The organism is Rhizobium gallicum bv. gallicum R602sp, assembly GCF_000816845.1.
Classification (GTDB): domain Bacteria; phylum Pseudomonadota; class Alphaproteobacteria; order Rhizobiales; family Rhizobiaceae; genus Rhizobium; species Rhizobium gallicum.
Map to the genome: position 1 here is coordinate 2,313,835 of NZ_CP006877.1, position 112,356 is coordinate 2,426,190.

A 112,356-nucleotide genomic window follows, 5' to 3' on the forward strand; every position below is an offset into this window, starting at 1 on the left:
CTTGAGTACAGGTCGATAGCCCACACGAGCCAGGGTCGTTTGAAAACGAGCTTTGTCTCGCCTTCTATCTCGATTTTCTCCAGGCACCAGATCGGGGCCAAGGTTTGATCCAAGATGATCGTCTCAAGCGGAGCAACCGCTTCCAGGCCCTTCCCCCGCCCACGCAACTTCCGGTTCGCCACTCGGCTACCGTACTTGATGGTCAGCGTCTCAGAGCTACGCGCTTCTATGATCCAGTTTCGAATAGTCTCGTAATCCGGGGGCTCGCGGTTCCACTTCTCCCAATTCGCAGCGTCTTCTGATCTCGCCCATTCAGTTCTTTGCGGGAAAAACCTGTCGTCGAACCACTTATAAGCGTCCTTGTACCGGGTTGCCGCCTTTTCGTAGAAATGTTTGACCGCGCCTTTCAGCAGATCGTAGACGAACTGCGGAAACTTGTTTCTCTTACGAGAGCCGCCGGTCTTTCTAAGATAGAGTGCAAGCGTGCGTTTCCCCGGTTCGCCGACGACGAGGGCCTTTCTGATCGCGCTTTTCGAGGGAGGGTTGTCGAAACCTGCGTCTTTTCCGTCATATCCGTCCCTCACTGCGTAGGGGTACGTTTCAAAGATAAAATCGGTGAGACCATCGCCGCTTTCGAACCGGGAGTTGTCATGGGCCTGGACGTAATAAAGTAGACGCGCGGCCCTTCTAACGTCCTTGCTCTGTGTCTTGGCCTTCTTTTCTTCGCGCTCAGAAAGGCGCTCCTTTTCCGGAATATTGATCAGCGCCTTCAACTCATGGGCTTGCAAAGACCTGATCGGCTTTCCCCGAACCAACGTTTTGATCGCGCCACCGCCTGACTGCATGATCGCCAGTTCAAGGCGGGAGATGCGAGCAATTTCGCCTTCATCGGACCGCAGGACTACCGGGTCAGCTTCAGGGTCGCTGTCGACGGTGTAGTTGCCTTGAACCTTCTTCCCGAGGAAAAGAAAGCGGTCCCCTGTCGAAAAGTCGAGGATCATGTTTCCTCTCCTCTCTCGAGGAAGGCCTCAAGGTCCGCGTGTTCTTCATCCGAGGCGTAACGGTCCATGATGTAGGAAAGCAGACGTTCTGTTTCGAAGCGCCTCTTTTGCTTTCGGACTGACTCGAAGCGTTCCTCTGCGAGCGGTGAGCCGGCAAACAGCTTGGGTAGAGCGGAACTCGTTGTCGACTGGCCTACCCTCGCCCAATGGATCACTTCGCTGCGCGCAAGCGAGGCGTAAAGTTCCTCTCGCCCGATGAATACCGTGCTGCCATCGCTCGCATTAAGCTGGAGCGGGTCCCGATCCGGGTCTCCCGAAACCGTTAAAATCCCGCGCAGCTTGCCCGAAAGGAAAACGTATTGCGCTCCCTCGTAGACGTCCAAAGTCATGCCTAGTCCCCCTTGTGAAGTAGATACACGGCGGCGTCGTCCGCGATCCCGTTTCTGAAGTCGATCGATAAAAGGCCGCGGTAGTGCAGGCCGTGCAGTTTGGCGCGCCCAACGATCCGGCCGCCTAGCGCCCGCTCCAATTGCCACCGCCTAGCCTCTGTTCGTCCGCCGAAGACGTCCAGCCACACCAGGTCGTCATGGATGTCGCCGGCCACCTTTTTTCGCCAGTCGATCAAGCGGACCATGCGTAGAATCTTGGGTAATAGGTGATCCGACTTTCGAAGCTCTAGGAAATGGAAGTTGCGTCGGCCGTAGACCTCTCCGGCCAGCTCCAGCTTGTGCCTGTACTTCTCATCGGAATCGCGTGCGTCCTTGTCGGCCTTCACCTCGATGATCAATGTCTCCAGATCGTATTCGGAAACGGAGGAGGTAATCGGTACGAGGCATGCGTCGCTGAAGGAGACGCCGCTTTGGAGGTCGCGGAGGAATGAAGGATGCACGCGGAGAAGAAGGTCCGGGAAGTAGATCAGCGGCTTGCCCCTGTTCTTTCGGACCTCGATCTCGAGCCTATGAGGTTGCGCCAGGAGATACGAGACCCTGCTCGACAGGTCCGCAAGCTGCATGACGTTCACCTCCAACAGCGAGTCCCACGGCATCGACCGGAAACCCGCTTTTATCGTTGGAAACCACCCCGTCGGCCTTGTCTGCCGCCCATCAACAATGGTTCTGATTGGGCCACCGTTCTCGGCCCAGTAAAGGGTCGCTATCGACGAAAGGTTGTGATGTCGTCTAGGGAGCTCCTCGGGTACGCAAGCATCCGCGGTAAAAGCGTCGAAAAGCTCGTCTTCTGTGGCAACATTGTCTTGACCGAAAACGGCAAACGGGTCGAACGGCTTCGTCATGCCAGCTCCGCGCGTGCTTTACCACGGCAGGAGGGCTGATAGAGCTTGGTCACCCGTGAGCTGCCTACCGGGCACAACCTTTTCAACAAGCGCATTTTCATCTGTACCTTCCTGCTCTGCATTCGACTGGGTGAACGAAAGGGTTCCGGGCCACGATTGAATTCGCAGACCGACCTCGCGAGATTTTGGACACACGGGTGCGCTGTGCTGGAAGCGCTCGAAAGAACGTGCTAATGATTCGGAGACCCTTGACCTCGGGTTCCTCGGGTCGACTCGATGGGCGGCCGCATTGCGAGTGCGAGCCGCCCAGCCAGCTTCGCCGCCGAACTTGGGCGTCCAATCCCACAGATGTTAGTCAGCTCGCAGGATGCGTTTCCTGCTGCTCAGCTATCAAATCCGTGAAGAAATGCGGTAGCGTCTGTCCGCTAGGGTGACTTCGTGCTAGTCACCGATAGTCCCTCCTGTCCTCTGTTCCTATCTGCAACGGAGGGAGTTGCGAGCTCACTCACCGTCGATATCGACTCGATCAATGGGGCGAGCGTAGCACCAAAACATGCGCCTGCAAGTCGAGATACAGAAAAAATGAACACAGATTCACAAATCTCCAAATCCGACCCGAACGCAAACCCAGGCGTCGAGGAGGCCTACAGGCTGGTGGTCCTGGAGATCAAACAGCTCGAACAGGCTCGACGCAACATCAGCGCGAGGCTCGAGAAAGCTGTCTCCGCTAGGGACCTGCTCCGCCAACTTATCTTATCCGACACCTCAGAGCATGAAGACAGCAAGGCATCATCCAATGCGGGGTTGAAACGGAAGAAGCCGACAAAACACCACCGAGGAAGCCTGACGGGTGAGATCGTGAAGCGATCGAGGGCGATTTTGTTGTCTGCAGGTCGGCCTTTGGAGCGAAGCGAACTCCTAGAAGAGATCGAACGCGACGGCTTCAAGGTGAAAGCAAGCAACCCGGCCCGCTTCATCGGACGCACCCTCTGGGAGAGTGAGGAATTCATCCACGTTCCCAAGGCTGGATATTGGATCAAGGGCCAGCATCTTCCTGAAGCCGAGTGACGTCCTGAATTAGGTCCACGATGAGGTCCTCAATTACGGTCGTTAAATTCCGATTCCGTTAATTGTAGACTTCGCGTGCCGCGGGTCGAGTGGCAGCCGGGCACGTTATCCCGATAGCCTGTGCGCATTTGGCTCACCGCTAAAGCCGATCAATCTTCGCTTTCGTCGTCATCTTCTGTCGGAACTGCTGATCTAAGAAGCCCCAGAAGGCTGGCACGAAGGCGAGGCTCTCCTATGCCCGCGTCGGAATGGAAGACAACATCTACCTTTCAAAGGGTGTGCTTGTTGAGCGGAACGCCCAGCTCGTGTCGCGCGCCGCAGAACTCATCCGCGGGCTAGGCGCGCAGCTGGCGACTACGTCCGAAGCCCGGGAAATGCTCGCTGTAGGCCCGCCTGGAGTGTTGCCTGTTCACGACCACGTGGCCGCTCGAGCGCGGCCTTCCCCAACCGTTTCCAACTTAGAGAAAGGATACCCATGTCGTATGCATCCGGTGAGGGCCGCAGGTACCATATTTCGGATAGCCAGAAACTGAACCTCGTGGTGCTTCTCGGAAGTCTCCGCAAGCAGTCGTTTCACTCATCTAGGATCGGTTGACACCCTGGCATCCATAACGACCGAGAACGGCAGGTCCGACAATGGGGTTTGTCCACGCCAGACACGGTGGAGATTGCGGGCCGAGGAAACCGCCATGGCGAAGTGCCTCAGCCGCTTCCATGGAGGTGGTCATGATCAGGTCGGCGATCTCGCGGTCGAAACCATCGCCGTAGAAGATGAGCTTTGCCCATTCATGCCGGAATAACAGATGGTTGTCGAATGTTTTCCAAGGGTTGGCGCAATCTCTTGTAGTCGGACCCCGAGTGTGGGCCAGCCCGCGAGCGGCATGGAGAAGTGCGGCTGCTACGCCACCTACGTAAGAACCTTAGAATCTTGGACGCCGCGACCGTGTCCTCATAAAGTGAGCTTGAAAGCCCGGCAATGTCGATCTAGGGGGTGGAACGGGCGTAGGCTTTGCAAATCCTTGGATCGGCGCGCCAAATAGCAGGTGATCTACCACGCTCTGGCGGTGAACGGGGGTCACGATCACTCGCTCGCGCGGAAGGTAATTCAGCAACCAGAGCACTCCCGCCGCAGGTAGCCAGGGCAGAGGAAATTCCGCGTCACCAAAATCCAGAAACAAAGGTCGGCTCCCTCCCCGCCAACGTTCGATGATTGCTGTTGCGCGATCCCATAGAAGCCATGCTCGAGTTTTAGTCTCAGCCGATGGGGAGCAGGTCGTGATCTCTTGGCGGAACGAAGACAGATCGCGTTTTAGCCGCATGCCGTCGACCACCCACATCATGGGATCGTAAAACGCCTCGCGCGATGTCCTCTCCTGCGGAGTGATCGCGGAGTGCTGGAACTCTATGACGATGCCGCTCGCCGTTTTCACGTCTGCGATGTGGACTTCGCCGTCTACGGCTCGATGATGGATTTCCTGCCATTCCGTCGGAAACAGGTTCTTCCATGCTCGATGCCATTCTGTCTCGGGCTCCCACCAACGGTCGCAAACAGCGGTGCTGACGTGGGCCCAGTGGTGAAGCCGCTTGAGACCGCACTTGGCTAGCGTCGCCGATCCGCATCCGGGACAAGTCCCACGGATGCCAGGCATTGCTTCCTGTCGGATTCCTTCTACGAGGGCGAATTTCATTGTCATCTCCAAACGGTCATGAGTACGCCCGAAAGGCGCAAGCCCGGTTCCTAGTAGGGAAGTTGGCGGGCGGCTTGGTTGCCGCTTGGAGATTCTTCGGGCAGTTTCGGCTGCCTCATCTTGTTATCGTCTGGTCCGCCTGACGATTAGGACAGGTTACCTTACCCCTTTGCGAAAGCAATTGGGGCTTTGAGCGCGGAATGCTTGATCCTCAAAGGAATTTGGCGATCCAATGCACGGAGGCCTGCAGTACTCTGGGAGGCTTGCGAAGTCGTCGCCCCGTATAGTCGAAACCAGGCATCCATCCTGATGCCGCCTCCTCCAGTTCCGCCATGGCATCCTCGCCCTCCAACAAGACCACCAGGACCTGCACCGAAAAGTCGGCGGCCGGGAGGACCTCACGCGAGAGCCTTGTTCACCGCTGTGAAGAGGGCTTCGAATTGCTTGACCTCATCACTCGTAAGGTCGTTCGCGGAGTGATCTTTGCTCCATCTCAAGAATGCCTTGGCGAGACGGTACTTCTTGAAGTCCTTAATCTCCTTGGTGAAGATATCGACGATTGGTCTATCGGCGCTTTTTGCTGCTGCCGCCCCGACATCGACACCGAACTCGCCCTCGGCGACTTCGATCAAGGTCGTGCGAAGAAGGTCCTCGATTTCGGAGGTCTTCACTTTGGAGATGAGGAAGTCGTCGGTTCTGAGGAGTGCCTTCTGCTTGAGCGTGTGGGTCAGCACGTCGTGGCCCGCAACGGTGTCGCCCGCCCTGTCCGAGTCCAGTAGTGCCGCCACCTTCAGGCTGTTAGCATGGAGGATGGTCGCAAAGTACGCGATCTTGCTGGCAGTGCCCGCCGGGATCATTGCAATCTTGCTATCGAGGTGCGTCCTCTCCGCGGCCTCAAGAAGCGATGATACGGCGTCGATATACCAGTAGTCGGTCAGCCCCTCGAGGATGAAATTCTTCTTCTTGGTGAACAGGCTCTGGGCCAGATCGTAGCCGAGCGCCTCCTGAAGGGGTAGGAGGCCAGCGGGATCGTTGGAGGTGATGGTCGTGTGTACTTTCGTGCCGACACTCCGATCGGTCATCTCGACCACCCGGACCAGTTCAAGTTCGCCGCTGCCGACCAGGAACGGAGAATGGGTGGTGAAGATGGTCTGGTTGTTCTCCGCCAGGCGGGAGATCGTCTTCTGGAACTCTCGCTGCTTCAGGGCGTGCAAGCTGACGCCGGGTTCATCGAGCAGAAGGATCGCATTGCTGTAGTTGTCCTGTGCCTCGGCGAAGAACACGACGAAGAACGAAACCAACCACTGGAAGCCCTCGGAGCGCTGATCAAGCTCGACCGATACGCCGAGATCGTCTTCAACCACGACTTTGAGATACTGACCGTCGGCGAAGACCCGGAGTCTGTCGGCCTCGGCGCGGGTTGGATCGGGATTCCAGATCGAGCGGATTTCCCTGGTGAGCATGGCGCTGGCTGCGTCGAGCTGATAGTGACGCTCATCGGTTTTCCGCTCGATGGTCGCAAGGTTCTGCTGACTGCCGTCCTGCCGCTGTTGATCGGTTACAGTGCCTGCCGTTGCCAGCTCCTGCGCCGTGAATCCGAGCAGTTTCAGGAGGCAAAGGTTCCCATAATCGTACTTGTCATCGTCCATGAGCTTCTTGGATTGCCGCTCGTGGAGATGCGCCAGGTGAATGCGGGGACGAACCCTGAAATAATTGTTCGACAGGACGAATACAGGCATGCGCGCTTCGAGCGTTGCCAGCACATCGTCTAGTGCGTCGCCTTCGTCCAACGAGGCCATCGCCGCATCGTAGGACTTCTCGACCGCCGAACCGTCTTCGATGGCATTGAGGTTCTTCTTCAACCATACCCGGATTTTCGAACGATCGTCCTTCGAGAGATCGCGTGTGCGATGCACTCCCTCCAGCACCCGTGTCAGCTCGTCGAGCGATTTGGTCGTCTCCGTGCCGGTTTCCGCGAAACTCTTATTGTCGGAATTGGCAGCGATCCTGTCCAGGTTCTTCTGGACGTCGGTCAGTGAAACGCCAGTTCTGGGCAGGTTGGTGCTGTGAAGGCCCTTATTATTCAGCAACCTGGTGAACGAGTAGGTTGTGATCTTGTCGCGAAAGGATTCTGGGACCGCATCGCGGTCATCCTCGTCGAGTTCGAACGTCGCCTCTACGACGGGCACTGTGGCGGGGTCTACTTTGCCCTTGGTGATGTCGTTGTAGAGTGACCGCGGATAGTCTCGCAGCGCATCGAGAGGCGCGACGTCCTTTGGACGGTGCAGTTGTTGAATTGCTTGAAGGATCGCTGATTTTCCTGCCTCGTTGGGTCCAACGAGGATGGTCTTCTCACGCTCGAAATCGATGACTCCGGTGTCCTTGATGCTGCGATAATTCATGACCCGCGCAGTTTTGAGCTTCACTCGACCCTCCAGCTTTACATTCAGATTTCATGGTTTACTGGAGAATGATCTTTTGCAAGCCTGCCGGGCAATCGTACACGTAATTGGTTGTGGAATAGACCGTGGAAGAGCTGGCTTCTCAACGGGACGAGGCTGGGCTAGCCTCCGTCTTCAACTGATTCACGGGCGCTGATGGCTACCAGTGTGACGCTCGCCGACCTCTTCCCCTACGACGATGGCACCGTTCTCGTCGCACGCGATGCCATGGCTGGAGTTCCACGCCACATTTCCCAGGTCGCGAACGGACTGCTTCGGTTGCGGACGCGCCCTTATCGCTCGTAACGGCGGCGATATCAGCCTGCGCAGGCACTCTTTCGCCCATCGCCCTGACGAGCTGTCCGCAAACTGCGCAACTGCCGGCGAAACGGCGCTGCACATCCTCGGAAAGGAAATCATAGCCCGGCACGGCAGGGTCACGATGCCGGATACCTGGATGACCGATTTGGACGGCAAGCGTCGTCCCGTCACATCTCGGCAATCAATCGCGCTCACTGATGTCCGCCTCGAAGCTGCCGAGGGTGACATTGTTTCCGACATCGTCGCTATAAGCCCGGAAGGCCGGAAGCTCTTCATCGAAATCCGGAATACCCATGGCTGTCCTCCGGAAAAACTGGAGAAGCTTGCGGCCATGGATGTCGATGTTCTCGAAATCGACGTCTCCAGTTACCGGGCTCATCCACTCGATAACCTGGATGAAGTCATCCTTGACGTCGCACCTCGCGTGGTAATCCAGAGCGCCGCGCTGCGGTCAATGGCAATAAGGATTGCCGACGAAAGGGCCGCAAGGGAAGAGACCCGGCAAACCGATGCTGGCCGCAGGGTTGCGCTCTACCGCGACCGCCAAATGGAGAATTCACCGCGCGCGGCCGAACTTGCGGATCAGATGATCGCGCTCGGGTTTTTTCGGACCACATGGACCTAGACGACATGAAGTCGTCGGCGTTTCGGGTCCCGAGACGGCAATGGCAGGCCGCCATCCTCTACAGGCTCGGGGTGACTGTTTATCCCGACAAGGTTGGCGCAGTAGCCATGCTGGAACGTCTGCGGGAGCGGAAATGGTCCAAACCCGAACTCGACTTCATGTCTTCCGATGACACGAACTGGATTGCCAAACACATCGCTCCGGACTTCAAGTCGGCATACGAGGAGGTCGCCAGTTACTTGAGGCGTCTTCGGAAGGAGGGTGTCGTCCATGAAGATATGGCCGGCAGCTATTACATGAACCAAGGCGGGCGCGAAGCGATCTCGCAGGCGGCTCGGGAACGATCGAGGCAGACTGTGCGCAGGCAGGACCTGGATGACGCTCTCGAAGAAATCCGTGACCTGTTGTTGCCTGATGATGAGGATTGGGGGGATGTCGACGTTTGGCTTGAGGAACGGGCGATCGAATTTGGGCACCTCGGTGGGAAACCTGCTCCAGCAAGATGACCGCCGATTTGATCACCTGATTGGTACCTTGAAAGCGATCCGGGCGTCGATCGTCAGGATGAAGCGTTTCGAGCAAGACGAGCCGCCCGAAGACTTTGCAGGGCTTCCGTTGGAGAGACTTTTCCTTCGGCTACAGACCGCCCGCTTCGACGCCGAGGAGCGCGCTAAGGCCGAGCGGGCCGACCGCCTCAGGCGCGAGGCAGAAGACAGGGTGTCGGAGGCTGTCCAGGCCGCGAACAAAGTTTTCATTGATCCAGGCTCACGCCTGGATACGATCCGACCCGATAGCAGCGGGAAGACACCCCGGGAGATGGCGGCCGACAGTCTCGTCGGCCTGGGAAGGTTTTAGGGGACATTTCCAAAGTCAGGGCACGGAGAGCGGAAGAAGAGCGCTCAGAACGCCTGATGGAGACGGCGCTCGACAAACTTCGAGCCGAGGTCGCCCGCACAATTCCGAGGCAGGACCTCGCCGATCTCTGGATGAGGCAATCGTGGCCTCATCTCGGGGGAGCAAGACCACAGGACTACTGCGTCGACGAGACCACCCTTTCCCGCTGTCTCGAAGTCCTCGCTGAAACTCAAGGAGCGCAGAGCGACGTCGGTGATTGGTTGAGGTCCGAGCTGTTCGGGTCGTTGTGCCCATTTCTCGAGGCGCTCTTCGACCTTCGCGCGGCTGTTGCCGACCTCCTTGACCGTCTGCTTCACCTTATCTTTGGACACGCCTTCCTTTTTGGCTTCGTAGCGAACCTCGTGGTCCTGGCCACCCGCCACCCGGGCGCGGTCCTGGTTGCGGCCTCTCGTGCTGTTTGACATCTGGCTGGTCTGCTTATTCTTGAACCATGCCGATAACAGCCCCGCAGATTCCGAAAGCTCCAAGCTGGGATATCAATTGGATTTTAAGCAAAAGCCGTGAACAATCCGGGGATGGTAAAGCGACCTGGAAAGCCAAGCAACTCGATCCCCCTACTGCACGATGAGCCTCCGCTCCGTGGAGGCCCGTCGCCAACAACGCGATCCGCGCCAGCCAAACCTTCCTTTCGACCCGATGCCCGACCGGATCGAGCCAGCCCTCGCGCTCCTGAAGGTTAAAGCCCCGCAAGGCGACAGATACATTCCCGGATCGCCTCGACGTAGATCACGCGATCCGGATGAAGTCCGACTTGGGCCAGGGCGGGCGCGAACAGATCGGGCCGCGCCAGGCACCAGACGACCTTGCCTTTCGTCCGGGCAGCCACTCCGGCGGCGAACAGGGCAGCGGCTGCTCCATCGACGACACCTGCGCCGCCTCCGGCGAACTCATGGACGGCACCGTAAGCCAGCCCGCCGCTCGGAAGCCGCTCGTCGATCTCTTGAACGCCAAACGGGAGAACAGCTTTCGGACGGACCACCGCGCCTTCGAGATGCTGGATGCGATCCCGCAGCTCGGAGATGATCGGATTCGCGTTCGTCTGCGCCATGTTCGGCTTCATCAAATAAGTTTCCATTACCCGCGAAAGCGAGTATGTTCGCTATTTGTTCACAATCCGATTGTGAGTCAATGTGCATATATTGGGTGGACTTTTCGGAGGCCTTGGTCGTCCACACAGATACAGGATCGGGAGTTCGAACGAATTCAAATCGCTAGATGAGTTCCGTCCACAGGCTACGAAAATGTCATCAATAAGAAAAAGTACCTATGGCGAGCTGACCACCCTCCCCGACTATCGCGGAGCGGTCGCTGCCGTCGCGTGCAGGGCCTTTGATCATATGATCTTACAGAGGACACCCGCCGTTGCGTTCTCGCCGAGGCAGTCGACGCCGTGATCGATCAAGACGCCCGCCTCATGGCCGAGCAGTTCGTGATCGGAATGTTCGGAACTTTGGCATCGACGGCTCGCTGCCCGACGCGTAAGTTCATCGAACCACAGATCATCCTGCGCGAGCATTCCAGTCATCTGAGCGGAAACTTACAATGACGACCCATCATTTTGTCGCCACTTCATTTCACAATGTCATCGGGACAATACCCGCCGCGCTGAAGGTGGCAAGCGGCGATATCGTCATCACCCGCACAATCGACGCGGCGGGTTATGATGAGGAAGACGTCCAGCGCGCGACCGGTCCGAATCCAATGATCGGTCCGATTTTCGTTGAAGGTGCCGAGCCCGGAGATTCGCTCAGAGTTGAAATTCTGGAAATGACACCTACTAGAGATATTGGCTTCACGCGAAGTGTTGTGGCGGCGAACGTTATTGATCCCGAAACAGTTCGCGATCTTCCGAGGTCTGATAAGACGCTTTGGGAAATCGATCGGCAGGCGATGACCGTGAGACTGAAAGAACCGGTTGCGGGCATCGAAAACTTGGTTCTACCTCTGTCACCCATGGTTGGGTGCTTCGGTGTTGCCCCCAGTCTCGGTCAGGCAATCTCGACTGCGACAAGCGGCGAGCACGGTGGGAATATGGACTATCGCGTCTTCGGTCCAGGGACGACAGTCTGGTTTCCCATATTCTCTCCCGGCGCTCTGTTCTTCCTCGGCGATTGTCACGCGATCCAAGGCGATGGTGAAATCGTCGGCACTGGCGTTGAAACGACCTTTGAGGTGACCGTGAGGCTATCAGTCGAAAAGGCCAAGCCGATGTCGTGGCCGAGGGCTGAAACAGCGGACGACATCATCACGGTTGGAAACGCAAGGCCGTTGGATCAGGCGCTGCAGCACGCAACGACCGAAATGCTGACTGTCCTAATCACGGACTATAAACTGACGAGAGTAGCGGCGAGTCACCTCCTCGGCCAGGTCGTCCGATACGATATCGGCAACGTGTTTGATCCTGCCTATACGGTCGCCTGCCGGGTCGCGAAGAAGTGGCTTCCGTCTCGTTGAGTGACCCTGCGAGCTATGCTGCGCCCCACGCTACAAAATGGTGACCCATTCCCAATGCAAGTGACTTACAGGCAAACGGTGGCGCTCTGCCCACATTGAAAGAAGGCCCCGTACGCCTTCCAGTGCGGTCGTGGTTCGTTAGACTTTTTTTGCCGCGCTCAATCGCCCTCTTGCAAAATCAACCTCGAGTGGCTTTAGAAAGACTTGGGTTGAGATTGAGGAAAACAGTCGTGGTGAAGCTCAGGTCCGAAGCGGCGCGGCATCGAAAATTCTTGGATTACGGCTACTTCGCGCCGGAACTCCCCCCATGCTTCTCGTCACGGGGTTTCGGCGCGAAGGGAGCTTCGCTGCTTAAACAGATAAGGAAGCTGCCGAGGGTTAAAGGGAGGCCGGCCTATCAAAGGTTCGTGTCCGAAAAGGCGACTTTTTACTATCCTCGCTTCAACAACACCGATCGTCTTCACTCGGTGGTCAATCCGATCTCGCACCTGTTTACATCTGCCCTGATCGCCAAACACTACAGGGAGCTTCGGGACGTCGAGCGGGAATCCAGCTACTCCCTGTCGGCATCGTTCTTCGATTGGAACGGGCAGCGGGCGCTGCGCCGACCCGTCTTTGCCAAGCGCGACGAGTTCACATCCCAGTTGTCGCCGCGGTTCGAATACACTGTCACCACCGATGTGCGGGCGTTCTACCATTCCGTATATACGGGCTCGATCCCGTGGGCCGTCCATGGAAAAAGCGCAAACACAAAGATCAGGCCGGCGCTTTTTGGCAACCAACTCAGTCTCCTCATCCGCAATGCGCAAGGCGGCCAGACAACCGGTCTTCCCGTCGGCCCGGACACTTCGAGAATCCTCGCCGAGGTGGTCGCCTCCAGGATAGACAGCGGAATCGATGGCATCCTGCAAATGAAGAAAGGCGACGCGGCTAGGTTCGTCGATGATTTCACATTTGGCTGCAACTCCGTTGAGGAAGGCCACCGGATAATCGCAGAGGTCAGGCGTGCCGCGGCGGAATTCGAACTTGATATTGGTAAAGAGAAGACGACGATCGAGCCGACTAACCATCTCGCCTATGTCGGCTGGCAAGACTACATGAAATCACATCTGCCGGGGAAAAAGCCGGACAAGGCTTCGTTCGAACGCTTTTTTTACGTCGTCCACGACATGACAAAGCGTCACACCAACCTGAACATCGAGAAGTTCGCGATGTCGAGTTGCCGGACAGCCTTCGTGGAAAGCGAGGACTGGGACTTTCTCCAAGAGCACATCGTGTCATCGTACCGAAGGAACTCCACCTTGGTAGATACGCTCGTCGAAGCCATCCTACTCCGTCACGAAGCGCGGGGCGATCTCAATATGTCCGCGCTGTCGGATTTCATAGCGGCACGCTTGCCGATGCTGGGTGCGAACCAGAGGACCGGCGAGATTCTCTGGCTGCTTTATTTGGCATGTGCGCTGGACATCAAGATTAAGGCAGAGGCGCTCTCGATGTGCCTGAGGATGCCGAACCCAATGATCGCGACGCTCGTGACGCATGCGGAAACCCAAGGACTGGTAGAAGGCGCGATCGATAGGACCTACTGGCAGTCTTACGCAAACGCGGAAGGACTGCGCTCGAACATGTTTCTCTTTGCGTACGAGGCCGCCAAAAACGAGTGGGAAGAAGATGTCACGTATTGCGAAGACGATGATTTCTACGGGCTTTTTTTCGATGCCGAATTGTCCTTCTTCGACATTACGCATGGTAGAAAGGACCTCTCCCAGGTATTGACAGAGAGGGAAAGGGAAAACCGCCTATCACGTTTACTGGCCTCCCGGACCGCCCCGAACGAATTCACCCTCGACCCCGACGACGAGTTCGACGACACGGATTTCGATGACTTCGAAATTCGACATGTTGATCCCGACATTTATTAGACCAGAACAATGAACATCAATCCAACAAGCACCTTTTCAAGTTCCCCTATGCCAACCACGAAAACCCTAGAATACTACCAGTACCTGACGGATCACGTGATCGCCGGAACCAGAGGCGCTAGGTTCACCGCTGCGAGGCTCTTGATCCTCAAGGAGCGTGCCAGCCTTCTCATCCAGTCGGTCCTCGCCGTTCTGCTTATCTGGGTCTCGGTGATCCTGCTGGCATACCCGGGCATCGACGAAACCCTCACCCGCAAGCTGGGTATCGTCTCAACGATGTCGTCCGTCGCCATCCTGGCAATCACGTTATTCGAGTATGCTCTCGGGCGCGGGCTGCTTGCCGCAAAGCTTCATGACAGCTCGCTCAGGGCCACTGCGCTTATGCGAAAGCTGGAACGGGAACTGGCAAACCCGCAGCCGTCGCTGGCGGTATTGGAGCAAGCAGCCGAAGAATTCGAACAGGAAAACATCTTGACGAACGTGAACCATTCGGCGGTGGATTTCACGTTGCACAAATACTCGCGCGCCAAGTCCGAATCCGGAATCGCCAATTTCTTCTATAGCGCGAGGAGCTTCGTTGCGCAGGCGATCGTGATAGCACTCTCGGTATCGCCAGGCCTCCTCACCCTCATCGTCATCATCTACCAGGCCCGGCACCTTCCGTTCCTGGGGGTGCAGTAGGCTACAAGCCCGACTCACGTCTCTGAATAGACGGGGTCCGCCAGCCATCGCCAGCGGACCCCACTGCCTTACTTATTTTGAAGGCGGCGCATGGCGGCGTTCGCCTCGGCTACGGCCTTCCAACGGGCACCGGTCACTTCACCGGAAACGATCGGGGCCTTGCTTTTCTCGGCGACAATCCACTCCCAGCGGTTATAGCCGCGGGCGTAAATATGCATCCCCGAGGTTAAAAGGATCATAGGTTCTCATAGGAACTCCTTTCGAGGGTTGCAATTCCCAAGAGGAGTCGGTTCACCGATAGCCCCGCTTGGGGCTCTTCCCGGTTAACCTCTTTTGAGGACGTGACAACGACGATGGCGTCGATGCTGGCGACATGGTCGCCATGAAAAAGCGCCTCCCTCTGCGTCGATACGGATGGCGTGTCAACGGCAGATATCGAGAAGCAGACCGCTGATGGACTCGGCATATCCTGTTCGACTTCCGGTGCCAAATCGGAACGCCCAAGTGAAAGGCCTGCGGTGTCCTGCTAGCGCTTTGGCCCTGTTGGATGAATCAAACCTGCCACTTGCCGTCTGATGTTTCGACGGTGAGGCCGGCGGGTCGGGGAATATTGGCGCTATTCCCTCCCCACAGAAGCAACACGGGCCCCACTCGACATCTTCCTGCTCGTCGATCATTTTTCTTCACCAAGCTCATAGAACACACGACTGGTTGCTGGGTTTGGGTCTGGTCGGCTGGCGCGCTCGCGCGAGGAGGTATCATGCCACGAGGGAAGCAGAAGCCGCGCCGCGCATTCGCCCTGCCGGAGATCGAGGTCGGTGACTGGCATGGGGAGTTCGCTGGTCCCCCCTCAGGCAACATCGGTCAGCACATACAGCCGGGTCCGCCCATCATGGTCGTAGAGTTTACCTACTTGATCCTCGGAGCGGTGGTCATTTCGCCGATCAGCAAGTTCCAGTGGCCAGCAGCGGTCTCCTTCTGGGTCCGAACGCCGTTAACACCCGAAAGAGTCGAAGCTGGCCTTATGTTTAAATCCGATGAAATTCCGTCTGTGAATGTCAGCTTCGAAGTCACGCGGCAGCAGTTCACCGAGACCTGCTGGCTGTGCAGAGAAAAATTGCTAAAGGATTTTCATTTCCGAATTGGGCCTGGGACAGATGATCATTGGCCGCTGGAGAGCTGGGGAGCTAGTTTTCGGCTTTGATTGACCGCGATGTCAGACGCCTCGCCAAAGAAGTCGCCGTGAGCCCCCATGCCAAACCGACATACTCATGGTTAGCGTCGTTCCCGTTCCCATTCGCCAAGTGAGAGAAAAAACCAATGCTTGAAGACGACCGGATATGGCATGTACGAGATTTGGTGAAGGAGCACGTTTCAAGCCCATCGCTGCGGCACATTCGGGACCCAGCTGCAATACTTTCGATCTCGCGTCGGATTCTGAAGAAAATCGATCGCGGCACCGGAATTTGGCAGAAGTGGGAGGGAGAACGCGAGGTCCTCATAAAATCGGCCGTCGGATGTTGGATTCCAACTGACAGACTCAGGGACTATCTGAATCTCTTTTCCGGTCCGAAGCTCACTTCCACGGACGTTGCGCAACGGATGAAGGCCATCGAAGAAGAACCTTATACTTCGTACCCAAACGATGACCTACGTGAGGGATGTCTGGCGATCTACAATGAAGAAACCGCGCTTGGAACAGAGCTGCCGGCAATTATCGGCCGTATCGCCGATTTCGTTTTAGAGGAGGAGCGTTTACGCGTTGAGTGCGAGCAGCGCTACAAGCAGGCGCGCCTTGAAGAGCAGGACGCCGCCGAAGCTAGATTGATGGCTGGAGCGGATTGTAAATGGACCCAGTTGCGAGGAGCGCCTCACGTTTATTGTCGAACCAACGGACGTACCTACCGGCTTTCGCCGACAGCCGATAAAAAATGGGAGCTTTTCCGGGTAGACAGGCCGTCGCCGGACGACAAGGGTGAATATATCGGTCGATACGGTGGCCGTGGTAACGCGACAAAAGTCGTCGCTGAGATAGCATATCAGGCGGAGCACCGGCGCTAGGGGCGAAACCGGTGCTTTAGTTGCAGGTGTCGCCGGTGCGACCGGCAACACCTGCAACTTCGATCTCAAATACGTGGGAAGGTGTCGGCACGAACCTTCCGATAAGCGTTCGATGAGCGGATTCTCGAAAGCCGCGTCCGTTCCGCTCCCGTCGTCGGACGCTGTCTTACGGTCGTTTCCCTCCCTATTAAGACAAGCCGGTCTCCGGCCGGAATTCCCGTACAAAAAGCAGTCCAAGCGTCTCTCCAGATCAGCGCCTGCTCCGGATCGGGCACATCCCCTGGTTCAAACGCCTGCGGAGTCAGCACACGAGCGAGCTGCCGATCGCGTTCCTTGCGGGCCGCCGACCTCACGGCACGCTCAACGTCTTCGGCGTCGCCGACGGTGTCGACGATGCGATCAAGCCGCACGTCGTATGCATCGGAACGATTAATTGATGTTGCTCGGCTCGCTGCCGCCTGGATGCGGGCGTACTCCGCCCATTGAACGTCTTCGTCCATTCTATGTCTCCTTTGTGAACCGCCGCTGTGGCGATCTTCGAATAAGCCCGGACCCGAGAAGGACGGCTTTGAAGGACGCTATGCCTTCAAGACCATCTCGGAGCCGAACAGCCCTTAATATCAGCTTTCAAGTTGTGTTGCGAATGCTTCCGACCATTCCCTGCGCATTTTGTCGAACAACTTTGTGCGCTCGGGGTCGCTCCGCCCCATTAAGGATTGTGTTCGAGCCAACGAGAACAGAAGCAATTGCAGTCCGACCATCACGTCACTTGCGCCGGAAAATGCCGATGCGTCTTCGTCGCCTTCGCTCTCGGGAGTGGCAGCGATCGCGGCTTCCGACAGAGGTTTGTACACACGATCGTAAAAGGGATGCGCCGTGTTGATCGTCAAGATTACCCGAGCAGCTTTGTATTCTACGTGGTAGAACGGCCAAAACGGATCATGGGTATACTTCGTCAGGTATGTCGATCCTTCGACGCGCGCGATTGATGCCTCTTCGGACTCACCCTCACGGCGAACCGACGCCGCAAGTTCTCGAATCTGGATTTGCAGGGCGGCACGCTCGTCTTCAGTTACCGGGTTGGGAACTTCGAATCGGTCAGACTGAACCTCCTCAGCCTCGTTAGCTTTTCGCTCCGCCGCAGAGACGCCGCTTCGATTATTGGCAGCGGCGTTCGTGTTCTGAAACCTGCGGATACGATCTCTCACCGCGCCGACTTCGTTTCCGATGGCCTTCGAAATTTCGTCAAGGACGTAGGGTTTCGGACGAACGCCCTGCTTGTTGGACGACAGGCCCATTGCTTCGTCCAAGTCACCAGAGAAGTCGATCTGGACCCTGAACCAGTTCAAGTCGCCATGCCGCCGCGCAATCTCCGTCATTACGCCGGCGAACATCTCGCGGTCGTTGCGGAGAATGGTCACGTTGTGATCATCATAGAGTCGAAGCGAGTTCTTGCGTACCGACCGCGGAAGCTGGCTCCAGTCTTCGATGGGCAGCTCGTAGAGCCGGATGCTGAGATTACCCTTTTCACCACCTGGAAATCGCTCGATAGCAACGGTCTTGGCCACGACAAGGCGCGATTTCGTTTCCGTAAGGCCATCAATCTGAACGTGGCGAGAATTCTGAGACCAATAGGTCGGGTCAAATGACTCCACGACCTTGTTGTTCACCCAGATTTTCAGGCCATTGTCGATGAACCTTCGGTAAATGCGACCAATGTCTTTCATCGCCCGTTCGGCCAAGGTTCGTGCCTTCCGAGCATCGACACGATCGCAATCAGGAACGTAAACGAGGGTCCCCGAATTGCCCAAAGCTTCGAAAACCTCCTCCTCAGTATGAGCCACAAGCTGCTGATCATCTCGGTTAGGCCAAATCATGGGCTTGCAGAGAATCGAAGCAACCTCAGTGGGAAGATCATCGACCGCCTCCGGGTCCTCCATCTCGATCATGTTAAGTCGGGATTTTCCGACTTCATCGACGTCCAGCGTCAGCCGGTAGATGTCGTTCTCACTTTCCCAGCTATAGACGTCGAAGGATGGTGCCATGCTAAGCGCGGCGGTCTTCATACCCATGCCGTAACGCCCGATCCCAGTTCGCTTTTCGTAATTCAAGGAACCGCCGAAAGACATCGCGAGCTTGAGAACATTCGGGCTCATCCCCTTCCCGTCATCGAGGACGGCGACGTCAATATTGTAATCGCCCTTTCCGCCGGCCTGGCGAAAGAATACGCGAACGTTGCTCGCTCCCCACTGAATAGAGTTGTCGATGATTTCGCAAAGCGCTGACGTCGTGGATGAATAGCCCTGATCTCGGAGACTGCGAATGAGGGTCTGGCCGAAAAACATCGGTACTTTCGCCCCATCCTTCAGCACGCGGTTCATGACGGCTCGTCCGCCGCGAGGAGCGCTGTCGCCCCAGGTCGCGACATCGGCGGCAGCCTGGATATCAGTTTCGATCGGTTCTACGCCATCGACTTCGGCGAGTTCGTTATTTTCGGGAGAATCGGTATTCAAGACGTGTCTCCTTTTTGTTGGCCGCCGCTGTGGCGACCTCGACAATCATAAGGAGATGGGAAGCGAGGTTTGTTACAGTCGATGTGCAGTAATTTTGCGTATGCGCCATCTATGGCGCTCCTCACACATGGCGAGGTCTTTTCAGGAGACGAACGAACGTCTACGAACGAGTATTTCATTAGAAGGCTCCATACGTCATGGTGCGCCGTATGCGACGCGTCTTCAGGTTCCACAGGGATTTTGGTGGCGGGTGGCTTGAATACCACTTGGAGCTTCTTCGGGCAGTTTAGGCTGCCTCATTTTCTTAGCCGTGTGGTCCGCCTCACGACTGATGGGAAGCTAGACGTCTTTCAGATCGAAAGCAATCGGTGTCCGGAGGGGCGACTGCCATAGGCGCAAATTGCTGGGGATCGCGTTGAGTTTTGTCGGCGAGTGGCGGTTTTTCGGAGTAGCATTCAGGGCAATGTCCATTACACGCAATAACCACTACGTACCTCAGTGGTATCAGGAACGCTTCTTCGAGTCGGGTAAGAACACGCTTGCCTATCTCGACATGACGCCGCCGCAAGAGGTCCTGGCGAACGGACGGAAGGTCGAAAAGAACTCGAGGTTCCAAGCTCCTACCTCGAGGGCGTTCCGCCAACTGGACCTCTACTCGACGTTCTTCGGTACGTCCGTGAACGATGAGATCGAACGCCAACTGTTCGGCGACATCGACACTAGGGGGTCGGTTGCGGTCAGAGCGTTCACCGACACCGATGTCAGCGAACAGCACCGACACTTCGAGACCTTTTTCGAATATATCGACATCCAGAAGGTCAGGACTCCAAAAGGTCTTGACTGGCTTCGCGCCCAGTATCCAATGCTCTCACAAAACGAACTAATGATGGAGATGCAGGGCATCCGGATGATGCACTGCACGGTATGGACCGAAGGCGTCAGGGAAATCGTTTCCGCCGAGGATGCGGGCATCAAGTTCCTGGTCAGCGACCATCCAGTGACGATTTACAACCACGCTGTGCCACCCGTTGCGAAAGGATGCCGATACCCGTTTGACCCATCCATTGCCCTGAAGGGCTCACAAACAATTTTCCCGCTGAACCGCGACTTCTGTCTTATTTTGACGAACCTCGAATATGCTCGTGACCCGGAGGCCCGAGCGCTTGAAAAAAGGACATTCGCGAGAAATTATCGGCAGTCGATGGTTCGAACAGACGCCTTCATCCGCACTCGCAAACTGTCGGACCAGGAAGTCGCCAAAATCAATTTCATTCTGAAAGCCCGAGCACGTCGCTATATCGCCGCAGGTCGTGAAGAGTGGCTCTATCCCGAAAAGCTTGTTGCCGTACCGTGGGCAGACTTACGAAACACGCTGCGGCCTCCCGAGGACGGGCACTGGCTTTTCGGAGGAGAAATGTTTGCCGGATTCGATAGCGGCTACGTCCACTACCAGGACGAGTTCGGCAGAACCGAAGCGCAGCGCGAGTTCCTGTCGAAACCAGCATCCGTGAACCCTCTGCGGCCCCGCGACGACTGCGGTTGCGGATCGGGGCTGCCGTTCAGAGAGTGCTGCAATCCAAAGCCACTGGCCTTGCGACCCGCGTGGGGCTTAATGAGTATCCGCGAACGCAACCTCATGCTGTTCCGTGGCATCGTCAAAATTCTCGCGTTCGAGGAAAAAGAGGATTGGGTTCAAGTCCGACGCGACCTGACGGACGAAAAGATCAGCGAAGTCTACCGCCTCTTCGATGGATTGTGGCCGCTCGAGACGGACATGCTCCAGCTTCTGCCGAAGCCCGATGGCGTCGCTCGTGCTGTCTACACGGGATCGATCCACCCCTCTGCAATCGCAGATCATGCACTAGGAGCGTGCCTGTACTTCGGCGAGCTGATCATCGAGCATCCGTTTCTGCACGCCGGGACCATGAAAAAGGAATTTAGTCCGGTCGAAAACCCTGGACTGTATCGGCAGGAATTCATCAAGACGATCGTGTTCATGATGAAGGTGATGCCATTCGTACAGGCGGGACTGGTCAACCTTGTCCCCGACCTCTGCTACTTTGATCGCCATCTTCGTCTCCAGATGATGGAAATGGCGACGTTCAGAGCGGCTGGCATGAGCACTCCCAAGGATGCACGCATCGAGGCACTGATGAGGGCCGACGCCCAACGTAGCATCATGTCTCTTCCACGCGATGTCCTGCGGAGACATTTCTCAATGGCCTCCACGCAAGGTGAGAGCATCGGTGTCGAGGAAGCTCTCGGCAGCCTTACCAACTTGCGTGAAGCCGACCCGCTGGCGGTTCTTCACAGTCATCTCGAGCCGGGCAAAAAAAACGGAGACGTCAATCTCGTCAGGCTCGCACCGAATTTCGAGATGTCGATGTATCTGGCACAGGCTACGGGCGCGGCAATCATAACGGACAGCGCCATCCGATGGCGCGATGTCCAGTACGCCATTCTCAGGAAGGCACGAAGCAGCGATCAGGGACTGCCGGCTCTTGCCGCCAACATCGAGCGGGATGCTTTTGCCTTCTTAACGGACATCTCGGATATCCGGGAGCTGGCAGCGGATCGGCTCTTTGCACCCTACTCGGCGCTGATGGCGGAAGGCTTCAGATACCTCACGAAATTCACCGATCCAGGCTTCCGGCGTAAACCCAATCTCGAGGCCAGCATCGCCACGCGGTTCGTACGAACTCATTCCGCGGCGCAGAAGTTGATCAGGAAGCGGGGAATGCCTTCGAACGAAGCTAGGATAGCGTGTCTCCTTCCGATTGGTGGCGTTCAAGACAATACGATCAACCGGCTACTGCTGACGTCGAGTTCTGAACATCATCTATCGAGCGTACCCATGGCATACTTTATCGAACCGACAGTTCGGCCCCCGTGCAGCCGCGATGATTCCAGGATGTAAAGCAAAGCGCATCAAGCTGATGGGAAACCGAGGGATGGAATTGATGAAGACCGAGAAGAGAAGCAAGGCGAAAAGATCAACGACTGTCAGGAACCGAGTTTTTACTAAGAAGGTGCGGTGGCCCAGGCCAAATTCCGGCAACGTGACGCACCGGCAGGTCGTGAAAGCTCGGATTCAGGAAGAGATGACGAGTCAGGTCATCCCTAAAGCAGTGGACTGCGGTTGAGCACGACCGCTGACCAACCTATATGCTGGCGACCAGTCTCTGGCATAAGGCACTCCATGACCCTCGAGGAATTCACGGCTCAACTGAATGGCTCCACATTCTGGAAGGAGTTCACGTTCTCACAAAACCAGTTCTCGCCGCGGCCAGGTGAGGAAGTGGAGTTGGCCGACAACTTCGTCTGGCTCGGAGAGACCGCATTCGTGATCCAGATGAAGGAGCGCGAGCGGCCATCCGACGATCCCGAGATCGAAAAGCGCTGGTTCAAGAGCAAGGTTCTCCGCAAGGCCATCAGCCAGATCAAGGATTCCATCGGCTTCCTGCGGGACCATGACAGCATTTCGATCACCAACGGCCGCGGTCAGCGATACGAGGTTCGCGGCGCTGATATCCGCTACCTCGAGAAGATCGTCCTTTACGCCGCCGGACCTTCGTTGCCCGCAGACTGCAAGTCTGTCCGCTATCACGTTAGCGAGACGGCGGGCTTCATCCATGTTTTTGATCGGAGCGACTACAGTCTGGTCGTCAAGACGTTGGCGGTTCCGTACGAAATCCGGAAATACCTGGAATACCGTCAGAAGGCGCTCCTGACGCTCGCGGAGAACGAGACTTTGGTTGTCGAGGGCGACGTCCTCGCAGGCTATATGTCCGACGAGACACTTCCGTCGCCGTCATCGCACGAGGCGCTCGATCGCCTGTTCGACGATGCCGACCAAACTGACCTGTCCCCGATCATGAACCGCCTCGCCGACCACATCCAGACCCCTGCCGCTAGCGGAGACCACTCCCGCATCATGCTCGAATTCGCGAAGCTGCCTCGGTCGGGCTGGAGGGCGGCGAAGGAGAGGCTGGACCTGGCCATCTCCCAGGCCAGGAACGACCAGTTCGAGCGTCCCTACAGGTTCCAGTTCCCGCCGACGGACTGTAGCTTCATGTTCTCGCCGTTCTTTCCCGGAAAGCCGACGACAGGACCCGAGGGTGAGCAGGCGAGAAGAACTGGCCTCCAGAACCTGACGGCGGTCGCGAAATACCTGAGCAGAGCCGCGAGGGGCGTCGGTGTCCTGGTGTCGAAGGACGGCGACTTCCTGCATCTCGACTGGTGCCTGATCGAGGAAGCATGGGAACACGATCCCGAGCTGGAGGCTCATCTGGCGACGAACAACCTGTTCGGGGCCGTCAGGGAGAAGAAGATTGACGGGTATTATTTCGTCAATGGGTGACGGCCAGGATGCGCGTCGGGAACGCATCCACTGATCATTTGAACTACGCGTTCTCGAGCCAAGAGCCCATTTACATGGCTGAATGGCTCGCGGGCCTTCCTTGGAAGATATAGCTCTCGCGCGCGTCAATCCGTTCGGAGGTCAGGCCTGACATGCACAGCCCTCCTTCACGAGGCCAAGAGCGCTTGGACGGTCGCCGACGCTACCCCAAGCTCGATGGCTTGGTGGATTTCGACTGGCACGATGGGTTCGTGGAACGCGTAACGGGGGGATACGCATGACACAGTTCTCCCTTCGCTGACCGCCGTGCGGCCGCGGGAAACATTGATCGAAATGTTCAGGAGGGCCGTCGGGAAGACGGTGCGCGCGCTATCGCGCTGTGTCTATGCTGACGAGGGTGTCAAATGCTTCGTGCGTAGGAATGCGAGGAGAGTTGCGATCCATGATCCGCCACCTTGTTGAACACGACATACGGGGGTGACCTCGGCGATCGCCGAGTCGACTCAGCGAACGATCTACCGGGAAACCCGTATGCCTATTCGTGTCGCTGTCGAAGTCATCAAAGACTACTCCGTGGCCAAATCAGACCGGCCTTGTTCGCGGGGGATCGGAAGCAAAGGTTGAAATAATCGGTCGCATTTTATCGATCTCTGGAAATCTCGTCGAGACCGATGGCGGGGAATATGCTCGCCTTCCGTTCTTCTATCAACTGGCACTCGCGAAAGATGCAATATACGTCAGGATGTGCTAATGTTTCCACCAGCAGGCGATGACGAGAACGACGGAGACAACCTACTCGTCTGTCTGATTGAGGGTCCACCCGGCATATTGCATAGACACGCGCTGTGCCTTCAAGCCCATCGATTGCCCCTTACTCGACAGAACCGCGGCAATATTAGGTCGCCCGAACTTCCTATGTGGAACACCGTTTCAACCCAGCCAGGCCTTTTCAGAACTAAGAAGGGCGCATGACGAAGTCGAGAAGAGGTACGACAAACTTCCGGTCAAGGAAGCTATTGCTCCAGGTTTTGCGCAGCTGAACAATTTGGTGAAGAAGCTATTGGACCAATTGGCAAAACTATCTGCAATGATCGAGACGAAGCTGAACGGGCGGCTACGCTGGCCCCGGCGTCTTCCGGTATGGAGTCGGCGATAGCACAGTTGAATGCGCAGGTTAACGATCGGGGTTTCGCACGGAATAACGTAGGTGTCGCCGCATACATGCTTGTGAAGTACGGAGCGTCGGATGGACCCGCGCTGCGCTTGGCCGCAAAAAACGTGGCGGAAAAGGAACGGCTCAACGCCTTTCTCGGGTACGTCGCCCACGGTGCGACAGATAAGATGTTGGATATCATCCTCGATGAAATGCCGCTCAGTGAAGGATGACCAACAGAAACCCCAGCAGCCACGGCACCAGTGGACCTGGGAGAGAACCGACCAGGAGATGGCGCATCGTCAGACGATGTTTTGGGACTGCGTATTCGTGGCAAAGCTCCATCAAAGCGGCGACATCAAGCCCGTGAACAGCGGATTTCCCACTAACGCCGTCGGGGAATTATCGAATCAGCAGGAAAAGCTGGTTGGTCAGATCGAAGATCTGATTGAGCTTCTGAATGGGTTGTTCAATGGAGATGCGGTCAAGGACCCGGGCAAGTACTTTGGAAAAGCCGCGGAGAAGGAATTTAAGCGGAAGGTGGCGGAGTAGAGAAGAAAGGAAAAGACCTGGAAAAGGCGGCACGAAGGCTCGAAAGAACTCTTCGCAACCCAAACATAGAAGACATCCTTATGCCTATCCCTATACCACGTCCGCGGATCGACCACCCAAAAATCAAACTCTGAGTGGGAGGTGCTGGAAGTTCTGAAGCGCACCCTCCGTCGTGATCTCGACGCGCAAGGTGGATGGAGCTGATAGCGGTGTGAGAGGGCCGTTGAGGTTTGAGTTCTTGGCGTAATCGATCAGCCGGACCCCGTCCATCTCAGGCGGTGCCGGCGGCTCAAACCATAGGGTCAACTCCGCAAGCGTGCGATGAAGGGCCAGAACCCGGCCCAGCGGCGTCTTGAAACCGATCACATACTCCGTAGGCGTCTTTGTCGGCGCTCCAAATCTGGCGAGGAGGATTTGCTCAGCGGTCGTTGTTGGCACACTCATTCTGCCGCCGCCTGAAGAGCAACGGCATCCACCGGCGCGAGAGCTTCGGCCAGGAGCGCGTCGAGCAGCTTACTGCGGGTCTCGTCGGCACCCGTCAGGCTGGCCTCCAGCTGGTCGCATAGGGCCATGAGTTCATCGACCTTGGCAACGATGCGCTGTTGTTCGGCGAACGGTGGAAGGGGAACCGAAAGAGACCTTATGTTGTCCAGATTAAGTCCTGGTTTGCCCGCTCCGTAAGCACACTCGATAAGTTCGCCGCGGCCCCCTGCATCTGCCATCAGGCAGAGAAGCAGCCAAGGAGAGAGGCTTGAATCGCTGGGTCGAGCAAGGCCAACGTGCTGGCTGACATATGCCTCCCCTAAGTCTCGTTCAAGTAGCGCCGGGTTTGTGACGCCTGCGCCCGTGATAACGATCAGCAAATCGTTCTTGTAAACCTGAGTGCGACTGCCTTCAGAATTCGATGGCGGTTTCACAAAGGCGAGATCGTCGAGGCGCATGCGTCCAAAACGAATGTTCTGCGCCCTTACAAACCCGGGGCCTGAATCGGCATAGTATTCAGCCCACCCGCGTGAGCCGCTCGTAACAAGATCACAAACATCTCCGAGCCCGACAGGAGACCAGCCGATCGGAAGTCCCTCAGAGAACCGATTGACATCTCTGCTTGTGATCTTTGGCTTTGGTATAGTTCCCACTCTCGAGCGCGCCGCCCTTTCCTCCGCAATCCGCTTCAACAGCTCCTCCGCCGGCTCATCCGCCGGGTCCTGCGGTACAAGCTTCCCGCGAACGGCAAGGTTGAGGATGGTTTGGCGCACCTGCTTGATCTGGTCCGGCCGGGCGGTGAGCGCCGGCAGGGCATCCAGGGCGAAGCGGGCGTCGTCGCGGAATGTTTCCGGGTCTGGGCTATTGAGGCGGGCGAGGCTTGCCGTCGCCAGTCGGTCCCGCTTCGTCTCCCGCTCTGTTCGCGCCGTTTCCAGCTGGTCGCACAGCGCCATCAGTTCATCGACCTGCCGCTGAACTAAGGGAGGCACCAAGGGGATCGGAACCGCTTCTATGCGGCCTAGAGTAAGGGTGACGTTCGCTGTTCCCGACATTCTGGAGACAAGAAGCTCGTCCTTGAACGCGGATAGATACTCGAACAGAAATCGCGCGGAAAAAAGAGCTGGATCGTGAGGCAAAACGGCGGCAAGGATTGTTCCGAGCGCGAACGGCCCCTCTTGGTAGTGAAGGCGATTGATACTGGCGTTTCCGTGCCCCGTCGATGAAACCAATGGGACAATCGCCGCAGCACTGTCGAAATCGTAATGGTCCGCAGTAAGTCTCTCCGCAGCGGTCACGACAAGCGGATAATCCCCGGGCTTAGCCTGCTGTATACCTGTTTTACCTTTTTCAACTCGGGCGACTTGTCCCAGTGAAATGAACAAAGAAGGATCGGAAAACTCTTCTGGCATTTGTTCGTCCGTGATCGGCAGCCACGGTTTTTGCTTGGGAAGAATTCGCTGGGCGACCAGCCGTGATTTTGCGCCTTTGAGCATCGCTCGAAGGTCATCAGGACTAATCAATTTATCTGACTGCTTCAGTCGTCCGGAAATCGCGAGTGCCACCACGATTTTCCGGAGTTGCAGTACATGCGATGGATCATCGCTAATCGCCGCAGAGAGCGCATTTAGAATTCCGGCATTCATCGGGAAAGCGCCTCTGCCAGAATGGATTTCAGCCGGTCGCGCAGGCGGGCCGCATTGGTTTCGACGGTGACCAAGTCTTCCAGCAAGGCTTCCGGGTCGTCATGGTCATGGGCCACCGTATGCGGGTTCTTGAAATCCAGATTGTAACCGCGCGCCTTCACATCCTCAAGGCTGACGCGCCAGGCCTGCGGACCTTCCTCGCGGCCCTTGCGTTCCTTGCCGCCCCACCAGTCTACGCAATCTTGCAGGTGCTCCTGCCGGATGGGCTTCGTCATGGAATAGGCCTTCTGGCCCTCCGGCACCCGATGTTCCCAGTACCAGATGTCCCTGGTCGGCGTGCCCTTTTCGAAAAACAGCAGGTTGGTACCGATCGAGGCATAGGGCTTGAAGACGGAGTTGGGCAGGCGCACGATGGTGTGGAGGTTGCATTCCTCCAGCAGATGCTCCTTCAACCGCATTTTGATGCCTTCGCCAAACAACGAGCCATCTGGCAGGACCACGGCAGCACGGCCGCCGTCCTTCAGCAGGCGCACGATCAGCGCCAGAAACAGGTCTGCCGTTTCCTTGGTGCGGAAGGTCGGAAAGTTGTTTTCGATGCCGTCTTCCTCACGCCCGCCAAAGGGCGGGTTGGTGAGCACGATATCGACGCGTTCATCCTTGCCCCAGGAAATCAGCGGGCGGGCCAGCGTGTTGTCGTGGCGTACAAAGCTCGGGTCCTCGATGCCGTGCAGCAGCATGTTCGTCACACAGAGCATATGCGGCAGCGGCTTCTTTTCCACGGCACGCAAGCCGCCTTGCATCTTTTCCCGCTGGTCTGGCGTGCGCACATGGTTCTTTTCCATATGGCGGATTGCGCAGGTCAGGAACCCGCCCGTGCCGCAGGCGGGATCGAACAGCGTTTCGCCGGGCTTGGGATTGATCCGTTCCACCATGAAGGATGTGAGGGCACGCGGGGTGTAATATTCGCCCGCATTGCCGGCTGATTGCAGGTTGTTCAAAATCTGTTCGTAGATTTCACCAAAGTGCTGGCGCTCCGTCAGGCTGTTAAAATCGACGTCGCTGATCCTGTTGACCACCTGACGGATCAACTGGCCGGACTTCATGTAGTTATAGGCATCCTCGAACAAATCGCGCACCACACGGCGGCGGTCCCCCAGCTGCGCCGAGACCGGCACCGTCTTCAGCGCCGGGAACAGCTCTCCGTTGATGAAGTTGAGCAGGGCCTCGCCCGTGATTCCTTCCGGGTCTGCCGCCCAGTTGCGCCACTGCAATCTTTCCGGGATCGGCGAGACGTAATTGTCATGGGTCAGCTCCAGTTCCTGGTCCTGATCATCCATGATCTTGAGGAAAAACATCCAGCAGAGTTGGCTGATGCGCTGGGCATCGCCATCGACGCCGGCATCCTGGCGCATGATATCCTGGATGGACTTGACGGTGTTACGGACTGACATGGCATTCAATCTTCATTTGTTAAACGGGCCGCGATCGATTCGGCGAGTTGATACATCCGATCATTGCGGTTGGGATAGAGAGCGTCCTTCCCGATAAGCGGAAACTCGGTATTTCTCCAAAACTCGTCAGGATCAAATCTAAACTTCGCCGCTACTCGTCGGCCGAAATCGATCTCGTGATGAGGATAGAACTGTTTCTGATGGTAAGCGCCCATATCGGGATACTCACCAAGAAGGTAGCCCTCTTGAATATGTGGCCGAACAGCTGCGGGCGGGCAAACACTTGCTAGCCTGATAATTTGTAATCCAGCTTCTGCGCTAGCCGTTATCGCACCACTGATATTTGGCACCCCAAGCACAAATAAGTAGGCTTCTCCCCGTGCCTCGTGTGTTGCGAACGACGCCGCGATTCGGAGAGAGTGAGTGACATCCAAAAGAGGGGTCCTGCACACCTCATAGTGTTGCAAGATCGACCACCGAAGAATCCGATGCCGCTGCAGCCGCTCTAAATCTGGGAATCGGACTCGTTCGAATTCAACAACGAGATGATTCTCCGCAACTGCGAGTCGATCAAATCTCCGCTGGAGCCTGGTTGCTGAGGGTGCTGGACTTCCGCGAAACAAGTTCGGCTTGAGAGTAGAAAAGTCCGAGTTTGGATTGTCCCTGCTTCTACGCCGATAGTCATCGGGTTGTCCCCTAAATAGCATCACGTAGTTGGGGTTTTTATATTGCAGTTTCGCGACCTTGGTCGCTAAATCGAGATAGCTCTTGACCCTACAACCTTGGTCTTTCCTAATGGAAAGGCAGGTTCTGCTGGCAAGACGTCCCGCATCAGTAAAGCTAAAAAGCCTCTCCTTTGCGATTATCTCCATATCTAGGCAGCCCCCTCGTACAGAGCCTCCGACATTGCTAACACGGCTCGGCGGAACTCATCCCTGCCCCCAAAGGCCTTCACCAGTTCTACGGGTGTACCAAGAGAGTTGATCGGAGGAACACGGAGAACCTCAGTTCGATCAAGTGAGAAGACGCCGTCGTCCGCATATTTAGTCAGCAAAGCATCAAGAACCGCACGCGCCTTGCCTTCATACCGGCCGAAGACGTCGCGTTTCTTCACATTGTCGGCCCGCTCCTGGCGCGTCAGCGGCTTGCGGTCGAAGGCGATATGGCAGACGAGATCGAATGGATCGAGGTCGATGCCGAGTTCCCGTGCGATCATGTCCAGCGGTAGGCCTTCAGCCGCCAGCTCCTTCACCAACGCATCCTTCCGCTCTTCCGACTTCCAGCGCCTCAGGAAATCATCCAGGCTGGCGAAATGCCTGAGCAGTGCCGCCTTGGTGAAATCGCGCAGGCTTTCTGTCACCAGTTTGCCGTTGGCATCCAAATATTCGACGCGCTCCGCGATGACGCGGGCGCTGATGCCATCGACATAGACCTTCTTCTGGCGGTCGCCGTCACCGGGTGGAAAAGTCACCTCCTCGCCTCCAGCGGTCGGCGGCTCTGTGGTGTAGTCGTCCTGATCTCCGTCTTCGAAGTCCGTGGTCTGCGTACCCGTATCCGGCGGGGTGATGGGATCGGCCTCGCCCGGTTCGTAAATCTGCACAGGATCGCCATCGAATTCGGGATCGGCGAAATGGCTGGTCGCGCCGCGGAAATCCATGAGGGTGAAATAGAATTTCTGCGTATCCTCATGCACGCGCGTACCACGGCCGACGATCTGCTTGAACTCGGTCATCGAGCCGACAGGGCGATCCAGCACAATCAGTCGGCAGGTCTGGGCATCGACACCGGTGGACAGCAGGCGCGATGTCGTGACCATCACAGGGTACCTGGATTCCGGATCGATGAAATTGCCGATCTGCGCCTGGCCAATCGTATCGCTTCCCGTGATGCGCATCACGTAACGGGCGTTCTCGTCGCAGAGGTCCTTGTTGTCGTTGATCAACGCCTGGCGCATGCGCGCAGCATGCTCCTCGTCTACGCAGAAGACGATGGCCTTCTGATAGCGGTCGCCGCTTTCCTTCAGGAACTCCGTGACCTTGGCGGCGACCAGCTTCGTGCGATCGTCCAGCACCAGCGTCCGATCGAAATCCTTGGCATTGTAGATGCGGTCCTCGACCTCTTCGCCATCGCGATCAAGCTGCCCTTTTTCCGGCCGATAGCCTTCGACATCGCGGTCTATATGGACCTTGATGACCTTATACGGGGCAAGAAAACCGTCGCTGATGCCCTGCTTCAGCGAGTAGGTGAAAACCGGCTCGCCGAAATAAGCGGTATTGGAGACGTATTCCGTTTCCTTTGGCGTTGCCGTCAGGCCGATCTGGCTGGCGGACGAGAAGTATTCGAGAATTTCGCGCCAGGCGGAATCTTCAGCAGCACTGCCGCGGTGGCATTCGTCGATAACGATCAGATCGAAGAAATCTGGCGAGAACTCGCGGAACAGCTTCTGCCGCTCCTCCGGGCCGGTGATGGCCTGATAAAGTCCGAGGTAGATTTCAAAGGAGGTATCGATCCGGCGCTTTTTGTCGAGCGCCAAGGCAAGATCGATCTCGTTGCCATCCGAACGCTCGATGACCTTCGACTTGGTGGAGAGCTTTGCCATCGCGCCGCCGAAGGGACGGAAGTCGTTGACCATGGTCTGATCGATCAGCACGTTTCGGTCCGCCAGAAAGAGGATGCGCTTCTTGCGGCCGGCTTTCCAGAGACGCCAGATGATCTGGAAAGCCGTGTAGGTCTTGCCCGTCCCCGTCGCCATGACCAGCAGTACGCGATCCTGCCCCTTGGCGATGGCCTCGATTGCCGCATTGATCGCGTTGACCTGATAGTAACGCGGGGCCTTGCCGCTGCCATCGTCGTAATAATCCTGCAGGACCAGCGCTTCTGCGGAACTGTCCAGTCCCTTCCATGCGCTGTAAAGACGCCACAGCTCTTCCGGTGACGGAAACTGGTCGAGCAGGAGATTTTCTTCCTTCTGTCCGCGTAGGCCCGTGCGATCGTGAAAGACAAAGCCATCGCCATTTGAGGAAAATACGAAGGGGATAGCCAGCGTTTCCGCATAGTCCAGTCCCTGTTGCAGCCCGTCGCCGACCGCGTGCTTATTATCCTTCGCCTCGATAAGGGCAATTGGGATGTTGGGCTTGTAGTAGAGAACGACGTCCGCTTTCTTCGCGGTTCCTCGGGCGACGAGTTTGCCGCGCACGGTGATGCGCCCCTTGGTGAAGAACACCTCCTCGCGGACCTGCAGCATCGTGTCCCAACCGGCGTGCTTGACGGCAGGCAGGATGAACTTCGTGCAGATATCGCGTTCCGTCAAAGAGCGCTTGTCCATAAAATGCGTTTCCCCGGCAGTCCATTCGTCAAGCAATATGAATAGTGTTCCGCGTCGTGTTGCAACCCTGAGCTAATCAGACTTCACCAGCAGTTAATGTCCCCAGTTGCGGCAGGCCCGAGGTTAGCATGGCCGGCAAGGCAGCGCGGCAATACGCGCGTGTACTTGATCGATGTTGTCAAGAAGCTGCTGACGACCCCACAAATTGCTAAAGGCGGCGCGAATGAGGACATTGACATGGGTGCCTGCGTGAAGCTCTATTCTAACGCGTCGATCTCATCTGCGCGGCCGGCACGGGTAGAATGTGGTGCAAGAAATCAACCGCATCGGGAACGGCTTGGAGGGTTGGGAGCTAAGATCGCGGAGGAGCCGTGTCTCGGGGAAAGAAAAGAAGGCGTAACTCAAAATCATTGTCGACGAAGAGAGTCGGCTTGCAGATGTCGCCCGAGAAGGCATTAGCAATTCGAGTCAGAAGGGTGCTCACCAAGAAAATTACCGCGCAAAAGGTTCCTAGTCTGTTGGTGCCACCTTCTGATATCAGTAAACAGATACTGGTATTCAAGGAAGGTAAATTCCATCACCTGATCGACAATTTCCTTGTTTTCAGAATGCCGGACAACGCGTTAGGAGTATCGATCCGCAAGGCGGTTTATTCGATCCGGTATTCAGGCGAATATCTCTACATTGATATCTCGGCTGAGCGTATTTCCAAGAGGGAATGCTTAACTGTCGCTCGTACGGCAATCGGTGCCGAGCGCATCCGCATTACTCCATCGCCACCCATCCACTTGTTAGCGCAAGAATTTGCCGAAAACGCACACGGTTTCAAGCTGCGAAAGCTTGCTTCTGAAAACAGACCGCACCCGACGAAATTGGGAAGTGGCAAAGCTCCCGCTAAAACCCGAGGCATGACTTACACGGAACGCTGGTTGAGGCAGTTGAATTTGGCATTCAATCAAACGGCAACAGAACAAGTCCGAAAAAAAGCGCTTGTCCAGCTGGCAAAAATTGAGTCAGAACTGCTCTCCCTTAGTGAAGAATATTTCAAATGGCCCTCAACGGAAGCTCTGAATGGTAGTGGAAGCTTGAACTCATTTGACGCTCCGAAAGACGGAATTCTATCCTTTTTCGGATACCAAGTGGGTCGGGGAAGTGTCCTTACTTCTTCGACGAGGTACGCGATCCTCGACCGGGTATTCACGCTCGTATTGCCTCCTATCCTGCCAAGTTGGCATATGGATTCATGGGGAACACCGGAATCCAGCCGACGGCTACGCAAGATGGCGGAGACAATTGCTGCGCTGGCGCGAAACGCCAAGCACCGGCGAAGTCCTTCATATGATCAGGCCGTCGGTGATTGGGAACAGGACCTGCAACGTCTTCATGACACGCACTACGTCGGTCGCTTTGATTTCGGTTGGCCCGTAACACATACAGTTTGATTGTTCTCTAAAATGACGTGCCCGAAAAGCCCCACCTTAACGCACTCGGCGGCCTCGAAAGCCTGGCGAGCCTCGGCAAGTGCTTTGTGATACGTGCTGTTGTCACGCTTTGGGTTCTCGGCACCGCCTTTAAAAGGGCAGTGAATTCCTGGTTGTTTTCAGCCAATTGTTCACTCCGTTTCTATACGTCGGTACCTCGCTCGGCCATTCAGTGTGCCTCAGTTCAAGCGTTCGATGACTTCGCAGATGCGCTCCAGATAGAGCCGCTTCTCGACCGCATCCGTTCCGGACCTTAGGTATTGCGGCACCTTGTGAAACCATTCTGCAGGGTCAATGACACGCTGTTTGATGAATGTCTCGATCAGACCGTCGCGAAGGATCGAACGGTGCGGTTCCCATTCATCCATTCGAGCCTTTATCTCAGTATCTCGGAAGGCTCTTAACGCGCGGACCGCTTCCTGTTCGGATAGCGAACGATCGCTGTTTAGCAGCTCAAGACCATCATCGGCCCGATCGAGAAGTGCACCGAAATCCAACTGCGAAATGGGTTCTATTGGCTTCGCCGGTGCCGCGACGGGCACGTCCGCAAGAAGCTCCGCAGGTTCGAGAGCCTCGGGCTCATCGACGGTTTGGGCGACCGAAACGGTATAAGTGCCGTGCAGGCGGTAATCCTGGTAGATGGAGGGGGTCTGTCTCCGGATCGCTTCCAGTCGGGTGACGAGTTTGTCTGTCTCGCGATCCGGATTATCGAACCAGTCCGTTGACCATACACGAACAATCTTCCATCCAAGCCCGCCGAGAACCTCCTCGCGCAGACGGTCGCGATCTCGCGCGCTCTTGCTGGAATGGTACCGGGCACCGTCACACTCGACACCGGCCAGAAAAGATTCTGGCGCGTCCGGATTGCGCACACCGATGTCGATCTTGTAGCCAGTCACACCCACCTGCAGGTCGACATGATAACCGCGCAGACGCAGACGTTTCGCAACCTCGACTTCAAAGTCGCTATCGGCATCCTGACTGATGCTTTCGATCGCGCTCTTACCCCGGGATTCCGCATATTCAAGGTAGCGTTTCAGAACATGGACGCCCTCTTTGCTCGTTTCCGTTGGTTTGACGTCTTCCGAACCGAATGAGGTGAACAGCGCGATCCTGATGCGCGCACGCGAGAACAGCACATTCAGGCGGCGATGGCCCTGATTTGTGTTGATAGGACCAAATCGTTGTCTTGGTCTCGTCTGCCCGGGCTCTGGCCCGTAGGTCATCGAAATGAAGATGAAATCGCGCTCATCGCCCTGAACATTCTCCAAGTTCTTCACGAACAGAGGTTCGCCCTTGCGCTCAGCCTTCAGCATGAACTCATCGACCAGTTCATCATTGGCTGCCAGACGCCGCAGGGTCTCGGAAATCAGATCGCGCTGATCGGTATTGACCGCCACGATCCCGAGGGTTGGCATGGACTCCTCGTCCGAACGCGCGAAATGCCGCATAAATTCAATGGCTTCTTCAGAAATCCGCTCGGCTTCGGTCAGGTTCCGCCGCGCCTGGTAAGTGCCATTGGCCCGAAGCAAGTCAACCGAAAACGCCCCGGGCTTCGCAGCCGGGAACGTGATCAGACTGCTTTCGTAAAAGTTCTCGTTCGAGAACCGAATAAGGCTCTCGCAGCGGCTGCGGTAGTGCCACTTCAGGCGGCGGACTTCGTTGAAGACCTTCTGGCAACGCTCAAGTATCGATTCGTCATCAATCTGATCCTCCTCGTCGTCGTCCACGGTTGCCGAGCTATCCGACCTTTCAAAGAAACTGGTCGGGGGAAGCTGCTTGAGATCGGCGCAGTTCCGAACACACTCTCTCCCGCAGAGCTTCCTTTTTTGAGCACTGTTTGATAGGGCGTGCTGTCTAGGTAGTATTCCACCTTCGAGCATGATGGAGCCGAGCTGCTGACGAGTATTTCGGCCGCATAACTCCCCTTGCTGCCCGAAGTGCTTTGGACCCGAATTCGGGCTTTACAGGAACCAACGCGCTTGTCGAAGTTACAGTCGCCAGCGGATTTGCTTGCTTGGTCAGTTTCCTTCGGAACCTTACCATCCATTTCGGCGGTGCAGGCCCACACTCGCTCCATCCATGTGATGTCGGTATAAGGCCCAAACTGGCTTTCGATCTGATTGTAGCAGATGTCGTAGTTATCCGCCCGGGCCGATGTGCTCGCGAGAGGCGTGGCTGCGACAGCCATCCCGATCAGAAACCTGTAAACCGTCTTAATCATGTTCGTCCATCCTCTCGTATAATGCTCGGTCTGTCGGCGGCCCAGCTTGGCACGCAACTCTAAACCGGAGACCGATCTTCGAAAGGAGACTACCGGTGCCAGTGTTTCAGTCATCACACAAATGGAGCAGAGGCTGACTGTAGGAGAGAAGAGTGGTTTGCGACCACTTCGGCCGTGCCCAAAATGTCGGCGGTAGGTACTCGCCTTTGCATCGGTTCCAACGAACGGCGTTGAAGTGGTGATGCCCACATCGCCAGACGGATTAATCGGCGGCGGCCGCAATCAAGGTAGGGTGGCCCCCTAGCCTCTTTTCGACGCTTCCCCTCGCGATATCGGCTCGAGCTTTAAGAGCGCACTCGATGAAGGAGTCGATGTCAGCATGTGAATGATCTGACATCACCTGGAGTCGCCAGCGCGATTGATTTTTAGCGACCGCAGGTGACTCGACAAGATTCACAGCTGCCCCGTTTGTAATCATAAATGATGTCATTGTTCGCGCAGCACTACAATCTCCCACTACAACCGGCACGATGGCGCTCGGTTCGCCAAGCGCCACAAAGCTGTGACGCTTCAACTGCGTCCGAAGATAATCAATGTTGTCGCGAAGTTTGAGGCGGCGGTGCTGACCTTCATCGCTCTCAACGATCCGAAACGCCTCCAGTATCACGGCGGCCTGGATGGGCGTCATCGCGTTTGTGAACGTCTGGGGACCGCAGCAGGCGCGAACGGCGGTGCGAAAGCCGTCAAATTGGGTGGCAACGAAGCCCCCGATCGACGCAAAGGTTTTGGAAAAGGTGCCAAGCAGGACATCAACCTTTCCCACCATATCCTGAAGTTCGAGAATGCCCCTTCCAGTTGGCCCGATGCAGCCAAGATCGTGTGCGCAGTCAACCAGAAGAACTGCGTTGTAAGCGGAACAGATTGCTTGGAGTTCTTTTATGTCAGGGCTATCGCTGTCCATTGAAAACAGCGTCTCCGTAACAACCAGGATTCCCGACGACGGCTCACTCGTCCTGATCCGCTTTAACCGCCGCTCCACACCCTCATTCGACAGATGCGGGAAACGATGGATTTTGGCTCCTGAAGCTTCTGCGCCTTCCTGCAGGCAGGCGTGGGCCAGAATGTCCATAACAATATGGTCACCGGACTGCGCCAGCATTTTCACGATGCCATACCCGGCTGTCCAGCCCGTCGGAAACAGTGTGCATTCCTTGAAACGCAGAAACTCTTCTAATTTTTTCTCCAATTCCAACGAAAGATCAGAATTGCCCATCAATGCGGCTGACCCGGCGCTATGGACTCCAAAGTGCGTTGCTGCATCGCTTGCCGCCTTCACCAAACGTGGGTGTGACGACAGCGACAAGTAGTCCTGGCTCGCGAAATTGACGCCCGAGAATGGAGTTCCGTCACGCAAACTCCCGGAAACACGAGGGAGGATTTTTCCGCCTGTAGACTTCTGGTACGGGTCCAACCCAAATCTCCCACGGTCGTGGAACCAGTTTCCAACGGGCGTCCATCGTTTAATCAGATGGGTTTCCCTGGCGGCGAAGTGATCCTTTGCTGTCCCTATGCCAAGCTCTTTGAGAGGCAAGACATCAATGGGAATGTTGGAGGTCATGGGAAATCGCTCAAATATCGGTGAAGAGTGTTCGTAAATGGCACGCCACTCAAGGCATGTCTCAAGACGCTCCTTGGGTGTTTCCCGGCTTGACATAATGATGGCTTCGTTGAGGCTAATCTCATACATTGCCATGTAGGCTGCAATAACATCTTCATTATTTGTATTAGATGTAGTTTTCATAGTTCTAATTGTTTCTTAACAGCCCTTTCATACTTTAATAACACGTTCTCTTGTCGCAACACATACTCCAATTGCGTTAGGCTTTCCTTTATGCCTGAAGTCGGAACTGTTGCGGCGCTCGAAAAGACCAGACCTGGCATTCGAAACAAGAAGTTTCATCTTTACTTCCGGGATTTCTTGTGTAGCCTGTGCTGAAGTCTCGTTTTTGTTTGTATTACAGTTGCTTATGCTCATTCTCTTAGACAAGCCTGATTGCGATCCGAGCCAGCACACCGGAGATCACCATCCTGCGCATAGTGTCACCGATGCCACCAGCGGTTCGGGAGTCAGCATCGAACTCTCCAACAACGTGGTCGCAGGTTCCGTCGAAAGAATGATGTCTGGTAGACCCGATGCCTATTGATCTGTGCAGGCTGGATCAAGCACTCGACAAGTCGTTGGAAGCAGCGGTCGATGCGTCATTGTGGCCGCAAATTCTGGATAGTCTAACCGCCGCAACTGGTTCATTCGGCGCAAATATCATTCCGGCGAATGCGCGGTCTCCTGACCTGATCATCGCCACCGAAAGTGTTAAGCCCGCCCTGGAAGACTACTTCGCCAATGGCTGGCACATCAACGAATGGCGTCTCCGCGGCATTCCCCTCATGATGAGGGACGGAACGATGCGGGACCAGCAGTACACCACCCGCGACCAGTTCGAGCACCTGGAGTACTATCGCTTCCAGGCGGAACACGGCATCGGCCGGACATGCATAATCGGCTTTTCGTCACCGGAGGACCTCCTCTGTCTTACCCTGCACAGGACGCTCAGCTCCGACGTTTTCAGCGATGAGGAAGCCGCGGTACTCCAGAACGCCCGCGAGCGCCTGATGGCATCCGCCATGATCATGCGGGGTATGTCGGCGAGCAGGATCGGCGGGATGGTCGATGCATTCCGGGCGACAGGTGTCGCAGCGATATTCTTCGACCGGCTCTGCCGCGTGACGGAGGTGACACCTGACGCTGAGAGACTCTTCGGAGACGAGATATACCTCAGCAACCGGACCATTTGTTCTCGTGTCCCCGAAGTGACCACAGCCATCCAAAAGCGAATGCGCTCGGTAACGACGGAGAGATGGCTCCGACCCGACGAACCTTCACGCCCGCTCACGATACCACGGGACGGCATGCGACCTATGGTGCTGCGCATACAACGCCTGGGCGGCAATCTACCGGATTTCTTTGCGCACTCGGTTGGCGTTTGCCTCATTGAGGATGTCGGCCGGAAACAAAGGCAAAATCAGCAACAGCTCCGCCAACTTTTCGGGCTCACAGCCACCGAAGCGACCATCGCAACGATGATCTCTCAAGGAATGACCTTGCAAACAGTCGCGAAGGACAGATCGATATCCTACGAAACGGCACGGACTCATCTGCGCTCCATCTTTAGTAAGACGAATACGGGACGGCAGGCAGAACTAGCGACACTCCTGACACGCCTGAACCTCATTGATCTTCCCGCGTCCGATCTTTCATGAGATCAGCGCTCTTCATTTCAGCAACTCCCGGCACAACGTAACACCTCAACTCGTAAGTCGAGAAACTCCGGCAATCCCCTTGCTCTCGGCTTTCCCAATCGCTGTCGCCGTCTTCCAAGGGAAACAACCACTTCGTATCCCGCTCCCGTCTGCGCGAAGACCCTTCTCGTCTGAGTGCGAACATTGAGAGACCGAGCTTGACCGGAAGGGTCTGTCAAACAGTACGCCATAGGTCTGTCCGTCGGCATCGCTTGACGATCGGCTGCCGAGACGGCTCTGGTATTTGTAGGCAGGTTTCGCGGGACAATGCTAAATCCGTCCGTGTGATTTGTGTGTTACAGCCTTTGCAACGTACCTGACAGCGTCACGCCGCTTGCACTGCCGCTGTAGGAAATGGAATTCGCAGACTTCCTCGTTATCCTTACAGAGGCAGGCCTCCCGTCCGCTGGCTGCGCGTAGGTGTAGGTGAGCACTCCGCCGCTTACAGTGCCGTTCACCTGGACGACTTCTCCGCTGTTCTGTGCCGTGGATGTTCCTCTGACCTCATTCCCCTCAACCGAGAGATCGAGAACAAGTCCTGCCCTCAGCAGCAGCATGCCAACGGACCCCTGCCACCGTCCTTCGAAGAACTCGGGACCGATCGCTCTATTGCCGGCGCTGTCCTTGCTTGCATTGGCGTTCGCATAGGACGTGCACTTCCGGGCCGATATGCTCTTCTTCGTGATGGGCTTCGTACCAAACAGGCTTTCTGGCTCCGAACTTCCACTGCGGATCACAGTGGTCTGAGGCGTATTGTCCAAATAATACTCCACCTTCGAACATGCCCCTGCGGAACTCTTGACCGTGACCTCGGCCGAATAGCTGCCCTTCGAGCCTGAAACGCTGTCGATCGAGATGGTGGCGCGACATCCTCCTATCGGCTTGGCGAAATTGCAGTCCGCTGCAGCGGCGAACGAGGTGAGCGCCACATAGCAGGCAGTCAATAGAATTGGTTTGGGATACATTGCGCGCTCCGATAATGTTTCATCTCTTGCTATTTCACAGTTTGAGGGCAGACGCCTCCCGCATTTGGAGTACGCGTCACGCGGACTCACGTGATAACAGCGATGATGAGTGGAGATCGCGGGGCGCACGCATGCTAAAGAGATTTCGACGCTGGAGCCTGTCTCAGACTGGCTGGAATTCTGTCGCGCTGGTCATTCTCCTGTCTTCGACCGCGACGGCAGCTGACAGCAGAGAAACCATACAGTCTGATTTCCATGATGGCGTCCCCGAGACCGAATGTGATCGTCTTGCCGCGCACCCCGATGACAAGCAGCGTCTTGCGTCCGTCACGGGAATAGAGAAACCGTCTCCGGAGTCAGTCACCGCCTGTCTTGCCGCGGTCGAATCCCACCCCGGCAGCCCGCGGCTCACCTATCAAGCTGGTCGTGCCTACGATGCCGTTGAAGACTATGAAAATGCGCTGGCTTACTACAGCAAGGCCAGCGAACTCGGTAGCGCGTCTGCAACGGCTCGTCTGGGATGGATGTACGAAAGTGGCAAGGGCGTTGCCGAAGACGATGTAAAAGCCCTCAAACTATTCATCGAAGCGGCCGAAGCTGGCAGCGTCGATGGTGCCGAGAGCGCGGGCCTATCGTTTCAATATGGTTGGGGAGTCGAGAAAAACATCGATAAGGCCATTCATTGGTACCTTCAGGCGTCAACAGCAGATGCATTCCTGCTCATGGGCGATATTTATGACGATCCCGCAAGCGGAGTGGCCAACCGTGACGTCGCCTTGAAACGGTATCGAAAAGCATTCGAACTAGGAAGCCTGCGGGCCGCGGTGAACCTCGGCAATGCCTACGAACAGGGTGACGGCGTTCCGCAAGACTATACGGAAGCCATGAAGTTCTACGTACTTGCTGCGGCCAAGCTGGGCGACGCTGCTAACGAGATTGGGGATTTGTACTACTACGGAAAAGGGGTCGCGCAAAGCTATCCTGAAGCCAGGCGGTGGTTCGAGCAAGGAGCGGAGGCCGGTCACCACGGGTCGATGAGGAACCTCGGGGCATTGTATGAATACGGCAAGGGCGTAGAGAAGGACACCCTCAAAGCGATCGAGTGGTACAGAAAAGCCGCTGAAAATGGATCGACGGGCGCGATGCGCGATATCGGCTATCTGTACTTAAACGGCAAAGGAGTTCCGAAGGACCTAACGGAGGCGAGCAGATGGTACATCATGGCAGCAGAGAAAGGCGACGATAGTGCATTCAACCAGTTGGGCTGGCTTCGTCAAACCTCCACCCCGCCCGATTATGCCGCGGCCATGGAGTGGTATAAGAAGGGGGCCGAAGCAGGAAATCGGGTTGCCATGTCGAATGTCGGCCTCCTCTACGCCGACGGCAAAGGGGTCAAGCGCAACTACAAGGAAGCTCTCGCCTGGTACAGGAAAGCTGCCGACGCAGGCGACGGGAGAGCAATGAACGAAATCGGGGTCCTTTATCACGACGAAAAGGGCGTCCGCCAGAACTACCGTGAGGCTGGCATCTGGTATGAGAAGGCGGCCGCGGCCGGTAACACCTACGCCAATCTCAATCTCGCGGCTTTGTTTTCGCGAGGTCAGGGCGTCAGAAAGGACACTGCCCTTGCTGTCGATCTCGCGGAACTGGCCGTGCAGAAGAGTTCCGTGGCTCGGGACCACCTGAAGGCAGGTTGGGCCAATTGGGCACCGGAGTTCCTCAAAGCCTTCCAGCAACGACTGATCGACCGCGGCTTTTACCAGGGTGTCGTCGATGGCCGGTATGGCAAAGGCACCCTTGCGGCGATAGATGCGATGCACACCGCTGATGCTGACTAGGGGTTCCTATTTTGTGAGACGTTCGGGCGGCACGCACAGGAGGTTGTTTCCGTCTCGCATATCGCAGACGATAACCTTCACGAACCATGGCCACTGCTTCGAGGTCGCCACGCTAGTCACCATTCCGCCGGGGTTGATCGTCCCCGATAAGCCCCAGGTCGCATTCTTGTTGTGAGTTGCACATCTGGCATCCTCGCCTTTGTCGTAATAGCACGTGAGGACCTTCAAGGGGTAGGAGCATTTGTTTCTGACGGTGACCCAGTCCCAGTCAATCGTACCCCTGTTGGCTGCCGGCTTGATCTCAGCGCACGACGAGGCACCATAAGGTGCCAGCCGATTGGGGTTGTGGTTGACGGCAACCTCCTTCTCCCCTTTGCCGTCGAGAATCCGCTTTCTTGTATCACGAGCCCAATCGGGATCAGGTTCTACGTTCGCGGGATCGGTCAAATTGCCCGCATCTTGTGATTTGCCAATGTAGCCTTCTTTCTTTCGCACTGAGCGTTCTTTCTTGGGCGCGGGCCTTGCGACGTTTTTACTTTTCCTAGACGACTGCCAACGATCAAATAAATCTTCTACGCATCTATAATAACGCTCTCCGTAAAGATCATTCTCTCTGTCATCTGGACATTGGGTTTTAAAATATTCGTACTGTGCACGCTCTTCTCTGGCTACAGCTGGGTCGCTACTATAATAAACACCTGCGAATGTTGTTTGCGGCATTACTATTACAAAAGAAGTTATAGATGCGAAAAACATAATTGTATAATTCAGACATGTCTTAAAGCTCGAAATAATTTTTCCATTCATCGGGAGACACCTTGTTCTAACATGCGCCGATTCTCTCGCAGGCGGTCGATGCGCCTACCTTTCGGAGGCTGATACCAAAACATATCGAGGTTCATCATAAGTAGTTTATGGAGAGAACGTATCCCTCAAACGGGGGATACGAATGTTTCCGCGCCGAGTTGACCTGCGAAATACCACTCCATTTTTTGACGAGAGGCGGGATGTCATGCCCCGTAGGCACCAACAACGAGCGCCGCGACAGTCTCGTCCTGCTGCCACGATAAATAAGCAGTCGCGATGCCCGGATAGAAGGCATTTCCGTCCATAATGCGTGTCTCAAACATTGAGACACCGAAGCACTGGTCGGGGAAGCTCACGGCACAGCGCGTCTTTTTGGCCCTATATTTTGATCGTGAAGGTTGGGTCGAAACCAGTGGCCTCGCCCGGATATCCTCTCGAATTCGAGACGACTCTCGTGGACCCGATGATGTAGTCATTCCGGTGGTGCACGTGGCCATGCACCCACAATGTCGGCCCCGCCTCCGTTATCAGGTCTTCCAAATCCGAAGCATAGCAGGCGGAGAGTGGATCGTGTCGAAAACCGAGGGCGATCGCACGTGGAGACGGAGCGTGGTGCGTAACGACAACTGACTTCGGTCGGGTATGCTTGCGCAGGTCTGCCGCAATGAAATCCCGAGTTTCGATATGCTTCCGGTAAGCGTGGATCGGCTTGAATTTGCGGTACGGTGCCTTTGAGAACTTGATCTTCTTGAAGTCGTTCATCCCGCTTTCGGCGTACGACATGCTGACACTGGGATTTCGGCCGAACAGCCGGAAATCGGTCCAAAGGGTTCCGCCGATAAACCTGACACCGCCGATCTCGACTGCGTCGTTTTCCAGGAAATGGACGTTTGAAAAGCCAGCGGCGAATTCGCGGGAATCCCGAATGCTTTCCTCGATCGACGCTCCATAGAAGTCATGATTGCCCGCAACGAAGATGACAGGAATTTCACGAGCGATCGTGTCGGCTAGCCATCGAAGGCTCGGGACGAGACCTTTGGTCAGAACGTCGCCCGCACAAACCAGGACGTCGACGTCGTCTCGCGGGGTCTGCAAAAAAGGTTCGCCGAACTCGAGGTGAATGTCGGAGATGATCCAGAGTTTCATGAATGCTGTCCTAATTCGGCAGAGGAAAAAGAGGACGCCGCCTCGAAAAGCCAGTCAAAGGGCCAGTAGTGGCAGACTTGGATAGAGCCACGACATCACGGCCTTTCTCATCGAAATTGCCAGGGCATCGTGATGAATTTCGAGAGTGGATTTCGCCTCGTTAGCGGAGAGCCAACCGTCGCTGAAACGCCACCGGCGAAAAAACAAGACATCAAGATGATGACGTCGGGAATCCTCAAGCATGCTGCGTAACCTTTTTGGCGGAACGGCATCGGGAGGGAAGTCAGATTTACCTTCATTCTCGAGATTTGGCGTCTGCACCACCCTCGTCGTCTCCTCACTTGTTGCGGCAACAATCGTGTCTATTTGGGAGCGGATGTCCTCAGGGATGGCCGCGGCAGCGTCGAAAGCCGCCATGATAAACCTAGCATCGCTCGTAAATTCAAGGTTCCACTCCCTCGGATTGTCTCGCCAGAGAACGGTTTCGGCGGCCTTTGTCCAACGCTCTTCCCGCACGAGTCCAAGAGCCTCCAAAACCGAATATGCCTCGGATGTCGCATAGGCTGGACCAACTCCGTTGGCAGCCGCGATATTGGGTTCTGACGAATCGTCACCGGCGTCCGCCTTTGACGAAGGAACGCGATTTCTGAACGGCCGGTACTGCAACTGCGCGTTCTGTGCGGCGACATAAATGACGGCGGTCGATATGTCGTCCCATCTTGGCGGAACATCGGAAAGTACGGGTGAAAGGCGCGGTCTAGCTCCTCCGTCGATCTCGTCCGCCTGGCCCAGCGCCGCTAGGACCAAGCACCCGACTTCGTAGGCGGTCATGTGGTAATGTTCCCAACCCACCTCATGATTGTAGGGAATATTGTGCGAGAGATAGTCGATAACGGGGCCAGCCCAGGCGGTGACTGTTAAATTTTGCATTTTGTTATGCAGTTCCATGGCGCGCGTCGCAGATTCCGCGATGAAACTGGGGGTGCCGAAAACTCCGCTGATCAGGAGCGCGATCTCGTGGTCGACATCGAGACTCTCCCAGTGAAGGCCCGTCTCCCCAAGCACTTCGACTTCGGCAATGTCACTCTCGGATGCTTCAACCAAGCCCTGGAGAGATCGAGCAGGTACCATGAAGGCCGAGCCATTGTTGAACTCGACTGTAATCCGGCCAGTGCTACGGTCGTAGTGGGCACCGCTCGGAGCTGGGTGTTTTAACGGTCCTTCCGCATCACACGCGCTTTCAAGCACAATGCGGCGTCCAAGCGGCTGAAAGCCGATCTCGTCGAGACCCGACCCAAGCGACTTTTTTCTATCAGGTCCCTTCGTGTCGCGACGATAACTCCGCCTTCCTCGGCGTTTCCTCGCCATCTATGCCCCCATGTCGCGACGTGGCAGCTTCGCAAGGCTTACCCTCGGCATTTTATGTCGTTGTACGATGTCGATGACCTCATCGCCCTTCATGGCATTCGTTTCCATCAAACGTTCGACGATGGCGTCGAGAGCCGTCCGGCGGGTCTGAATTATCGACCTCGCGCGCTCGAACTCCCTCTGCAAGACGTCGTGAACGTGCATCCGAAGCTCGGGATTATAAGTGCGCAACCGCTCGAGGTGCCCCGGTCGATGCCCCTCGACGACGAGCGTGTGCCCCATACCAAGACCGCCCTCGAGCATTGTCGCGAGTTCCGTTGCCCTGTTCAGGTCTGCGGTTTCAGAGCCGGAAGAGCCGTCTGCAAATGATCCGAAGATTTCCAGTTCGGCGGCTATGCCGCCAAGACACACGGCGATCGCATTGAGATAATCGGCACTTGTCTTTGGTCGAGCGTCAGTTTGACCATACTGCACGTATCCCAATTCACCAGATTTGCCGTCTATCCTGTATCGCGAAATCTTGACCTCGGTTACCTGCCCGTGGCCGATTTCGATTGCAACGAGGGCGTGGCCTGCCTCGTGGACAGCGAGAGCGCGAACGTATTCCTCCGTGAGCTCGGTCAGCGGCCGCAGTTGCTCGATCACATGGTTTCCCGAAAGGGCTTCCCGACGCCGCCGCGCCGCCCGCTTGGCATCCCGGACAAGTTGTTCGATATCGGCACCCGACAAACCCCCGGTCGCGATGCCGAACTTCTCGGCTTGAGATTGATCTAGCACGATGCCGCTATGAAATCCCAAGATCGACAGCCTGGACTGTACATCCGGAAGCGTAATCTCGAAGTGCCGATCCAACCGCCCGGCTCGCCGCACAGCAGGATCGAGCTGGTCTGGATAATTACAAGCTCCAACCACGACCACGCCCTGGCGACGATCGAAACCATCCAGTAATTCCAGGAATCCCGCCATCGCGCTTCGGAAATAGCCGCTGTTTCGATCCCTCTCCGTCCGATCGCCAAAGGTATCAATCTCGTCAATGAATAGAATCGACGGAGCTTTCGCCATTGCTTCGGCAAAGGAAGCGCGCATTGCTTTCAAATGATTGTCGAGCGCCCCGGCTTCCTGCCATTGAGAAACCGACCCGTAAATGATCGGCACACGGCAAGTGTTCGCCAACGCGCTCGCAAACATCGTTTTTCCGATACCCGGGGGCCCGGAAAGTAAGACTCCGGTGTCGACATCGCTCCATGGGAGGACGCCCGCCTTGTAGTCGGCGAGGTCCTTCGCGAGATTGTCTCCCCAAACGAGCGCAGGCCCATAACCATGCATGTCAGCAAGTGTCGGCCTCGGCTGATTGGCGACTTCCGGTACGGGCTTCGCCGGCACGGGCCGATAACTTCGCAATCTTTCCAAGGCAAGGATGGGATGGCGACGCTCCTGGAAAGCCTTTACCAGCCGTGGCCAAGGCTCCGAGAGAAGCAATTCGACGTCCCGGTCAGAGGGTGGCAGACCAGCACGTCGAAGCGCCGCCTCTGCATGTCTTCTCGTCCGCGGGCTCAAATTCAAGACAGCGTCGGAAAATAATCTGTCGCCGTCATCGAGATTGTAGTCAGGCGGAGCAATGAAGATCGCTCTTTCATTTCTGTGAGCTAGCATCTCATCGCGAAATGACCGGTCCTTCCACTCGTAAGCACACGAAGTAAACTCCAGCAGCTGCCAAATTCCAGCAGCAAAGACCTCGGCCGCCTCCGCATAGACCGGATAGTAGAAATCGTCCCTCGCCTGAAGGGTCACGATGAATTTGGAATTCGGTATATTCCAAGCTCGGAGCGATGCCGCGATCCCGCAGTATGCAATGAAGACAGGTAACGTGACGGCCGTGTTGCGGACTTGCGTTTCCGGCTTCCAGGGCACACGAGTTCGTTTGCCAGAACGTCTTGTCGGCATTGTCCTCTCCTCGAATTTCAAGGTTCCGAATGGCTCAGACAGCTCGGCGCTGAGCGCAGAAAAATTTAACCTTCATAGATTGCCGGCAACGCGATCGCTCCAGTATTCAACATCGACCCGCGTGCCCAGCCGATACCAACGCGACATCGTCCGTGCGATCCCGCGCTCGGGATCGAGATAGAAGAGTTCGCTCGACGCGGCCGGTTTTCCATCCGCGACAGAAGGGTGCCCAATCGGGCGTCCTATCAGGCAAGGTACAGCGCGCTTTGCCAGTGCCCACGTGTTGATCGCCACGTCAGGAGATAGCGCCTGAGCGCACTGATCGACGTTCTCGAGATCATCTGCAAGGCATCGAAGGCTCTCTATAAAACATGTCCGAGACATCCCAAACCATGCCTGAAAAACTGAATCACTCGTGTGCATCCCGATGCCTCCATACCTTTGGTACCTTAGTACTGGCGCGTTGAGCCTCGTCAACTTTGCGACTCACCGGGAGCCGCCAACGTTGAAGTCTTCATTTACAGGTTTATTAACAATTCTCAAGTCAAAAACGACGTAATTTACGTCATATTTGACTTAGCTCCCCCAAGCCGGTTTCTGCAAGACATGACCACGTTGCTGACTGGTGATTTGATCCGGGCTGCGAGAGCCCTTCTTGGACTGAGCCAGGTGGAACTCGCCAAGAAAGCCGGCATCACACAAAAGGCATTGGGCGAATTCGAGCTCGGCAAAAAACCGATTACCGCTAAGGCGAACGAAAAGCTTCGGCGGTTCTTCGAAGAGCGGCAGGTTCAGTTTATCGCAGCGAATGTCGAAGCCAACCACCTCGAGGGAACCGGCGTGCGATGGAAGCCACCACATCCGAACTCCGGCATCAAAACCATCTAAACCAAACCTGCCGTTGGATGGTGCCACATTGCCACCAGTTTTGCGCGATCGTTGTCACCCCTCTAGCCCGCTGTTCTGGCAAGCCTGCCGCGGAGCATGCCTCTAAGCTCAGGACCCGCAGCGGGGTGTTTCTGAACAAATGGTAATTCTCCCCCAACCATTGCGCGCGCAGCAAGAGCATACGGGACTAGGCCACACAGAGTTCGCAAGGAGGGCCGGTGTCGCCTCACGCACGGTGTATCAAGTTGAAAAGGATGGCAAGGTCGCCGACGAGTCGCCTAGTAAGATTCTGGATGCTTTTGCTCGAAACGGAGTCGTCTTGCTGTACGATGATTGGGGACAGATAGACGGGATGAAATTCAGACCTAAGCCCGATTGACGCGAGTGACTAGCGAAACCCGTGATCGTCTCCGCTGATATGGGGCCATGCCCTCGGCCATCTCTCCGTAAGCCCTGGCATGGTGCAACTCAAGCCAGAGTGCAAAGTCGCTCGCTGAGGCGCTGTGCATGCGGGAGAACCGCGCAAGGCCGCTCATCGCCAGCTTCTATCTCTGCGCAGTCAATCGATATTTCTTGGAAACGCGTCGCAACTATTTTGTTTTTTCGCCGGATCAAAACAGGCACATTGCCTACCCTGCTCGATGCAGTAAATAGTTGATTTCTTTAGCGTCAACCGAAAAAACGCGATTCAGAAATCGCGATTAAACCTAGAATACGTATGAATTTCTTGGTTTTCGCGTCGCAAATAACTTGTCCGGACAACTACATGCGGCTACGGCGGTAAACGTGAACCGCTCCGATAGGTTCAACAAATCTGATCGTATCCATAAAATCTATTCGTTTGTTTGATGGATGGCCAAGGAGCATATTAAGCATCAAGCGCAAACCCCGTGAGAAAGGAAACGACGATGACTACGATCGGTTACCGGGATGGCAAGAGCTCATCCTCCGACGCGCACTTTGATGTAGCAAGCCTTGCCCGCAGGCTCGCACATTCCTGGCACCAGTGGCAGAATGCGCGGGAAATCGAATCCATGCCTTTCGACATTCGCAAGGATATTGGTTGGCCGTCTGCGGACGACGCGGATGAACGCAAGGTTATGTAATGAATGCGACATACCTCCCCGCTTGAAGGCGGCGCCAGCCCGCGGCAGCGCCGCCTTCATCATTTCAGCGATCCGCAGATTTAATCTTGAATTCTAAAGACATATATCTTCAGACAGGCCGATGCCGCAACTTTTGCCGACTGTCTTCGTCATTTGACGACGATCAAATTCGCCAATGTCGCAAAATAGCTCTTCACGGCCGCATTTTTCCATGCGAATGTCGCTTTGGAGACATCAGAACGACGCATTCCACGCAACGAATAGGCAATCGCCCTCGAGCATGGATTTTTTCTCATGAACAAGATGCTGACCAAGAAGCGTTCTCTCGTCTTCTTTATGGTTCCCCAGTTCACCATGCTGCCCTTTTCGGCGGCGATCGACACGCTGCGCATCGCCAACCGCATGCTCGGCTATCAGGCTTATACCTGGCGGCTGACCTCGGTCGACGGCAACAAGGTCTATTCCTCCTGCGGCATCGGCGTCGAGGCAAATTCGTCGCTTGCCGAAGAGCGCCGGCATCTTGGCGGTGAAAACCGCCCGAACATGGTGCTCGTCTGTTCGGGAATCGATGTCGAGGATTTCAACAACAAGTCCGTCAATGCCTGGCTTCGCGAATCCTACAATCGCGGCGTGGCCGTCGGCAGTCTCTGTACGGGCGCGCATGTGCTTGCTCAAGCCGGGCTCTTGAACGGCAAGCGCTGCGCGATCCACTGGGAAAACCTGCCGGGCTTCTCCGAAGCCTTTCCGCAGGCGGAGGTCTATGCCGACCTCTATGAAGTGGACAGCAATCTCTACACCTGCGCCGGCGGGACCGCTTCGCTCGACATGATGTTGAACCTCATCGGCCAGGATTTCGGCGAAGCGCTCGTCAACCGTGTCTGCGAGCAGCATCTGACCGATCGCGTCCGCAGTCCGCACGACCGTCAGCGCCTGCCGCTACGCGCCCGCCTCGGTGTCCAGAATTCCAAGGTTCTGTCGATCATCGAACTGATGGAAGGCAATCTCGCCGAACCTCTGTCGCTGCTTGAGATCGCGGATGGCGCCGGCCTGTCCCGCCGCCAGATCGAGCGGCTTTTCCGGCAGGAAATGGGCCGGTCTCCCGCCCGCTACTATCTGGAGATCCGGCTCGATCGCGCCCGTCACCTGCTGGTGCAGTCTTCGATGCCGGTCGTCGAAGTCGCAGTCGCTTGCGGCTTCGTCTCCGCATCGCACTTCTCGAAGTGTTATCGCGAACTTTACAACCGTTCACCGCAGCAGGAGCGCGCCGAGCGCAAGCTGACGATGGCAACGGCTCGCCAAGCGATCGCAGCATAATAAAGGAAGCGGCGCACTACTGCGCCGCTTCCTCCGTCATCCTGGCGTCGGAATAGACCTGGTTACGGCCCTTGTGTTTGGCCATGTAGAGAAACTGGTCGGCGGCGTTGAGGTAATTCTCGAAGGTTTCGTAGCCCGAGATTTCCGCAACGCCGATCGAGATGGTGACCGAGAGTTCCTCGTCGTCGGCAGCCACCTTCAGCCGCGAGATATCCGAGCGGATTTCGTCGCAGAGCTTCGTTGCCGCAGCCGAATCCACCATCGGGAAAAGGATAGCGAACTCCTCGCCGCCGAGGCGCGAGAGAAGATTGTCACTGCCTTCGAAGATTGCAGCAAGCCGGCTTGCAACCGCCTTCAGCACCTCGTCGCCGATCTCGTGGCCATAGGTGTCATTCAGCCGTTTGAAATGATCGATGTCGAGGATAGCGACTGAACTCGGCGATTTTTGCCTCAGGCACTCGTTCACGACCTTTGGCCCGTAATCGTAGAAATAGCGGCGGTTATAGAGGCCGGTCAGATAATCGCATGCGGCGGCGGATCGCAGTTGCTTCATCTGAGTCAGCGTCTCGACATTGTTGGCAATGCGGCACTGAAGTTCCTCGGCCACGAACGGCCTGTAAACGAAGTCGCTGGCGCCGGCCTTCAGGAAGCTTGCCGACAGCATCCGGTCGTTGGAAGAGGAGATGCCGATGACACGCATCCTGTCGGAACCGAAGCGATGACGGATGCGCCGCGTGAGCTGATAGCCCGTCATGTCCGGCATGTGATGGTCGGTCACCACAAGTTCGATGTCACTGTAGGCCTCAAGCGCAGCCAGAGCTTCGAGCCCCGAGGTTGCCTCGACGACCATGTACTGCTGCGCCTTCAAGAGGTCGACGAGCACCTGGCGCGCAGACGGAACGTCATCGACAACGAGGACGCGCGTCTTGCGGTTCAGCATCGCGCGGCGCACGGTCGCGACCAGATTGTCGAGCGCGAATTCATTGTCCTTGAGGACGTAATCGATGACGTTGCGTTCCAGTATCCGGTTGCGGGTCGCCGTATCGAAGGTCGCGGTAAAAACGATCGTGGGAACATTGTGCTCGATCGTGCAATCAAGCGCCTCGCCATAGGGCGAATCCGGCAGGTTCAGATCGACGACGGCCATCGTGAATCCCTGACGGTCCTGCGCCAAAGCCTCCTGCAGCGCCTTCAGCGAAGAACAGGGCTTGACGTTGAGGCCGAGCTCGGCCTGAAACCGATGGCAGAGCACGGCGGAAAACATCCGGGAATCTTCAACCAGAAGTAACTTCTGCGTTCCGAAGCGAGGGCCCGAGCCGTCCCGACTGAAATCCGCCTGAAATGCCATGCCCCCTACTCTCCCAAGTGCAATGAAAAGCCGAATCGGCCTTCATTGCGGCGGCAAGGACGATAGCCGAGAGACCTCAAGGGTTGAAGGGGCAGAACGGCTATAAAGTAACCTGCAATTGCAACAATTCGAGGTATCTCCACAACGCCAGGGGGCTCCTCATTCATCCGGGGGCCTCCTGATACCGCGTTCGATCCTCGAATCAGGCAACGGCCCTCTCCTTCTTCATCGTCTGGATCTGCAGCAGCGTGTCGAGGTTCTGGTTGACGCGGCAATAGAACTCCTCGTCGATGAACGGGCGCAGCATGAAATCGTTGCCACCCGCCTTGAGAAAGCGCGCCGAAAGCAGTCGGTTGGATGAGGACGAGACGCCGATGATGCGCAGCTGATGCGAGCCGATACTGGCGCGGATGCGTCGCGTAAGCTCGAAGCCGTCGATATCGGGCATGTTGTAGTCGGTGACCATGAGGCCAATGTCGCGATTGGCCTTCAGGATCTCGAGCGCCTTGGCACCGCTCTCGGCAACGCTGACGCGGAAGTTATAGCGCCTCAGGCGGCTGGAGAGCAGCGCGCGCGCCGTGGCGCTGTCGTCCACGATCAGCACGTGATGGCGCTTGTTCGTCAGGAAACGGCAGATCGCTTCGGCGAGCAGATCGACCGCGAAGATGTTGTCCTTAAGGATGTAGTCGACGATATCCTTCGCCATCAGTTCGTCGCGCAGGCCCTCGTTGAAGGTGCCGGTAAAGACGATGGTCGGAATGCTGAGATCGACCAGATATTCCAGCGCCTCGCCCTTCTCAGCGCCGGGGAGATTGATGTTGGAGATCGCGAGCATGATCGGCTCGGAAGACTTGTCGTAAGCAAGCTGCAATTCCTCGAAATTGCGGCAGATCTCGACGTCGATATTGAAAAGCTCCTTCAGCCGTTTGCTGATCATCGACGTAAAGACATTTGAATCTTCAGCGAGAATAATACGCGCACCAGCAAACATCTCTCCGGAATACTGCATTCCCGAAATGCCTAAAAATGACATAGCAAACCTTTTGATGGAAATTCTGTCCCCGGCCGAACCGATACATCAATTCGTTTGAGTATTTGTTAATCGACGTGGCGCGATGCCATGAGAAGAAGGCAGTCCGTAAGACTGGCTGCTATTTCTCGACTTATGCTTAAGAGACTATTCGCGAACGGCCGTGCCGAACGTCTACTTGATGATGACCGAGCCTTTGACGATCTCGATTGTCTCGCCGCCACCGAGGCCGATGCGGTCGCCGTCCGGCGTCGTCATGAAACAGCCTGCGGCGCAGAGCGTCTCCGATGCGCCGGCATCGACGACGACCTCGACGCGGTTTCCGCCTTCGGTGACGATAACGACGACCGGCGCCGGATCAGTGTTGGTGATTGTCGCCGCTTCAGCGCCCGCGGCGATGAGAAGCGAAAGAAGCATGACCGTGGCAAACCTTGCCATTCAGCGCGGCGCAGCGATGCGCCCTCCCCTGGAGCGTCTCGGCGCTGCTGCCCCAGCAGCGAAATTCCGATTGCCCAGGCTTTATAAGCGAGAGCCTCTGAAGGATCCCTGAATAAAATACTTAGCCTTTGCGATTGCCATCGGCCGCTTTGCTGCGCAGCTGTCGCACCGCTCCGGTGTCCGTCACGCCGGTATCGCCGACAGGCTGTTCGTCTGCTCTTGTCGAGGAAGGTTCCAGCGCCGGGCCAGGCACGTGGTCGCGGTGGAAAATGACGTCGCTCTGCGGCAGCGGGATTTCGATCCCTTCTTCCTTGAAGCGTTTGAGGATGGCGATACGTAGGTTGTTCCTGACGTTCATGCCCTCGCCCATGTCGGCCAGCATGAAGCGCAGCTCGAAGTCAAGCGAATAGGCGCCGAAACGCAAAAACTCGACATGCGGCTCCGGATTGCGCAGCACGAATGGCGCCTCGTTGACCAGCTCCAGGAGGATATCCATGACTTTCTGCGGATCGGCATCGTAGCTGACGGAAATGGGGATTTCCGAACGGCCGACCTTGTTGCGGTGTGTCCAGTTGCCGACCGCAGCATTGATGAGTTCGGAGTTCGGCACGATGATCGACTGCTTGCGGAAAGTCTCGATCTCCGTCGCACGCACGGAAATGCGCGTTACGATACCTTCTGCCGTGCCGGAGACGACATGGTCACCGACCTTGAATGGCCGTTCCACAAGCAGGATCAGGCCCGAAACGAAATTCGAGACAATGTTCTGCAGGCCGAAACCGATACCGACCGAAAGCGCCGAAGCAACAAGTGCCAGGTTCGAAAGGTCAATACCTGCCGCCGAAACGCCGATGATCGCAGCGACGGCGACGCCGAGATAACCGATGCCGGTCTTGACGGAATTGCGCACGCCGAGATCGACATGGCTTCGCGCCATGACGTTGCTGTCGAGCCATCGCTGAACCCAGCGAGTCAGGAAATAACCGCCGGCGAAAAGCAGAATTCCGGTGAAGATACCGAGCAGCGAAATGCTGATCCCGCCGAGGCGGACCTCCGTGAAAAGACGGTAGGCGATCAGCTGAAGATCCTGGATATGGAAGCCCCAGAGCAACAGGATCAGGGGAATGCCGGTCATGAGCGCAACGGCATAGATCGCAAGTCCCACGCCAAGGCCGACCTGATCGATCGCCACCGGCCCCATATTGAAGCGGCTCTTCAGGAAGCGGCCGATGAAGGTGTCGCCGAAGCTCTCCTGCTTGGAAATCGCCTTGCCCGAGAGCAAGCCGATATAGGTGGTCACGATGATCGCGCCGGTGATGATGAATTGCGTGGCGACGAAGCGGGCAAGGCCGACATAGCCGATCAGCGCGGTCAGGATGAGACCTAGGCCGAGCAGGCGAAGGATGATCGCCATGCCGCGCGGCCAGTGGCGGCCTGGCGCATCGGGATCGCCGTCGTGCGCCAGCATCGGACGCCCAAAGGAGGCCGCGATCAGGATGAGACCGATAATCAGCGCCGCAATAAGGCTTCTTACGACGGTCAGAACCAGCGGTGAGCCCATCGCTTCGCTGACGCTGCCGAACAGGTAGTCGAGCGCATTGACGATCGCCATTGCCAGCAGGCAGGCGCCAATCGATTGCGCGCCGCGATTGGAAAGGCGCACGAGGCGCCACTGCGGCTCGCGGGGAGCGAAGACGGCATTGCTGAAGCGGCCGACGAAATAGATCAGCCCGATCGCTCCGAAAAGAGCGGCGACAACAGGCGCAATATCCGGCCTCAACACGTTGAAACCATTGAGGAAAATATATGACGTCACCAGCACTGCGGAAAGCGCGAAGGTGCGGATCAGCGTCGACCAGAAGGCAATTGAGAGCCGGCTGATATAGGAAGGGTTCTCGACGCCGTCGTCCCGCGTCAGGTAGCGGCCGAACATCCGGTAGCCGCCTGAAAGCATGACCAAGCCTGTCGCGAGCGACATGAAGATCGCGGCGAACATCGCGAATCGCTTGAACTTCCACACGAAACTCAGCCAGCTCGAAAGTGCCTGCCGGAACTCGCCAACCTCCTCGACAAAGGCCTTGGCCGCATCGTCGAGCACCGACACTGAAACCTCGGTGCGCCTCAACAAAGTTGCAGCAAAAAGCCGACGGCGGGTTTCAACTACTTCGTTCATCAGCTGGTTGATGGCAAGCGAGAGGTTTTCGGCATCGCCGGTCACGGCATTGATCTGTGCGCGCTCTGCCGTCAGCGCATTTCGCTCCTCGGTAACGATCTGCGCTTCCGGCGGCTGTCCCTCCTTCGGCGGATCGCCGAGCTCGGTGAGACGGCTCTTGATCTGATCGAAACGCGGGCGGAGATTGACGGAGGTCGTGAGAACGTGGCGTCCCAGTTCATCCACCTGCGCGGACAGGCCGACGAGGGCGTCGTCATTGTCGGCGTTCTGCTTCACGCCGTCCTGCAGGGACGTGAGCTTTGCCTTGGCCTTTTCGATCTCCTTGACTGCTTGATCGAGCCCCGCATCCGCAAGGGGAGCGGGAGCCGGCGCCTGCGCCTGCGGTTGCGGCGGCTCCTGCGCAGCCGCAAAGCTGCCAGGCAGACCGGCAGCCGATACTGCAAGCATCAAGCAAAGAAACGTCCGGAGCAGAATGATTGTCAGCCGCAAAATGTCCCCGCAAGGATTCGGTTCATCAGTGAGGCCTGCTTCTTATAGCAAAGAAAGGCGACAGAAAGGCGGAAGTTGTTTTCGCCGCTCAGAAACCGGCGCCGGGCCTGGCAAGATAATCCAGTTCGGCCGCCGTCGAAACTCTTCCGATGATGGTGTTGCGGTGTGGAAACCGGCCGTAGGCAGCAATCACGTCGCGATGGCGAATGGCATAATCGAGATATTCCGCATCACCAAGCGCCTGAAACAGCATTACCGACCGCTCCTGCTCCGCCATGTCCTCGGCATGCTCGAAAGGCAGGTAGAAGAATGTCCTGCATTCTTTCTCGACGACCTGATCGGCACCGGCATCGAGCGCCAGTTTCGCTTCGCGAAGCGCCAACCCGTCCGTCGCAAACGCAAGCGGCGTGTTCCGATAGATATTCCGCGGAAACTGATCGAGCACGACGACCGCGGCGAGCCGATTCTGCGGGCTCGCATGCCAGGCACCGATCACGCCGCCCGCCAGTGCCAGGTGCGTATCCCGGAAACGGTGCCGAATTTCCTCATCGAGCGAGAGCGTCGTTTCGAACCACTGCTCGCGGCTGCATTCCTCGAACCAGAAGGAATACACCTCCTCCGGCGTGCATATCTTGGCCACCGCTCCCCTCCCTGCGCCAGTCAGTCGATAGAAAAGACCAGTATGGCCCGGGTGCCGCGATGGGCCGGGTCATAGGTCAACTCCGATTTGAGGCTTGCTGCCATCGCGGTCAATATCTTCGTGCCGAGGCCGGTGCCCTTCGCGGGGCTGGAATGGTCGAAGCCGGCGCCATCGTCCTCCACGACGAGACGCAACTGCTCGCCCGCTTGCTCGACGATGACCCTGATCTCGCCTTCAACACCTTCGTTATAGGCATATTTGAAAGCATTGGTGACGAGTTCGCTGACGATGAGGCCAAGCGTGACGACCTTGTCGGTTGGCAGATCCATCGGCTGGGCCGTCAGAACGATCCGGTGCGGCCGCTTGTCGTCGCGAATGGAAGCCTCGAGTTCGCTCAAAAGGTTCTCGACATATTCGTCAAGCTGCACGGTGCCGATCTGACGGCTGTTGTAGAGCCGCCGGTGGACACTCGCGATGGCGTTGATACGCATCTGCGTTTCGTGCAGTGCGTCGATCGCCACCTGGTCCGTCGTCATCGACGACTGCATGCGGATCAGCGCTCCGACAAGGCCGAGGCTGTTGGCGATACGATGATTGACTTCGGCAAGCAGCATCTCGGCGCGGTCCCTCTGCTGGCGGATCACTTCTTGCGCATCAGCCGTCTCGCGTCGGTAGCGCGCACGTTCCAGCCCTTGCTCCAGCGTCGCCGCAAGCAGATCGAAATAATCGGGGGAACTGCCCTTGAGAACATAATCGTCGGCGCCCGCCCTCAACGCCGCAACGGCAATGCCGGTGTCGTCGGAGGCAGTCGCATAGATCACCGGCGGATGATCAGCCAGCGCCATCAATTGCGGCAGGACATCGAGTCCGGTTTCCGTTTGCAGGAGATGGTCGATCACAACAGCATCGATGCCGCCTTCAGCAATCCGCTTCAATCCGGTCGCGCCGTCTCGCGCCCATTCCACCGCGAAACCGTGGCGTGCGAGGTTCTCCTTCAGCCGCAGTGCGAGTGTTTCGTCGTCATCGATGTAAAGGATGCGGATTTCGAGATCCGCATCATCAACGGATTCACGCATTGGGCCTCCGGATTTTGCCAAGCAGCAACGCAACTGCCCGGCGGCCGGGTCGCCTGCATTCGAATGTATTGTATCGGCCATTGCGCGTAAACAGCGGCAAAGCCTCTGCCCCCCTGAAGACCTTCGATCGAAGGAAGTTCGCATTTGAAATCATGCCGGCAATATGACCCCGCCCGCTGAAGACTCCGCGGGATAGAAAAATATAGTGCGAACGCAGAAAGATGCGCAAACCCGAAACTAAACGCAGCCGGACCGAAATGGTTCCATCGCCTTCACTTTTCTTGAAAGCGCTTGTGCTTGGAGACTTCCGCACCGGCATCTGCAGGCAAACTGAAAAAGGGTAACGACGACACGATCCCCATCAGGCCGACCGCCAAAAAGGCCCAGCGGAAATCGATAAGCGCAGGGTCCGGCGCCGCGCGAAGCGCGGTAGAGATATTGAGCAGAGCCGCCGCAACAGCGACGCCGAGCAGCATGGCGGCCTGCTGGAGCATGCTTGATAGTGTCGAGGCAGAGGTGCGCTGCTCCGGGCCGATATCGGCGAAGGCAAGCGTGTTCAGCGCGGTAAATTCCATCGAGCGTGAAAGACCGGCCGCAAGCAGGATCGCGTAGATCACCGCCAGCGGCGTATCCGGCGTGAAAAAGCCGCACGCAATGATGCACAACGCCGCAATCAGCCCATTCACGCAAAGAACATTGCGGAATCCGAACCGCGCAAGCAGCGGCGTGGTCACTGCTTTCATGCCGAGATTGCCGAGAAAATAAACGAGTAGGTATGTGCCCGCGGCAATCGAGTTCAAGCCGAAACCGAGCTGGAACAACAGCGGCAGCAGGAAGGGCGTGGCGTTGATCGCTACCCGGCAGACCGTGCCCGCCGAGAGCGTCGAAATCGCAAAGGTCTGGACCTTGAACGCCGAGAGGTCGAGCAGGGGATTTTCCACCTTCAGGAAATGCCGGGTGGCCATGACGGAAAGCACGATACCGGTTGCAAGCATGGCAAAGACCAGAAGAAGGCTGCCCTCCCGCTTCACGGAGAGCTCGAGCGCGGCAAGCACGAATGTCATTCCGGCACCGCTCAGGATGAAGCCCAGCACATCGAGACGACCCGGGTTCCCTTCGCGCTGCTCCGGCACGAAGCGCAGCACGAGCGCCATGCCGAGGAGGCCGATCGGAATATTGATCAGGAAGTTCCAGTGCCAGCTTGCATAGGTTGTGATGAAGCCGCCGAGGACCGGTCCGATGACCGGCGCCGTCAGCGCCGGCCAGGTGATGAGCGCGATCGCATTCACCAATTCAGACTTCGGCGCACTCTTCAAAACGATGATGCGCCCGACCGGCGTCATCAGCGCGCTTCCGGCGCCCTGGATCGCACGCGCGACAATGAATTCCGTAAGGCTGCCGGAAAGGCCGCAGAAGAGCGATGCCCCGGTGAAGACTCCAATCGACGCCAGGAATATACGCCGCGCACCGAAACGGTCGCCAAGCCAGCCGGAAAGCGGGATGAAAGCCGACATGGTCAGCATGTAGACGGTGATGCCGATGCTCATCGAGACCGGCTGCACGCCGAAGCTCGCCGCCATCTGCGGCAGCGAGGTCGCGACGATCGTGCCGTCGAGGATTTGCATGAAGAACGATACGGCGACGACCAGCGCAACGATCTTCGCCTGAGCTGCGCTCGGCGCTTCGTCCGTCTTTTCACTCGTCTGTACTGTTGTCATCGATATGCCATTGCGCATTGCGGAGGAGAAGTGCGTATCGCCGCTGGGAACCGGGCAGGCAGGAATTCGGCACCCTGAATACGCTCCTTACGCGGCCGGGCAAAGTCAAAACGGTCCATGCCGCTTACAATTTCCGGTTTCCTGCGCGATCCTGCTCGCATCAACGGCACAAATTGGCTTCACAAACGTTTGATGATGACCGGGGCGGCAGATTTCGCCGCGCCGGAATTCAACCGAGGATATATCGATGACGCCGGAAGACCGCCGTGCCGTTTTCAGCCATCGCAAGATTGCAGCCATCGTCAAGGGAATGACTCAGGAAGACGGAACTGACCTACCCATCACCGGCAAGTCGCTTGGCGAGGCGATCCTCTTCGTCTCCGAACAGGCGGCAACCGATGCGTCGGCCGTCCATATCATCTACGGTGAGCACGGTTCGCTGAGCTACACGGATTGCCTGAGCATCTACCGTGAATACGGAGCGGAGCTTCGCAGCGAATTGACGTAGACGGATAGAGCAGTGCCCATTCGCATGGCAGCTATTCGCAACCGCGTCTGCTCTCCGCACGGTTTTTCTCGTATTCGGGAGACAACCTCCTCAAGTTCGATTCGAGAACATGTCCCCGACCCATTCGCCGCTCCGAGGTGTCCTCGTCGCATTCGCCGCCTATGCAGTCTTCGCTTTCAGCGATGCCTCGATCAAGATCCTTCATGGTGCGATCCCGTCTTACCAGGTGGCCTTCATCGGCTCAATCTTCGGCCTGGTCGTCTTGCCGGTGATCAAAGCGCGGGATGATTCCTGGCTCGATATCGTCCAGACATCGAACCGCATACTGTGGGCGCTTCGCTTCGTCTGCGGTGCGACCGGCGCGATCGCCTCGATCATCGCCTTCACGAAGCTGCCGATGGCGGAGGCCTTCTGTCTCCTCTTCCTGCTGCCCTCCTTCGTGACGATTCTTTCGGTCATCTTTCTTAAGGAAGACGTGCGCTGGCAGCGCTGGACGGCTGTCGTCGTCGGTTTCATCGGCGTGATGATCGTGTTGAGGCCCGGCTTTCGCGAGTTGTCGGCGGGCCATCTGGCGGCCGCAATCGGCGGCTTGAGCGCAGCCGTTTCCATCGTCATCCTGCGGGCAATGGGGCCTGCCGAAAAGCGCATTTCGCTCTATGGCGCCGGACTTCTCGGAACGCTGATCGTCAGCGGCCTTCTGATGCTCTCGGATATTGCCGTTCCGACGCCGCGCGAGTGGCTCTTTATGGCAAGCTATGGCATTCTTGGGGCGACCGGCAACGTGCTTCTCATGACGGCGGCCCGCTTCGCGCCCGCAAACCTCGTCGCCCCGCCTCAGTACAGCCAGATGATCTGGGCAATCGTCTTCGGCTATCTCATCTTTGATGATACCATCGATCTCCCGATGGCCGCCGGCATCGTTTTGATCATCTGCTCGGGCTTGCTCACGCTCGCCCGAGAACGCAAGCGCGGCACGCCGCTTCCGGCCGCCGTCGTCTCGGTGGACAATCAGGCCCCCGTCTCTGCAACGGCGGAGCTTGCAGAAGCCAACTTCGACGGCGTGGAACATCCTGCAGAGTAGGCCCGCAGTGGCCATAGTCCGGCCCTCGCTCGCTGCTATTTGAAAGCCGGGACAGTCTTTACCTCCTCCGGCAACGGAACAATCCGGAGAGGCGCTTGTTCCAGATAAAAGAGGGAGTTTTCATGACTGATGAACCCAAGGAACGCGGTGAGCCCGTCCCGCCGTCGCCCGCCGAGGAAGAAACGCGCCTACTAGCGGAGGAGCGCCGGAGCTGGCTGATCTGGACCTTCGGGATCGCCGGAGCGATCGCCGTTGTCATCATCATCGGCAGCATAGCCATTTCACCTGGTCCTGATCAGGCAACGACCGGCTCTACACGACCCCCGCCCCAGGTCGAAGCGCCGGCACCTTAAATGGGCCCGTGCCGCTGCATGAAAGCATTCTGGCTTTCATGTGCAGCCTTTCAGCTGTATGACGCGATGAAAATGAAAAGGAAGCCGATGGCCGCACGAGACCGTTTTTCGAAAAAGCTGACCTGCCCGCAATGCGGCAATACCGGCTTCGCCGAGGCCTCGGAGGACGACCACCCTTCGCGCAAGAATCCCGCGTTTCGTGTCGATCAGCTGCCCAAAGGCTTCTTTGAGCAAAAATCCTCGAATTTCCAGGAAACCTACATCATCCGCTGCGAATGCAGCCGCAAGTTTCCATTCCGGGCACTGACTGAAAAGACCGCCTGAACCGGCTCAGGCAAGGCCCAGCGGGATTACCGCAACCTTGCGGCTCGGACCATAATCACGCTCATGCGACGAAGGATAGCGGTCATTGCGGCGAGCGCTGAAATCGATGCGGTTCGATTCGAAGATACCGTCGGGATAGGTGCCGGTGTCGTTGGTTTCGACTTCGGATTTGGCAGTAACGATTTTAAGGATCATGGGCTCCTCCAGTCCGCCGCCTTAACGGTCGGCGGCACGCTTCCGTTCCGTCATATCCCCGAGATAGTTAAAAAATTAACCATACTTCGCGAACAAAAGACGAAATTAGGGGTCGCCTTTGGTCAGGCAACGAGCTGCTGCCGCGAAGAGAGCAGTGCGTCTCTCCCCGCAAGAGATGTGGATTTACTTTCACCTTCTGCATTTTCCCACCCGCAAGGAAGTGCTATTCTCTACATGTGCAGAACATAGGGGGAACATATGCCGCGCGTAGCAGAACTTTACTTCAAGACCGCAATTGTCTTCTTCATTATCGGGATCGCCATCGGTTTGAACATGGCAATTTCCCACGATCATACCGTCATCGGCGCCCATGCCCACTGTAATCTCTTGGGCTGGGTCAGCATGGCGATTTTCGGGGGGTATCATGCGCTGAACCCGAAGAAAGCGGAACGCCGCATCGCTATGGTCCAGTATTACATCTACACGGCGGGCCTTACGGTACTGGTCCCGGCGCTCTACATGATGCTACGGGGGAATGCGGCCATGGAGCCGGTCGTCGCCGTTTCGTCGCTGATCATCTTTGCCGGCGCTCTGCTCTTCGCCTTCATCATCTTCTCGCCGAAGGAACCGGCAATTACGCCGTCAGCAGCGCCGCTGCGGTAGGATCAAGACTAAAGCGCAAAAGCGAGGGGCAGCCCATGCTGCCTCCCGCTTAGCCCAACATCTACCTTTTTTTCGAACCAGCTGACAGCACGCGATGCGACGCGTCGTCCATAGCCCGGCTCGCTTCCTGGCCATCACGCTTCAGGCCCCAGGCCGTATTTCCGCAAGACGAAAGCAGCAGTGCCGCGAGGCAGGCGAAGGCGAGCATGGATTTCGGCATCGATTTCCCCTGATAGGAATTGGCAATGCCATGGACATGTTACACAAAACGGCAAAATCAATGCCATGGGTCGAACAACTCCAAATCATGAATAAGATCGCCATTCGACGCGAAGGCTTCATCGGCGCAGCCACTTGAATGATGCATATCAGAAATTACTTATATTAACAGGCGTGCAGTGCACGCGGGAATGATGCTTAGCTAGGCATCATGCTGGGAGGTTGTTATGGCAAACACACTGATGGAAGGAAGAAAGATACAGGATTGGGTCAACCTGGTCCTGGCGGTATGCTTGTTCATCTCGCCATGGATTGTCGGCTTTGCGGCTGAAGCCGCGCCGACCTGGAACGCATGGATCGTCGGCATCATTCTCGGCGCCCTGGCGATCACGGCGCTTTCGGCTTTCGCCGAATGGGAGGAATGGGCAAACCTGGTAGTCGGCCTATGGTTGATTGCCTCGCCATGGGCGCTCGGCTTTGCGGCCAGCGCAGCAGCGATGTGGACCGCCGTCATCATGGGAGTGCTCGTCGCTGCGATATCGCTATGGGCAGTCTGGGATGTTCATCATCCGCACGCTCACGCCTAGGCGCGGGTAACAGCAGTCCGACTGGCTGAATAGCATGCATTAAGGCAATGAGGCGGCGTACAGCAAAACAGCCGCCTCAAAAACGTTTTTCGTCTTACGGTTCTACTGCATGATAGGAAATGGTGGGTGATGTAGGGCTCGAACCTACGACCCGCTGATTAAGAGTCAGCTGCTCTACCAACTGAGCTAATCACCCGTTCGCGCTTGGCTGCGCGGTGTGACGGGGCGTATAAACAGGATCGCAGGCCTTGTCCAGCGCCCTGCGGAAAATTCTTTGATTAATTTCGAAGATTTTTCTGCATGGCTGAAATGGGAATGAAATCAAAGGTCGAGCGTACCCGTGGCAAGGCGCACCGCCTGCCCGCCGATCCGGGCATTGGAGATGGTGCCGGCCTCGACATCGACATGCAGGTGGATGAAGGATGGCCGCCCCATCTCCACCCCCTGTTCAATCGTGATCGGATGATGGCCGTCCGGCAGCCGGTCGAAATGGTGGATCGCTCCCGAAAGTGCCGCGACTGCGGAGCCGGTTGCGGGATCCTCGGATATCCCCATGTCACTTGCAAACATGCGCGCGTGGAACTTCGCCGAATGGTTGACGCCGGCGCGGCAGTAGATATAGGCCGAGGCCAGCGAACCGTCGACGAAGGGCACGGTCTTTTCAAAGAGCTGCGGATCGAATTCCAGTCGTTTTGCTACTCCGACATCGTGGACCGGCACGAGCAGGAAAGGAACGCCAGCGCTCCAGATCGAGGGCACGTGATTTTCGAAACCGATCTCCGTCACCTTGAGCGACAGCGCATTGGCGATGCCGAGCTTTTCGAGCGGCATATTGATCTGCTGCGATTTCCGCGGAAGATCGAATTCGGCAAAGCTTACCTCGCCCCGCCGCAGCCGTACCGCGCACCGCACCGGCCCGACATTTTCCTCCAATACCGAAACGAGATCGAGCGTCATGTCGCGGCCGTGCGCCTCTTCGGCAAGGGCAATCGCCGTGCCCACGGTCGGGTGGCCGGCGAAGGGCAGTTCGCGGCCCGGCGTGAAAATCCTGAGCTTGGCTGTATAGGCTGGATTTGCCGAGGGGCGTACGAAGACTGTCTCGGAGAGATTAATCTCGCGGGCGATCGATTGCATCGCCTCCTCGCTGAGATCGTCGCCGTCGAAGATGACGGCCAGCGGATTCCCGGCGAGTTTGCGGTCGGTGAACACGTCATAGACGCTGTAGCTGCGCGCCACATCGGCCTCCTTAATCGGTCATCGAACCTGCAACCTGCCCGACCGGCGAAACGAGTGCAAGATATTAGCCCTCGTTTGTATTAGCGAAATACCAATCGATGATCGGAAGCATGGCGACGTTATAGGGATAGGCGGAGTGATCAGCAGAACGGATCGCAACTGCTCCGGCGATTTCCTTGTCCTCGGCAACAAGCATATGGGCCGCGATCCGCTCGATCATTTCGTCCGCAGCCAGGCCGAAACGGAACAGCCGGAACACGGTGACCGTGCGGCGGAAATGGCTGGCGTAGTAAGTGGTATCCGGCGTTGCATTGCGAAGTTCCATGCCTGTCTCCTCGAGCACTTCGCGGCGCATATTGCTATCGACGTCGCAACGGCCGCCGGCGATATCGTCGAGGTCCAGCGAGCCAGCGGCGCAATAGACCTGACCGGCATTTGCCGTATGCGCGCCCATGCGCACGGCGATGATCGCGCCATCTGACGAGACCATGATGCCGAAGGCAAAAAGGTGGATGCCGCCGCGGCGTTCGGCCTGCTTACGCCACCACAGGAAGGTGGAGAAGGGAATGATGTGACCCCTGCCCGCAATGCCGCCATCGTTCAACGCAAGCTGATGCTGAAACACCATACGACCATCGAAAAGCTCCGGTTTGGCCGATATCTCGCGCTTCCAGTTCTCGCTCGCGAGTGCAGCATTCTGCAGATGATAAGGATGCTCGCCCGCCAGCACGCGAAGGTCGATGGAGGTGACAGGAAAAACAGTCTTCTCCGGCGGCCAGCCGGTAAGATCATCTGAAAATGCAAGACTCATGTCAAATCCAGTGTCATGACGACGGGGCAATGGTCGGAGGCTTTCGGCCGATCCCAGCCGGTGCGCGGATAGCGCTCGACTCCCTGGCCGGGCGGAAAGATAGTGCGGAAGGGCTGACCGTTGCGGATGATCTCCGGCACCCGGCCGGTGTTCGCTTTCGCAAGCGCCGGCGAGAGCCAGAGATAGTCGAGCTGGCAAAGCCATTGCTCTTCCGGTCCCCGCGCGTGATAGAGCGTCCAGCGGTCGAGCGGATCGCGGCGGCGCGCGACATTCTCGGCAAAGCCGTCATGACTGAACACGTCGAGCGCGCTTTCGGTTTCGTCCGTGTGTTCGAAACGGTATCCGCTGCGACGCACGCCGATGACGTTGACGCGCTCCTGGTAGTCGTTCATGTCGCCGCAAATCACGAAATTCTTCCTGGCGGTATGTCCGGCGCCGAAACGGCTCTCGACAATCCGGCGCACGGCCAGCGCCTCCGCCCGGCGGACAGGCATCGTTGCCTGCCGACTGTTGACGCCGTTGGTGCGCGGCCCATCCATCGACTTGAAATGCACGACATAAAGCGTCAGCGGCACGCCGCCGATCGAGAGATCGAGTTCAAGGCAGTCGCGCTTGAAGATCTTGTCGTCGATGCGATTGGTGAGCGCCAATTGATCGTTGAACAGATCGAGCTCGCGATAGGTGAGCATCGCGTGGCTCTTGATCTCCTTCAATTCGATCTTCTGGCCGTCGTGCGTTTCCTCCCGTACGAGGACCGCGACATCGATGCCGCGGCTGTCATTGCCCTTGACGAGATACTTCTGCCGGTAGCCGGTTCCCACCATCCGGAAAAGATAACCGTACTCGAAGGCCTGCAGCGCCCCCATGCTATCGATTTCCTGCAGGCAGAGAATGTCCGCATCGGCATCGGCGATCGCAAGCGCCGTCATCTGTCGGGTATCGTCGGTCGAGGCGACGACCCGCGCTTGCTCGAGCTGCTGGTAGACGCCTTCGCTCTGAATCTCAAAAAGCTTGATGACGCGGTCCTGGCGCAGTTGGTTGCGAAAACCGGTAAAATCGAAACGCGTCATCAGGTTTTCGACGTTGAATGTGGCAATGCGAAGCGACATCGAACATTTCCGGTTGGCGTTATGTCATCTGTAAAGACGAAAGAGGCATTCGGGAAGGCAGCGAGACCGAAATCACAGCCTCCATGCCGAACGGATGGCAATCTTCAGCGCATCGCCCGCCTGCACCGCCGTGCGGCTGAAGGCGCGCAGCATCTGGCCATCCGCCAGGGCCAGTCTCAGCGCATAGCGCTCGCCTTCATAGAGAACCGATTGCACCGTGGCTGGAATGCCCCCGCCGCCGAGCAGGACGTCTTCCGGGCGCACGAGCACATCGATCTGCGACCCGTCGTCCGGTTGATCTAGAATCATGGCCTGCAGCGCATTCCAATCGAAATTTCGCTTATCACCGCCAGGGGACCGCATAGTCAGGATCGCCCCCCGCCCGATCAATCCGCCGACCATCCGGCCTTCCGGGCGTGCATAAATCTCGGCAGGCGGCGCGACCTGCAGCAGGTGGCCCTCCGACATCACCGCGACGTCCGTTGCAAGCGCCATGGCCTCACTCTGATCATGCGTCACATAGATCATGGTCGCGCCGGAGCGCATATGAAACTCGCGGAAACTCTCTTCCATCTCCTGCTTCAGGTGCCGGTCGAGATTGGCGAGCGGCTCGTCGAGCAGAACCACATCTGGCGATGTCACCAGACAGCGCGCCAGCGCCACGCGCTGGCGCTGGCCGCCGGAGAGGTCGGCCGGACGCCGCTCGGCGTATTCCGCAAGCCGCACGGTCGAAAGGGCGTCTCGCACCTTCCGGCGATAAGCTTCGCCCACAATGCCGCGCACCTTCAGCGGATAACCGACATTATCTGCCACATTCATATGCGGCCAGAGCGCGTAGGACTGGAAGACCATCGCCATGTTGCGCCGTTCGGGCGGCAGGGATTGCGAGGCGTCGGCAAGCAGCCGCTCGCCGAGATGGATCGAGCCATCGGTCGGCGTCTCGAAACCCGCAATCATTCGCAACACCGTCGTCTTGCCGCAGCCGGAGGGACCGAGCAGCGCCAGGAAGCCACCCTCGCGCACATCGAGTGAAAGCGCGCTCACCGCTGGTTTTCCAGTGCCGAAATCCTTACCGACATGATTGAGGATCAGCTTCGCCATGGCACCACTCCCTTGGGCAGCCGCCTTGCCAGCAATTCCAGAAGCAGCATCATGACGATGACCATCACGACGATAAGCACGGAAAGCGCAGACGCCAGATCCGAACTGCCGCTGTCATCGAGATTGTAGATTGCCACGCCAAGCGTCTGGGTGCCCGCAGACCAGAGCAGCGCCGAGATCGTCAGTTCGTTGCAGGCAATTAGAAAGACGAGGATGACGGAAGCGCCAGCCGCAGGCGCAATCAGCGGCACGATGATATCCCTCAGCCGGCGGAAGAAGCCTGCGCCGGAAAGCCTCGCTGCCTCCTCCAGCGCCGGATCGAGCTGATGGAACGCGCTGACGACCGGCTTCAGGCTGACAGCAAAGAAGCTGGAGAGGTAAGCGATCAGGATGATCCAGATCGTGCCGTAGAACGTGACGTTGAGAACCGGCAGCGGCGCGGCGAAGACGAGGATGAAGCAAACGGCAATGACGATGCCTGGCAACGAGTAGGGTATCTCAATCAGACCTGAGACAGCGCGCGAAACCGCATCTCTGCGCCGCGTCAACGCATAGGCCGACAGTACTGTCACCAGCAGGAGACACATGGCCGTTCCGGCCGCAAGAGAAAGCGAATTGACGAAGGCCGTCCGCGTCACCGCCTGGCGAAAGAGGACTTCATGAAAAGCGTTGAAGGAGATGGTCTTGAAGGTCAGTGGCACGCCATAGGCCGGCACCAGCGCGCCGGCGAGCAACGCGAAGAACGGTGCTGCCAGCATGAAGAACAAGATGACCCAGATCAGCGGCGCGAACAGATATTTCCAGCCCCCGAGATCGAAGGTGGCAGTCGCACCCGAAAGGCCGAGCACGCGATAGTCTCGGCCGCGCAAGGCCCGATCCTGGACCGCAAGCCCGGCGACGGCGATAATCGCGATGATGGCCGACAGCAGCGCGACTTCGCCGAATGTGCGGCTGGTGAAGGCCGAGAATTTCGAGAAGATCAGCGTTGGTAAAGTGTAGATCGAGGCAGGAATGCCGAGGATCGCCGGGATGCCGAAATTGCCGGTGCAGGAGACAAACGAGATCGCCGCACCCGCGATGACGCCGGGCAGCGACAGTGGCAGGATGATATTGCGAAAAACGCGAAAGCTGGATGCGCCGGAAAGGCGCGCGGCCTCGACCCCGTCGCGCGGCAGCGCCATCAGCCCGGACCTCAGAGCCAGGTAGACGAGCGGCGCGTGCTGCACGCCATAGAGCAGCGCAATACCGCCGACCGAATAAAGCGGTTGCGGGGAGCCGAGCGACGGCGCGATATGCAGCGCTTTGAGAAGCGGGCTCGACGGGCCGGACATCTGCACCCAGGCGAGAGCCGTCACCTGCGGCGGGATCATCATCGGCAGCACGAAGAGGAAGCTCAACAGCCCCTTCCCGCGAATATCAGTCAGTGTCAGCAGAAATGCAAAGGCGCAGCCGATGACGAGTGAAATCAGCGTGCCGAGGATGGCGGTGACGATCGTGTAGTAGGTGGCCGACCAGAGTGCGGGATCGGCAAGCACGGCAGACACACCGCCATGTGCCAACGCGGCGATGCCTGCAACGGCAAGCCGCGCCAGCGGCAGCACGCTGAGGATCAGAACCACCAGAATGATGAGAGGAAACAACCAGGCCGGCTGGCTGCTTCCTGCACGAACATATCCCTGCATCGGGTATCCGGTAGTGATCAGTTCGATCCATAAATGCCCGAGAAGGTCTTCAGATCCTGATCGGTATTCTTCAGCGCTTCGCCAGCCTTGATCGGCAGCACCTTGATGCTGTCGCGTGCAGGGAAGCCTTCCGGCAGCTTCATACCGTTGCGAGCTGGAATATAGCCGAGCTTCAGGAAGCCTTCCTGACCCTTTTCGGACAGCACGTAGTCGACGAATTTTTTCGCCGCTTCGGCGTTCTTGGTGCTTGCTAGAATGCCGACCGGCTCGGTCACGGCCGAAACACCCTCTTGCGGGAAGACGAACTCGACGGGTGCACCCTTTGCCTTCTCGCGGATCGGCATATAGTCGACGACCATGCCATAGGCCTTTTCGCCCGAGGCGACCGACTTCAGGACTGCGCCGTTGCCGCCGGCAGGAATGGCACCGTTAGCGGCAAGCGCCTTGTAGTAGTCCCAGCCGAGGTCATCGACTGAAGCCAGCGTCTGGGCGTGGATGAGCGCGGCACCCGAGGTCAGCGGGCTCGGCATGGCAAGGAGGCCCTTGGCTTCGGGTTTCGTCAGATCCTTCCAGCTCGCCGGCTTCATCGAGGCCGAGGTATTGTACATGATGCCGGTGGTGATCAGCTTCGTGGAATAGTAGTGGCCGTCAGCATCGTACAATGCGGCGTCGTAGCTTGCGGCTTCCGGCGACTTGTAGGCGAGCAGCTTGCCGGCCTCCTTGAGGCGCTCCAGCGTCACCGTATCGGCGATCAGCAACACGTCGGCAACTGGGTTGCCGGCTTCGATCTCGGCCTGCAACTTCGCCATGATCTTCGGCGTGCCGTCGCGCACCCAGTCGACCTTGACGTCCGGATTTGCGGCCATGAAGCCATCGACCGTCGCCTGCGCGTCCTCGTTCGGCTGGCTGGTATAAAGCACGAGATTGGTAGCCTCAGCCGAAACGGAAACGAGACCGGCAGCCAGCAATGCGGCAAAGATGGAGACCTTTTTCATGGCAATTCCCTCATGATGAACATGACGGTTCCATAGAGAGGCCGAATAACATGATTGTGACAGTCGGCCATGGGCCTCCGCGAATACTGGCGCGAGCCGCACTTGACCACGACGGTACCCCGCTATTTTCTAACCCGCGTTTCTTTTTTTGATTTTGAATTTGGGAGATGAGCAATGGAATATCGCCTACTTGGCCGCTCGGGCCTCAAGATTTCGACCGTGACGATGGGCACGATGACCTTCGGCGGCAAGGGCTGGGCGAAGATGGTCGGCGATCTCGGCGTTTCCGAAGCCCGCCGCCTCGTCGATCTGTGCCTCGATGCGGGCGTCAACCTGATCGACACCGCCGATGTCTATTCGGCCGGCGTCTCGGAGGAAATTCTTGGCGAAGTCCTTGGCGGCAAGCGCAAGAACGGCGTGCTGATCGCGACTAAGGCGCGCTTCCCGATGGGCGACGGCCCGAACGATGCGGGCTCGTCGCGCCAGCACCTGATCGCGGCTTGCGAGGCAAGCCTCAAGCGCATGAAAACCGATGTCATCGATCTCTATCAGCTTCACGAATGGGACGGCCAGACGCCGCTCGAAGAAACCATGGAGGCCCTCGATACGCTCGTGCACCAGGGCAAGGTCCGCTATGTCGGCTGCTCGAACTTTTCAGGCTGGCACATCATGAAGGCGCTCGGCATTAGCGAAAGGGACAAGCGCCAGCGCTTCGTCAGCCAGCAGATCCATTATACGCTCGAAGCCCGCGACGCCGAATACGAGCTGCTGCCCGTCAGCATCGATCAGGGGCTCGGGGTTCTCGTCTGGAGCCCGCTGGCAGGTGGTCTCCTCTCCGGCAAGCATCGCCGCAATCAGGCCGCACCGGAAGGCACCCGTCAGTTCGCCGGATGGACCGAACCACCGATCCGCGACGAAAACCGCCTCTGGAATATCGTCGAGACGCTGGTGGCGATCGCCGAGAGCCGCAGTGTATCGGCCGCGCAGGTGGCGCTTGCCTGGCTGATCGGCCGAAAGGCCGTGACTTCCGTCATCATCGGGGGACGCACCGAAGCGCAGTTCAAGGACAACCTCGCCGCTGCCGAACTGAAGCTGACCGAGGAGGAGCGCAGGCGCCTCGACGACGTCAGCCTGCCGCCGGTCATCTATCCCTATTGGCACCAGCTCAATACGGCGAGCGACCGCCTGAGTGAGGCGGACATGGAATTGTTCGCCCCGCACCTGAAGAAATAGGCTTCTAAGGGATCGGCGGCGCTCAGCTGCCGATTTCCTTTGCGATCAACTTGCCGAGGCGGCCGATGCCTTCCTCGATCATGACGTCGTTGGCGCAGGAGAAACTGACGCGGATCGTGTTTTCACCCGAGCCGTCGGCAAAGAAGGCCCTGCCGGGAACGAAGGCGACCTTTGCGGTCTCTATCGATTTTGCAAGCAGCGCCGCACCGTCCATGCCCTTCGGCAGCGTGATCCAGATGAACATGCCGCCTTCCGGTTTCGTCCAGGTGATACCGGCTGGCATATGCTTGGCAAGTGCGGCCAGCATCGCGTCGCGGCGGTGGCTGTAGGCCGCCTTGATCTTTGCGACCTGCGCATCGAAGCCGCGCTCGGCGACCTTCGTGATCGCCATCTGGTTGATCGTCGAGGAATGCAGGTCAGCGGCCTGCTTCATCAGCACCAGCTTACGGATAACCGGCGCGTTGGCGACGACGAAACCGACGCGAAGGCCGGGCGCAAGCGTCTTCGAGAAGCTACCGCAATAGATCGTGCGCGTGTTGTCGATATGCCGCTTCTTGGCGATCTCCAGCGCCAGGATTGGCGGGATAGGCTCGCCGTCATAACGCAGGGACTGATAGGCGGCATCTTCGATAACGGCGATATCGAGTTCTTCCGCAAGTTCGAGTACATTTTCACGGCCCGCGCGATCGACGGTCTCGCCGGTCGGGTTCGAGAAGTCCGCCGAGAGATAGGCGAACTTCACCTTGCCGCCGTTCTGGGCGGCGGTGGCGCGGTAGGAATCCGGCGTCCGGTTGCCGTTCGGCGTCAACTGATCGTAAGACGGCTCGTATGCATTGAAGGCCTGCAACGCGCCGAGATAGGTCGGCCAGGCGACGAGCGCCGTATCCTTCGGCGACAGGAAGAGCTTGCCAAGATAATCGAGGCCCTGCTGCGAACCCGAAACGATGAAGACATTGTCGAGCTCACAAAAGATGTCGAGCGCCGCCATCTGCTTCACCAGCCATTCGCGCAGCGGCTTGTAACCTTCGCTCACCGAATACTGCAGCGCCGAGCTGACTGCCGCACTATTGAAAATATCGGCATAGGCCGCCTGGAATTCCTTGTCGGGAAACAGCGCCGGATCCGGAATTCCGCCGGCAAACGAAATGATGTCCGGCTGGTCAAGAAGCTTCAGCAGCTCGCGGATTTCCGATGCACGCATGCGCGAGGATCGCGTCGCAAACATATTCTCCCAATTCAACATGGGCATTTCCTCATATTTTCTATAGCCGCAACCAGACCACGCAGCGGCATTTATGTCAATAATACTGACCTATTTTCTTGTCACGGTGACAAGTTTCAGGTCTTGTATTCGAAAGCTGCAGGCACAGGAATAGCGAGACAAAGGAAATCGAGCGGATCTTGACTGCCCTCTCGGCCTCTCACAAGTTGGCCATGGCCGACGCTATCGTCTATGCGACGGCAGAGCTTCACGATGCCGATATTTTAACGCTGGACGCTCGCTTCAAAGATTTGGAGCGTACCGTCTACTTCGAGAAAGCTTGATGACACCCTCATTCTATGACGAAAATGCCGAGGTCTATGCCTCGCGGAACCGCGAGCTGCCGACAGCGCGGCTCGACGCCTTTCTCTCCGCCCTACCTTCCGGCGCCCGCATCCTCGAACTCGGCTGCGGCGGTGGACAAGATAGTGCCTATATGCTCTCCAAAGGCTTCGACGTGATGGCGACGGATGGCTCGGTGGAACTGGCCAAGCAAGCTGAAAAACTGATCGGCAAGCCCGTCAAGGTGATGCGCTTCGAGGAGTTGGAAGCCAAGGACGAATTCGACGGCATCTGGGCCGAGGCCAGCCTGCTGCATGTGCCGCGAAAGGACTTGCCCGCTGTACTAGCCCGTATCCGCCAGGCGCTGAAGGATGGCGGCGCGCTCCATGCAAGTTTCAAGGCGGGGACGGCAGAGGGACACGATAGCTTCGGCCGGTATTACAACTACCTTTCCGCGGCCTGTTTGTCCGAATTGCTGATGGCCGGCGGCTGGCGGAACATCACCATCGATGAAGCCGATGGTAGCGGTTACGACAACAAGCCGACGCGCTGGCTTCACCTGCGAGCACAATAATGCAAGGGCCGGAGCTTCCGCCCCGGCCCTTCCAATTCCGGCAGTCAAGACACGCTTAGTTCACGCTCTTGTCGACCAGCTTGTTCTTGCCGATCCACGGCATCATGCCGCGGAGCTTCGCGCCGACTTCTTCGATCTGGTGCGAGTCGTTGACGCGACGGATGCCCTTGAAGCGCGAGCCGCCGGCGCGGTATTCCTGCATCCACTCCGACGTGAACTTGCCCGTCTGGATGTCTTTGAGGACGCGCTTCATTTCGGCCTTGGTTTCTTCGGTGATGATGCGCGGGCCGGTGACATATTCGCCCCACTCGGCCGTGTTCGAGATCGAGTAGTTCATGTTGGCGATGCCGCCTTCATAGATCAGGTCGACGATCAGCTTCACTTCGTGCAGGCACTCGAAATACGCCATTTCCGGAGCGTAGCCAGCTTCGACCAGCGTTTCGAAACCAGCGCGGATGAGCTCGACGAGACCGCCGCATAGGACGACCTGTTCGCCGAAGAGGTCGGTTTCGCACTCTTCGCGGAAGTTGGTCTCGATGATGCCCGAACGGCCGCCGCCGACGCCGCAGGCGTAGGAAAGAGCGAGTTCAAGCGCATTGCCGGACGCGTTCTGGTGAACGGCAACGAGGCAGGGAACGCCGCCGCCCTTCTGGTATTCGCCGCGAACCGTATGGCCCGGGCCCTTCGGCGCGATCATGACGACGTCAACAGAAGCCTTCGGCTCGATGAGGCCGAAGTGGACGTTGAGGCCGTGTGCGAAAGCGATGGCGGCGCCGTCGCGGATGTTGGCAGCGATTTCCGACTTGTAGATGTCGGCCTGCAGCTCATCAGGCGTCGCCATCATCATCAGGTCGGCCCACTTGGCGGCTTCTGCAACCGTCATGACCTTAAAGCCGTCGGCTTCGGCCTTCTTGACGGTCGGCGAACCAGCCTTGAGCGCGATGACGACATTGCCGGCGCCGCTGTCCTTCAGGTTCAGCGCGTGGGCGCGGCCCTGCGAACCGTAGCCAATGACGGCGACCTTCTTGGACTTGATGAGATTGAGATCGGCATCACGATCGTAATAGACGCGCATTTGAAGTTCCTTCCCTTTTGCTTGTCGTGTTGATGTGTAAAACAGCGGAACTCAGCTCAGCGCCGGCATTTCCGCTAAAACCTTCTCCGTGCCGTAGAGCCGGAGGAAAGCAGTCACCGCCTTCTCCGCCTGCCGCGCGGTATCCTTGAGACCTGGCTCGCCGAGCAGCATGCGCACATGCAGGTCAGAGACGATCAGGCCGTAAAGCGTGTGATAGGCCTCGTCGGCATCATAAAAGCGCAGCAGCCCTGCCCGCTTCCCCGCATCGATCAGCGCCATGGCGCGGCGGTCGATCTGGCGGCGGCCGCGCTCCAGAAGCAGCTTGCCGAGCTTCGAGCCGTCGCGATGCGACTGGCCGATCGCCAGCCTGTTTAGCGCCAGCGAAACATCGCCGGCCAGAACCTCCAGCAGGTCGCGTGCGAAGAGGACGACATGGTCATGCAGACTCGTCGCCGTCAGCCGTTCGCCGTTGCGCTCGAACGTGCGCACCTTGCTGGCCTGATAGGCAATCATCGCCGACAGCAGGCCATCGCGGTCACCGAACCATTTGTAGAGGCTTTCCTTGGAGCAGTTGGCAGCGCGTGCGACGCCCGACGTCGTCAGCGCCTTCTCCCCGCCATCGACAAGGAGTTGCAGCGCCTGCTCCAGAACGGCGTTCTGACGGGGCGAAAATTCGCTGGGCTCCAAGGTTTCGACAGACACGATATGCGCTCCCAAAATACGTACCGTACGGTACGGTTCGTGGATGCTTATTGCGCAGTCGTTCTCGCCCGTCAAGAGGGGGCGAGAACGAAGCAAAAATTTACTGCAGCCGGCCGCTCTATTCGGCAGCGGTCGCCGAGCGCTCTGCCTCGACGTCGCGCGCAGGCGAGATGCCGTAGAGACGGCTGTATTCCCGGCTGAACTGCGACGGGCTTTGATATCCGACGCGATGCCCGGCCATTCCGGCATCCAGCCGCTCGATCAGCATCAAGCGACGCGCCTCGTGCAGGCGGAGCTGCTTCTGGAATTGCACCGGCGTCAGCGCGGTGACGGATTTGAAATGATGATGGAACGACGAGACGCTCATGCCAACAAGCTCGGCGAGCGCTTCAATCCTTAAGGGTCTTGCATAATTTTCCCTGAGCCATCCCACGGCGCGGGCAATCCTGTTGCTCTGGCTTTCTGCGAGCGCAATGTTCAAGAGGTGTGGGCCGACGGGCCCGGTCAGCACGCGATAGAGGATTTCCTGCTCGATCAGCGGTGCCATGGCAGCGATATCATTTGGACGGTCGAGCAGGCGCACCAGCCGCACGGCCGCCTCCAGCAGTTCCGGCGGCGCGGCGTTGACCGCCATGCCCCGCAGCCCCTCGGTGTGCGCCGCTGGACGCGGGATATCGACGCGGCGCAGAAGCGCAGCAACCCTTTCGGCATCGATCGCCATTGCAAAGCACAGATGGGGCGCGTCCGGGCTTGCCTCCGTGACGCGCCACGCGACCGGAAGGTCAAGTGACGTCAAAAGATAGTCGCCGGTGCCGTAGTTCAGCGTTTCCGTCCCGAGCCTGACGCTCTTTGCGCCCTGCAGCACCATGGCGACGCACGGTCGGTAGGCCGAGTGAAAGGGTCCCGCCGGCTTTGAACGGCGGCTCAGGAAGAGGTTGCCAATGGCCGTCGCGAACTCGCCCTCCCCGGATGTATGGCGCGCCGCGATGGACGAGATTTCCTGATAAGGGTTGAAGGGCAATGTCATGGGATAACTCGTTGTGAGATGGCGCAGGTCCACCTTATCTAAGCTTCACGGCAGCATCCTACAAACCCGAAGTCGCATTATCAGGTCTCAGGAAGGAAGCGAGTGGCCGCCACTGCGAAAATGGACCGCTGGGACAGCCCGGCGTCAGGATCGGCCGTTGCGGCATTCGCGAAACCTCCTATTGTGCCAAGTTGCAAAAGCTCATGCGGAACACGCTTTGGTCAGTGCGTTGCGGCAATGAATTTGAGCCTATCGAGAGGAAAAGATGCGTTTTATCAATCCTATTCCTTTCGTTCGCGACATCGATCGGTCGAAAGAATTCTACAACAAGCTGCTCGGTCTGAAAATTATCGAGGACGCCGGAAATTTCGTCCTTTTCGAAACCGGCTTTGCAATCCATGAGGGACGATCGCTTGAACAAACGGTCTGGCGCCGGACGCGTGAGGGAGCCCAATCCTATGGGCGAAGAAACTGGCTCTTGTATTTTGAAGATGGCGATGTCGATGCCGCCTTTGAAAAGATCGCGCCGCATGTGGAGTTGATCCACCCCGTAGAAAAACAAGCGTGGGGACAGAGGGTCTTCCGTTTCTACGATCCGGATGGGCACGCAATAGAAATTGGCGAGCCACAGAGCTGAAGAGGAACATTTGACTCTGAACTGGCCGGATTATCCTGACAGGTCAGGTGAACCCTGAGCGCGAAAGCAGCCTTCGAATTGGAGACGCTAGTCGCTCGATACGGCTGCATTTTCGTCTGTGAAGAGCGATTGCGGCGTGCCACGAGTGCACCGCCGACAAGGGCAGCTGATCGGCTGAGACGCGGGCTGCTGGATGAGGCAACAACTCAAAGGTTGCTAACTCTCCTCAGGCCGGTTCAAGAAACGGTCGAGGGGAAGAGCACCACAGCCAGTCGGTCGTGGAAACGCGTCGGTCCCGCTGGTTCCGCTAATCATCATCCTTTAGCACGGCGCAGCACACCTGAATGACAGCGCCGAAGCTGCGGACTTCCGCCAATAGCATTTGCTGGCGGTAACGGATTTGCAGGATCGTGCAAAAAGCTCGCAGGATTGCTCTAACGCCTCTTAGCAGTTTCGATGCATCGTCCGGCCGTCCAATTCCTCAAATCAAAGGAAGATTCAGATGGCTATTGCAAAAGGCTATGCCGCCACTGACGCGTCAAAACCGCTGGCGCCCTTCACCTTCGAACGCCGTGAACCGAATGACGATGACGTCGTCATTTCCGTCCAATATTGCGGCGTCTGCCATTCCGATATCCACCAGGCCCGCAACGAATGGGGCAATTCGCGTTACCCGATGGTGCCGGGCCATGAAGTTGCAGGTGTGGTTTCGGCTGTCGGCTCGAAAGTCACGAAGTTCAAGGTCGGGGACCGCGTCGGCGTCGGCTGCTTCGTCAATTCCTGCATCGGCTGTGCCACACGCGACCTCGACTACGAGCATTTCTTGCCGGGGCTCACCCAGACCTACAACGACGTCGAAGCGGACGGCGAAACGCCGACCTACGGTGGCTATTCCGACTCGATCGTCGTCAAGGAAGGCTATGTCCTCTCCTTCCCGGACAACATCCCGCTCGATGCAGGCGCGCCGCTGCTTTGCGCAGGCATCACGCTCTATTCGCCGCTTCGTCACTGGAGGGCCGGCCCCGGCAAGAAGGTCGCAATCGTCGGCATGGGCGGTCTCGGCCATATGGGCGTCAAGCTCGGCGCCGCCATGGGCGCGGACATCACCGTGCTCAGTCAGACGCTGTCGAAGAAGGAAGACGGCCTGAAGCTCGGCGCCAAGGACTATTACGCGACCAACGATGCCGAGACCTTCAAGACGCTCGCCGGCACCTTCGACCTGATCATCAATACGGTCGGCACGGCGATCGACTGGAACGCCTACCTCAACCTCCTGAAGTTCGACGGTTCCATGGTGCTCGTCGGCGTTCCGGAACATGCCGTTCCTGTCCACGCCTTCTCCGTCATCGCCGGCCGCAAGAGCCTTTCCGGTTCAATGATCGGCTCGATCAAGGAAACGCAGGAAATGCTCGATTTCTGTGGCGCGCACAACATCGTCTCCGAAATCGAGAAGATCGCCATCCAGGACATCAACGAAGCCTACGAGCGCGTCATCAAGAGCGACGTGCGCTACCGCTTCGTCATCGACATCGCCTCGCTGGCTGCCTGACAACGGAAGGGCGGCTCACCCGAGCCGCCTTTCTCTTAATTCTCTTCCCGCATGGTTTCCTTCTGGGTGATCAGCCGCGCGCTGTGCTGACCGCTCAGATAGATCCACAGCCAGCTCCAGGCAACGGCAAAGCGCGAGCGCGTCCCGATCAGGAAGTAGATATGGGCAATGCCCCATATCCACCAGGCGATCCACCCTTTCAGCTTGATCTTGCCGAAGTCGATGATGGCAGCGCTTTTCCCGATCGTCGCAAGGCTTCCCTGATGCCAGTACCGGAAAGGTCCGGGCGCCGGCTTTGCCTGTAGGCGCGCGCGGATGACCTTTGCGACGTAAGCGCCCTGCTGCTTGGCGGCAGGCGCGATCCCGGGCACCGGCTTGCCGTTGTTCTGAACGACGGACGCCGTATCACCGATGACGAAGACCTTTGGCAATCCCGGCGCGCTCAGGTCTTTTTCGACAATTGCCCGCCCTGCCCGATCGGCTGGACTATTTAGCCATTTTGCCGCAGGCGAGGCCTGCACGCCAGCCGCCCAGACGATCGTCTTGCTGGCAATGAACTTCTCGCCGACTTTCACGCCGGCGGCGGTGCAGTCCGTTACGAACTCGCCGAGATGAACCTCGACGCCGAGCTTTTCGAGCGCCTGCTGCGCATAAGCCGAAAGCTCCTCGGCGAAGCTTGAAAGCACCCGCGGCCCCGCCTCGATCAGCACGACCTTCGCCTTGCGCGTATCGATGTTGCGGAATTCCCGCGGCAGCGTCTTGCGCGCCAGCTCGGCGATGATGCCCGCAAGTTCCACTCCGGTCGGTCCTGCGCCGACGATTGCGAAGGTCAGAAGCGCATCACGCGTGACCGGATCGATTTCCGTCTCCGCACGCTCGAAGGCGAGCAGCACGCGCCGGCGGATGGTCGTCGCGTCCTCCAGCGTTTTCAGGCCTGGCGCAACGGGCGCCCACTCGTCGCGCCCGAAATAGGCATGCGTTGCGCCGGTGGCCAGAACGAGCGTATCATAACTTAACGTCAATCCGCTGCGTAATGTCACTTGCTTTGCCGCGGTGTCGACGCCGGTGACTTCGCCGAGCAGCGTCGTAACATCCGGCCTGTTGCTGTAGAGATGACGGATCGGCCAGGCGATCTCCGATGTCGATAGGATCGTCGTCGCGACCTGATAGAGCAGCGGCTGGAAGAGATGGTGGTTGCGACGATCGACCAGTGTGATCTTGGCCCCGGTACCCTTGAGCCCGTTGACGAGTTGTAGCCCGCCGAAACCCCCGCCGACAACGACGATCCGATGATCGCTCATGACATAGCCTTTTTGCTGTTTGCTGTTTGCTGTTTGCTGTTTGCTGTTTGCTGACGCAAATGTCGCCCTTTGCAGGCAGGTTTCAACGGCCCCTTCAACATAGCTGCCGTGCGATCTTAATCGGCATAGCCGACCGGGATCGCGCTGCCGCTTTTCAATATCTCCATGGAAATCGAAGCCGAGACGTCGAACAGCTCGATCTTGCGGACGATCTGCTTGTAGATGACGTCGTAATGTTCGACGCGCGGCAGCACGATCTTCAGGATGTAATCCTGATTGCCCGTGAGCCGATGGGCCTCGACGATCTCCGGAATGCCGCTGATCGCCCTGCGGAACGTCTCAATCCATTCGTCGGAATGATGCGCCGTCTTGATCAGCGCAAAGACGGTGGTCGGCACGCCCATCCTTTTGCGGTCGAGCACAACGATGCGTCGGGCAATGTGGCCGCTTTCCTCAAGGCGCTGGATGCGGCGTGAACAGGCCGAAACCGAAAGCGCGACGCGCTCGGCAAGATCGCTGACGGAAATGCCGGCATCGGCCTGGAGAAGGTCGAGAATCTTTCTATCGCGATCGTCAAGCATTGCCATCTCTTTAATTGACGCTGATTTTTTGCACATTACCAAAATATTGCGCAAACTGATAGCTCGTCACTGCAATCAACGTCAAAGAATGCAAATATTCGGCGCAGCGACTGAGGCATCCTTTCGGCCTCAGAAATCAAAAAGCAGGAGCGTGGAAATGCAGACAATCGGCCTGATCGGCGGCATGAGCTTTGAAAGCTCGGCGATCTATTATCGTCTGGTGAACGAGATGGTCCGCGAACGCCTTGGCGGTCTCGCATCGGCCGAACTCGTCATGCATTCCGTCAATTTCGAAGAGATCGTCACCATGCAGAAGGCCGGCGACTGGGACGGCGCTGCAGCACGCCTCGGCGATGTAGCGCTTCGCCTGCAGACCGCCGGCGTCCGCTGCGTACTCATCTGCACCAATACCATGCACCTGATCGCCGATCAGGTGGCATCGCGCCTCTCGGTTCCGCTGATCCATATCATCGACGAGACGGCGAAGTCGCTCAAGGCGGCCGGGCGCAAGCGTCCGCTGCTGCTCGCAACCCGCTACACGATGGAGCATGGCTTTTACGCCGACCGCATGAAGGGCGTGGGCGTCGACGTGACGGTCCCGGATGCAGCCGACCGCACTGTCGTTCACGACATCATCTTCAACGAACTTTGCGCCGGAAAGGTGCTCGACAGTTCGCGGACGAAGCTGATGGACATCATCGAACGCGAACGCGCCAAAGGCGCCGACAGCATCATTCTAGGCTGCACCGAGATCTGCCTCATCCTGGACCCCGGCAAGCTGCCTCTGCCCGGCTTCGACACCACGGCGATCCATGCAAGGGCGGCCGTCGATTTTTCAATCGGCAAGGAGCGGAGCGATGAAACAGAGGCTGCATAACATGCAGCTTACTTGACTGAGTCAATCAATTGCAGGACAAGGTCTCCTATCAGGAGATTTTGTCCATGCCCGATTCCTCCCTTATCGATGCCGCCCGCGACTTCAATCGCTTCTACACCAACTTCCTCGGCGTGCTGAACAAAGCCTATCTCGACTCGCCGTTCACCCTGACGGACGCACGGGTGCTGTTCGAAATCGGCGCGCATGACGGAATCAGCGCCGTCGCGCTCGTCCGCGACCTGCATCTCGATCCCGCCTATCTCAGCCGCATTTTGAAGCGCTTCCGCAGCGACGGTCTCATCGAGACGAAGGCCGATCCCGCCGATCTGCGCAGCCAGATCATCACGGTCACCGGCAAGGGAGGCGAGCAATTGCAGGAACTCGGCCGCCGCTCGAACGTGCAGATCGCCGAACGTTTCGATGCGCTTGCCCTTGGCGAGTCGCAAATCGTCGTCAACGCGATGCAGACCATCCGCTCGCTGCTCGACCCGGGCGTCAAACGGTCCCCTGCGGTCATCCGCGCACATAGACCCGGCGATATCGGCTGGATCGTGCAGAGCCAGGGCAAGGCCTATGCCGAGGAATATGGCTGGGACATGCGCTTCGAGGGCCTGGTGGCCGAGGTCGCCGGCAAGTTCCTGGCGACCTTCGATCCGGCGATGGAATATTGCTGGATCGCCGAGCGCAATGGCATCAACGTCGGGTCTATTCTTGTGACGAACGGTGGCGACGGCGTTGCCAAGCTCCGCCTCCTCTATGTCGAGGAGGCCGCGCGGGGGCTTGGTCTCGGCAAGACGCTGGTCGACGAGTGCATTCGCTTCGCGCGGGCGAAAGGTTACCGCCAGACATCGCTCTGGACCAACGACGTTCTGCACGCCGCACGCAGCATCTATGTCAAAGCCGGTTTCCGTCTTGTCTCCGAAGAGAGACACCGCATGTTCGGGCCAGAGGAAAACGGCCAGACCTGGGTTCTCGACCTCTGATGCTGTCGTGCCGCAAAAGTTTCGCTTGATTTGGAAACGATCATTTCCTAATTACGTGAGCCATGACGACGGCAACTCTCGATGACAAAAGCCGAACCCGCGGCAGGCCGCGCGAATTCGACATGGACGCAGCGCTCGACAAGGCGCTCTGCGTCTTTTCCGAGCGGGGCTACCACGCAGCCTCGATCAGCGAATTGACGGACGCGATGGAGCTTACCTCCGGCAGCGTCTACAAGGCCTTCAAGGACAAGCGCGGCATCTTTCTTGCCGCCTTTGACCGGTACCGCGCCGTGCGCCGCGGCCTGCTTGATGAGCGCTTGGGCAGGGTCGAGACCGGCCGTGACAAAATCCGTGAAATCCTGCGCTTTTACGCTGCGTCATCGCATGGCGACATCGGCCGGCGCGGCTGCCTCGTCGTCGGTAGCGCCAACGAGCTTGCGATCTTCGACGAGGAGGCCGCGGAGCGCGTCGCGGCTGCTTTTGCCGCCAACGAAGACTTGCTGCTGAACCTCATCCGGCTCGGCCAGTGCGACGGCTCGATCCCAAAAATGCTGGACGCTGTAACGGCTGCCCGCGCCCTGCTCTGCCTGACGAAGGGCATGCGCGTCGCCGGCAAGACGGGCCGCCGAGAGGACGACATGACCGCCGTGGCGGACGCCGCCATAAAACTTCTCGACTGACAGCGCTTCGCCCGCAACAAGCGGGTGGCGCAGAACGACTTCAAGACCGATCCTCCCCCAGATCAGCATACCGGAGTTTTTCATGAGTATTTCAACTGCAACGAACGAGGCCGCTATACCCCGGGCGATCTCGCCTTTTATGACATTCCTTTTCGCGGCCGCCTGCGGCCTCGTCGCCGCCAACCTCTATTACGGCCAGCCACTGGCCGGCCCGATCAGTGCCGATCTCGGATTCACGCCGGCAGCCACGGGCCTGATCGTGACGCTGACGCAGATCGGCTACGGTTTCGGCCTGCTCCTCATCGTGCCGCTCGGCGACCTGCTCGAAAACCGCCGCCTCGTGCTGATGCTGATCCTAGTATCGGCAGTCGCGCTCATCGGCGCAGCACTCTCCTCAACGCCCGCCCTGTTCCTGCTGGCCTCGCTCTGTATCGGCCTCTCTTCGGTCGCGGTGCAGGTTCTGGTGCCTTTCGCCGCCCATATGGCGCCGGATGCGATGCGCGGCCGTGTCGTCGGCAACGTCATGAGCGGCCTTCTCTGCGGCATCATGCTGGCCCGTCCCTTTGCGAGCTTCATCGCCGAAGCCTCGTCGTGGCACATGGTCTACTACATCACCGCAGTCGTCATGGTCGGGCTGGTCCTCATCCTGCGCGCAAAGCTGCCGGTTCGCATCCCGCACACGAAGCTCGGCTACGGCGCATTGCTTGCCTCGATGCTACACCTTGCGATGACCTCCCGCATCCTGCAGCGCCGCGCGCTCTATCAGGCCGGAATGTTCGGTGCCTTCAGCCTGTTCTGGACGACGACGCCGCTTTTACTTGCAAGCCCGGCTTTCGGCCTAACCCAGAACGGTATCGCGCTCTTCGCGCTTGCCGGCGCTGCCGGTGCCGTCGCCTCGCCGATTGCCGGACGCCTGGCCGATCGTGGGTTGACGCAGATCGCTTCTGCCTTTGCCATGCTCATCGGCATGGTGTCCTTCGTCATCAGCCATTTCGCAGCCGACGGCTCGCCGACCGCGCTTGTCCTTTTGACGGCAGCCGCGATCCTTCTGGATTTCGGCGTGACGACCAATCTGGTCTGCGGCCAGCGCGCGATCTATGCGATCAGCGCCGACCACCGAAGCCGGCTGAACGGTCTTTACATGGCGACCTTTTTTGCCGGCGGCGCTCTCGGCTCCGCGCTCGGCGGCTGGGCCTATGCGGCAGGTGGATGGACGATGACAGCCTGGATCGGCTTCTGTTTTCCGGCTTTCGCCTTCCTGCTCTTCCTCACCGAGGGGCGCGGAAAGTAAGCTGCGCCTCAACCTTCAGCAGTGTCGAAGCGGGCGCGAGCGTCGCGAACGGCGTCATGATTTGCTTCCGCCCAGTTCAAAAGCAGCGCCAGCGTGGCGTAAAGCGAGCGCCCGAGTTCGGTGACCCGGTATTCGACGCTTGGCGGCTTCGTCGGAAACACCTCCCGCTCGATATAGCCTTCGCGCTGCAGGTCGCGCAGCGTCTGCGTCAGCATCCTCTGCGAGATATCCGGTATCTTCCGCCGCAGCTCGCCGAAACGGTATGGCCGCGCGGCAAGCGCTTCCAAAAGCAGCGTCGACCACTTGCCGCCGATCTGCTGCATCATGTCCCGGACTGGACAATTGCTGAAATCGAGACTCCCCAGATCGATCTCCCGGCGGATGCCGGGGGCGGGCTTGCTCTTTAGATTGAGGACAGCGCTCATATGGGATGGTTCCCTTTTGGTAACGTAGAGCGGAAAAACTGCCTTCTTTACAGCTCGAAGTCAATTCCTATTCTAGAGCTGCTCTCTTTTTGAGACCATATAGAGGAAGACCTATGAGCGAAACGATTCTCGTCACCGGCGCGGCCGGCCAGCTTGGCCGGCGCGTCATTCATCACCTGCTCGAAACCTACAAGGTTCCGGCCGGAAGCATCATCGCCGCCACCCGCGACCCGGCGAAACTCGCGTCGCTCGCCGCCAAAGGCGTGGCCACCCGCAAGGCCGATTTCGACGATGCGGCAAGCCTCGAAGCCGCTTTCAGGGGCGTCGATCGCCTGCTGATCATCAGCACCGACGCGCTGGCCGTCCCCGGCCAGCGTCTGACGCAGCACAAGGCCGCCGTGGAGGCTGCGGCAAAAGCCGGCGTGAAGCACATCGCCTATACCTCGATGCCCTCGCCGGACAAGTCGCTCGTCACTTTCGCACCGGATCACCTCGGCACCGAGAACGCCATCAAGGCTGCCGGCGTTCCCTACACGATCATCCGCAACGCCTGGTATTTCGACAACTATCTACACGGCATGCCGCATAACCTGCAGTCCGGCAGCTGGTACACGGCAAGCGGCGACGGCAAGGTTTCCAATATCTCGCGCGAAGACTGCGCATTGGCAATTGCCGCCGCCCTCGCCTCCGCAACGGGTGAGAGCGCGACCTACACGCTGACGGGCAGCCAATCGCTGACCGCCGACGAGATCGCCGCCGGCATCGCGGCTGCTGTCGGAAAGCCTTTGCAGGCCGTCAAGGTCAGCGACGAGCAACTCGGCCAGAGCATGCGCGGCGCAGGCCTTCCCGATTTTGTCGCCGACATGCTGGTCTCAGCCGACGCCAACATCCGCGCCGGCAACTTCGACCTCCTCACAGACGACTTCAGGGCGCTGACCGGCAAGCAGACGCAGAAGCTCGACGACTTCTTCGTTGCAAACAAGGCGGCTCTGCTGACGTAAGCGTCGGTTTCTGCCTCATCAAGAGTTGATGAGGAGGGCAAGGCGGGCATCTCCTGGCACTTCAATCGCAGCCAGGAGCGGCAAACAGGACGCCGCTGTCTTGCCCTGCCCTCCCTTTTCTCATTCGCGTGCCTTTCACAGGAATCGAGCGGAGCGCAGGACACTCCCTTCAAGGTATAAATGAGTCATTCGCCGCGAAGACGCGCCGTAGCTGGATCTCTGTGACAATTCTCGGGTCTCACCCGAGGACAGAGATGAGGAGATGAGACGTCGAGACCCTCTGCACTCTCGTTGCGCGCCCCCCGTTCGAAAGAAGAAGCACTTCATATCTTCTGCCCGCACGCACGGCAGAACCGCCGCACGGTTTGCGCCATGCCGTATTCCAGTGCATCCGCCGTCAGGCCGTGACCGATCGAAACTTCCGCAAGCGTCGGGATGCGCTTCACAAGCGGCGGCAGGTTGGCGACGGTCAGGTCGTGGCCGGCATTGACGCCGAGGTCGATTGCGAGTGCTGCGTCCGCCGTCTTGCCGAGCGCTTCGAGAATGGGGCTTGCCCGCTCCGGGGCATCGTAGCAGCCGCCATAAGGACCGGTATAAAGCTCGATCCGGTCCGCCCCCGTCGCCTTGGCGATCTTCACCGCCTCGGCATCGCCGTCGCCGTCGGCAAACAGCGAAACCCGGGTACCCATCTTCTTCAGTTTTGCGACGACATCCGTGAGAAAAGCCTGGTGCTTGCGGAAATCCCAGCCGTGGTCGGAGGTCGCCTGCGATGGATCATCAGGCACGAGGGTCACCTGCTCGGGCGCGGCACCTTTACAGAGTTCGAGGAATTCCTGCGTCGGATAGCCCTCGATATTGAACTCGGCCTCCGGAAACTCGTCGTCGATCAGATTGCGGATCACCGGCAGGTCAGAGAAGCGGATGTGCCGCTGGTCGGGCCGCGGATGGACGGTCAGCCCGCTGGCCCCCGACTGCAAGGCGATGCGCCCCAGCGCCTCGACGCTCGGCCAGGGCAAATCGCGCCTGTTGCGAAGCATGGCGATGGCGTTGAGATTGACGGAAAGCGTCGTCGGCATGTCGATGATCCATTCAGTGCGAAAAGCGTGAGCTGCTTTTTATGCCAATGGGCCCGGCGAGGCCAACGAGATTCGCATATGACTGCATGCAAATCTGTGATGGACGACCGCATGGTCGCAAAGGGTCTACGGCAGGAGTATTTCCCATTCGGCCGCAAGAAATTCAGCCGCCGCGGGCACCCTATCCGGCCAACGTTACGTTGGATATAAGTTTTCGGGCGCTGCGTTGCTATCCTATTTAAAAGCGATTATTTTTAGCACTTACAAAAATGTACGTTCACGCATAACGTGAGAATAAGTATCGAGTAAGTACGCCGCGTACTGCTTCTTCCCGACGACAAGAACGCCTCGAGGAATCACCACTCCGCAGCGCCTTCGAAGCAACTGGCAAAACCGCATGAGGTGCAACTTTTGCCCCAGGAGGGTTCATGCCAGACGGTACCAAACGTGCCGCCGCCGGTAAGTCTTCGGAGCGCCGGTCCAGATACCGGTTCCTGCCATCTGCCGCACTGCCGCCGGATTTGCCTGAGGGACCGGTGCCTATCGCCGAGATGGCGAACGCATTCGGGGTCACGCACAGGACGCTGCATTTCTACGAAGAGAAAGGATTGCTGTCGGCAAACCGTATCGGCCTGATGCGCGTTTATGGCGAGGACGACGTGATGCGCATGGCCGTCATCAACGTCTGCCGCGAAACCGGAATGCCGATTGCGGTCGTTCAGGAACTGATGGACGAATTGCGCCGTGCCTCCTCGCAGGAGGAAGCAGAGGCAATCTTCCAGGAGGCACTCGCCGTGCGCAAGCGCGAGCTGACGGCGGAAATGTCGACGCTGCACCGTCAGCTGCAACAGGTGAGCGATTTGCTCGACCCCGACGCCAGCAGCGAGATACCGCCGCTGAACGACAACGAGGATCAAGCCTCCCTTTCGGATGAGGAACTGCGCTGCCTCTCGTTGATGGCCGAAGGCTTCTCGACGCAGCGTATCGCCCGCGCGCTTGACCTGAAGCATGACGAAGCACAGGCGCTCGAAGCTGACATCATCCTGAAGTTCCGAGCAAACAACCGCTTTCAGGCGATCACCAAGGCAGTGCTTCTCGGCATCGTCAAGGTATAACGTTCTGGCAACGGCCGCCGCCGTTTCCGCAGCTTCACCGCACGATCGTCAGCGTCTCCGCCGCGCGCGTTATCGCCGTGTAAAGCCAGCGTTCGCGCGTATCGCGGAAGGCCCAACTTTCATCGAAAAGCACGACATTGTTCCACTGCGAGCCCTGCGCCTTGTGCACGGTGAGCGCATAGCCGTAATCGAATTCGTCGTAGCGCTTGCGCGTATTCCACGGGATTTCGCCTTCGACATCCTCGAAAACCTGCTTCAGCAGCTTGATCTTGGCCGCGCCGCGATCCATGTCGTCGTCTTCCGGCCGCACGAGCAGGTTGATGCCCGGCTTCGTCGTCTCCTTCGATGACGTCATGACCTGCCAGAGCGAACCGTTGAGCAGCCCCTTGGCGGGGTCGTTGCGCAGGCAGACGAGCTTGTCGCCCGTCTGCGGATAATCCGCCGAAAAGCCCTTCAACTCCCGCAGGCGCTGGTTATAGCGGCGCCGCGTGCGGTTGGTGCCGACAAGCACCTGATCTGCATCGAGCACCAGGGCCTGGTTGACTTCGTTCTTGGCGATCACCTGGGCGGTGCCGTAGTCGCCATACATGATCTCGTTGCCTTCGCGCACCTGCATCGCAAGCTTAATGATCGGATTGTCGCGCGCCTGGCGGTGAATGTCCGTCAGCAGGTAATCCGGCTCCTGATTGGTAAAGAAGCCGCCGCCCGAAACCGGCGGCAGCTGTCCGGGATCGCCGAGCACCAGGATCGGTGTGCCGAAGCTCATCAGGTCCTTTCCAAGCGCCTCGTCGACCATCGAGCATTCGTCGACGATGATCAGCGCCGCCTTGGCGACCGGGCTCTGCCGGTTGATGGTGAACATCGGCGTCATCGAGGTCTTGCCGGTTTCCTCGTCCTCGACAGCCTCTTCCCCACGCGGGCGATAGATCAGCGAATGGATGGTCTTGGCATTGCTGGCACCGCGCGATCGCAACACTTGCGCCGCCTTGCCGGTAAAGGCGGCAAACAACACGTCGCCATCGACATTCTCCGCAAAATGCTTCGCGAGCGTCGTCTTGCCCGTTCCGGCATAGCCGAACAGACGGAAGAGCGGCGAGCGGCCCTCCTTCAGCCATTTCGAAACGGCCTTCAGGGCTTCGTCCTGTTGCGGAGCAAATTGCATGGGAGCGACTTGGCAGGATTCGCAGCCGCGAAGCAAGGTGGAAAAGTGCGCCCGCAGATTGCTGCCGGGCGATTGCCTGCTTTCAGCCGCTTGAACGCAGGTTTTGCGCCCTTTAGTGTCGCCCCGTTGCTTGAGGGATTCACGTGAGAAGAAGCATTCAGTTATGCGTAATGATGGCGGCCCTGCCGATACCTGCTGCCGCCCACGCGGAATGGCAGGCCGTCGAACAGGTCAAGCCCTATACCATCACTGGCAGATCCGGCGCCGAGCTCTACGCATCGATCGGCGAACACGGCCCAAAGGCTGGCATCGGACGCGTCATCGCGCACACGACCTTCAAGCTCACCTGGACCAGGAAATACGAGCCGCAGGCGGACAGGTCCTGCAGGCTGACTGTGGCGCGGCCGAAACTGATTATCACTTACACTCTACCTAAGCCGACGACACAGCTGCCACCTGCAACCAAGGCGAGCTGGGACACCTTCATTACTGGGGTCGAGACCCACGAGCGCTGGCACGGCGAAACCATAAAGCATATGGTCAAGGCGATTGAAGCCTACAGCCTCGGCCTCACCGCCGCCGACGATCCGGACTGCAGCAAGATCCGCGTCGTGCTGACAAAACGCCTGGGCGAACTCTCCGGATACCAGCGCCAGCAGGGCCGCGACTTCGACAAAGTCGAAATGGGCCAAGGCGGCAACATCCAGCAGCTTATCCTCAAGCTGGTAAACGGGCCGTAGGCAATTCCAGTCTGCGCGTAATCCCAATGGCTTCCAGGAAGACTTCGTCGTGACTGACGACCAGCAGCGCGCCGTCATAGGCACGCAATCCGCTCTCGACCGCAGCGATCGAATCGAGGTCGAGATGATTGGTCGGCTCGTCCAGGATCAGGAGCGACGGCGGTTCCGGTCCGCCCAGAACGCACGCCAGACCAGCGCGCAACAGCTGGCCGCCGCTGAGCGTCGATACGATCCGGAGCGCCGCATCGGCCCTGAACATGAACCGGGCAAGCGCCGCGCGACAAGCATTTTCAACCGCGCGCGGATTTATCCGCAGAAAGTTCTCGCGGATCGAAAGCGACGCATCGAGAAGGCTCACTTGCTGATCGAGCATTGCGAATTTGGTCATGACCGAGACCGTCCCGGTCCAGGGCTTCAACTCCGCGGTGACAAGCGCCAGCAATGTCGTCTTGCCAGAACCGTTCGGGCCGGTGACGGCGATGCGCTCCGGTCCAACGATGCCGAAGGACAGATCGCTGAGGACCGGCTCGGCAGGCCGATAGCCCGCCGTCACCGAATCCATCTTCAGGACGACCTTGTTGGCAGGCAGTCCGGCCGGCGGAAGCGTCACTGAAAAGGGCTGCAGGATTTCGATCTTCTCGCGCGCGGCTGCCGCATCTTCGAGCGCCTGGGTACGCCGGCGTTCGGCAAGCCGGGCGTTATCGCCGCCTGTTGCTTCGCTGCGCTCCTTCAAGCCGCCGGCGACAATACGCGGCATGTCGCCTCTGGCAGCCTTCCTCCGGCCGATACGATCCCTGCGAGCTTGCCGTTCGGCCGTTGCTTGGGCGCTGCGGGCAACCTCGGCCACACGCTTCTCGGCATCGGCGAGATCATGCTGCACGGCAGCCAATTCTAAAGCCTTGCGCTCCTGATACTGGCTCCAGTTGCCGCCGTAACGCGTAGCCTCAAGCGAAGTCACTTCGACGATGGCGTCCATGGTTTCGAGCAATTCCCGGTCATGGCTGACGACGATGGCCCCCGCCCGCCAGTGTGCAATGAGGTCGATGACGGCCTGGCGGCCTTCACGGTCGAGATTGTTGGTCGGCTCGTCCAGGATGAGAAAATCGGGCTCGGAGAAGATCAGCGCTGCAAGCCCTGCCCGCGTGCGCTGTCCACCCGACAGTGCAACAAGGTGCGTTTCGGGCTCTGCGTCGATCCCTGCGCGATCGAGGGCCGAAGCAATGCGGGCTTCCAGCATCCAGTCGGCCGATGCAACCTCTTCAGCGGTCGCCTCGCCCGCCTCGGCACGCCGAAGGACGGCGAGCGCCTCGGTCACGCCGAAGAGAGCGCCAACCGTTTCTTCGGCTTCCTCCTGGACCCTTTGGCGGAGCACGCCCAGGCGGCCGCCTAACGCAATGGTCCCGGACAAAGGCTGGAGTTCGCCTGAGATCAGCTTGAGAAGCGTGGTCTTGCCAACGCCGTTGCGGCCGACAAGACCCGTTCGGTCCGCGCCGAAGCTTAGATCGAGACTTGAAAAAAGCGGGCGGCCGTCAGGCGTGGACCACGACAGATTGGAGAGTGTGATGAATGCAGGCATGGACATGAAATTCTCCGGTGGCAAGGCGAATTGGCGTTGCGATCGGGTTGAAATCCATTGCTGCACACATCCTGCTGAGATCAACGATGGCCGCTAATCTAAGCGACGAGTGTTTCTGGTTCAAGCAGGGTCAATCTCGGCACGGCACCATACGCGGCATTCATCCAAAAAATCTCTCACACCCCATGGAATAAAATCACTGCTCCCGGTGTCTCATCACCGGTAAGCAAAAAAGCTGCCGAACGTGAGGAGAGACCCACATGAAATCCGTAAAATTCGTGATCGCTTTCGCCGTCGCATCTGCTGCGGCAACTGCTGCATTCGCGGCAGCGCCGGTCATGACCGTCGAATCCGCCAAGGGCAAGGTGCTTGCCGGCGAAAACGGCATGACGCTCTATACCTTCAAGAAGGACACGAAAGGCGTTTCCAATTGCTACGACCAATGCGCCAAGAACTGGCCGCCGCTGATAGCCGCTGGCGATGCGAAGGCCGATGGTGCATATTCCCTCATCGACCGCAAGGACGGCACAAAGCAATGGGCCAAGGACGGCATGCCGCTCTATTTCTGGGTGAAGGATACCAAGAAGGGCGATATCACCGGCGATGGCGTGGGGGGCAACTGGGACCTTGCCAAACCCTGAGTGGACCGGCGTGAAGACACCCGTACCCGAAACATTCGAGGGCCAGATCCTGGCCCTCCTTCCCTCGCTCCGGCGCTATTCGCGAAGCCTTACCCGCTCCGACGCCGACGGCGAGGATCTGCTACAGGACTGTGTCGAGAAAGTACTTGCCCGCCGTTCGCAGTGGCGTGGCTTGAACCTGCGCGGCTGGGCGCTGACGATCATGACCAATCTCTACCGCAACACCCGCCGCCAGAGCCCGCCCAGCATGATGGTCGAGCTTGACAGCGCCGAAGACATGCCCTCACCCGAGACGACCGCCGATCCGCTAGAGCGCTTGCGGCTGGAAGACGCGCTGAACAGCCTGTCGGAGGAAAACCGCGCCGTGCTGATGCTGGTTGTCATCGAAGGCTATACCTACAGCGAGGTGGCCACCGCGCTCGACATACCAGTCGGCACCGTCATGTCACGCCTGTCGCGCGCCCGTCAGCGGCTTGGAGACCGAATGAAGGCCGACAATGTGATTACGCTTCGGAGACCGAAATGAACGAGACCAACTCGAGCGTGCCCGAAGCGGACCTCCACGCCTATGCCGACGGGCAACTGCCCGAAAACGCCCGCGCCCGTGTCGAGGCATGGCTGCAGGACAATCCCGAGGACGCTGCCAAGGTGACGGCATGGCAGGCACAGAATGCGGCGATCCGTTCAACGTTCGCGGCTTACGAAAAATCCAAGGAAAATGACATCCTGCTGGTCGATCCGGAAAATGGCGTTTCCGTTTGGCCGAGACGTTCGGCCATTGCCGCAGCCGCCGTCGCTCTCTTCGCGCTTGGCGTCCTTGCGGGTCATTATGGCCCTCCGCTCGTCCAGCAACCCGAACTGCAGCTTGCCGCTTCCGAGACACTGCCGGCAGAGGCGCAGAACGCCTTCCTGGTCTATGCAGGCGAGGTCCGCCATCCTGTCGAAGTCTTCGCCAATGAGGAAGCGCATCTGGCGACCTGGCTCGGCAAGCGGCTTTCTATTCCGAACCTGAAGGTGCCGGATCTACAGCCCCTCGGCTTCCGGCTCGTCGGCGGACGGCTGCTGCCGGTGGATGGAAAGCCGGGCGCGATGTTTATGTACGAGAATCAGGCTGGCGAACGCCTGACGGCGCTGGTCGGCCGCAACAAGGCGAACCGGACGACGAGCTTCCGTTTCGCCTCCGCCGGCGATGTCGAGACATTCTACTGGATCGACGGCGAGCTCGGCTATGCCGTCACCGGCGAGATTTCGCGCGATATGCTGCGGCAGGTGGCCGAGGAGTGCTACAAACAGTTCCCGTCGTGACGATCAGCGCAGCGGATCGTTGGAAAGCTCGATCGGCTTTCCGTGCGGCGTGGCTTGCGCCGCACGCTGCCAGCTCTCCTGCAGCGAAAGGATGGCGCCGGCATCGGCGATGCCTTTGCTGACTAGGAGCCCGGACAGCGCCGCGACCCAGCAGTCAAAGTAGTCGCTGCCATCCACCGCCCGGCCAGGCTTGTGCAGTTCGGCCGAAAGCGTCTCCGCCCACTCGCTCCATGTGAAGCGACCGCGTTCATGGAGGTGCACTGTCATTGCAAAAGCAGCAGCCGCCCAGGGCTCGGGAAAGACCGGCTCGCCATCGGCGGATTTCGGCAGTTGGGGCGATCGCGTAAGCGGCGATATCGTTTCACAAAGGCTCAAGGTAGCTCTCCCAGGCATCGATCGAGACCGTCAGCGATGGATCGGCGCCCTCGCCCCAGATCTCCCTGCCATCGAAAACGACGGTATAGACCCATTGTGGGTTCTCGCCCTTGCCATGCGCATTGTCGTCCGGAAACACGAAAGAGCCCTGCACCGCCTCGACCACACCATTCTTGGCACGCGCATAGCGCGGTAGCCGGGTATGCGTTTGCGGATTGAAATTCTTTGTCCGGACTTTCTCGCCGACGGCAAAGCGCGCAGCCCTTTCCACCGGACGGTCGCAAGGCCCGCCGCGCGCCAGAACGTTCGCGACCATATCCGCCTTCAGAACCCGTTTCGGCACCGCTCCGGCAGTCTGCTTGTGGCCGACATCGATCTCCGCAGCCGTTGCAAATCCATGCCGATCGAGCAGCACTTCCAGCGCCCGCATCCATATTTCGTAATAGCTTGTGGAGAGATAATCAGCTGGCGGAATATTCTCGCGCGCATGCCGACTCTCGTCGATCGTCCAGGCACCGAACGCACCGCACGATAGCGTCAGTCCAAGCGCACGCTTCTCCCACTCATCATGGAAATACGGCTCGTCCTTTTCAGGCGCGACCAGCCCGAACCCCATCTGTCCACCAAGATCGTGCGGCCCGTTCATGCGCCTGCTCCAGGAGCGGACGCAATTGCCGTCCCGATCATCGCATCGCGGCTGACGAGACCGGCAAGTTGCTGCTCGCTCAGACCTTCCGTTCCCACGGGGCGCTCGGGAATGACGAGATAGCGCAGCTCGGCCGTCGAATCCCAGACCCGGATTTTCTTTTCCGCGGGCAGCGTCAGGCCGAATTCGGCAAGCACGCCGCGCGGATCGATCACTGCCCGCGAGCGATAGGCCGGCGCCTTGTACCAGACCGGCGGCAGGCCGAGCACCGACCAGGGATAGCAGGAGCAAAGCGTGCAGACGACGAGGTTATGGGTCTTGGGCGTATTGAAGACGGCGCGCATGTGCTCGCCCTGCCGCCCGGTATAGCCGAGGCTCGCAATTGCCTCCGTCGCATCGCTCTTCAGCCATTCAGCGAATGCCGGATCGCTCCAGGCCTTTGCCACGACATGGGCGCCGTTGCGCGGGCCGATCTTCGTCTCATAGGTCTCGACGATCGCATCGATCGCCGCCGGATCGATCAGCCCCTTCTCCGTCAACACCGTCTCCAGCGCCTTCACCCGCGCCTGCATGTCCGAATAGCGGTTGTCGTGATGATGATGATCATGATGGTCGTGCAAGACGAGGCCCTCCGCGCGCACAGGATATTATCTTTAGGCGCTTGAATGCAGCTCGCCAACCCAATCTGTGTACCTTGCGGTTTTTCGATAACATCCGTGGGCAGAAGCCTTTCGTAACGTTAGGCCCACCGCCTTACGTCATGCCAGGCAAAAGACAACCAACGCCGCGACGTAAGCACCTGAAACAAAATAGCTAATCCCTTTGCTTCCGAGGCAAAATCCGGTTCGCGTGATATTCTCCGCAATCTCGCAAGTAGGGAAAGGCATCGCGATGAACAGGATCACTCTTCCCGCAGCAGCGCTTGGCGCGGTAGTCGCTTCCTGGGCAAGCGCAAACGACTATCACGATCTGAAAAAGGGTGAGTATCAGATCCCCGGACATCCCTATAAATCCGCGGAGAACTGCCAGCGCACCGCTCCGGTCGGCAAGTTCGACCGCTGGTGCGACATTCCGCTCCTGGGCTTCCGCAACTTTACCGACCCGACGATTATCGTTCAGTCTGGCGGCATCGGCGGGTTCGGCCTCTAAGCGCCTCTGCTGGCGGCCGCCTGGACGGTCCGCTCTTTTCTATTTCAACATCGGCCAGAGGCTCAGCACCAACAGCACCGCCATGGTGACGTTGAACCATTTGAGCCGCACCGGGTCGGACAGCCATTTGCTCAATGCGGAACCGAAGCCGGCCCAGGTCGAAACGCTTGGAATGTTGACCGCGGCAAAGGCAAGGCCGACGATCAGCACGCTGGCGAGATAGAGGTCGGAATTGGTGTAGGTCGCCATGGCCGTTACCGCCATGACCCAAGCCTTGGGATTGACCCACTGGAAGGCGGCAGCAGCAAGGAATGACATCGGCTTGACGCTGCCCTTGCCTTCGCTCAGCGCCCGCGACGTCGCGATCTTCCACGCGATCCAGACGAGATAAACGCCGCCCGCAAATTTCAGCGCCGTGTAAAGCGCAGGCACCGTTCGCAGCAACGCGCCGAGCCCAAGTCCGACGCCGAGAAGAAGCAAGAAAAAGCCCGCGCCGATGCCCAACATATGCGGGACCGTCCGACGAAAGCCGAAATTCACCCCGGATGCAAAGAGCATCATATTGTTCGGCCCCGGCGTGATCGATGTCGTGAAGGCAAAGAGAACAAGAGCCAGAAACGTATCCAGCGGCATGGAACCTCCCGCAGATCGTCAACCATGACGATCCCTGTCGATTGAAATCCGCTATCCCGCCCGCACTTCCTAAGCCAGATAATCATTGTCATGGTGACAGGATTGCTTGAAAGATTACGCGTCTGCGCAATCTTTGAAGGAGAAATGAAAGATTCGGCCATGCAAGACGACCCAATCCCGGCGATCACCTTCCCGAACGGCATCGAAGTCCCCGCTCTCGGCCAGGGCACCTGGAACATGGGAGAACGGGCGTCGGAAGCCGAGCGCGAAATCGCAAGCCTCAAAGCCGGCATAGAGCTCGGCATGACGCTGATCGATACGGCCGAAATGTACGGGGAAGGCGATTCCGAGCGCATCGTCGGCCGCGCCATCAAGGGCCGGCGCGACGGCCTGTTCATCGTCACCAAGGTCTATCCGTGGAATGCCAGCCGCAGGGGCACGATCGAAGCCTGCGAGCGGAGCCTTTCACGTCTCGGCATCGACCAGATCGACCTCTACCTGCTGCACTGGCGGGGCGAGCATCCGCTGGCCGATACCGTCGAAGCCTTCGAGGACTTGAAGGACGCCGGAAAGATCGGCGCCTGGGGCGTTTCGAACTTCGATATCGGCGACATCGAGGAACTGCTTGCCGTTCCGGGCGGTCGGCACGTCGCTGCCAACCAGGTTCTCTACAATCTCGCGCGCCGCGGCATCGAGTATGATCTTCTGCCCTGGTGCCAGGAGCATGGTGTCCCGGTCATGGCCTATTCGCCGATCGAACAGGGCCGCATCCTGCACAATCCCGAGCTCATCCGCATCGCCAAGGCCAATCAGGCAACCCCGGCTCAGATTGCCCTTGCCTTCCTTCTCGAACGCGACGGCGTGATCGCCATTCCGAAGACGTCGAATGCCGACCGCGCCGCTGAAAACCGCGATTGCGTCTCGCTCGATATCAGCGACGAGGACTGGGTGGCGCTCGACGCCGCCTTCCCGCCGCCGACCCGCAAATCAGCGCTCGAAATGCTCTGAGACTTCAGGATGGCGCGCTGGCCAGACGCCGGTTCACATCCCCTGCGGACCGCGGTTCATGGCGGCGATGCCGGTGCGGCAGACTTCGATCAAGCCGAGCGGCTTCATGATCGCCACGAACTGATCGATTTTCGAGGACTTGCCGGTGATCTCCAGAATGAAATGCTCGACAGTCGCGTCGACCACCTTGGCGTGGAAGGCATCGGCAAGACGTAGCGTCTCGGCCCGGGTTTCGCCGGTCCCGATCACCTTGACGAGCGCCACTTCCCGTTCGATCGGACGCTCCTGCCCGAGTTCGCGAGCACGCACCGTCAAGTCCACGACGCGGTGCACCGGCACGATGCGCTCGAGCTGGGCCTTGATCTGCTCCAGCACATGCGGCGTGCCTCGTGTCACGATGGTAATGCGCGACAGATGCGCCTGATGCTCGGTTTCGGAGACCGTGAGGCTTTCGATGTTGTAGCCCCGGCCGGAGAACAGGCCGATGACACGGGCAAGGACGCCCGGCTCGTTATCGACGAGGATCGAGAGCGTATGGTTCTCGGCGGCTGCGGTTTCCGGCGAGATGAAGTAGGCAGAGCCTGTCGGCTGTAGATGTGCGTTCATTGTCTTGGCTTCCTCACCTTCGATATCAAACGAGCTGACGGCCCTTGGCGTCGATCGCATTGGCGACCGCTTCGTCCGTGGCTTCGTCCGGCAGCAGCATCTCGTTATGCGCCTTGCCCGATGGGATCATCGGGAAGCAGTTGGCGAGATTGGCAACGCGGCAATCGAGGATGACCGGCTTCTTCACGTCTATCATCTCCTGGATCGTACCGTCGAGATCATCCGGCTTTTCGCAGCGCAGGCCAACGGCGCCATAGGCTTCCGCCAGCTTCACGAAATCCGGCATCGCCTCCGTATAGGAATTGGATAGCCTGTTGCCATGCAGCAGTTGCTGCCACTGGCGGACCATGCCCATGTACTGGTTGTTCATGATGAAGATCTTGATGGGCGCATTGTGCTGGATCGCCGCCGACATTTCCTGGATGCACATCTGGATCGAAGCATCGCCGGCAATATCGATGACGAGGCTATCAGGATGAGCGATCTGCACTCCGAGCGCTGCCGGCAGGCCGTAGCCCATCGTGCCGAGGCCGCCTGAAGTCATCCAGCGGTTCGGCTGTTCGAAACCGAAGAACTGCGCCGCCCACATCTGATGTTGGCCGACTTCGGTCGTGATGTAGGTATCGCGGTCCTTCGTCAATTCGTACAGCCGCTCAAGCGCATATTGCGGCATGATGACGTCGTTGCTCTTCGTGTAGGCGAAGGAGTTGCGCGCACGCCAACGGGTGATATTCGTCCACCAATCGGCAAGCTGGCCCTTCTGTGGCCTCTTCGGCAGAGCACGCCACAGGCGGACCATGTCCTCCAGAACATGGGCGACATCGCCGCGGATCGGGATGTCGACCCGAACATTCTTGTTGATCGAGGACGGGTCGATGTCGATGTGGATCTTCTTGGAATTCGGCGAGAAGGCATTGATGCGGCCAGTAATGCGGTCGTCGAAGCGGGCGCCAACGCAGACCATGACGTCGCAATCGTGCATCGCCATATTGGCCTCGTAGGAACCGTGCATGCCGAGCATCTTCAGCCAGTTCTTGCCGGAGGCCGGATAGGCGCCGAGCCCCATCAGCGTCGAGGTAATCGGGAAGTCGGTGAGTTCGACCAGCTCGCGCAGCAGCTTGCAGGCTTCAGGACCGGAATTGACGACGCCGCCGCCGGAATAAATGACCGGACGACGCGCACTGGCCATCAGCTCGATTGCCGCATGAATCTGGTTGAGATCGCCCTGGAGTTTCGGCTGATAGCTCTTCTGGATCGCATGATCGGCCGGCGGCGTATAGGTGCCGGTCGCGAACTGGATGTCCTTCGGAATATCGACGACGACCGGGCCGGGACGGCCGGACTGCGCGATGCGGAAGGCTTCATGGATGATGGCAGCGAGCTCATTGACGTCCTTGACCAACCAGTTGTGCTTGGTGCAGGGGCGTGTGATGCCGACGGTATCGCATTCCTGGAAGGCATCGGAACCGATGAGCGAGGTCGGTACCTGGCCAGTGAGGCAGACCAGCGGGATGGAGTCCATCAGCGCGTCCTGCAGCGGCGTGACGGCATTGGTTGCACCCGGACCGGAGGTGACTAGCATGACGCCGACCTTGCCGGTCGAGCGTGCATAGCCTTCGGCCGCATGGCCGGCGCCCTGCTCGTGGCGGACCAGGATATGCTTGATCTCCTCCTGCTGGAATATCTCGTCATAGATCGGCAGCACCGCACCGCCCGGATAGCCGAAGAGATGTTCGACGCCGTTGTCCTTCAGCGCCCGCAGAACGATCTCCGCGCCTGTCATCCGATTGTCTGGTGTTTGGTTGTCCGTGCCCGTCATGTTTTCTGTTCCGTTTTGACTGCTGGAATTGAGGTCTTCGGTGCGGAGGCCTGGATTTCAGGCATAAAAAAAGGCCCCAGAGGGAGCCTGTCAACTAGCGCATGGGTGGCTATCGCCGGATGGTTACACCATCCTGCCCATGCGCTTTCCCACCACAATAAGAACTGCTGCTATTTTCATGGGCGCAATTGATAGACAGAAAATTTCATAGCGTCAACGCTTCCCGAAATAAAAAAACGGCGCGCACTAAAAGACGTAGCGCCGGTTATCCCGTTAAAAAACAAGAGACCCGAAGGGTTTTGTTAAAGGATAAATCATATGATCGCCTGCTAACGCAGGGAGTAGGCCGTTGCTCAACAACGACTTGCCAACGTCAGGCAAGGCCAGCGATCAGGATCGCCGCGACAATCTAACCCCCGGGAATCGCTTCCTCGGCCGCGTCGTCGCGTGCAGCGGCTCGCGCGCGACCATCGCCGCCGTCGCGGAGGCCGGCGGCACCGATCTCACCGAACTGTGGTCCGTCGGCCGCCTGATTTCGATCAGCGTCGGCCGAAACCGCGTCGTCGCCCTCGTTTACGCCATGAACACCGGCACGCATGCCTGGGGCGAAGGAGAGGACAACTATTTCAGGATCGAGACCGAGCTGCTCGGCGAAGTCCGCGTCGAGGAAGACGGCCGCGAGGAATTCTCGACCGGCATCTCATGCTATCCCCATCTCGGCGCGATTGCGCACCGCATCCGCGCCGCCGATCTGATGCGCATCTACGACGCAGGCACCGGGACGACGGCGGTCATCGGCAACCTCACCCAGGACGAAAGCATCGATGCGGCGATCCACATCCCCTCGATGCTTTCCAAGCATTTCGCCATCGTCGGCTCCACGGGCGTCGGCAAATCCACGGCCGTCTCGCTGCTCTTGCACAAGGCGATCGAAGCCGATCCGAAGTTGCGCGTCCTGATCCTTGATCCGCACAACGAATTCGCCGCCGCTTTCCCGAAGCATTCGGTCGTCATCGATACCGACACGCTCGACCTGCCCTTCTGGCTGATGCGGCTTGAAGAATTCGCAGAAGTCGTCTTCCGCGGCCGCGCGCCAGTGCCTGAGGAACTCGACATGCTTCGCGACATCATGCCGGACGCCAAGCGCGCCTTTCGCGGCAGCGACAATTCTCTCGTCCGCCGCACCACCGAGAAGAGCTCGATCACCGCCGACACGCCGGTCCCCTACCGCATGGCCGACCTGCTGGCGCTTATCGACGAGCGCATCGGCCGTCTCGAAGGCCGCGCCGAAAAACCCTTCCTGCGCTCGTTGAAGATGCGCATCATCGCGGCAATCAACGATCCGCGCTACCACTTCATGTTCTCCAACAACACGATCAGCGACACGATCATGGACACCGTGGCGCAGATATTCCGCATTCCTGGCGACGACCGGCCGATCTGCACGTTCCAGCTTTCCGGGATCCCCTCGGAAGTGGTGAATTCGGTCGCCTCCGTCCTGTGCCGCATGGCCTTCGAAATCGGGCTCTGGAGTGACGGCGCTGTCCATATGCTCGTCGTCTGCGAAGAAGCGCACCGCTATGTTCCGGCCGATCCGAACCTCGGCTTCATCCCGACGCGCCAGGCCATCGCCCGCATCGCCAAGGAAGGCCGCAAGTACGGCGTCTCGCTCGGCATCATCACGCAGCGCCCCGGCGAACTCGACCAGACGATCCTCTCACAGTGCTCAACGCTGTTTGCCATGCGCCTTGCCAACGATCGCGACCAGGACATCATAAGATCGGCAATCCCGAATTCGTCGATTTCGACGACGAGCTTCATTTCCTCGATCGGCAACGGCGAAGCGATCGCCTTCGGCGAAGCGATCAGCGTGCCGATGCGCATGCGCTTTTCGCGCGTCGAGCAGCATTTGCTGCCGAAGGCGAACGGGGCGACCGCCAAGCATTCCGACGAGGATCCCGATACGGTCGATCTGCGCAAGATCGTGACGCGCATGCGCGCCGTCAGCGGCGGTCCGGATATTTCCTCTTTCCAGCAAAGCTACAGTGCCGCGCAGAGCGACATGCTGTTCGACGACGAAGAGCCGTCGGAGGATGCTTCCTATCCGGCGTCCGTCTCTGCGCCGCCGCTGGCGCCGACCGATTCCTACAGGCCGGACATGCTGCCGCGCAGCCATGCGCCGCGCGAGCCACAAACCGCACCGCCGCAGACATCTTTGGATAGCCGCCTGGAAGCTCTCCGGCGAGAGATGCGCCGCGAAGAGACAACGTCCCAGCGGCCGGTGTTCTCTCAAGACCCGGCTGCCAGCCCGCACCGCGAACCCGGCATGTCGCTCCGCGAGAGCATTCTCAAGAAGCCGCTCAGGAGCCTCCATAATAAGGATTGAGGCCTCATTGCCCCTCAGATTGCCTGGCTGCAGCGGCAATGACACTCAGGTGGCGCTCTATCAGCGTCAAAAAGGCGATCGTTCCGCAGACCAGGGCGGCGACCACGATGCCGGCGATCGCGCCAAAAATCGCTCCGATCACGAACATTCCGGACCCGCCTTGAGCCGAGGCGGCGGTTGCGCCGGACAGCGTGAAGAAGGCCAAAATGACGATTGCAATAAGGGCATTGATGGAAGCAAGCGTCTTTGCGAGAAAATTGTTCATGACATCTCCTGGCCGGCCGGCCGATGGTTTTCGTTCGCATTCATCGGCATAGGGGACGGCGATTAAGCCGTACCCCTGCCACACCACCCGGCATGCGGGTCCGCACCGGGCGGTTCGAGAAGTTGTGGTCATGCAAGTCGGGGGAAGCCGAGGGCGTCGAAGTGTCCAACCGTCAGGACCCGGCTCAGCCCAGCTTCGCTGTGCCTCCACAATGTCCCGGCCTCCGGCTATGAGTGCCGCCCACTCATGGTGAGCTCCGAGGCTGCGGAGACGGCTATAGACCGTGGTTCCTTTGCCTCATTGCTTGAGCTGGATGGCCCGAAGGCGGTGGCGTTCGCCTCGGAGCGAGCTTGTGGCGGAACGCGCGGTGGATCATGTTACCATTCTATCAATTGCTCCAAGCAGCGCAACCGTGGATCGCACCGGCAGGCATGTCGTCTCCATGCTCCATGGTTGTCACGAAATACCGCCGAGACGTTCTGTCAGAACCGGCAATCGGCAACCTGCGGCGCATCTTCGCCAAGCTGTATCGCGACGTCGAGGCCGAATTGATCGCATGCGACGGCGAAGACGATCATCTTCACCTCTGGTGCATCCGCTGCGAAGATCGCCCTGTCCATGCTGTCAACAGCCGCAAAGGCGTATCCAGCCGACTTCTGCGCGACAGCCGCCGGGAAAATCACCGGGCGCTACCGCAAGGACGTTTTGTGGCCTCCTACTTTGCGGGAACGCTGTGGCGGCGCACCGCTCTCTGTGATCGCCGAATATGTCAAATCCCAGCGGCAAGCGGCAAACGGCCGCTCTCGCTTTCCTCCCCGGCCTGAACGCCGGGGTCCCGCGAGGTTCACGATGATGATAACCAGCTGGTCGACTTGAAGCTTACGCCCTGATCACGACTGCGGCGATGTCAGGCGCTTCCAGCTCTCGTCCATTTGATTGCGAAACCAGGTCATCTGCCGCTTGGCATATTGGCGTGTCGCGGCAGCACCCTTCTCGATCACTTCGCTGCGCGTCATCTCGCCCTTCAGCATGGCTACAATCTGCGAAACGCCGATCGCCTTCATCGCTGGCATTTGCGATGAAAGGCCGAGTGCCAGCAGCGACTTGACCTCATCTTCGGCACCCTGCTCCAGCATTTTCTCGAAGCGCTCGTTGATGCGCTGGTGGAGCACGGTGCGTTCCGGCAGAACGATGATCTTTTCCGCACGCGCCGGATCGACAATCAGCGGCCCCGCCTGCCCTTGGAAGCGCAGGATCGATTGCCCCGTTGCCTCCACCACCTCCAAGGCGCGCACGATGCGTTGCCCGTCCTGGATGCTGAGACTGCCGGCAGCGGGCGGATCGAGCGTGGCGAGTTCGGCATGCAGCGCTTCCGCGCCGTCATTCAGCAGGCGCGCCCGTAGCCTGTTGCGGATGTTTTCCGGTATCGCCGGTATATCCGACAGGCCGCCTGTCAGCGCCTTGAAATAAAGCCCCGTCCCGCCGACGAACACCGGCAACTGTCCCTTGGCACGCAGACTGGGCAGCAATGCCGTGACATCGTGCAACCAGGTCCCCGTCGAATAGGCAGCGCCTGCTGGCACATGGCCGTACAGATGATGTGGCACGCCCTGCATCTCCGCCTCGGACGGCCGCGCCGTCAGAATGCGCAGCGTGCCGTAGACCTGCATGCTGTCGGCGTTGATGATAACGCCGCCGTGGCGTTTCGCCAGTTCCACGGCAAGCGCGGACTTGCCGCTGGCGGTCGGCCCGGTTATCAGGATCGCACTTGTTGCGCTCAGAAGGTTTTCCATATGGCTCTCGTTGCCACGCTTGTTGCCAATCCGTCAAATCCCGTTCTCACGCCGAGGCTTGCCGAACAGGCCGCCGAAACCGTGACGGCATCCGGGCTCTACTGGCTGGCCGACGGCATCGCCTGCGATATCGCCCTTCGCGACGGCACCGATCCGCAAGCGGCGGAGGCGAGTATCCTCGCAGCCATCGCCAGCGCACCGATCGATCTGGTCGTCCAGGAGGCCGATACGCGCCGCAAGAAACTGCTGATCGCCGACATGGATTCGACGATGATCGGGCAGGAGTGCATTGACGAGCTCGCAGCCGAAGTCGGCCTTAAGGACAAGGTCGCCGCGATCACCGCCCGCGCCATGAACGGCGAGATCGCTTTCGAACCCGCACTGCGCGAACGCGTCGCACTCCTGAAAGGCCTGCCGGTTTCAGTTATAGACGAGGTTATCGCCAAGCGCATCACGCTGACGCCCGGCGGCCCGGAACTGATCGCCACGATGAAAGCGAAGGGCTATTATACCGCCCTCGTCTCCGGCGGCTTCACCGTCTTCACCAGCCGGATCGCCGCAACTCTGGGCTTTGACGAAAACCGCGCCAACATTCTTCTTGAAGAGGGAGCCTTGCTCTCCGGCTTCGTGGCCGAGCCGATCCTCGGCAAGCAGGCGAAGGTGGATGCACTCAGCGAAATTTCCGCAAGGCTCGGTATCTCCACCGAAGAAGCAATGGCCGTTGGCGACGGCGCCAACGATCTCGGCATGATCCACCTCGCCGGCTCCGGCGTCGCCCTACATGCCAAACCCACAGTCGCCGCCGAAGCGAAAATGCGCATCAACCACGGCGATCTGACCGCCCTGCTTTATATCCAGGGCTACCGCAAGACGGATTTTGTGACGCCATGACCGTGATCGCGACGACGGACCGCCTGCTCTTGCGCAATTGGACAGACGCGGACCGGCCGCTTTTCCACGAGATCAATTCCGATCCTGAAGTGATGGAATTCTTCGCCTTTCGCCGCGACCGCGCCGAAGCAGATTCGATGCTGGAAAATATCCGCAATGCCATCGCCAAGGCCGGGCTCGGTTTTTATGCCATGGCACTGAAGGAAACCGATGAGCCGATCGGCTTTTGCGGCCTCTGGAGGCCCGAACTCGAACCGTTCCTCCCGGCGGACACCATCGAAATCGGCTGGCGTCTTGCCAAACGGCATTGGGGCAAGGGATATGTGACGGAAGCTGGAGAAGCATCACTTCGCCATGGTTTCACCCAGTTCAATCCTCCCGAAATCGTCTCTTTTGCGGTAGCGGACAATCATCGTTCCACCGCCGTCATGCGCAGACTTGGCCTGCACCACGATCCGGACCGCGATTTTGATCATCCGCGCATTCCCGACACGCATCCGCATCTGAAACGCCACGTGCTCTATGCGATCAGCCGTCAGCAATGGGAACGAAAGATCGTCTGACACCGATCACCCATGCATGACAAAGACAGGAGAATGTCGTGCTGTTGTCGAGTCGTCGTCACTGGCGCAGGCATCGGAGCGGTTCAGCAGTTCCTGAAAGGATCAGCCATTCCGCGCTTTGTTATTCCATTGGCACTGCGATAAACCGCAGATCGCCGTTTGCCGAGGCGATCATCAGTTGCGCGTTGCGGCGGCCTTCCTGCTTCAACGACTGCACTTTCGCAGCCACGGCATCCGGCGACTTCATGAATTCCTGGGCGACCTCGACGATCACGTCGCCGGCCTTCAGGCCCTTTTCGGCGGCCGCCGAGCCGGGTGCCACCTCAGTCACCACGACGCCGTCCACGCTTTCCGCAATGCCGAAGGTCTTGCGGATCTCGGGGCTGAGCTGCGACAGCGAGAGGCCGAGCACATCCTTGGGCGTCCTTGCATCGGGCGTCACCGGCGCCTGCTGATCGGTCTGGCCCTTGCCGTCGGGTGCCGGCTGGACCTGATCCTGATCGGGATTCGGCTCGTCCATGTCGTCGTTCTCCTCCGGATCAGGATTGATCACACCATCCGGAGAGGTATCAGCGTCGTTGGAAGCGGCCTGATCGCTGTCCTCCAGACGACCGAGCGTCACCTTGACAGTCTGCTCCTTGCCGTCACGCAGCACCACGACATCCACTTCCTTGCCGACTGGACTTTCGGCCACGACACGCGGTAGGTCGCGCATCTCATTGACCGGCTTGCCGTCGAATTTCAGGATGACGTCGCCCGCCTTGATCGAACCGTTGTCGACCGGCCCGCCCTTGATGACACCGGCTACGAGCGCACCCTTGGCGGTATCGAGACCCAGGCTGTCGGCCACGTCGTCGGTGACCGGCTGGATGCGCACGCCGAGCCAGCCGCGGCGCGTTTCTCCGAATTCGCGAAGCTGGTTGACCACGCCTGCAGCAAGCTCCGAAGGCACCGAAAAGCCGATACCGATCGAGCCGCCGCTTGGCGAAATGATCGCCGTGTTGATACCGATCACCTCGCCCTTCATGTTGAAGAGCGGACCGCCGGAATTGCCCTTGTTGATCGCCGCATCGGTCTGGATGAAGTTGTCGTACGGGCCTGCGTTGATATTGCGGCCACGGCCGGAAATGATGCCGACGGTCACCGACCCGCCGAAACCAAACGGATTGCCGATCGCCATGACCCAGTCGCCGATGCGCATGTCGCTGGAATCACCAAACTTCACGGCCGTCAGCGGCGTCCTCGGTTCGACCTTCAGTACCGAAAGATCAGTCTTTGTGTCCGTTCCGATGAGCTTGGCTTTCAGCTTGGTGCCATTGGCGAAATTCACCTCGATGTCGTCTGCGCCCTCGATCACGTGGTTGTTGGTGACGATATAACCCGATGGATCGATGACGAAGCCGGAGCCGAGCGAGCTGACATTGTGGTTGCCGCCCTGGCCGCCCTGCTGCTTATTGAAGAAGTCGTTGAAGAATTCCTGGAACGGCGAGCCGTCCGGTGCGCGCGGCGCCGGGCCGGCACCTTCATCGCCCTTGACGTTCTGCGAGGTGGAGATGTTCACCACTGCATCGAGAAGCCCTTCAGCAAGATCGGCAACAGAGGCCGGACCATTCAACAGAGGCGTGCTCTGCGCTTCAGCAGCGCCGGTAAGACCGATATTTGCCAGAAGTGCAACACCGGCCAGGAGAGCGAGCGATCGTCTGAAGGTCGGGCGTGTCGTGGGGGCCATCAAGCTTCCTCTTATGGGGTCAAAGCGGCAGTCTGACCATCAACATAGGGCGGAATGATGGAGCGTGAAATCACCTTTTCGCGAAATCCCGTGCAATCTGCGTCAGCGTCTGACGAACCAGACAAGCGCGACACCGAGCACGACGGCGCCAAGTCCGAAGATGCGTAGCTGGCGCTCCGGAACCGTTGGAAGCAGCCGGGCCATCTCGACAAGAAAACGAGGGGCCAGTGCGTAGACCAGCCCCTCGATGATGAGAAAGAATGCGATTCCTGTCAGGAAATCCTGCATCCGGATGCGTCAGTTTGATGGGATCGCAGGTGCCGGGGCTTGAGGTGAAGCCGGGGGCGTCGTGCCGTTGGAATTGTCGAAATACCGGAAGAATTCCGTATTCGGCGACAGCACCAGCGTCGTATCCTGGGACGACAGCGCGGAGGAATAGGCCGCCATCGAGCGGTAGAACTCAAAGAACGACGGATCCTTGCCGAAGGAGTCTGCGAAGATGCGGTTGCGCGCGGCATCGCCCTGACCGCGGATGATTTCCGCATCGCGCTGGGCTTCCGCCGTGATCTCGACCACCTGGCGATCGGCGATAGCCCGGCGCCGCTGGCCTTCTTCGGTGCCTTGCGCGCGCAGCAGCTCGGCCTCGGCGAGGCGCTCGGCCCGCATGCGGCCATAAGTCTGCGGCGCCACCTGCTGGGTCAGGTCTGTCCGGCGAATACGCACGTCCTGGATATTGATGCCGAGATTTTCGGCGTCGCCATGCAGGTCATCGCGCACTTCGAGCATCATGGCCACGCGCTCGTCCGAAAGGGCGGCATCAAAGTCGCGCAGACCGTAGACACGGCGGAGCGACGAATCGAGCTGTGTGCGAAGTCGCGCTTCGGCGGCCTCGCGGTCGCCCGACACCGTTTCGCGGAACTTGCGCACGTCCTTGATGTCGTAGATCACGAAAGCATCGACGTCGAACGTCGAACCGCCGCGAACCTGGACGCGAATATTGTCAAGGTCGAAGCGCAGCGCCTGCTTCTCGACGATCTGGACGCGATCGGCATCCATGAAGGCGAGAGGCAGCTTGAAGTAGATGCCCGGCTCCGTCTTCACCGACTGGATCTGGCCGAAGCGTACGACGATTGCCTGCTCGCGCGCATTGACCACGAAGACCGAGGAATAAGCGATGACAAGCACAACGGCGAGCAGGATGATGATTACGGGAAGTCTGTTCGATGTCATGGCTCAACCTCCCTGCTGTGCCGGTTTGCCGATCTCGTTGAGCGGCAGGTAGGGAACGATCCCCTGCTTCTCATCGATCACGACCTTCTTGGAATTCTTCAGCACCTGTTCCATCGTCTCGAGGAACAGCCGCTTGCGGGTCACTTCGGGAGCCTTCGAATATTCTTCGTTGATGGCAGTGAATCGCTGCGCCTCACCGTCCGCTTCCTTGACGACACGATCCTTGTAGGCAGCCGCTGCTTCGCGAATCTGGGCCGCGTCGCCGCGTGCCTGGCCGAGTTTCTGGTTGGCATACTGGTTCGCTTCTTCGACGAGGCGTTGCTTGTCTTGTTCGGCGCGCTGCACCTCTTCGAAGGCATCGGCGACATCGCGCGGCGGCGCCACGTCCTGAATGGTGACCGCGGTTACCGCCATGCCCGCATTGTAACGGTCCATCGTGCCCTGCACGATGGCGGCAACCTCCGTTTCGATCGGCTGGCGGTTGTTGCGGAAGGCATCCTGCGCCGGGCGCCGGCCAATGATTTCGCGCATCGCGCTTTCAGCCACCTGCTGCAACGTTTCGGCCGGGTTTTCGACGTTGAAGAGATAGGCCTTGGGATCGATCACGGTGAAGAAGACCGAGAACTCGACGTTCAGGATGTTCTGGTCGCCCGACAGCATGAGACCTGTCGAAGACGAGGCCGACGTCGAGCCAATATTCTGCTGCTGCACCGTCACCTTGACGATCTCGACGGTTTCCATCGGCCAGAGGTGGAAATGCAGCCCCGGCGTCGAAATCTCTTCCTTCGGCTGGCCAAAGCGAAGCTCGACACCACGCTCGTCCGGCTGGACGATGTAGATGCATTGGAAAAGCCAGAAGACGACAAGAACGGCCGCAATAATCACTGCCACGCCGCCGTTGAAACCGCCGGGTACGATGTTGCGGAGCTGATCCTGGCCGCGCCGGATGATATCTTCCAGATCGGGCGGCCCGCCCCGGCCGCCGCGCGGGCGGTTCGGCCCCTGCCCCCACGGTCCCTGATTATTACCGCCGCCGCCGCCCCATGGGCCGCCGCCGCCATTCTGATTGCTCCAGGGCATCAAAACCTCGTTGTTCGTTAAACTCCCAATCGCATCGTGCCCGCGGGGGCGGCAGGCTTTAAGCGATTGTGACCGTTATAGGTATCGCCGCAGCTGCTTTCAACGCGGCATGAAGAACTTGGCGATATTTATCGATAAATATTTCGTTTTCAGGCGCTGCGGCGCTCATAGACGACGAAGCGCGTCGGATAATTGTCCTTTTCTCCTGCCGGTACATCGATTTCTTCAATCACCATCCAGGCGGCAGGGTCGATCGAAGGGAAGGACGTGTCGCCCGCAACATGGGTTTGCACATGCGTGACGCACATCCGGTCTGCAAGCGCCATTGCTTGCGCATAGATTTCTCCGCCGCCGGCGATGATGATCTCGATCTGGCCAGTCTCGCGCGCCAGCCTTTCGGCAATCCCGATCGCCTCGGGAAAAGAACGCGCCATTGTCACATCCGATTGCTCGATCGTAGCGTGCCGGGAAATCACCACATGCGGGCGCCCGGGCAGCGGCTTGCCAAAACTCTCATATGTCTTGCGCCCGACCACGAGCGGCTTGCCGAGCGTCATTGCCTTGAAGCGCTTGAGATCGGTCGAAAGCCGCCAGGGCATGTCGCCGTCGCGTCCGATGACGCCATTCTCGGCCACGGCAACGACGATGGTCTTTCTGATGTCGGACATGAACTTCCTGAGGTTGAAGTGACGGCTTGGCCCGCCGGATCTACCGTTGGGCGGGCCAACAAGCAAGAGAGGCTCGACAAAATCCCGTCCACGCCTGCGGGCACGTCCGAATGCGAGATATCGCAACGCACCATAAGCAATTCGTAAACCACGCCGTACGTTTCAATTTTACTCCAGGAAATGCTACGTTAAGTTGAGTTTATGGGAGACAGATCCGCGCAGAACAATCGGCCGAGCCGCATCGACCTCGTCATCGTCGCCATGGCGGCGGGGATTTTCGCGTGGGTTGTCACAGGCGGCAAGGCCGGTTCTCCGGTAACGACAGGCCTGGGCACGGCATTCGCCTGGCATTTTATGGGCTTTCCGATCATCCCCGTGAAACGCAAGGAACGCAGGCTCGGTCGGTTCGGAAAGCGTCTTTTAACGGCTGTCGGCCTAATCCGGAAAGATGACGGAAGGCTGATGTGAATGATGAATGCGATGCCTCGATTTGACGTAATCTGCGACCCGATGAATCAATGGATCGTTTGGGACCACGTCACGGAGTCGCCTGCGTCGTTCGGCGGACAGATCCTTGACGGGCTGGACGAGCAGGAGGCAAGCCGGCTTGCCGAAGTCATGAACGAGCTTCATGGAGGTCAGCAAGCACTTGCCGATCGCAACGGCAAGCGCTCGGTGCGCTAGGACAATCGTCCGTCAGACGGCGACCGGGGCATCAATCCGATCGTGCGACTGATATCCTACGACCTCGAAATCGTCGATCCGATAACCATCGATCTCGTCGGGCTGGCGCGTCAGCACCAGCTTAGGAAAGGGCATGGGCTTGCGCGCAAGCTGCTCTTTGGCCTGATCGAGGTGGTTCAGGTAGAGATGGGTATCGCCTCCGACCCAGATGAGTTCACCCCGATCCATCTGCACCTGCTGGGCGACCATCGCAAGCAATGCTGCCTGCTGGCATATATTGAAGGGCGCGCCGAGGAAAATATCGCAGGAGCGCTGGTTCACGAGCATGGAAAGCTGCGGCCGGCCGCTACCGCGCTGCAGTCCGGAAACGTGAAACTGATAGGTCATATGGCACGGAGGAAGCGCCATCTGATCAATCTCGCCCACATTCCAGGCGTGGAACAGCATGCGCCGGCTCGTCGGATTGGTCTTGAGGCTATGGATGAGCGCGCCGATCTGATCGTGCTCCACCCCGTTCCGGTCAAGCCACCGCCTCCACTGCTTGCCGTAGACCGGTCCGAGATCGCCCCATTTCGCCGCGAAAGCGTCGTCTTCGAGAACGCGCTTTTCGAACAGGTCCTGGGATATCTCCTCGCCCGTCGCCTTGCGGTACGCAGCAAGCGGCCAGTCCGTCCATATCTTGACATTTTCCTTGAGCAGCGACTGGATGTTCGTCTGCCCGGTCAGAAACCAGAGCATCTCCTTCACCGCCGTCTTCCAGAAGACCTTCTTGGTCGTAAACGCCGGGAAGCTGCCGTCCGAAAGATCGAAGCGCATCATCGCGCCGAACGTCGAAAGCGTGCCCTCGCCAGTGCGATCCATCCGCCGATCGCCCTTCTCCAGCAGATGGGACATAATGTCTAGATATTGATATTCAGGATGACGCAGCATCCGTGTCTCCCCGTGTGCGATCACATGGTCGCGGCCGATTCCGTTTCCCAAAATAGGCGCTTCTGCCGCTGAAACCAACTGTGCGGAGGCTTATCCCGGCAATTCTCATGCTGCCTGCAACGGTTTTGTGACGTATCCCCTTTCCATGCGCTTCGGAAAACACTATATCAGCCTTGCCGGTTTTCGGACCGGCTATGGCGATAAATGAGCGGTGTAATAAACCTATTGGACCCGGGGGCGGTACCCGGCGCCTCCACCAAAAACAGCCGGTTCACGACTGCTTTTGATGGGGGCGAAACAGGATCGACAAGGGTGTAAAGATCGACTTTTTGCTCGGCATGATACCGCCGTTATCGGGTCACAAGTGTAGTTGCAAACGACAACAACGCTAAGGAATATGCTCTCGCTGCCTAACGGCGGTGCGGGAATTCCGCTCTAAGTCCTTTTGGTTAGCACCTTAAGGCGGGGTCCGAAGGCACCTGGCAACAGAAGCCTTCACCTTCTCCCTGCCGCCCAAATCATGTATTGTTTGTGAAGCTGACTCGGACACTTAGCCTTTCCCAAGGCCGCCGGACATGGCATATACCCTTGTGAAAAGACTTCCGAACCAAAGAAAGACAGGAAAAGTATGGGGCAGGACCACAT

General features: G+C 58.5%; 111 protein-coding genes, 1 tRNA gene, 1 other RNA gene and 4 pseudogenes (2 of these 117 cut by a window edge). 54 read left to right on the forward strand and 63 right to left on the reverse strand.

The features are described from left to right. The 3 genes in view from RGR602_RS11545 to RGR602_RS11555 are tightly spaced (at most 2 nt apart) and all read right to left on the reverse strand, a layout consistent with a single transcriptional unit that may run on beyond the window. Nucleotides 1-1,001, reverse strand: the beginning of a protein-coding gene (locus RGR602_RS11545; protein WP_039845219.1) for a hypothetical protein. It extends 1,366 nt beyond the left edge of the window; the window shows 1,001 of its 2,367 coding nt (coding positions 1-1,001); the start codon lies at nt 999-1,001; its stop codon lies beyond the left edge, outside the window. Next, nucleotides 998-1,390, reverse strand: a complete 393-nt coding sequence (locus tag RGR602_RS11550) for a hypothetical protein (protein ID WP_039845220.1) — start codon at nt 1,388-1,390, stop codon at nt 998-1,000. The genes RGR602_RS11545 and RGR602_RS11550 overlap by 4 nt, the downstream gene beginning before the upstream one ends. Nucleotides 1,391-1,392: 2 nt before the next feature. Then, nucleotides 1,393-2,292, reverse strand: a complete 900-nt coding sequence (locus tag RGR602_RS11555) for a hypothetical protein (protein WP_039845221.1) — start codon at nt 2,290-2,292, stop codon at nt 1,393-1,395. A 438-nt stretch (nt 2,293-2,730) separates the two neighbouring features. On the opposite strand from RGR602_RS11555, the gene RGR602_RS11560 reads away from it, so the two are divergent. From RGR602_RS11560 to RGR602_RS40005, 3 genes are all read left to right on the forward strand, one after another. Beyond that, the gene (locus RGR602_RS11560; RefSeq protein WP_170251311.1) at nt 2,731-3,360 is read left to right on the forward strand and encodes a hypothetical protein; all 630 of its coding nucleotides are present in this window, start codon (nt 2,731-2,733) and stop codon (nt 3,358-3,360) included. A 248-nt stretch (nt 3,361-3,608) separates the two neighbouring features. After that, nucleotides 3,609-3,893, forward strand: coding sequence for a 3-keto-5-aminohexanoate cleavage protein (locus tag RGR602_RS39665; protein WP_082046530.1), 285 nt, complete (start codon nt 3,609-3,611; stop codon nt 3,891-3,893). Between the two features lie 858 nt (nt 3,894-4,751). Beyond that, entirely contained in the window at nt 4,752-4,964 is a 213-nt protein-coding gene (locus RGR602_RS40005) for a hypothetical protein (protein WP_456107040.1), read from the forward strand. Nucleotides 4,965-5,446: 482 nt separating this feature from the next. Here the strand turns inward: RGR602_RS40005 and RGR602_RS11570 are convergent, their stop codons facing one another. Further along, a complete protein-coding gene (locus tag RGR602_RS11570) occupies nt 5,447-7,474 on the reverse strand; it encodes an AAA family ATPase (RefSeq protein ID WP_039845224.1) in 2,028 nt (675 codons plus the stop codon). 171 nt (nt 7,475-7,645) lie between these two features. Between RGR602_RS11570 and RGR602_RS37100 the strand changes: the two genes are divergently transcribed. From RGR602_RS37100 to RGR602_RS11585, 4 genes are all read left to right on the forward strand, one after another. Beyond that, a complete protein-coding gene (locus RGR602_RS37100) occupies nt 7,646-7,795 on the forward strand; it encodes a hypothetical protein (protein ID WP_203226151.1) in 150 nt (49 codons plus the stop codon). 151 nt (nt 7,796-7,946) lie between these two features. Then, the gene (locus tag RGR602_RS11575) at nt 7,947-8,435 is read left to right on the forward strand and encodes a hypothetical protein (RefSeq protein ID WP_203226152.1); all 489 of its coding nucleotides are present in this window, start codon (nt 7,947-7,949) and stop codon (nt 8,433-8,435) included. A gap of 5 nt (nt 8,436-8,440) precedes the next feature. Continuing rightward, entirely contained in the window at nt 8,441-8,941 is a 501-nt protein-coding gene (locus tag RGR602_RS11580) for a hypothetical protein (protein ID WP_203226153.1), read from the forward strand. Between the two features lie 58 nt (nt 8,942-8,999). After that, complete coding sequence (locus tag RGR602_RS11585; RefSeq protein ID WP_203226154.1) at nt 9,000-9,290, forward strand: hypothetical protein; 291 nt, start codon at nt 9,000-9,002, stop codon at nt 9,288-9,290. Between the two features lie 293 nt (nt 9,291-9,583). Here the strand turns inward: RGR602_RS11585 and RGR602_RS37105 are convergent. Then, nucleotides 9,584-9,754 (reverse strand): annotated as a pseudogene (locus RGR602_RS37105) (DUF3606 domain-containing protein); the annotation flags it as partial. 299 nt (nt 9,755-10,053) lie between these two features. Further along, a pseudogene (locus RGR602_RS11595) lies at nt 10,054-10,398 on the reverse strand (ImuA family protein); the annotation flags it as partial. 342 nt (nt 10,399-10,740) lie between these two features. Between RGR602_RS11595 and RGR602_RS37110 the strand changes: the two are divergent. From RGR602_RS37110 to RGR602_RS11615, 4 genes are all read left to right on the forward strand, one after another. Beyond that, nucleotides 10,741-10,896, forward strand: a complete 156-nt coding sequence (locus RGR602_RS37110; protein ID WP_203226155.1) for a hypothetical protein — start codon at nt 10,741-10,743, stop codon at nt 10,894-10,896. Next, nucleotides 10,893-11,804 carry an acetamidase/formamidase family protein gene (locus tag RGR602_RS11605; RefSeq protein ID WP_039845230.1) on the forward strand — a complete coding sequence of 304 codons (912 nt, stop codon included), beginning with the start codon at nt 10,893-10,895 and terminating at the stop codon, nt 11,802-11,804. Before RGR602_RS37110 ends, RGR602_RS11605 begins: the two co-directional genes overlap by 4 nt. 149 nt (nt 11,805-11,953) lie before the next feature. Next, nucleotides 11,954-13,726 (forward strand): RNA-directed DNA polymerase, encoded by a 1,773-nt coding sequence (locus RGR602_RS11610; RefSeq protein WP_203226156.1) that lies wholly within the window; start codon nt 11,954-11,956, stop codon nt 13,724-13,726. Nucleotides 13,727-13,774: 48 nt separating this feature from the next. After that, complete coding sequence (locus tag RGR602_RS11615; RefSeq protein WP_203226157.1) at nt 13,775-14,407, forward strand: SLATT domain-containing protein; 633 nt, start codon at nt 13,775-13,777, stop codon at nt 14,405-14,407. Nucleotides 14,408-14,475: 68 nt separating this feature from the next. Here RGR602_RS11615 and RGR602_RS37115 read toward each other — a convergent pair whose 3' ends face one another. Continuing rightward, nucleotides 14,476-14,646 carry a hypothetical protein gene (locus tag RGR602_RS37115; protein WP_203226158.1) on the reverse strand — a complete coding sequence of 57 codons (171 nt, stop codon included), beginning with the start codon at nt 14,644-14,646 and terminating at the stop codon, nt 14,476-14,478. Nucleotides 14,647-15,167: 521 nt separating this feature from the next. Between RGR602_RS37115 and RGR602_RS11625 the strand changes: the two genes are divergently transcribed. Then, nucleotides 15,168-15,611, forward strand: a complete 444-nt coding sequence (locus RGR602_RS11625) for a hypothetical protein (protein ID WP_039845233.1) — start codon at nt 15,168-15,170, stop codon at nt 15,609-15,611. Nucleotides 15,612-15,727: 116 nt separating this feature from the next. After that, nucleotides 15,728-16,468: a hypothetical protein gene (locus RGR602_RS11630; protein WP_039845234.1), complete on the forward strand. Its 741-nt coding sequence runs from the start codon at nt 15,728-15,730 to the stop codon at nt 16,466-16,468. Between the two features lie 65 nt (nt 16,469-16,533). On the opposite strand, the gene RGR602_RS11635 is transcribed toward RGR602_RS11630, so the two are convergent. Beyond that, nucleotides 16,534-16,968: a hypothetical protein gene (locus tag RGR602_RS11635; RefSeq protein WP_039845235.1), complete on the reverse strand. Its 435-nt coding sequence runs from the start codon at nt 16,966-16,968 to the stop codon at nt 16,534-16,536. Between the two features lie 120 nt (nt 16,969-17,088). Next, complete coding sequence (locus tag RGR602_RS11640) at nt 17,089-18,849, reverse strand: ATP-binding protein (RefSeq protein WP_203226159.1); 1,761 nt, start codon at nt 18,847-18,849, stop codon at nt 17,089-17,091. A 547-nt stretch (nt 18,850-19,396) separates the two neighbouring features. On the opposite strand from RGR602_RS11640, the gene RGR602_RS11645 reads away from it, so the two are divergent. The 4 genes from RGR602_RS11645 (at nt 19,397) to RGR602_RS11665 (ending at nt 25,046) form a co-directional block, all read left to right on the forward strand. Next, nucleotides 19,397-21,898: a DUF4238 domain-containing protein gene (locus RGR602_RS11645; RefSeq protein WP_203226160.1), complete on the forward strand. Its 2,502-nt coding sequence runs from the start codon at nt 19,397-19,399 to the stop codon at nt 21,896-21,898. A gap of 282 nt (nt 21,899-22,180) precedes the next feature. Beyond that, nucleotides 22,181-23,341, forward strand: a complete 1,161-nt coding sequence (locus tag RGR602_RS11655) for a hypothetical protein (RefSeq protein ID WP_039845237.1) — start codon at nt 22,181-22,183, stop codon at nt 23,339-23,341. 1,140 nt (nt 23,342-24,481) lie between these two features. Beyond that, on the forward strand, nt 24,482-24,727 hold the full coding sequence (locus RGR602_RS11660; RefSeq protein WP_039845238.1) for a hypothetical protein: 246 nt from the start codon (nt 24,482-24,484) through the stop codon (nt 24,725-24,727). Beyond that, on the forward strand, nt 24,717-25,046 hold the full coding sequence (locus RGR602_RS11665; protein ID WP_039845239.1) for a hypothetical protein: 330 nt from the start codon (nt 24,717-24,719) through the stop codon (nt 25,044-25,046). The genes RGR602_RS11660 and RGR602_RS11665 overlap by 11 nt, the downstream gene beginning before the upstream one ends. Before the next feature lie 123 nt (nt 25,047-25,169). Here the strand turns inward: RGR602_RS11665 and RGR602_RS11670 are convergent, their stop codons facing one another. The 6 genes and pseudogenes from RGR602_RS11670 to hsdR form a co-directional block, all read right to left on the reverse strand. Then, nucleotides 25,170-25,490: a hypothetical protein gene (locus tag RGR602_RS11670; RefSeq protein ID WP_039845240.1), complete on the reverse strand. Its 321-nt coding sequence runs from the start codon at nt 25,488-25,490 to the stop codon at nt 25,170-25,172. Further along, nucleotides 25,487-27,172: a restriction endonuclease subunit S gene (locus tag RGR602_RS34855; RefSeq protein ID WP_052451541.1), complete on the reverse strand. Its 1,686-nt coding sequence runs from the start codon at nt 27,170-27,172 to the stop codon at nt 25,487-25,489. The genes RGR602_RS11670 and RGR602_RS34855 overlap by 4 nt, the downstream gene beginning before the upstream one ends. After that, nucleotides 27,169-28,623, reverse strand: coding sequence for an HsdM family class I SAM-dependent methyltransferase (locus tag RGR602_RS11680; protein ID WP_039845241.1), 1,455 nt, complete (start codon nt 28,621-28,623; stop codon nt 27,169-27,171). The genes RGR602_RS34855 and RGR602_RS11680 overlap by 4 nt, the downstream gene beginning before the upstream one ends. A 5-nt stretch (nt 28,624-28,628) precedes the next feature. Beyond that, nucleotides 28,629-29,057 (reverse strand): hypothetical protein, encoded by a 429-nt coding sequence (locus RGR602_RS39670; protein WP_246703885.1) that lies wholly within the window; start codon nt 29,055-29,057, stop codon nt 28,629-28,631. Nucleotides 29,058-29,060: 3 nt separating this feature from the next. Further along, nucleotides 29,061-29,495 (reverse strand): annotated as a pseudogene (locus RGR602_RS39675) (hypothetical protein); the annotation flags it as partial. Between the two features lie 2 nt (nt 29,496-29,497). Then, complete coding sequence (gene hsdR / locus RGR602_RS11690; protein ID WP_039845243.1) at nt 29,498-31,948, reverse strand: EcoAI/FtnUII family type I restriction enzme subunit R; 2,451 nt, start codon at nt 31,946-31,948, stop codon at nt 29,498-29,500. A gap of 431 nt (nt 31,949-32,379) precedes the next feature. Between hsdR and RGR602_RS34860 the strand changes: the two genes are divergently transcribed. Further along, entirely contained in the window at nt 32,380-33,390 is a 1,011-nt protein-coding gene (locus tag RGR602_RS34860; RefSeq protein WP_170251151.1) for a hypothetical protein, read from the forward strand. Between the two features lie 218 nt (nt 33,391-33,608). Here RGR602_RS34860 and RGR602_RS11700 read toward each other — a convergent pair whose 3' ends face one another. Next, on the reverse strand, nt 33,609-35,312 hold the full coding sequence (locus RGR602_RS11700) for an AAA domain-containing protein (RefSeq protein ID WP_082046532.1): 1,704 nt from the start codon (nt 35,310-35,312) through the stop codon (nt 33,609-33,611). A gap of 603 nt (nt 35,313-35,915) precedes the next feature. After that, complete coding sequence (locus tag RGR602_RS11705; RefSeq protein ID WP_082046533.1) at nt 35,916-37,454, reverse strand: aminotransferase class I/II-fold pyridoxal phosphate-dependent enzyme; 1,539 nt, start codon at nt 37,452-37,454, stop codon at nt 35,916-35,918. Nucleotides 37,455-37,846: 392 nt separating this feature from the next. Between RGR602_RS11705 and RGR602_RS11710 the strand changes: the two genes are divergently transcribed. Then, nucleotides 37,847-38,971, forward strand: coding sequence for a helix-turn-helix transcriptional regulator (locus tag RGR602_RS11710; protein WP_039845244.1), 1,125 nt, complete (start codon nt 37,847-37,849; stop codon nt 38,969-38,971). A 335-nt stretch (nt 38,972-39,306) separates the two neighbouring features. On the opposite strand, the gene RGR602_RS11715 is transcribed toward RGR602_RS11710, so the two are convergent. After that, a complete protein-coding gene (locus RGR602_RS11715) occupies nt 39,307-39,975 on the reverse strand; it encodes a hypothetical protein (RefSeq protein WP_039845245.1) in 669 nt (222 codons plus the stop codon). Nucleotides 39,976-40,106: 131 nt separating this feature from the next. Between RGR602_RS11715 and RGR602_RS11720 the strand changes: the two genes are divergently transcribed. Further along, entirely contained in the window at nt 40,107-41,813 is a 1,707-nt protein-coding gene (locus RGR602_RS11720) for an SEL1-like repeat protein (RefSeq protein WP_052451545.1), read from the forward strand. 6 nt (nt 41,814-41,819) lie between these two features. Here the strand turns inward: RGR602_RS11720 and RGR602_RS37120 are convergent, their stop codons facing one another. The 5 genes from RGR602_RS37120 to RGR602_RS38270 form a co-directional block, all read right to left on the reverse strand. Beyond that, nucleotides 41,820-42,620 carry a hypothetical protein gene (locus tag RGR602_RS37120; RefSeq protein WP_170250998.1) on the reverse strand — a complete coding sequence of 267 codons (801 nt, stop codon included), beginning with the start codon at nt 42,618-42,620 and terminating at the stop codon, nt 41,820-41,822. 378 nt (nt 42,621-42,998) lie between these two features. Then, on the reverse strand, nt 42,999-43,766 hold the full coding sequence (locus tag RGR602_RS11730) for a metallophosphoesterase (RefSeq protein ID WP_039845247.1): 768 nt from the start codon (nt 43,764-43,766) through the stop codon (nt 42,999-43,001). Nucleotides 43,767-43,820: 54 nt separating this feature from the next. Beyond that, the gene (locus tag RGR602_RS11735; RefSeq protein ID WP_039845248.1) at nt 43,821-45,134 is read right to left on the reverse strand and encodes a DUF2442 domain-containing protein; all 1,314 of its coding nucleotides are present in this window, start codon (nt 45,132-45,134) and stop codon (nt 43,821-43,823) included. After that, nucleotides 45,135-47,078: an AAA family ATPase gene (locus tag RGR602_RS11740; RefSeq protein ID WP_039845249.1), complete on the reverse strand. Its 1,944-nt coding sequence runs from the start codon at nt 47,076-47,078 to the stop codon at nt 45,135-45,137. It abuts the gene before it with no gap. Nucleotides 47,079-47,150: 72 nt separating this feature from the next. Then, a complete protein-coding gene (locus RGR602_RS38270) occupies nt 47,151-47,501 on the reverse strand; it encodes a DUF6634 family protein (protein WP_082046535.1) in 351 nt (116 codons plus the stop codon). A gap of 183 nt (nt 47,502-47,684) precedes the next feature. Here RGR602_RS38270 and RGR602_RS11745 point away from each other — a divergent pair, with 183 nt between their 5' ends. The 3 genes from RGR602_RS11745 (at nt 47,685) to RGR602_RS11760 (ending at nt 50,386) form a co-directional block, all read left to right on the forward strand. Next, complete coding sequence (locus RGR602_RS11745; protein WP_039845250.1) at nt 47,685-47,966, forward strand: helix-turn-helix domain-containing protein; 282 nt, start codon at nt 47,685-47,687, stop codon at nt 47,964-47,966. A gap of 908 nt (nt 47,967-48,874) precedes the next feature. After that, a complete protein-coding gene (locus RGR602_RS11755; RefSeq protein ID WP_028739595.1) occupies nt 48,875-49,072 on the forward strand; it encodes a hypothetical protein in 198 nt (65 codons plus the stop codon). A 294-nt stretch (nt 49,073-49,366) separates the two neighbouring features. After that, the gene (locus RGR602_RS11760) at nt 49,367-50,386 is read left to right on the forward strand and encodes a GlxA family transcriptional regulator (RefSeq protein WP_039845252.1); all 1,020 of its coding nucleotides are present in this window, start codon (nt 49,367-49,369) and stop codon (nt 50,384-50,386) included. A 16-nt stretch (nt 50,387-50,402) separates the two neighbouring features. Here the strand turns inward: RGR602_RS11760 and RGR602_RS11765 are convergent, their stop codons facing one another. The 7 genes from RGR602_RS11765 to RGR602_RS11795 all read right to left on the reverse strand — a co-directional run bounded on the left by RGR602_RS11765 (nt 50,403) and on the right by RGR602_RS11795 (nt 59,298). Further along, on the reverse strand, nt 50,403-51,734 hold the full coding sequence (locus RGR602_RS11765; RefSeq protein WP_039845253.1) for a diguanylate cyclase: 1,332 nt from the start codon (nt 51,732-51,734) through the stop codon (nt 50,403-50,405). Between the two features lie 202 nt (nt 51,735-51,936). Then, nucleotides 51,937-52,767, reverse strand: coding sequence for a response regulator (locus RGR602_RS11770; protein ID WP_039845254.1), 831 nt, complete (start codon nt 52,765-52,767; stop codon nt 51,937-51,939). 171 nt (nt 52,768-52,938) lie between these two features. Next, nucleotides 52,939-53,202, reverse strand: coding sequence for a hypothetical protein (locus tag RGR602_RS11775; RefSeq protein ID WP_039845255.1), 264 nt, complete (start codon nt 53,200-53,202; stop codon nt 52,939-52,941). Between the two features lie 121 nt (nt 53,203-53,323). Next, nucleotides 53,324-55,864, reverse strand: a complete 2,541-nt coding sequence (locus RGR602_RS11780; protein WP_039845256.1) for a mechanosensitive ion channel family protein — start codon at nt 55,862-55,864, stop codon at nt 53,324-53,326. 88 nt (nt 55,865-55,952) lie between these two features. Then, nucleotides 55,953-56,504, reverse strand: coding sequence for a DUF924 family protein (locus RGR602_RS11785; protein WP_039845257.1), 552 nt, complete (start codon nt 56,502-56,504; stop codon nt 55,953-55,955). 20 nt (nt 56,505-56,524) lie between these two features. Beyond that, nucleotides 56,525-57,580, reverse strand: a complete 1,056-nt coding sequence (locus RGR602_RS11790; protein WP_039845258.1) for a sensor histidine kinase — start codon at nt 57,578-57,580, stop codon at nt 56,525-56,527. A 272-nt stretch (nt 57,581-57,852) separates the two neighbouring features. Beyond that, nucleotides 57,853-59,298 carry a DHA2 family efflux MFS transporter permease subunit gene (locus RGR602_RS11795; protein ID WP_039846820.1) on the reverse strand — a complete coding sequence of 482 codons (1,446 nt, stop codon included), beginning with the start codon at nt 59,296-59,298 and terminating at the stop codon, nt 57,853-57,855. 247 nt (nt 59,299-59,545) lie between these two features. On the opposite strand from RGR602_RS11795, the gene RGR602_RS11800 reads away from it, so the two are divergent. The 4 genes from RGR602_RS11800 to RGR602_RS11815 all read left to right on the forward strand — a co-directional run bounded on the left by RGR602_RS11800 (nt 59,546) and on the right by RGR602_RS11815 (nt 61,564). Further along, nucleotides 59,546-59,806 (forward strand): hypothetical protein, encoded by a 261-nt coding sequence (locus RGR602_RS11800; RefSeq protein ID WP_039845259.1) that lies wholly within the window; start codon nt 59,546-59,548, stop codon nt 59,804-59,806. A gap of 109 nt (nt 59,807-59,915) precedes the next feature. After that, nucleotides 59,916-60,887, forward strand: coding sequence for a DMT family transporter (locus tag RGR602_RS11805; RefSeq protein ID WP_039845260.1), 972 nt, complete (start codon nt 59,916-59,918; stop codon nt 60,885-60,887). 122 nt (nt 60,888-61,009) lie between these two features. Continuing rightward, nucleotides 61,010-61,240: a hypothetical protein gene (locus RGR602_RS11810; protein WP_022714918.1), complete on the forward strand. Its 231-nt coding sequence runs from the start codon at nt 61,010-61,012 to the stop codon at nt 61,238-61,240. A gap of 87 nt (nt 61,241-61,327) precedes the next feature. Continuing rightward, nucleotides 61,328-61,564: a hypothetical protein gene (locus RGR602_RS11815; RefSeq protein ID WP_039846821.1), complete on the forward strand. Its 237-nt coding sequence runs from the start codon at nt 61,328-61,330 to the stop codon at nt 61,562-61,564. Nucleotides 61,565-61,570: 6 nt separating this feature from the next. On the opposite strand, the gene RGR602_RS11820 is transcribed toward RGR602_RS11815, so the two are convergent. Next, nucleotides 61,571-61,759 carry a hypothetical protein gene (locus tag RGR602_RS11820; RefSeq protein ID WP_039845262.1) on the reverse strand — a complete coding sequence of 63 codons (189 nt, stop codon included), beginning with the start codon at nt 61,757-61,759 and terminating at the stop codon, nt 61,571-61,573. A 258-nt stretch (nt 61,760-62,017) separates the two neighbouring features. Here RGR602_RS11820 and RGR602_RS11825 point away from each other — a divergent pair, with 258 nt between their 5' ends. Beyond that, on the forward strand, nt 62,018-62,422 hold the full coding sequence (locus tag RGR602_RS11825; protein WP_039845263.1) for a hypothetical protein: 405 nt from the start codon (nt 62,018-62,020) through the stop codon (nt 62,420-62,422). 61 nt (nt 62,423-62,483) lie between these two features. On the opposite strand, the gene RGR602_RS11830 is transcribed toward RGR602_RS11825, so the two are convergent. Continuing rightward, nucleotides 62,484-62,642 carry a hypothetical protein gene (locus RGR602_RS11830; RefSeq protein WP_039845264.1) on the reverse strand — a complete coding sequence of 53 codons (159 nt, stop codon included), beginning with the start codon at nt 62,640-62,642 and terminating at the stop codon, nt 62,484-62,486. Between the two features lie 226 nt (nt 62,643-62,868). On the opposite strand from RGR602_RS11830, the gene RGR602_RS11835 reads away from it, so the two are divergent. Further along, entirely contained in the window at nt 62,869-63,228 is a 360-nt protein-coding gene (locus RGR602_RS11835; RefSeq protein ID WP_039845265.1) for an SPW repeat protein, read from the forward strand. Between the two features lie 120 nt (nt 63,229-63,348). On the opposite strand, the gene RGR602_RS11840 is transcribed toward RGR602_RS11835, so the two are convergent. The 7 genes from RGR602_RS11840 to RGR602_RS11870 all read right to left on the reverse strand — a co-directional run bounded on the left by RGR602_RS11840 (nt 63,349) and on the right by RGR602_RS11870 (nt 70,162). Beyond that, a tRNA-Lys gene (locus RGR602_RS11840) sits at nt 63,349-63,424 on the reverse strand. 125 nt (nt 63,425-63,549) lie between these two features. Next, nucleotides 63,550-64,464, reverse strand: coding sequence for a PhzF family phenazine biosynthesis protein (locus RGR602_RS11845; protein WP_039845266.1), 915 nt, complete (start codon nt 64,462-64,464; stop codon nt 63,550-63,552). A 64-nt stretch (nt 64,465-64,528) separates the two neighbouring features. Then, nucleotides 64,529-65,275 carry a hypothetical protein gene (locus tag RGR602_RS11850; protein ID WP_039845267.1) on the reverse strand — a complete coding sequence of 249 codons (747 nt, stop codon included), beginning with the start codon at nt 65,273-65,275 and terminating at the stop codon, nt 64,529-64,531. After that, the gene (locus RGR602_RS11855; RefSeq protein WP_039845268.1) at nt 65,272-66,384 is read right to left on the reverse strand and encodes an endonuclease/exonuclease/phosphatase family protein; all 1,113 of its coding nucleotides are present in this window, start codon (nt 66,382-66,384) and stop codon (nt 65,272-65,274) included. The genes RGR602_RS11850 and RGR602_RS11855 overlap by 4 nt, the downstream gene beginning before the upstream one ends. 72 nt (nt 66,385-66,456) lie before the next feature. Further along, nucleotides 66,457-67,485, reverse strand: a complete 1,029-nt coding sequence (locus RGR602_RS11860) for an ABC transporter ATP-binding protein (RefSeq protein ID WP_039845269.1) — start codon at nt 67,483-67,485, stop codon at nt 66,457-66,459. After that, complete coding sequence (locus RGR602_RS11865) at nt 67,473-69,167, reverse strand: ABC transporter permease (RefSeq protein ID WP_039845270.1); 1,695 nt, start codon at nt 69,165-69,167, stop codon at nt 67,473-67,475. Before RGR602_RS11865 ends, RGR602_RS11860 begins: the two co-directional genes overlap by 13 nt. A gap of 17 nt (nt 69,168-69,184) precedes the next feature. Beyond that, complete coding sequence (locus tag RGR602_RS11870) at nt 69,185-70,162, reverse strand: ABC transporter substrate-binding protein (protein WP_039845271.1); 978 nt, start codon at nt 70,160-70,162, stop codon at nt 69,185-69,187. A 174-nt stretch (nt 70,163-70,336) separates the two neighbouring features. Here RGR602_RS11870 and RGR602_RS11875 point away from each other — a divergent pair, with 174 nt between their 5' ends. Then, nucleotides 70,337-71,395 (forward strand): aldo/keto reductase, encoded by a 1,059-nt coding sequence (locus tag RGR602_RS11875; RefSeq protein ID WP_039845272.1) that lies wholly within the window; start codon nt 70,337-70,339, stop codon nt 71,393-71,395. Between the two features lie 22 nt (nt 71,396-71,417). Here RGR602_RS11875 and RGR602_RS11880 read toward each other — a convergent pair whose 3' ends face one another. Continuing rightward, nucleotides 71,418-72,638 carry an aminotransferase-like domain-containing protein gene (locus tag RGR602_RS11880; protein ID WP_039845273.1) on the reverse strand — a complete coding sequence of 407 codons (1,221 nt, stop codon included), beginning with the start codon at nt 72,636-72,638 and terminating at the stop codon, nt 71,418-71,420. Between the two features lie 170 nt (nt 72,639-72,808). Here RGR602_RS11880 and RGR602_RS11885 point away from each other — a divergent pair. After that, nucleotides 72,809-72,940: pseudogene (locus RGR602_RS11885) on the forward strand (PIN domain-containing protein); the annotation flags it as partial. Next, on the forward strand, nt 72,940-73,512 hold the full coding sequence (locus RGR602_RS11890; protein ID WP_039845275.1) for a class I SAM-dependent methyltransferase: 573 nt from the start codon (nt 72,940-72,942) through the stop codon (nt 73,510-73,512). The pseudogene RGR602_RS11885 and the gene RGR602_RS11890, both read left to right, overlap by 1 nt. A gap of 55 nt (nt 73,513-73,567) precedes the next feature. On the opposite strand, the gene ilvC is transcribed toward RGR602_RS11890, so the two are convergent. From ilvC to RGR602_RS11905, 3 genes are all read right to left on the reverse strand, one after another. After that, complete coding sequence (gene ilvC, locus RGR602_RS11895) at nt 73,568-74,587, reverse strand: ketol-acid reductoisomerase (protein WP_022714456.1); 1,020 nt, start codon at nt 74,585-74,587, stop codon at nt 73,568-73,570. Nucleotides 74,588-74,638: 51 nt separating this feature from the next. Beyond that, nucleotides 74,639-75,304 carry a TetR/AcrR family transcriptional regulator gene (locus tag RGR602_RS11900; RefSeq protein WP_170250983.1) on the reverse strand — a complete coding sequence of 222 codons (666 nt, stop codon included), beginning with the start codon at nt 75,302-75,304 and terminating at the stop codon, nt 74,639-74,641. 103 nt (nt 75,305-75,407) lie between these two features. Further along, nucleotides 75,408-76,316 (reverse strand): AraC family transcriptional regulator, encoded by a 909-nt coding sequence (locus RGR602_RS11905; RefSeq protein WP_039845277.1) that lies wholly within the window; start codon nt 76,314-76,316, stop codon nt 75,408-75,410. A 265-nt stretch (nt 76,317-76,581) separates the two neighbouring features. Between RGR602_RS11905 and RGR602_RS11910 the strand changes: the two genes are divergently transcribed. Together RGR602_RS11910 and RGR602_RS11915 are read left to right on the forward strand one after the other, a co-directional pair. Beyond that, nucleotides 76,582-76,953 carry a VOC family protein gene (locus RGR602_RS11910; RefSeq protein ID WP_039845278.1) on the forward strand — a complete coding sequence of 124 codons (372 nt, stop codon included), beginning with the start codon at nt 76,582-76,584 and terminating at the stop codon, nt 76,951-76,953. A 502-nt stretch (nt 76,954-77,455) separates the two neighbouring features. After that, a complete protein-coding gene (locus RGR602_RS11915; RefSeq protein WP_039845279.1) occupies nt 77,456-78,502 on the forward strand; it encodes an NAD(P)-dependent alcohol dehydrogenase in 1,047 nt (348 codons plus the stop codon). 35 nt (nt 78,503-78,537) lie between these two features. Here the strand turns inward: RGR602_RS11915 and RGR602_RS11920 are convergent, their stop codons facing one another. Beyond that, nucleotides 78,538-79,803, reverse strand: coding sequence for an NAD(P)/FAD-dependent oxidoreductase (locus RGR602_RS11920; protein ID WP_039845280.1), 1,266 nt, complete (start codon nt 79,801-79,803; stop codon nt 78,538-78,540). Between the two features lie 116 nt (nt 79,804-79,919). Beyond that, on the reverse strand, nt 79,920-80,384 hold the full coding sequence (locus RGR602_RS11925; protein WP_039846822.1) for an Lrp/AsnC family transcriptional regulator: 465 nt from the start codon (nt 80,382-80,384) through the stop codon (nt 79,920-79,922). Nucleotides 80,385-80,541: 157 nt separating this feature from the next. On the opposite strand from RGR602_RS11925, the gene RGR602_RS11930 reads away from it, so the two are divergent. The 4 genes from RGR602_RS11930 (at nt 80,542) to RGR602_RS11945 (ending at nt 84,215) form a co-directional block, all read left to right on the forward strand. After that, nucleotides 80,542-81,261 carry an aspartate/glutamate racemase family protein gene (locus RGR602_RS11930; protein WP_039845281.1) on the forward strand — a complete coding sequence of 240 codons (720 nt, stop codon included), beginning with the start codon at nt 80,542-80,544 and terminating at the stop codon, nt 81,259-81,261. 65 nt (nt 81,262-81,326) lie between these two features. After that, nucleotides 81,327-82,244 (forward strand): bifunctional helix-turn-helix transcriptional regulator/GNAT family N-acetyltransferase, encoded by a 918-nt coding sequence (locus RGR602_RS11935; RefSeq protein ID WP_039846823.1) that lies wholly within the window; start codon nt 81,327-81,329, stop codon nt 82,242-82,244. A gap of 62 nt (nt 82,245-82,306) precedes the next feature. After that, the gene (locus tag RGR602_RS11940) at nt 82,307-82,924 is read left to right on the forward strand and encodes a TetR/AcrR family transcriptional regulator (RefSeq protein ID WP_039845282.1); all 618 of its coding nucleotides are present in this window, start codon (nt 82,307-82,309) and stop codon (nt 82,922-82,924) included. A gap of 82 nt (nt 82,925-83,006) precedes the next feature. Beyond that, a complete protein-coding gene (locus RGR602_RS11945; RefSeq protein ID WP_039845283.1) occupies nt 83,007-84,215 on the forward strand; it encodes an MFS transporter in 1,209 nt (402 codons plus the stop codon). 8 nt (nt 84,216-84,223) lie between these two features. Here RGR602_RS11945 and RGR602_RS11950 read toward each other — a convergent pair whose 3' ends face one another. Continuing rightward, complete coding sequence (locus tag RGR602_RS11950) at nt 84,224-84,640, reverse strand: winged helix-turn-helix transcriptional regulator (protein ID WP_039845284.1); 417 nt, start codon at nt 84,638-84,640, stop codon at nt 84,224-84,226. 113 nt (nt 84,641-84,753) lie between these two features. On the opposite strand from RGR602_RS11950, the gene RGR602_RS11955 reads away from it, so the two are divergent. Further along, the gene (locus RGR602_RS11955) at nt 84,754-85,641 is read left to right on the forward strand and encodes an SDR family oxidoreductase (protein ID WP_039845285.1); all 888 of its coding nucleotides are present in this window, start codon (nt 84,754-84,756) and stop codon (nt 85,639-85,641) included. A 323-nt stretch (nt 85,642-85,964) separates the two neighbouring features. On the opposite strand, the gene RGR602_RS11960 is transcribed toward RGR602_RS11955, so the two are convergent. After that, the gene (locus RGR602_RS11960) at nt 85,965-86,717 is read right to left on the reverse strand and encodes a pyridoxine 5'-phosphate synthase (RefSeq protein ID WP_039845286.1); all 753 of its coding nucleotides are present in this window, start codon (nt 86,715-86,717) and stop codon (nt 85,965-85,967) included. 428 nt (nt 86,718-87,145) lie between these two features. Here RGR602_RS11960 and RGR602_RS11965 point away from each other — a divergent pair, with 428 nt between their 5' ends. Beyond that, entirely contained in the window at nt 87,146-87,832 is a 687-nt protein-coding gene (locus RGR602_RS11965; protein WP_039845287.1) for a MerR family transcriptional regulator, read from the forward strand. A 34-nt stretch (nt 87,833-87,866) separates the two neighbouring features. Here the strand turns inward: RGR602_RS11965 and RGR602_RS11970 are convergent, their stop codons facing one another. Continuing rightward, complete coding sequence (locus tag RGR602_RS11970; RefSeq protein ID WP_039845288.1) at nt 87,867-88,994, reverse strand: ATP-dependent DNA helicase; 1,128 nt, start codon at nt 88,992-88,994, stop codon at nt 87,867-87,869. Between the two features lie 170 nt (nt 88,995-89,164). Between RGR602_RS11970 and RGR602_RS11975 the strand changes: the two genes are divergently transcribed. Next, entirely contained in the window at nt 89,165-89,734 is a 570-nt protein-coding gene (locus tag RGR602_RS11975; protein ID WP_223844013.1) for a DUF922 domain-containing Zn-dependent protease, read from the forward strand. Here RGR602_RS11975 and RGR602_RS11980 read toward each other — a convergent pair. Next, nucleotides 89,712-91,310, reverse strand: coding sequence for an ABC-F family ATP-binding cassette domain-containing protein (locus RGR602_RS11980; RefSeq protein ID WP_039845289.1), 1,599 nt, complete (start codon nt 91,308-91,310; stop codon nt 89,712-89,714). The genes RGR602_RS11975 and RGR602_RS11980 overlap by 23 nt on opposite strands. A gap of 260 nt (nt 91,311-91,570) precedes the next feature. Between RGR602_RS11980 and RGR602_RS11985 the strand changes: the two genes are divergently transcribed. From RGR602_RS11985 to RGR602_RS11995, 3 genes are read left to right on the forward strand one after another with little or no spacing between them, the layout of a single operon-like run. Then, nucleotides 91,571-91,951 carry a COG4315 family predicted lipoprotein gene (locus RGR602_RS11985; protein ID WP_039845290.1) on the forward strand — a complete coding sequence of 127 codons (381 nt, stop codon included), beginning with the start codon at nt 91,571-91,573 and terminating at the stop codon, nt 91,949-91,951. 10 nt (nt 91,952-91,961) lie between these two features. Beyond that, the gene (locus tag RGR602_RS11990) at nt 91,962-92,477 is read left to right on the forward strand and encodes an RNA polymerase sigma factor (protein WP_039845291.1); all 516 of its coding nucleotides are present in this window, start codon (nt 91,962-91,964) and stop codon (nt 92,475-92,477) included. Next, nucleotides 92,474-93,256, forward strand: a complete 783-nt coding sequence (locus tag RGR602_RS11995) for an anti-sigma factor family protein (RefSeq protein ID WP_039845292.1) — start codon at nt 92,474-92,476, stop codon at nt 93,254-93,256. Before RGR602_RS11990 ends, RGR602_RS11995 begins: the two co-directional genes overlap by 4 nt. 3 nt (nt 93,257-93,259) lie before the next feature. Here the strand turns inward: RGR602_RS11995 and RGR602_RS12000 are convergent, their stop codons facing one another. From RGR602_RS12000 to nthA, 3 genes are read right to left on the reverse strand one after another with little or no spacing between them, the layout of a single operon-like run. Next, on the reverse strand, nt 93,260-93,631 hold the full coding sequence (locus tag RGR602_RS12000) for a nitrile hydratase accessory protein (protein WP_039845293.1): 372 nt from the start codon (nt 93,629-93,631) through the stop codon (nt 93,260-93,262). After that, complete coding sequence (nthB, locus tag RGR602_RS12005) at nt 93,618-94,277, reverse strand: nitrile hydratase subunit beta (protein WP_039845294.1); 660 nt, start codon at nt 94,275-94,277, stop codon at nt 93,618-93,620. The genes RGR602_RS12000 and nthB overlap by 14 nt, the downstream gene beginning before the upstream one ends. After that, nucleotides 94,274-94,849, reverse strand: a complete 576-nt coding sequence (gene nthA / locus RGR602_RS12010) for a nitrile hydratase subunit alpha (protein ID WP_052451640.1) — start codon at nt 94,847-94,849, stop codon at nt 94,274-94,276. Before nthA ends, nthB begins: the two co-directional genes overlap by 4 nt. 319 nt (nt 94,850-95,168) lie before the next feature. On the opposite strand from nthA, the gene RGR602_RS12015 reads away from it, so the two are divergent. After that, entirely contained in the window at nt 95,169-95,426 is a 258-nt protein-coding gene (locus tag RGR602_RS12015) for a hypothetical protein (protein ID WP_052451546.1), read from the forward strand. Nucleotides 95,427-95,465: 39 nt separating this feature from the next. Here the strand turns inward: RGR602_RS12015 and RGR602_RS12020 are convergent, their stop codons facing one another. Beyond that, nucleotides 95,466-96,059, reverse strand: a complete 594-nt coding sequence (locus RGR602_RS12020) for a LysE family translocator (protein ID WP_039845296.1) — start codon at nt 96,057-96,059, stop codon at nt 95,466-95,468. Nucleotides 96,060-96,218: 159 nt separating this feature from the next. Here RGR602_RS12020 and RGR602_RS12025 point away from each other — a divergent pair, with 159 nt between their 5' ends. Then, nucleotides 96,219-97,067, forward strand: coding sequence for an aldo/keto reductase (locus tag RGR602_RS12025; RefSeq protein WP_039846826.1), 849 nt, complete (start codon nt 96,219-96,221; stop codon nt 97,065-97,067). A 33-nt stretch (nt 97,068-97,100) separates the two neighbouring features. On the opposite strand, the gene ilvN is transcribed toward RGR602_RS12025, so the two are convergent. Both ilvN and RGR602_RS12035 read right to left on the reverse strand, forming a co-directional pair. After that, nucleotides 97,101-97,673 carry an acetolactate synthase small subunit gene (gene ilvN / locus RGR602_RS12030; protein WP_039846827.1) on the reverse strand — a complete coding sequence of 191 codons (573 nt, stop codon included), beginning with the start codon at nt 97,671-97,673 and terminating at the stop codon, nt 97,101-97,103. A gap of 25 nt (nt 97,674-97,698) precedes the next feature. Continuing rightward, nucleotides 97,699-99,492 carry an acetolactate synthase 3 large subunit gene (locus RGR602_RS12035; RefSeq protein WP_039845297.1) on the reverse strand — a complete coding sequence of 598 codons (1,794 nt, stop codon included), beginning with the start codon at nt 99,490-99,492 and terminating at the stop codon, nt 97,699-97,701. A 349-nt stretch (nt 99,493-99,841) separates the two neighbouring features. On the opposite strand from RGR602_RS12035, the gene RGR602_RS12040 reads away from it, so the two are divergent. After that, entirely contained in the window at nt 99,842-101,878 is a 2,037-nt protein-coding gene (locus RGR602_RS12040; RefSeq protein ID WP_039845298.1) for an ATP-binding protein, read from the forward strand. Between the two features lie 4 nt (nt 101,879-101,882). Here RGR602_RS12040 and RGR602_RS12045 read toward each other — a convergent pair whose 3' ends face one another. Next, complete coding sequence (locus RGR602_RS12045; protein WP_039845299.1) at nt 101,883-102,143, reverse strand: hypothetical protein; 261 nt, start codon at nt 102,141-102,143, stop codon at nt 101,883-101,885. 449 nt (nt 102,144-102,592) lie between these two features. Here RGR602_RS12045 and RGR602_RS39680 point away from each other — a divergent pair, with 449 nt between their 5' ends. Continuing rightward, the gene (locus tag RGR602_RS39680) at nt 102,593-102,967 is read left to right on the forward strand and encodes a transposase (protein WP_203226161.1); all 375 of its coding nucleotides are present in this window, start codon (nt 102,593-102,595) and stop codon (nt 102,965-102,967) included. 66 nt (nt 102,968-103,033) lie between these two features. Here the strand turns inward: RGR602_RS39680 and miaA are convergent, their stop codons facing one another. Further along, nucleotides 103,034-103,936 carry a tRNA (adenosine(37)-N6)-dimethylallyltransferase MiaA gene (gene miaA, locus RGR602_RS12055; protein WP_039845301.1) on the reverse strand — a complete coding sequence of 301 codons (903 nt, stop codon included), beginning with the start codon at nt 103,934-103,936 and terminating at the stop codon, nt 103,034-103,036. On the opposite strand from miaA, the gene serB reads away from it, so the two are divergent. Together serB and RGR602_RS12065 are read left to right on the forward strand one after the other, a co-directional pair. Continuing rightward, nucleotides 103,937-104,827, forward strand: coding sequence for a phosphoserine phosphatase SerB (gene serB / locus RGR602_RS12060; protein WP_039845302.1), 891 nt, complete (start codon nt 103,937-103,939; stop codon nt 104,825-104,827). It begins immediately after the preceding gene. Next, entirely contained in the window at nt 104,824-105,390 is a 567-nt protein-coding gene (locus RGR602_RS12065; RefSeq protein ID WP_039845303.1) for a GNAT family N-acetyltransferase, read from the forward strand. Before serB ends, RGR602_RS12065 begins: the two co-directional genes overlap by 4 nt. Nucleotides 105,391-105,511: 121 nt before the next feature. On the opposite strand, the gene RGR602_RS12070 is transcribed toward RGR602_RS12065, so the two are convergent. From RGR602_RS12070 to RGR602_RS12090, 5 genes are all read right to left on the reverse strand, one after another. Then, nucleotides 105,512-107,119, reverse strand: a complete 1,608-nt coding sequence (locus RGR602_RS12070; protein WP_039845304.1) for a DegQ family serine endoprotease — start codon at nt 107,117-107,119, stop codon at nt 105,512-105,514. 102 nt (nt 107,120-107,221) lie between these two features. After that, nucleotides 107,222-107,407 carry a DUF2065 domain-containing protein gene (locus tag RGR602_RS12075; RefSeq protein ID WP_039845305.1) on the reverse strand — a complete coding sequence of 62 codons (186 nt, stop codon included), beginning with the start codon at nt 107,405-107,407 and terminating at the stop codon, nt 107,222-107,224. Between the two features lie 9 nt (nt 107,408-107,416). Beyond that, on the reverse strand, nt 107,417-108,349 hold the full coding sequence (gene hflC, locus RGR602_RS12080; protein WP_039845306.1) for a protease modulator HflC: 933 nt from the start codon (nt 108,347-108,349) through the stop codon (nt 107,417-107,419). Between the two features lie 3 nt (nt 108,350-108,352). Beyond that, complete coding sequence (gene hflK, locus RGR602_RS12085; RefSeq protein ID WP_039845307.1) at nt 108,353-109,429, reverse strand: FtsH protease activity modulator HflK; 1,077 nt, start codon at nt 109,427-109,429, stop codon at nt 108,353-108,355. Between the two features lie 149 nt (nt 109,430-109,578). Then, complete coding sequence (locus RGR602_RS12090) at nt 109,579-110,097, reverse strand: dihydrofolate reductase (RefSeq protein WP_039845308.1); 519 nt, start codon at nt 110,095-110,097, stop codon at nt 109,579-109,581. 201 nt (nt 110,098-110,298) lie between these two features. On the opposite strand from RGR602_RS12090, the gene RGR602_RS12095 reads away from it, so the two are divergent. Then, on the forward strand, nt 110,299-110,565 hold the full coding sequence (locus RGR602_RS12095; protein WP_052451547.1) for a hypothetical protein: 267 nt from the start codon (nt 110,299-110,301) through the stop codon (nt 110,563-110,565). A gap of 12 nt (nt 110,566-110,577) precedes the next feature. Continuing rightward, entirely contained in the window at nt 110,578-110,781 is a 204-nt protein-coding gene (locus tag RGR602_RS12100; RefSeq protein ID WP_223843938.1) for a hypothetical protein, read from the forward strand. Nucleotides 110,782-110,793: 12 nt separating this feature from the next. Here RGR602_RS12100 and thyA read toward each other — a convergent pair whose 3' ends face one another. Beyond that, nucleotides 110,794-111,711: a thymidylate synthase gene (thyA, locus tag RGR602_RS12105; RefSeq protein WP_039845310.1), complete on the reverse strand. Its 918-nt coding sequence runs from the start codon at nt 111,709-111,711 to the stop codon at nt 110,794-110,796. Between the two features lie 136 nt (nt 111,712-111,847). Here thyA and ssrA point away from each other — a divergent pair. Together ssrA and RGR602_RS12110 are read left to right on the forward strand one after the other, a co-directional pair. Further along, nucleotides 111,848-112,211, forward strand: a transfer-messenger RNA (tmRNA) gene (ssrA, locus tag RGR602_RS35135). A gap of 128 nt (nt 112,212-112,339) precedes the next feature. Next, nucleotides 112,340-112,356, forward strand: the 5' portion of a protein-coding gene (locus RGR602_RS12110; RefSeq protein ID WP_039845311.1) for an SspB family protein. Its footprint extends 496 nt past the window's final position; 17 of the gene's 513 nt are visible here — the first part of the coding sequence; its start codon is at nt 112,340-112,342; the stop codon falls past the right edge of the window.

Bases quoted from the DNA above. Each gene is read 5' to 3' on its own strand.
- RGR602_RS11835 (WP_039845265.1), top strand. From the start codon at position 62,869: ATGGCAAACACACTGATGGAAGGAAGAAAGATACAGGATTGGGTCAAC.
- RGR602_RS37100 (WP_203226151.1), top strand. From the start codon at position 7,646: ATGGCTACCAGTGTGACGCTCGCCGACCTCTTCCCCTACGACGATGGC.
- RGR602_RS11615 (WP_203226157.1), top strand. From the start codon at position 13,775: ATGCCAACCACGAAAACCCTAGAATACTACCAGTACCTGACGGATCAC.
- RGR602_RS11880 (WP_039845273.1), bottom strand. From the start codon at position 72,638: ATGTTGAATTGGGAGAATATGTTTGCGACGCGATCCTCGCGCATGCGT.
- RGR602_RS11790 (WP_039845258.1), bottom strand. From the start codon at position 57,580: ATGCGTGAATCCGTTGATGATGCGGATCTCGAAATCCGCATCCTTTAC.
- RGR602_RS11850 (WP_039845267.1), bottom strand. From the start codon at position 65,275: ATGAGTCTTGCATTTTCAGATGATCTTACCGGCTGGCCGCCGGAGAAG.
- RGR602_RS11815 (WP_039846821.1), top strand. From the start codon at position 61,328: ATGGCCGCACGAGACCGTTTTTCGAAAAAGCTGACCTGCCCGCAATGC.
- RGR602_RS12035 (WP_039845297.1), bottom strand. From the start codon at position 99,492: ATGACGGGCACGGACAACCAAACACCAGACAATCGGATGACAGGCGCG.
- RGR602_RS11985 (WP_039845290.1), top strand. From the start codon at position 91,571: ATGAAATCCGTAAAATTCGTGATCGCTTTCGCCGTCGCATCTGCTGCG.
- RGR602_RS11670 (WP_039845240.1), bottom strand. From the start codon at position 25,490: ATGAGTGTGCCAACAACGACCGCTGAGCAAATCCTCCTCGCCAGATTT.
- RGR602_RS12045 (WP_039845299.1), bottom strand. From the start codon at position 102,143: ATGAACAATTTTCTCGCAAAGACGCTTGCTTCCATCAATGCCCTTATT.
- RGR602_RS11875 (WP_039845272.1), top strand. From the start codon at position 70,337: ATGGAATATCGCCTACTTGGCCGCTCGGGCCTCAAGATTTCGACCGTG.
- RGR602_RS11825 (WP_039845263.1), top strand. From the start codon at position 62,018: ATGCCGCGCGTAGCAGAACTTTACTTCAAGACCGCAATTGTCTTCTTC.
- RGR602_RS11975 (WP_223844013.1), top strand. From the start codon at position 89,165: ATGATGGCGGCCCTGCCGATACCTGCTGCCGCCCACGCGGAATGGCAG.
- RGR602_RS11630 (WP_039845234.1), top strand. From the start codon at position 15,728: ATGCTTGAAGACGACCGGATATGGCATGTACGAGATTTGGTGAAGGAG.
- RGR602_RS11755 (WP_028739595.1), top strand. From the start codon at position 48,875: ATGACTACGATCGGTTACCGGGATGGCAAGAGCTCATCCTCCGACGCG.
- RGR602_RS11950 (WP_039845284.1), bottom strand. From the start codon at position 84,640: ATGAGCGCTGTCCTCAATCTAAAGAGCAAGCCCGCCCCCGGCATCCGC.
- RGR602_RS11890 (WP_039845275.1), top strand. From the start codon at position 72,940: ATGACACCCTCATTCTATGACGAAAATGCCGAGGTCTATGCCTCGCGG.
- RGR602_RS11820 (WP_039845262.1), bottom strand. From the start codon at position 61,759: ATGATCCTTAAAATCGTTACTGCCAAATCCGAAGTCGAAACCAACGAC.
- RGR602_RS11930 (WP_039845281.1), top strand. From the start codon at position 80,542: ATGCAGACAATCGGCCTGATCGGCGGCATGAGCTTTGAAAGCTCGGCG.
- RGR602_RS11760 (WP_039845252.1), top strand. From the start codon at position 49,367: ATGAACAAGATGCTGACCAAGAAGCGTTCTCTCGTCTTCTTTATGGTT.
- RGR602_RS11745 (WP_039845250.1), top strand. From the start codon at position 47,685: ATGACCACGTTGCTGACTGGTGATTTGATCCGGGCTGCGAGAGCCCTT.
- RGR602_RS11980 (WP_039845289.1), bottom strand. From the start codon at position 91,310: ATGCCTGCATTCATCACACTCTCCAATCTGTCGTGGTCCACGCCTGAC.
- nthB (WP_039845294.1), bottom strand. From the start codon at position 94,277: ATGAACGGGCCGCACGATCTTGGTGGACAGATGGGGTTCGGGCTGGTC.
- RGR602_RS11810 (WP_022714918.1), top strand. From the start codon at position 61,010: ATGACTGATGAACCCAAGGAACGCGGTGAGCCCGTCCCGCCGTCGCCC.
- serB (WP_039845302.1), top strand. From the start codon at position 103,937: ATGGCTCTCGTTGCCACGCTTGTTGCCAATCCGTCAAATCCCGTTCTC.
- hflC (WP_039845306.1), bottom strand. From the start codon at position 108,349: ATGACATCGAACAGACTTCCCGTAATCATCATCCTGCTCGCCGTTGTG.
- RGR602_RS37115 (WP_203226158.1), bottom strand. From the start codon at position 14,646: ATGATCCTTTTAACCTCGGGGATGCATATTTACGCCCGCGGCTATAAC.
- RGR602_RS11720 (WP_052451545.1), top strand. From the start codon at position 40,107: ATGCTAAAGAGATTTCGACGCTGGAGCCTGTCTCAGACTGGCTGGAAT.
- thyA (WP_039845310.1), bottom strand. From the start codon at position 111,711: ATGCTGCGTCATCCTGAATATCAATATCTAGACATTATGTCCCATCTG.
- RGR602_RS38270 (WP_082046535.1), bottom strand. From the start codon at position 47,501: ATGCACACGAGTGATTCAGTTTTTCAGGCATGGTTTGGGATGTCTCGG.
- RGR602_RS12100 (WP_223843938.1), top strand. From the start codon at position 110,578: ATGCCTCGATTTGACGTAATCTGCGACCCGATGAATCAATGGATCGTT.
- RGR602_RS39680 (WP_203226161.1), top strand. From the start codon at position 102,593: ATGGTTGTCACGAAATACCGCCGAGACGTTCTGTCAGAACCGGCAATC.
- RGR602_RS11905 (WP_039845277.1), bottom strand. From the start codon at position 76,316: ATGACATTGCCCTTCAACCCTTATCAGGAAATCTCGTCCATCGCGGCG.
- RGR602_RS11710 (WP_039845244.1), top strand. From the start codon at position 37,847: ATGCCTATTGATCTGTGCAGGCTGGATCAAGCACTCGACAAGTCGTTG.
- RGR602_RS11550 (WP_039845220.1), bottom strand. From the start codon at position 1,390: ATGACTTTGGACGTCTACGAGGGAGCGCAATACGTTTTCCTTTCGGGC.
- RGR602_RS11800 (WP_039845259.1), top strand. From the start codon at position 59,546: ATGACGCCGGAAGACCGCCGTGCCGTTTTCAGCCATCGCAAGATTGCA.
- RGR602_RS11705 (WP_082046533.1), bottom strand. From the start codon at position 37,454: ATGAAAACTACATCTAATACAAATAATGAAGATGTTATTGCAGCCTAC.
- RGR602_RS11700 (WP_082046532.1), bottom strand. From the start codon at position 35,312: ATGCTCGAAGGTGGAATACTACCTAGACAGCACGCCCTATCAAACAGT.
- hflK (WP_039845307.1), bottom strand. From the start codon at position 109,429: ATGCCCTGGAGCAATCAGAATGGCGGCGGCGGCCCATGGGGCGGCGGC.
- RGR602_RS11655 (WP_039845237.1), top strand. From the start codon at position 22,181: ATGACCCTCGAGGAATTCACGGCTCAACTGAATGGCTCCACATTCTGG.
- RGR602_RS11625 (WP_039845233.1), top strand. From the start codon at position 15,168: ATGCCACGAGGGAAGCAGAAGCCGCGCCGCGCATTCGCCCTGCCGGAG.
- ilvC (WP_022714456.1), bottom strand. From the start codon at position 74,587: ATGCGCGTCTATTACGATCGTGATGCCGATCTCAATCTCATCAAGTCC.
- RGR602_RS12015 (WP_052451546.1), top strand. From the start codon at position 95,169: ATGAACAGGATCACTCTTCCCGCAGCAGCGCTTGGCGCGGTAGTCGCT.
- RGR602_RS11865 (WP_039845270.1), bottom strand. From the start codon at position 69,167: ATGCAGGGATATGTTCGTGCAGGAAGCAGCCAGCCGGCCTGGTTGTTT.
- RGR602_RS11970 (WP_039845288.1), bottom strand. From the start codon at position 88,994: ATGCAATTTGCTCCGCAACAGGACGAAGCCCTGAAGGCCGTTTCGAAA.
- RGR602_RS11715 (WP_039845245.1), bottom strand. From the start codon at position 39,975: ATGTATCCCAAACCAATTCTATTGACTGCCTGCTATGTGGCGCTCACC.
- RGR602_RS11960 (WP_039845286.1), bottom strand. From the start codon at position 86,717: ATGCCGACGACGCTTTCCGTCAATCTCAACGCCATCGCCATGCTTCGC.
- RGR602_RS34855 (WP_052451541.1), bottom strand. From the start codon at position 27,172: ATGAATGCCGGAATTCTAAATGCGCTCTCTGCGGCGATTAGCGATGAT.
- RGR602_RS11585 (WP_203226154.1), top strand. From the start codon at position 9,000: ATGAAGCGTTTCGAGCAAGACGAGCCGCCCGAAGACTTTGCAGGGCTT.
- RGR602_RS11765 (WP_039845253.1), bottom strand. From the start codon at position 51,734: ATGGCATTTCAGGCGGATTTCAGTCGGGACGGCTCGGGCCCTCGCTTC.
- RGR602_RS11635 (WP_039845235.1), bottom strand. From the start codon at position 16,968: ATGGACGAAGACGTTCAATGGGCGGAGTACGCCCGCATCCAGGCGGCA.
- RGR602_RS11640 (WP_203226159.1), bottom strand. From the start codon at position 18,849: ATGAACCGCGTGCTGAAGGATGGGGCGAAAGTACCGATGTTTTTCGGC.
- RGR602_RS11555 (WP_039845221.1), bottom strand. From the start codon at position 2,292: ATGACGAAGCCGTTCGACCCGTTTGCCGTTTTCGGTCAAGACAATGTT.
- RGR602_RS12065 (WP_039845303.1), top strand. From the start codon at position 104,824: ATGACCGTGATCGCGACGACGGACCGCCTGCTCTTGCGCAATTGGACA.
- RGR602_RS11860 (WP_039845269.1), bottom strand. From the start codon at position 67,485: ATGGCGAAGCTGATCCTCAATCATGTCGGTAAGGATTTCGGCACTGGA.
- RGR602_RS11955 (WP_039845285.1), top strand. From the start codon at position 84,754: ATGAGCGAAACGATTCTCGTCACCGGCGCGGCCGGCCAGCTTGGCCGG.
- RGR602_RS12020 (WP_039845296.1), bottom strand. From the start codon at position 96,059: ATGCCGCTGGATACGTTTCTGGCTCTTGTTCTCTTTGCCTTCACGACA.
- RGR602_RS11730 (WP_039845247.1), bottom strand. From the start codon at position 43,766: ATGAAACTCTGGATCATCTCCGACATTCACCTCGAGTTCGGCGAACCT.
- RGR602_RS11910 (WP_039845278.1), top strand. From the start codon at position 76,582: ATGCGTTTTATCAATCCTATTCCTTTCGTTCGCGACATCGATCGGTCG.
- RGR602_RS11935 (WP_039846823.1), top strand. From the start codon at position 81,327: ATGCCCGATTCCTCCCTTATCGATGCCGCCCGCGACTTCAATCGCTTC.
- RGR602_RS11965 (WP_039845287.1), top strand. From the start codon at position 87,146: ATGCCAGACGGTACCAAACGTGCCGCCGCCGGTAAGTCTTCGGAGCGC.
- RGR602_RS11920 (WP_039845280.1), bottom strand. From the start codon at position 79,803: ATGAGCGATCATCGGATCGTCGTTGTCGGCGGGGGTTTCGGCGGGCTA.
- hsdR (WP_039845243.1), bottom strand. From the start codon at position 31,948: ATGGACAAGCGCTCTTTGACGGAACGCGATATCTGCACGAAGTTCATC.
- RGR602_RS11680 (WP_039845241.1), bottom strand. From the start codon at position 28,623: ATGTCAGTCCGTAACACCGTCAAGTCCATCCAGGATATCATGCGCCAG.
- RGR602_RS11805 (WP_039845260.1), top strand. From the start codon at position 59,916: ATGTCCCCGACCCATTCGCCGCTCCGAGGTGTCCTCGTCGCATTCGCC.
- RGR602_RS11945 (WP_039845283.1), top strand. From the start codon at position 83,007: ATGAGTATTTCAACTGCAACGAACGAGGCCGCTATACCCCGGGCGATC.
- RGR602_RS12095 (WP_052451547.1), top strand. From the start codon at position 110,299: ATGGGAGACAGATCCGCGCAGAACAATCGGCCGAGCCGCATCGACCTC.
- RGR602_RS11740 (WP_039845249.1), bottom strand. From the start codon at position 47,078: ATGCCGACAAGACGTTCTGGCAAACGAACTCGTGTGCCCTGGAAGCCG.
- RGR602_RS11660 (WP_039845238.1), top strand. From the start codon at position 24,482: ATGGAGTCGGCGATAGCACAGTTGAATGCGCAGGTTAACGATCGGGGT.
- RGR602_RS12075 (WP_039845305.1), bottom strand. From the start codon at position 107,407: ATGCAGGATTTCCTGACAGGAATCGCATTCTTTCTCATCATCGAGGGG.
- RGR602_RS11830 (WP_039845264.1), bottom strand. From the start codon at position 62,642: ATGCCGAAATCCATGCTCGCCTTCGCCTGCCTCGCGGCACTGCTGCTT.
- RGR602_RS12090 (WP_039845308.1), bottom strand. From the start codon at position 110,097: ATGTCCGACATCAGAAAGACCATCGTCGTTGCCGTGGCCGAGAATGGC.
- RGR602_RS11915 (WP_039845279.1), top strand. From the start codon at position 77,456: ATGGCTATTGCAAAAGGCTATGCCGCCACTGACGCGTCAAAACCGCTG.
- RGR602_RS11770 (WP_039845254.1), bottom strand. From the start codon at position 52,767: ATGTCATTTTTAGGCATTTCGGGAATGCAGTATTCCGGAGAGATGTTT.
- RGR602_RS39665 (WP_082046530.1), top strand. From the start codon at position 3,609: ATGGAAGACAACATCTACCTTTCAAAGGGTGTGCTTGTTGAGCGGAAC.
- RGR602_RS11870 (WP_039845271.1), bottom strand. From the start codon at position 70,162: ATGAAAAAGGTCTCCATCTTTGCCGCATTGCTGGCTGCCGGTCTCGTT.
- RGR602_RS11580 (WP_203226153.1), top strand. From the start codon at position 8,441: ATGAAGTCGTCGGCGTTTCGGGTCCCGAGACGGCAATGGCAGGCCGCC.
- miaA (WP_039845301.1), bottom strand. From the start codon at position 103,936: ATGGAAAACCTTCTGAGCGCAACAAGTGCGATCCTGATAACCGGGCCG.
- nthA (WP_052451640.1), bottom strand. From the start codon at position 94,849: ATGCAGGCGCGGGTGAAGGCGCTGGAGACGGTGTTGACGGAGAAGGGG.
- RGR602_RS11735 (WP_039845248.1), bottom strand. From the start codon at position 45,134: ATGGCGAGGAAACGCCGAGGAAGGCGGAGTTATCGTCGCGACACGAAG.
- RGR602_RS11795 (WP_039846820.1), bottom strand. From the start codon at position 59,298: ATGACAACAGTACAGACGAGTGAAAAGACGGACGAAGCGCCGAGCGCA.
- RGR602_RS11575 (WP_203226152.1), top strand. From the start codon at position 7,947: ATGACCGATTTGGACGGCAAGCGTCGTCCCGTCACATCTCGGCAATCA.
- RGR602_RS12070 (WP_039845304.1), bottom strand. From the start codon at position 107,119: ATGGCCCCCACGACACGCCCGACCTTCAGACGATCGCTCGCTCTCCTG.
- RGR602_RS11855 (WP_039845268.1), bottom strand. From the start codon at position 66,384: ATGTCGCTTCGCATTGCCACATTCAACGTCGAAAACCTGATGACGCGT.
- ilvN (WP_039846827.1), bottom strand. From the start codon at position 97,673: ATGAACGCACATCTACAGCCGACAGGCTCTGCCTACTTCATCTCGCCG.
- RGR602_RS37120 (WP_170250998.1), bottom strand. From the start codon at position 42,620: ATGAATGGAAAAATTATTTCGAGCTTTAAGACATGTCTGAATTATACA.
- RGR602_RS11940 (WP_039845282.1), top strand. From the start codon at position 82,307: ATGACGACGGCAACTCTCGATGACAAAAGCCGAACCCGCGGCAGGCCG.
- RGR602_RS11775 (WP_039845255.1), bottom strand. From the start codon at position 53,202: ATGGCAAGGTTTGCCACGGTCATGCTTCTTTCGCTTCTCATCGCCGCG.
- RGR602_RS11995 (WP_039845292.1), top strand. From the start codon at position 92,474: ATGAACGAGACCAACTCGAGCGTGCCCGAAGCGGACCTCCACGCCTAT.
- RGR602_RS11925 (WP_039846822.1), bottom strand. From the start codon at position 80,384: ATGCTTGACGATCGCGATAGAAAGATTCTCGACCTTCTCCAGGCCGAT.
- RGR602_RS12025 (WP_039846826.1), top strand. From the start codon at position 96,219: ATGCAAGACGACCCAATCCCGGCGATCACCTTCCCGAACGGCATCGAA.
- RGR602_RS11605 (WP_039845230.1), top strand. From the start codon at position 10,893: ATGACGACCCATCATTTTGTCGCCACTTCATTTCACAATGTCATCGGG.